85 protein-coding genes, 6 pseudogenes and 1 other annotated feature are annotated in these 97221 nt (G+C 62.5%); of the genes and pseudogenes, 39 read left to right on the forward strand and 52 right to left on the reverse strand.

What is annotated here, in order from left to right:
* Positions 1-798: pseudogene (locus GXB81_RS05250) on the reverse strand (cobalamin biosynthesis protein CobT); the annotation flags it as partial.
* Positions 799-858: 60 nt separating this feature from the next.
* Entirely contained in the window at positions 859-2124 is a 1266-nt protein-coding gene (locus tag GXB81_RS05255) for an AAA family ATPase (protein ID WP_205988559.1), read from the reverse strand.
* 325 nt (positions 2125-2449) lie between these two features.
* Between GXB81_RS05255 and GXB81_RS05260 the strand changes: the two genes are divergently transcribed.
* From GXB81_RS05260 to GXB81_RS05270, 3 genes and pseudogenes are all read left to right on the forward strand, one after another.
* Positions 2450-2695 (forward strand): DUF6723 family protein, encoded by a 246-nt coding sequence (locus GXB81_RS05260; RefSeq protein ID WP_167041851.1) that lies wholly within the window; start codon positions 2450-2452, stop codon positions 2693-2695.
* A gap of 286 nt (positions 2696-2981) precedes the next feature.
* Positions 2982-5063 (forward strand): annotated as a pseudogene (tkt, locus tag GXB81_RS05265) (transketolase).
* 155 nt (positions 5064-5218) lie between these two features.
* Positions 5219-5518: a hypothetical protein gene (locus tag GXB81_RS05270; RefSeq protein ID WP_205988560.1), complete on the forward strand. Its 300-nt coding sequence runs from the start codon at positions 5219-5221 to the stop codon at positions 5516-5518.
* Positions 5519-5690: 172 nt separating this feature from the next.
* Here the strand turns inward: GXB81_RS05270 and zapE are convergent, their stop codons facing one another.
* Positions 5691-6782, reverse strand: a complete 1092-nt coding sequence (zapE, locus tag GXB81_RS05275; RefSeq protein WP_346777782.1) for a cell division protein ZapE — start codon at positions 6780-6782, stop codon at positions 5691-5693.
* A 279-nt stretch (positions 6783-7061) separates the two neighbouring features.
* Entirely contained in the window at positions 7062-7964 is a 903-nt protein-coding gene (locus GXB81_RS05280) for a YihY/virulence factor BrkB family protein (RefSeq protein ID WP_205988562.1), read from the reverse strand.
* A gap of 616 nt (positions 7965-8580) precedes the next feature.
* On the opposite strand from GXB81_RS05280, the gene GXB81_RS05285 reads away from it, so the two are divergent.
* From GXB81_RS05285 to GXB81_RS31725, 5 genes and pseudogenes are all read left to right on the forward strand, one after another.
* Positions 8581-9039, forward strand: a complete 459-nt coding sequence (locus GXB81_RS05285; protein ID WP_167041866.1) for a response regulator — start codon at positions 8581-8583, stop codon at positions 9037-9039.
* Between the two features lie 110 nt (positions 9040-9149).
* Complete coding sequence (locus GXB81_RS05290; protein WP_205988563.1) at positions 9150-9287, forward strand: hypothetical protein; 138 nt, start codon at positions 9150-9152, stop codon at positions 9285-9287.
* Between the two features lie 68 nt (positions 9288-9355).
* A complete protein-coding gene (gene glgX, locus GXB81_RS05295) occupies positions 9356-11575 on the forward strand; it encodes a glycogen debranching protein GlgX (protein WP_205988564.1) in 2220 nt (739 codons plus the stop codon).
* A gap of 298 nt (positions 11576-11873) precedes the next feature.
* Entirely contained in the window at positions 11874-14021 is a 2148-nt protein-coding gene (locus GXB81_RS05300) for an ATP-binding protein (RefSeq protein WP_205988565.1), read from the forward strand.
* 256 nt (positions 14022-14277) lie between these two features.
* Positions 14278-15320 (forward strand): annotated as a pseudogene (locus GXB81_RS31725) (ShlB/FhaC/HecB family hemolysin secretion/activation protein).
* Between the two features lie 15 nt (positions 15321-15335).
* Here the strand turns inward: GXB81_RS31725 and GXB81_RS05315 are convergent.
* From GXB81_RS05315 to GXB81_RS05325, 3 genes are all read right to left on the reverse strand, one after another.
* Positions 15336-16355 (reverse strand): class I fructose-bisphosphate aldolase, encoded by a 1020-nt coding sequence (locus GXB81_RS05315; protein WP_205988567.1) that lies wholly within the window; start codon positions 16353-16355, stop codon positions 15336-15338.
* Positions 16356-16641: 286 nt separating this feature from the next.
* Positions 16642-17061 (reverse strand): secondary thiamine-phosphate synthase enzyme YjbQ, encoded by a 420-nt coding sequence (locus GXB81_RS05320; RefSeq protein WP_167041878.1) that lies wholly within the window; start codon positions 17059-17061, stop codon positions 16642-16644.
* 229 nt (positions 17062-17290) lie between these two features.
* Positions 17291-17611, reverse strand: coding sequence for a thioredoxin family protein (locus tag GXB81_RS05325; protein ID WP_205988568.1), 321 nt, complete (start codon positions 17609-17611; stop codon positions 17291-17293).
* 294 nt (positions 17612-17905) lie between these two features.
* Between GXB81_RS05325 and GXB81_RS05330 the strand changes: the two genes are divergently transcribed.
* Positions 17906-18202 carry a DUF2628 domain-containing protein gene (locus tag GXB81_RS05330; RefSeq protein ID WP_205988569.1) on the forward strand — a complete coding sequence of 99 codons (297 nt, stop codon included), beginning with the start codon at positions 17906-17908 and terminating at the stop codon, positions 18200-18202.
* 208 nt (positions 18203-18410) lie between these two features.
* On the opposite strand, the gene GXB81_RS05335 is transcribed toward GXB81_RS05330, so the two are convergent.
* Positions 18411-18638: a hypothetical protein gene (locus GXB81_RS05335; RefSeq protein WP_205988570.1), complete on the reverse strand. Its 228-nt coding sequence runs from the start codon at positions 18636-18638 to the stop codon at positions 18411-18413.
* Positions 18635-18823, reverse strand: coding sequence for a hypothetical protein (locus GXB81_RS05340; RefSeq protein WP_205988615.1), 189 nt, complete (start codon positions 18821-18823; stop codon positions 18635-18637). Before GXB81_RS05340 ends, GXB81_RS05335 begins: the two co-directional genes overlap by 4 nt.
* Positions 18824-18939: 116 nt before the next feature.
* On the opposite strand from GXB81_RS05340, the gene GXB81_RS05345 reads away from it, so the two are divergent.
* The 3 genes from GXB81_RS05345 to GXB81_RS05355 all read left to right on the forward strand — a co-directional run bounded on the left by GXB81_RS05345 (position 18940) and on the right by GXB81_RS05355 (position 22574).
* Complete coding sequence (locus GXB81_RS05345; protein WP_205988571.1) at positions 18940-20283, forward strand: sugar efflux transporter; 1344 nt, start codon at positions 18940-18942, stop codon at positions 20281-20283.
* Positions 20284-20604: 321 nt separating this feature from the next.
* Complete coding sequence (gnd, locus tag GXB81_RS05350) at positions 20605-21702, forward strand: phosphogluconate dehydrogenase (NAD(+)-dependent, decarboxylating) (protein WP_205988572.1); 1098 nt, start codon at positions 20605-20607, stop codon at positions 21700-21702.
* A gap of 176 nt (positions 21703-21878) precedes the next feature.
* Complete coding sequence (locus tag GXB81_RS05355; RefSeq protein WP_167281711.1) at positions 21879-22574, forward strand: HAD family hydrolase; 696 nt, start codon at positions 21879-21881, stop codon at positions 22572-22574.
* Between the two features lie 65 nt (positions 22575-22639).
* On the opposite strand, the gene GXB81_RS31730 is transcribed toward GXB81_RS05355, so the two are convergent.
* Positions 22640-22768: a hypothetical protein gene (locus GXB81_RS31730; RefSeq protein WP_275691437.1), complete on the reverse strand. Its 129-nt coding sequence runs from the start codon at positions 22766-22768 to the stop codon at positions 22640-22642.
* Between the two features lie 509 nt (positions 22769-23277).
* On the opposite strand from GXB81_RS31730, the gene GXB81_RS05360 reads away from it, so the two are divergent.
* Both GXB81_RS05360 and GXB81_RS05365 read left to right on the forward strand, forming a co-directional pair.
* A complete protein-coding gene (locus GXB81_RS05360; RefSeq protein WP_205988573.1) occupies positions 23278-25671 on the forward strand; it encodes a phosphoketolase family protein in 2394 nt (797 codons plus the stop codon).
* Between the two features lie 11 nt (positions 25672-25682).
* Positions 25683-26912 (forward strand): acetate/propionate family kinase, encoded by a 1230-nt coding sequence (locus tag GXB81_RS05365; RefSeq protein WP_205988574.1) that lies wholly within the window; start codon positions 25683-25685, stop codon positions 26910-26912.
* On the opposite strand, the gene GXB81_RS05370 is transcribed toward GXB81_RS05365, so the two are convergent.
* Positions 26909-27154 (reverse strand): BON domain-containing protein, encoded by a 246-nt coding sequence (locus tag GXB81_RS05370; protein ID WP_205988610.1) that lies wholly within the window; start codon positions 27152-27154, stop codon positions 26909-26911. The two genes, GXB81_RS05365 and GXB81_RS05370, sit on opposite strands and share 4 nt — an antisense overlap.
* Positions 27155-27337: 183 nt before the next feature.
* Here GXB81_RS05370 and GXB81_RS05375 point away from each other — a divergent pair, with 183 nt between their 5' ends.
* Positions 27338-27733, forward strand: coding sequence for a PaaI family thioesterase (locus tag GXB81_RS05375; RefSeq protein ID WP_205988575.1), 396 nt, complete (start codon positions 27338-27340; stop codon positions 27731-27733).
* Positions 27734-27940: 207 nt separating this feature from the next.
* Entirely contained in the window at positions 27941-28633 is a 693-nt protein-coding gene (locus GXB81_RS05380; protein WP_167041910.1) for a YceH family protein, read from the forward strand.
* Positions 28634-28771: 138 nt separating this feature from the next.
* Here GXB81_RS05380 and GXB81_RS05385 read toward each other — a convergent pair whose 3' ends face one another.
* From GXB81_RS05385 to GXB81_RS05415, 7 genes are all read right to left on the reverse strand, one after another.
* Positions 28772-29290, reverse strand: a complete 519-nt coding sequence (locus GXB81_RS05385; protein ID WP_167041912.1) for an SLATT domain-containing protein — start codon at positions 29288-29290, stop codon at positions 28772-28774.
* A gap of 83 nt (positions 29291-29373) precedes the next feature.
* Complete coding sequence (locus GXB81_RS05390) at positions 29374-30417, reverse strand: rod shape-determining protein (protein ID WP_167041916.1); 1044 nt, start codon at positions 30415-30417, stop codon at positions 29374-29376.
* Positions 30418-30627: 210 nt separating this feature from the next.
* Positions 30628-31431 carry an IclR family transcriptional regulator gene (locus GXB81_RS05395; RefSeq protein WP_205988611.1) on the reverse strand — a complete coding sequence of 268 codons (804 nt, stop codon included), beginning with the start codon at positions 31429-31431 and terminating at the stop codon, positions 30628-30630.
* A gap of 248 nt (positions 31432-31679) precedes the next feature.
* On the reverse strand, positions 31680-32408 hold the full coding sequence (locus GXB81_RS05400; RefSeq protein ID WP_205988576.1) for an SDR family oxidoreductase: 729 nt from the start codon (positions 32406-32408) through the stop codon (positions 31680-31682).
* Positions 32409-32445: 37 nt separating this feature from the next.
* Complete coding sequence (locus tag GXB81_RS05405) at positions 32446-33747, reverse strand: MFS transporter (protein WP_167041920.1); 1302 nt, start codon at positions 33745-33747, stop codon at positions 32446-32448.
* A 96-nt stretch (positions 33748-33843) separates the two neighbouring features.
* Positions 33844-34587, reverse strand: a complete 744-nt coding sequence (locus tag GXB81_RS05410; protein WP_167041922.1) for an SDR family NAD(P)-dependent oxidoreductase — start codon at positions 34585-34587, stop codon at positions 33844-33846.
* A gap of 11 nt (positions 34588-34598) precedes the next feature.
* Complete coding sequence (locus GXB81_RS05415) at positions 34599-35120, reverse strand: 2,4'-dihydroxyacetophenone dioxygenase family protein (RefSeq protein ID WP_167041924.1); 522 nt, start codon at positions 35118-35120, stop codon at positions 34599-34601.
* Between the two features lie 308 nt (positions 35121-35428).
* Between GXB81_RS05415 and GXB81_RS05420 the strand changes: the two genes are divergently transcribed.
* Positions 35429-36841 (forward strand): trypsin-like peptidase domain-containing protein, encoded by a 1413-nt coding sequence (locus GXB81_RS05420; protein WP_205988577.1) that lies wholly within the window; start codon positions 35429-35431, stop codon positions 36839-36841.
* Positions 36842-36906: 65 nt separating this feature from the next.
* On the opposite strand, the gene GXB81_RS05425 is transcribed toward GXB81_RS05420, so the two are convergent.
* The 4 genes from GXB81_RS05425 to GXB81_RS05440 all read right to left on the reverse strand — a co-directional run bounded on the left by GXB81_RS05425 (position 36907) and on the right by GXB81_RS05440 (position 45227).
* Positions 36907-38403 carry an efflux transporter outer membrane subunit gene (locus GXB81_RS05425; RefSeq protein WP_241016252.1) on the reverse strand — a complete coding sequence of 499 codons (1497 nt, stop codon included), beginning with the start codon at positions 38401-38403 and terminating at the stop codon, positions 36907-36909.
* Between the two features lie 31 nt (positions 38404-38434).
* A complete protein-coding gene (locus GXB81_RS05430) occupies positions 38435-41647 on the reverse strand; it encodes a multidrug efflux RND transporter permease subunit (protein ID WP_205988579.1) in 3213 nt (1070 codons plus the stop codon).
* An 11-nt stretch (positions 41648-41658) separates the two neighbouring features.
* Positions 41659-42882 (reverse strand): efflux RND transporter periplasmic adaptor subunit, encoded by a 1224-nt coding sequence (locus GXB81_RS05435; RefSeq protein WP_167041935.1) that lies wholly within the window; start codon positions 42880-42882, stop codon positions 41659-41661.
* An 881-nt stretch (positions 42883-43763) separates the two neighbouring features.
* Positions 43764-45227, reverse strand: coding sequence for an amino acid permease (locus tag GXB81_RS05440; RefSeq protein ID WP_167042008.1), 1464 nt, complete (start codon positions 45225-45227; stop codon positions 43764-43766).
* 848 nt (positions 45228-46075) lie between these two features.
* On the opposite strand from GXB81_RS05440, the gene GXB81_RS05445 reads away from it, so the two are divergent.
* A complete protein-coding gene (locus tag GXB81_RS05445; RefSeq protein WP_205988580.1) occupies positions 46076-49018 on the forward strand; it encodes a GH92 family glycosyl hydrolase in 2943 nt (980 codons plus the stop codon).
* A gap of 370 nt (positions 49019-49388) precedes the next feature.
* On the opposite strand, the gene GXB81_RS05450 is transcribed toward GXB81_RS05445, so the two are convergent.
* From GXB81_RS05450 to GXB81_RS05480, 7 genes are all read right to left on the reverse strand, one after another.
* Positions 49389-50456 carry a porin gene (locus GXB81_RS05450; RefSeq protein WP_205988581.1) on the reverse strand — a complete coding sequence of 356 codons (1068 nt, stop codon included), beginning with the start codon at positions 50454-50456 and terminating at the stop codon, positions 49389-49391.
* A gap of 158 nt (positions 50457-50614) precedes the next feature.
* Complete coding sequence (locus tag GXB81_RS05455) at positions 50615-51955, reverse strand: MFS transporter (RefSeq protein WP_167281689.1); 1341 nt, start codon at positions 51953-51955, stop codon at positions 50615-50617.
* Positions 51956-52066: 111 nt separating this feature from the next.
* Positions 52067-53011 (reverse strand): amidohydrolase family protein, encoded by a 945-nt coding sequence (locus tag GXB81_RS05460; RefSeq protein WP_277396778.1) that lies wholly within the window; start codon positions 53009-53011, stop codon positions 52067-52069.
* Positions 53012-53021: 10 nt separating this feature from the next.
* Entirely contained in the window at positions 53022-53705 is a 684-nt protein-coding gene (gene ligK / locus GXB81_RS05465) for a 4-carboxy-4-hydroxy-2-oxoadipate aldolase/oxaloacetate decarboxylase (protein ID WP_205988582.1), read from the reverse strand.
* Entirely contained in the window at positions 53698-54735 is a 1038-nt protein-coding gene (locus GXB81_RS05470; RefSeq protein ID WP_205988583.1) for an amidohydrolase family protein, read from the reverse strand. The genes ligK and GXB81_RS05470 overlap by 8 nt, the downstream gene beginning before the upstream one ends.
* 32 nt (positions 54736-54767) lie before the next feature.
* Positions 54768-55484 (reverse strand): substrate-binding domain-containing protein, encoded by a 717-nt coding sequence (locus GXB81_RS05475; protein ID WP_241016255.1) that lies wholly within the window; start codon positions 55482-55484, stop codon positions 54768-54770.
* A 56-nt stretch (positions 55485-55540) separates the two neighbouring features.
* On the reverse strand, positions 55541-56440 hold the full coding sequence (locus GXB81_RS05480) for a LysR family transcriptional regulator (RefSeq protein WP_167041950.1): 900 nt from the start codon (positions 56438-56440) through the stop codon (positions 55541-55543).
* A gap of 736 nt (positions 56441-57176) precedes the next feature.
* On the opposite strand from GXB81_RS05480, the pseudogene GXB81_RS31865 reads away from it, so the two are divergent.
* The 3 genes and pseudogenes from GXB81_RS31865 to GXB81_RS05490 all read left to right on the forward strand — a co-directional run.
* A pseudogene (locus GXB81_RS31865) lies at positions 57177-57335 on the forward strand (tlde1 domain-containing protein); the annotation flags it as partial.
* A gap of 104 nt (positions 57336-57439) precedes the next feature.
* Positions 57440-57607, forward strand: a complete 168-nt coding sequence (locus GXB81_RS31870; protein ID WP_346777784.1) for a tlde1 domain-containing protein — start codon at positions 57440-57442, stop codon at positions 57605-57607.
* Between the two features lie 11 nt (positions 57608-57618).
* Positions 57619-57876 (forward strand): hypothetical protein, encoded by a 258-nt coding sequence (locus tag GXB81_RS05490; RefSeq protein WP_167041952.1) that lies wholly within the window; start codon positions 57619-57621, stop codon positions 57874-57876.
* A 154-nt stretch (positions 57877-58030) separates the two neighbouring features.
* Here GXB81_RS05490 and GXB81_RS05495 read toward each other — a convergent pair whose 3' ends face one another.
* Positions 58031-58327, reverse strand: coding sequence for a helix-turn-helix transcriptional regulator (locus GXB81_RS05495; protein WP_205988584.1), 297 nt, complete (start codon positions 58325-58327; stop codon positions 58031-58033).
* 568 nt (positions 58328-58895) lie between these two features.
* Here GXB81_RS05495 and GXB81_RS05500 point away from each other — a divergent pair.
* The 9 genes from GXB81_RS05500 to GXB81_RS05540 all read left to right on the forward strand — a co-directional run bounded on the left by GXB81_RS05500 (position 58896) and on the right by GXB81_RS05540 (position 65281).
* Positions 58896-59201: a cellulose synthase gene (locus tag GXB81_RS05500; RefSeq protein WP_205988585.1), complete on the forward strand. Its 306-nt coding sequence runs from the start codon at positions 58896-58898 to the stop codon at positions 59199-59201.
* Between the two features lie 66 nt (positions 59202-59267).
* On the forward strand, positions 59268-60371 hold the full coding sequence (locus GXB81_RS05505; protein WP_205988586.1) for a ParB/RepB/Spo0J family partition protein: 1104 nt from the start codon (positions 59268-59270) through the stop codon (positions 60369-60371).
* Between the two features lie 22 nt (positions 60372-60393).
* Positions 60394-60573 carry a hypothetical protein gene (locus GXB81_RS05510; RefSeq protein WP_205988587.1) on the forward strand — a complete coding sequence of 60 codons (180 nt, stop codon included), beginning with the start codon at positions 60394-60396 and terminating at the stop codon, positions 60571-60573.
* Between the two features lie 28 nt (positions 60574-60601).
* Positions 60602-60832, forward strand: a complete 231-nt coding sequence (locus GXB81_RS05515; RefSeq protein WP_167285245.1) for a major capsid protein — start codon at positions 60602-60604, stop codon at positions 60830-60832.
* 74 nt (positions 60833-60906) lie between these two features.
* The gene (locus GXB81_RS05520; protein ID WP_205988588.1) at positions 60907-61179 is read left to right on the forward strand and encodes a major capsid protein; all 273 of its coding nucleotides are present in this window, start codon (positions 60907-60909) and stop codon (positions 61177-61179) included.
* 88 nt (positions 61180-61267) lie between these two features.
* On the forward strand, positions 61268-62737 hold the full coding sequence (locus tag GXB81_RS31875; RefSeq protein ID WP_205988589.1) for a virulence factor TspB C-terminal domain-related protein: 1470 nt from the start codon (positions 61268-61270) through the stop codon (positions 62735-62737).
* Entirely contained in the window at positions 62734-63015 is a 282-nt protein-coding gene (locus tag GXB81_RS05530; protein WP_167285250.1) for a DUF2523 family protein, read from the forward strand. The genes GXB81_RS31875 and GXB81_RS05530 overlap by 4 nt, the downstream gene beginning before the upstream one ends.
* Positions 63012-63917, forward strand: coding sequence for a zonular occludens toxin domain-containing protein (locus tag GXB81_RS05535; RefSeq protein WP_205988590.1), 906 nt, complete (start codon positions 63012-63014; stop codon positions 63915-63917). The genes GXB81_RS05530 and GXB81_RS05535 overlap by 4 nt, the downstream gene beginning before the upstream one ends.
* An 11-nt stretch (positions 63918-63928) precedes the next feature.
* Entirely contained in the window at positions 63929-65281 is a 1353-nt protein-coding gene (locus GXB81_RS05540; RefSeq protein ID WP_346777783.1) for a type II secretory pathway protein, read from the forward strand.
* On the opposite strand, the gene GXB81_RS05545 is transcribed toward GXB81_RS05540, so the two are convergent.
* Positions 65278-65466, reverse strand: coding sequence for a hypothetical protein (locus GXB81_RS05545; protein ID WP_205988591.1), 189 nt, complete (start codon positions 65464-65466; stop codon positions 65278-65280). The genes GXB81_RS05540 and GXB81_RS05545 overlap by 4 nt on opposite strands.
* Before the next feature lie 230 nt (positions 65467-65696).
* On the opposite strand from GXB81_RS05545, the gene GXB81_RS31350 reads away from it, so the two are divergent.
* The gene (locus tag GXB81_RS31350; RefSeq protein ID WP_241016257.1) at positions 65697-66203 is read left to right on the forward strand and encodes a hypothetical protein; all 507 of its coding nucleotides are present in this window, start codon (positions 65697-65699) and stop codon (positions 66201-66203) included.
* 534 nt (positions 66204-66737) lie between these two features.
* Positions 66738-67628 carry a hypothetical protein gene (locus GXB81_RS05555; RefSeq protein WP_241016258.1) on the forward strand — a complete coding sequence of 297 codons (891 nt, stop codon included), beginning with the start codon at positions 66738-66740 and terminating at the stop codon, positions 67626-67628.
* Positions 67629-67694: 66 nt separating this feature from the next.
* Here the strand turns inward: GXB81_RS05555 and GXB81_RS05560 are convergent, their stop codons facing one another.
* From GXB81_RS05560 to GXB81_RS05600, 9 genes and pseudogenes are all read right to left on the reverse strand, one after another.
* Positions 67695-67916: a hypothetical protein gene (locus GXB81_RS05560; RefSeq protein ID WP_205988593.1), complete on the reverse strand. Its 222-nt coding sequence runs from the start codon at positions 67914-67916 to the stop codon at positions 67695-67697.
* A 33-nt stretch (positions 67917-67949) separates the two neighbouring features.
* Positions 67950-68225 (reverse strand): hypothetical protein, encoded by a 276-nt coding sequence (locus GXB81_RS05565; protein ID WP_205988594.1) that lies wholly within the window; start codon positions 68223-68225, stop codon positions 67950-67952.
* Positions 68226-68504: 279 nt separating this feature from the next.
* Complete coding sequence (locus GXB81_RS05570; RefSeq protein WP_205988595.1) at positions 68505-68780, reverse strand: BrnA antitoxin family protein; 276 nt, start codon at positions 68778-68780, stop codon at positions 68505-68507.
* Complete coding sequence (locus tag GXB81_RS05575; RefSeq protein WP_205988596.1) at positions 68752-69033, reverse strand: BrnT family toxin; 282 nt, start codon at positions 69031-69033, stop codon at positions 68752-68754. Before GXB81_RS05575 ends, GXB81_RS05570 begins: the two co-directional genes overlap by 29 nt.
* A gap of 52 nt (positions 69034-69085) precedes the next feature.
* A complete protein-coding gene (locus tag GXB81_RS05580) occupies positions 69086-69484 on the reverse strand; it encodes a hypothetical protein (RefSeq protein ID WP_205988597.1) in 399 nt (132 codons plus the stop codon).
* Positions 69485-69913: 429 nt separating this feature from the next.
* Positions 69914-70219: a DUF2726 domain-containing protein gene (locus tag GXB81_RS05585; RefSeq protein ID WP_205988598.1), complete on the reverse strand. Its 306-nt coding sequence runs from the start codon at positions 70217-70219 to the stop codon at positions 69914-69916.
* Positions 70220-70465: 246 nt separating this feature from the next.
* Positions 70466-73192, reverse strand: a complete 2727-nt coding sequence (locus tag GXB81_RS05590) for an AAA domain-containing protein (RefSeq protein ID WP_205988599.1) — start codon at positions 73190-73192, stop codon at positions 70466-70468.
* A gap of 289 nt (positions 73193-73481) precedes the next feature.
* Positions 73482-73956: pseudogene (locus GXB81_RS05595) on the reverse strand (transposase); the annotation flags it as partial.
* Positions 73584-73675: a sequence feature (AL1L pseudoknot), on the reverse strand. It overlaps the preceding pseudogene by 92 nt.
* 70 nt (positions 73957-74026) lie before the next feature.
* Positions 74027-75387 (reverse strand): annotated as a pseudogene (locus GXB81_RS05600) (IS3 family transposase).
* Positions 75388-75601: 214 nt separating this feature from the next.
* Here GXB81_RS05600 and GXB81_RS05605 point away from each other — a divergent pair.
* Positions 75602-75877 (forward strand): hypothetical protein, encoded by a 276-nt coding sequence (locus GXB81_RS05605; protein WP_167041956.1) that lies wholly within the window; start codon positions 75602-75604, stop codon positions 75875-75877.
* A gap of 84 nt (positions 75878-75961) precedes the next feature.
* Here the strand turns inward: GXB81_RS05605 and GXB81_RS05610 are convergent, their stop codons facing one another.
* Positions 75962-76324, reverse strand: coding sequence for a hypothetical protein (locus tag GXB81_RS05610; RefSeq protein WP_167041958.1), 363 nt, complete (start codon positions 76322-76324; stop codon positions 75962-75964).
* Positions 76325-76355: 31 nt separating this feature from the next.
* Here GXB81_RS05610 and ampC point away from each other — a divergent pair, with 31 nt between their 5' ends.
* Positions 76356-77564: a class C beta-lactamase gene (gene ampC / locus GXB81_RS05615; RefSeq protein WP_205988600.1), complete on the forward strand. Its 1209-nt coding sequence runs from the start codon at positions 76356-76358 to the stop codon at positions 77562-77564.
* A 133-nt stretch (positions 77565-77697) separates the two neighbouring features.
* Here the strand turns inward: ampC and GXB81_RS05620 are convergent, their stop codons facing one another.
* Positions 77698-78012, reverse strand: a complete 315-nt coding sequence (locus GXB81_RS05620; RefSeq protein ID WP_205299413.1) for a DUF4148 domain-containing protein — start codon at positions 78010-78012, stop codon at positions 77698-77700.
* Positions 78013-78712: 700 nt separating this feature from the next.
* Here GXB81_RS05620 and GXB81_RS05625 point away from each other — a divergent pair.
* Positions 78713-79759 carry a porin gene (locus tag GXB81_RS05625; RefSeq protein WP_205988614.1) on the forward strand — a complete coding sequence of 349 codons (1047 nt, stop codon included), beginning with the start codon at positions 78713-78715 and terminating at the stop codon, positions 79757-79759.
* A gap of 123 nt (positions 79760-79882) precedes the next feature.
* On the opposite strand, the gene GXB81_RS05630 is transcribed toward GXB81_RS05625, so the two are convergent.
* From GXB81_RS05630 to GXB81_RS05650, 5 genes are all read right to left on the reverse strand, one after another.
* A complete protein-coding gene (locus GXB81_RS05630) occupies positions 79883-80317 on the reverse strand; it encodes a lysozyme inhibitor LprI family protein (RefSeq protein ID WP_205988601.1) in 435 nt (144 codons plus the stop codon).
* A gap of 465 nt (positions 80318-80782) precedes the next feature.
* A complete protein-coding gene (locus GXB81_RS05635) occupies positions 80783-81391 on the reverse strand; it encodes a hypothetical protein (protein ID WP_205988602.1) in 609 nt (202 codons plus the stop codon).
* 82 nt (positions 81392-81473) lie between these two features.
* Positions 81474-83189 (reverse strand): long-chain fatty acid--CoA ligase, encoded by a 1716-nt coding sequence (locus GXB81_RS05640; protein ID WP_205988603.1) that lies wholly within the window; start codon positions 83187-83189, stop codon positions 81474-81476.
* A gap of 14 nt (positions 83190-83203) precedes the next feature.
* A complete protein-coding gene (locus GXB81_RS05645) occupies positions 83204-83344 on the reverse strand; it encodes a hypothetical protein (RefSeq protein WP_205988604.1) in 141 nt (46 codons plus the stop codon).
* Positions 83345-83413: 69 nt separating this feature from the next.
* Positions 83414-84187 carry an SDR family oxidoreductase gene (locus tag GXB81_RS05650; RefSeq protein ID WP_167049392.1) on the reverse strand — a complete coding sequence of 258 codons (774 nt, stop codon included), beginning with the start codon at positions 84185-84187 and terminating at the stop codon, positions 83414-83416.
* 276 nt (positions 84188-84463) lie between these two features.
* Here GXB81_RS05650 and GXB81_RS05655 point away from each other — a divergent pair, with 276 nt between their 5' ends.
* Positions 84464-86269: an acyl-CoA dehydrogenase gene (locus GXB81_RS05655; protein WP_205988605.1), complete on the forward strand. Its 1806-nt coding sequence runs from the start codon at positions 84464-84466 to the stop codon at positions 86267-86269.
* 84 nt (positions 86270-86353) lie between these two features.
* On the opposite strand, the gene GXB81_RS05660 is transcribed toward GXB81_RS05655, so the two are convergent.
* On the reverse strand, positions 86354-87139 hold the full coding sequence (locus tag GXB81_RS05660; RefSeq protein ID WP_167049463.1) for an IclR family transcriptional regulator: 786 nt from the start codon (positions 87137-87139) through the stop codon (positions 86354-86356).
* A 524-nt stretch (positions 87140-87663) separates the two neighbouring features.
* Here GXB81_RS05660 and GXB81_RS05665 point away from each other — a divergent pair.
* Positions 87664-90366, forward strand: a complete 2703-nt coding sequence (locus tag GXB81_RS05665; protein WP_205988606.1) for a hypothetical protein — start codon at positions 87664-87666, stop codon at positions 90364-90366.
* Positions 90367-90522: 156 nt separating this feature from the next.
* Here GXB81_RS05665 and GXB81_RS05670 read toward each other — a convergent pair whose 3' ends face one another.
* A complete protein-coding gene (locus tag GXB81_RS05670) occupies positions 90523-91092 on the reverse strand; it encodes an XRE family transcriptional regulator (protein ID WP_167049398.1) in 570 nt (189 codons plus the stop codon).
* A gap of 402 nt (positions 91093-91494) precedes the next feature.
* On the opposite strand from GXB81_RS05670, the gene GXB81_RS05675 reads away from it, so the two are divergent.
* Complete coding sequence (locus tag GXB81_RS05675; RefSeq protein ID WP_205988607.1) at positions 91495-92874, forward strand: LLM class flavin-dependent oxidoreductase; 1380 nt, start codon at positions 91495-91497, stop codon at positions 92872-92874.
* Positions 92875-93079: 205 nt separating this feature from the next.
* Positions 93080-93622, forward strand: a complete 543-nt coding sequence (locus GXB81_RS05680) for a flavin reductase (RefSeq protein ID WP_167049402.1) — start codon at positions 93080-93082, stop codon at positions 93620-93622.
* 198 nt (positions 93623-93820) lie between these two features.
* Here the strand turns inward: GXB81_RS05680 and GXB81_RS05685 are convergent, their stop codons facing one another.
* The 3 genes from GXB81_RS05685 to GXB81_RS05695 form a co-directional block, all read right to left on the reverse strand.
* Entirely contained in the window at positions 93821-94969 is a 1149-nt protein-coding gene (locus GXB81_RS05685; protein WP_167049404.1) for a DUF1501 domain-containing protein, read from the reverse strand.
* 5 nt (positions 94970-94974) lie between these two features.
* Positions 94975-96624, reverse strand: coding sequence for a DUF1800 domain-containing protein (locus tag GXB81_RS05690; RefSeq protein ID WP_205988608.1), 1650 nt, complete (start codon positions 96622-96624; stop codon positions 94975-94977).
* An 81-nt stretch (positions 96625-96705) separates the two neighbouring features.
* A partial coding sequence (locus GXB81_RS05695; RefSeq protein WP_205988609.1) for a periplasmic heavy metal sensor occupies positions 96706-97221 on the reverse strand: 516 nt, incomplete at its 5' end.

The following is a 97221-nucleotide window of genomic DNA, read 5'->3' on the forward strand; positions in this document are numbered from 1 at the left end:
GCCCATGCCGACCGCGTCGTCGGCCTGCGCGCCGCCGCCGCGCTCCGCCGGCGGCGTGGCGGCGGCGTGATCGGGCCGCAGATCATCGTCCTCGCTGAACGGTGCCGACGAAGCGGGCACGGTATCGGTGTCGATGTCTTCGATGGGATCGGCCGTGAACATCATGCTGTTCGCCTCGCCGGCCGACAATGCCCGCACGCGCGCGACGAGATCGTGCGCGACCGCGATGCTGCGCGCGGTCGAACCGCTCGCGCGGGCTTCGTGCAGCAAATCCTGCGACGCGTGCAATGCCGCCAGCAGCGAATGAACCGCCTCGGTACGGGTCGGCGCTTCGTCCCACAATGTGCGCTCGACGAGCCATGCGAGCCGGTCGCGCCAATGCAGCTTCGGCCAGCGTTGCCGCACGCGTTCGGCCGCGTGCGTGCGCAATGCGCCGATGAACCAGCGCGCGCCCGGATATTCGTCGAGCAGTTGCGCGCAGACGCGACGATCGTCGATCACCTGCGCGAGCTTTGCCGTGATGCCTTGCGGCAGCGCATCGAGTTGCGCGAGCGACGCATGTTTGGCGCGCGCGACGAGCAGATCGAGATAGCCGATCAATACATCGCGCTCGACACCGCCATCGCGTTCGTAATCGGGAATCACGATGCGGCCGGGTTCGACGCGCGGCCCATCGGGACTGAACACGACGGTCACGCCGTATTGCCCGGTCAGCACGCGCGCGACCTTGCCGAGCGTCGATTCGAATGCGAAGCCCTGTGCGTTGCGCGAGGTGGGGGCGGGGTGCCGTGCGTTCATCGCCGCGCTTCCGTGTCGTTCATCCGTGCCGTTCTTCCGTATCGCTTCCGCTCCCGGCGCTCAAACAGCCGGCGCGATGTGATGACGGACGATGCCGCGAATCAGCGCGGCATCCTCGGGCGTTACCTTCGCGTAAATGGCCGGACCCGCCGCGCGCTCCGGATCGCCGGTGCGCAGCATCAGTTCGGCCCAGTCGAGCAGCCGGCGCGTCGAGAAGGCGCTCGACAGGTCTTCGCGCGCGAACGCGGCGCGGCAGTCGGCGGCGATCGCGGCAAGCGTGACGGCGAGCGAGCGCGTCATATACGGCGCGAGCGTGCGCAGCAGCACGTCGGTTTCCTCGGCTGGCGTCAGATAGTCGAGCAGGTAGACGCGCCAGCGATCGAGAAAGGCCTCGTTCATCAGATTCGCGCCCTGGTACAGATGGCGGAACTGGCTCATCGCGCCGACCGCGTTCGCGGTCGCGAAGAGGCGGAACGCCGGATGCGGGGCGACGATCTCGTTGCCTTTCTCCTTCAGCACGAGACGGCCTTGCGGTTCGAGCACGGCGGTCAGCGCGGCGAGAATCGACGGTTCGGCGAAGTCGATTTCATCGACGATCAGCCACAGGCCCTCGCGCATCGCCGTGGGCAGCACGCCGTCGACCCACAGGGTCTCGCCGCCCTTGACGGTCCAGAAGCCGACGAAATCGCCGACCGTCGTCTGTCCGTTCATGTTCGAGCGCAGCACGCCGTGCCGCGCCCGCGCGGCAACCTGTTCGATGAGGCTCGTCTTGCCCGCGCCCGTGTGGCCGATCAGCATCACGCGGCGGTTCTCGACGATGTCGGCCACGATGTCGTTAAAACGCGCCGAAAACAGATAGGCGGGATTCATGCGCGGCACGAGCGGGTGGGGCATGCCGCAAGGGACGTCGACGTCGCCGATGCGCACGGTGTCGTGCGCTTCGGCCTGCGTTGCTGCGTCGGCTTTCCCGGACCCGCGCGACTGCTCCGCCAGCCTCTTCGCGCTGGCCCGCTGCAACTCCGGCATGAAGGCGACGCGCGCCCGCGCATCGGGATCGTTGCCGGCCGCGCCGCTGTCGATCGCAAAACCCTCGCGGCGCCACTTCTTCTGCTTGGCCCGCAGATTTTCCGCATCGACGACGAGATCGATATCGACCCCGCCCGCGCCGTTCCCGTCGTCGACACCGTGTTCGAGGCGATAGGTCTCGGGCCGGTCGGCCACGCTCACGCGCCACCATTCGGCGCCGGTCTGCGTCGCGCGCCGATAGAGGCCGAGGTTTTCGTCCTTGTTTCCGTCTTCGCTTTCAGGCAGGTCGGGCATGCTCATGGCAAAAAATGTCGAATGACAAACGATGTTTTGATTTGGCTCGGGCCGGTTTGCCGACTATCTTATCTTGGGCGGCTTTCGAACGCCTGCGTGTCGCGAATCCGTCCGGTTCTTCCGCTTTCAATACCCAGGCTTTCCGCCGCGAGAGTGCGCCCGTCGTTGAGTGCGCGTGTGCATGTGCGTGTATGAGCGAGCCGAGCTGCGAGGAACGGGTATTGCTTGCCTTCGTCGCGCGCGAGATCGCGATCTGGCGAAGTGCGTACGCGGCAGTGGATATCGCCGCAACGGGGCCGCATGGATGGGAAACCCAGGACGAGGCATGCACATGGCAAGACACAAGGCCGACGTGGCTGACGACGACTTCGAGATTTACGCCAGCTATCATGGAACCGGCGACGGACGTTACATAGGTGGACTGAAGGTCGTCAGAAAGGCTGACCGGAAAGTGCTGTTTCCATTCGACGGCGCGCCGCAGATCGGCCCCTACGCGACCGCCGACGAAGCGCGGCGAGCGGCGATCGACTACGGCCGCGAGATCGTCGCGGCGGATCGCGCGTCGCCGGAGAGTTGAGCGGTTGAGCGACGGGGGCGTGCAATCAGGGCGACCCGCCACGCAACGGCCCATGTTGGCGGCCATGTGAATGCGTGCAGATTCACGCATATCGGCGCATCATCGGTGAGCTTCGCCGCGATTTTTCATACGTGTGCTCCCGTGCGTGAGTTTTCGCGCGCTGTCCCCGGCATGCTTTTGCGCATGTTCCCACGCGAGCTTCCACGTCGATCCCATGCGCCGGTACGCGCGAGCGCCGCACCGTGCGTTCCGGCTGTCCTCCGAATTGCCGAACAAGGAGCGTCCCATGCAAAACGATCCCGCCCTCGATCAGCTGTGCATCAACACGATCCGCACGCTGTCGATGGACGCCGTGCAGAAAGCCAATTCCGGCCACCCCGGTACGCCGATGGCATTGGCGCCGGTCGCGTACCAGTTGTGGCAACACCATCTGCGCTACGACCCGGACGAACCGTTGTGGCCGAATCGCGACCGCTTCGTGCTGTCGGTCGGGCATGCGTCGATGCTGCTGTATTCGCTGCTGCATCTGGCCAACGTGAAGGCCGTCGACGAGCACGGCCAGCCCACCGGCGGGCCGGCCGTATCGCTCGACGACATCGAGCATTTCCGCCAGCTCGGCAGCAGGACGCCGGGCCACCCCGAATACCGCATGACCACCGGCGTCGAGACGACCACGGGACCGCTCGGCCAGGGGCTCGGCAACAGCGTCGGCATGGCGATGGCCGCGCGCTGGTACGAGAACCGTTTCAACAAGGCCGACGCGCCGCTGTTCGATTACCGCGTCTACGCGCTATGCGGCGACGGCGACATGATGGAAGGCATCTCGCACGAAGCGGCCTCGCTCGCGGGGCATCTGAAGCTGTCGAACCTGATCTGGATTTACGACAGCAATCGCGTGACGATCGAAGGCCATACGGACCTCGCGTATAGCGACGATGTCGAGAGCCGTTTTCGCGGCTATCGCTGGCACACGCTGCACGTCGACGATGCGAACGACACGGCCGCGCTCGAAGCGGCGCTCGTCGAGGCGAAGAGCGTGCAGGACCGGCCGACGCTGATCGTGGTGCATAGCCTGATCGGCTGGGGCGCGCCGCATAAGCAGGACACGGCGGCCGCGCACGGCGAACCGCTCGGCGTCGAAGAAGTCGCGCTCGCGAAGCAAGCCTACGGCTGGCCCGAGGATAAATTCTTCTATGTGCCGGATGGCGTGCACGAACGCTTCGCGCAAGGTTTCGGCGCGCGCGGCAAGGCGGCGCGCGAGCAATGGCAGACGCAATACGAAACCTATAAGAAGACATATCCGGACCTCGCGCGCGAATTCGCGCAGATCGAAGCACATGAATTGCCGCAGGGCTGGGACAGCGACATCCCGAGTTTCGAGGCCGACGCGAAGGGCATCGCCACGCGCGAATCGTCGGGCAAGGTGCTCAATGCGATTGCCGCGCGCGTGCCGTGGCTGCTCGGCGGCGCGGCGGATCTTTCCCCGTCGACGAAAACCAACCTCAAATTCGAGGGCGCGGGCAGTTTCGAAGCGGACGACTATGGCGGCCGCAATCTGCACTTCGGCATTCGCGAGCACGCGATGGGCGCGATCGTGAACGGCCTCGCGCTATCGAATCTGCGGCCGTACGGCTCGACGTTCCTGATTTTCAGCGACTACATGAAGCCGCCGATTCGGCTCTCGGCGATCATGGAAGTGCCGGCCATCTATGTGTTCACGCACGATTCGATCGGCGTCGGCGAGGACGGTCCGACGCATCAGCCGATCGAGCAGCTTGCGTCGTTGCGCGGCGTGCCGGGACTCACGGTGCTGCGCCCCGCCGATGCGAACGAGGCGGCCGAGGCGTGGCGCGTTGCGCTCGCGCATCCGCGCAGGCCGTCGTGTCTGGTGCTGACGCGCCAGCCGCTGCCGACGCTCGACCGCCAGCGCTATGCGGCCGCGAGCGGCGTGCAGCACGGTGCCTATGTAGTCGCCGATGCCCCCGCCGGCGAGAAGCCCGCGGTGATTCTGATGGCGAGCGGCAGCGAAGTTTCGATCTGCGTCGACGTGTAAGAGAAGCTCAAGGGCGAGGGCATCGCGGCGCGCGTGGTGTCGATGCCGTCGTGGGACATCTTCGAGCGCGAGGACCAGGCGTATCGGGAGTCGGTGCTGCCCGCCGATGTCGAAGCACGCGTTGCGGTCGAGCAGGCCGCAGCGCTCGGCTGGGATCGCTACACGGGACGGCTCGGCGCGCAGGTCGTCATGCATACGTTCGGTGCATCGGCGCCGCTGGCCGATCTGAAGAAGAAATTCGGCTTTACGCCGGAACGGGTGTATGGGGTGGCGAAGCAGCAGATCGAGAGGGTAAGGGGTGGAGGGAAGGGGTGATATTGGCAGGTCGGTGCGTAGCAATGCACCGACCAGGTCCAGCAATTTCTGGCCGGGCCGTTATTGAGATTCACCGTTGACCGAGCGTGCTATAAGGTGCCATTTTTTCAGGTACCCGGCAGCGCGTTGCACGCTGACGGTACGGTGGAGATTCGATGAAACGGATAGTCTGGTGTACTGCACGTGTGCTGGCATTCCTCGGCGCGTCGGTAGCCGGCGGTTGGTGGCTGGGAGAACTTCTCTCGCCGTTTTCCTTTGACATACCGTATTGGCTCGATGTCACTATTCGGGCCGGTATGCACCTGGCGGGTGTACCCGACCCGCTTGATCCGGATGACATCGAGACAATCGGCCTTTTTCTGTTATTCCTCACGTACTGCATCGTCGTTGCGGTCGTATTGTCGAGTGCGCTTTTTATGTTGAAACGGCATCTGAAGAAGCATCGTACCGGCTAATCAATTCGCCTGAATCGTCACCATCGGCGCCTTACTGCTCGTATCGGCTTCCGCGAGCGCCATCAGATTCCGTACGACCGTGAACGCGTATTTCGAATCGAAATGCAAGATTTACATGAACCCGAAGCGCCCGATGTGGCGTGTGCGATCTATGCGGCACCGTGTACCGTGTTCACGATGCGTCGACAGCGTTCATGCTGTTGTCGTCGCGTGTTCCATCGAGCGTGCTGCGATACGCGCGCGACTGCATTTCCGCCAGCCGACTCAGCGTGCGCGACAAATCATGCGCGCCTTCGAGCCCGACGAGCGCCGACTCGATCGGTTGATCTGAAGCGATGAACAGCGCGCGCTTGCGATCGTAGACGATGTCGATGAGCCACACGAGCCGCTGCAACGTCTGCGACTGCGCAAGCGCGGCCGTATCCAGATTGTCGACGATGATCCCTTGCCATTGCCCGGCGAGATCGAGGTAGTCGAGGTGCGAACGGCTTGCCACGCAGAGCGGCTCGAAGTCCGCCCACAGCAGCGCATTGCCCGCGGCGCGCGCGGCAAGCGGCCGGCCCGCCGCGCTGAGCGTGACCGGTTCGATACGCGCGTCGCGTTCATGATGCGCGAAGATAGCGCGCAGCGCCGCATGGCTCGTCGCGTCGAGCGGCGCAAAGAAACGCGGTACCTCTGCCGCTTCGCCGCCGAAGCGATAATCGCGCGCGCCATCGAAATGGATGACGGTGAAGCAGCGCTTGATCTGCGCAATGGTCGGCAGGAAACGCTCGTGAAACTCGGGGTCGGGCAGCAGATCGTCGGGTGCGTAGTTCGACGTGAGCACGATGCGCGTGCCGAGGCCGATTGCGGTATCGAGAAAGCGGCCCATCAGGAAGGCATCGGCAATGTCGTGTACATGGAATTCGTCGAAGCACAGCAACTCGATGCCGTCGAGCCATTGCCGCGAGACATCGCCGAGACGGTCGTCGCTGCGCGGCGCATTGACGAGCCGCCGGTTCATCTCGCGCAGAAATTCGTGGAAGTGCAGACGCCGTTTGCGGCACGGCGCGAGTTCGAACACCGTATCGACGACGAGGCTTTTGCCGCGTCCGGGCAGCCCGTGGCAATAGACGCCTTGCGAGGCAAATGCGGACGAAGACCATGCACGCCGAGCCTGCTGCTGTGCGCCGAGCAGGGCCGCGAGCGCGCCGATTGCTTCGCGCTGGCGCGTATCGGGCGTGATGTCGCGAGCGCCGAGCGCGCACGTGATTAACGAAGTCACGCCGAACGTCTTGGCTTCAGTCTGGAGAAATTGCGGCATGTGTATGAGGGCAGGGACGTAGTGGCATGCAACAGACGATGTGCCATAAACCGCATGCAGAAGCGACGAGCAATAAGCGGCATGCAATGGCGTGTCATTCTAACAGCCGCGTCCCGAAGCCCGACTCCCGCGATGGCTCAACCTTCTAATGATCTTTCATTGCCTACGCGCTTGCGCGCAACGGGACAAGCATATGGCGTTTCTCGCTACTGGTTTGTTTGCTTCGCTTAACCAGTACCCTTAGCCCGTTTCTATCTGCGGTTGCGGCGCATCGAGCGGTTCATGACCGAAGCGCTCGTATTGCGAAATCACCTGCGCGCCAAACAGCAGCAGCGTGGCGAGCCATTCGAAGCTCAGCAGGATCACGATCGCCATCGTCAGCGACCCATAGACGAGGCTCACCTGCGAGAGCGTGGCGAAATACCAGACCAGCACGTGCCGCGTGATTTCCCACAATACGCCCGCTACGACGCCGCCGATCAGCGCGTGTTTGATCGAAGGACGCCCGACCGGCATCACGAGATAGATCGAGGTCAGCACGAAGATTTCGCCGGCGAGCCCGAGCACGTACAGCACGATGCGCGAGAAGCCCGCGAGCGGCACGTGCAGGCCGAGCAGTTCGATCCCTTCCGCGCCGATCGTTTCGAGCGCGCTCGACACGCACGTTACGATCAACAGGCCGATGCCGAGACACAGGATGTAGCAGTAAGGCAGCAGCGCCGAGATCAGAAAGTGCCGCCGCTTCACGACGACACGATGCACGAAGATCAGCGACATCGCGTTTTCGAGCACGGTAAACGCGAGCGAACTGAAGAAGATCATCGTGAGCAGCAGTACCCAGCCGATCACTGCGCGATGCTCGAGAAAATTGGCAAGCTCGCGCACGAGCGCATTCGACTGTCCCGGCACGAGCCAGCGCAACAGATGGCCGAGTGCATCGAGCACGAGCGGCTGCGGCACCACGCGCGAGAGCACGATGACGACCAGGATCAGCAGCGGCACGATCGACAGCAGCGCGTAATACGCCACCGCGCCCGCCAGCAGCAGCCCCTGGTTCGCGCGAAAGGCTTTCAGCGTCTGCAACACGAAACGGCCGGGATGTTTGGCGATATACAGCGCATGCTGGTCGAGAAAAAGCGGCATGAAGTCTCGCGATACGGACCGGGGCCGCCGGGTGGCGGCCGCTCCCGGCACGTCTGTTTGCTTTATATACCGTAAGCGGAATATCGTAAGCAGGACCGCGACCCCATGCGCGGCCGCGCCCCGGGAATACAGCTTGCTTATCGCCGTACCGGGCCGGATACCTGTCCGCATATATGAGCCGGCCTATCGTGCGGGATAACCCGCAGAGCGCAAACCCCTAACATGTCGAGCATTTTTTTATCGGCGGCGTCGCTTATGCTGTGGTTATGACCGCTTTATCGATGTGCGCCGCCAAGAGCGCAAGCGGCTTATAAACGACATCCCCTCAATCCGTTTTTAAAACGACATCGTGCCGGGCCCTTGAGCGGGGCGGTCGCACGAGGACAGTGCGTTCGAACGATGGCGCGCATGCGTCTGTCTCGAGCCGTGTCATTTAAACGCCGTAGTGAATTGGCAAGCTGAACCGCATTCCTCGCGGGTATGCGGGCGCGCCGCGTTGGTCGCGGCGTTTGAACGGGGTTAACGGCGAATACAACGATTGCGCAAGGGAGACGGGAGCAGATATTGCCGTGTGGGGCAATGCCCGTCAGAGCGGAATGGAATAAGGCAAGTAAAAATGACGTTCAACGACAGCGTGGATAGCAACGACGACGTGCTCGTGTGGCGGCCGATCCGCTACGCGATGGCCGCGCATCGTCGCGTGCTGGTGGTCGACGACTACCGCGAAGCGGCCGAGGCGTTGCAGATGCTGCTGATCGCCGACGGCTTCGACTGCCGCGCGCTCGATGATCCGTTTGCCGTCTGCGACATGGCGCGCGAATGGCAGCCGTTCGCGGTGGTGCTCGACATCAAGATGCCGGGGCTCGACGGGCTCGAACTCGCGCGCCGGCTGCGCGCTCATTCCCAGACTTCACATATGTTGCTGGTTGCGTGTACGGCATTTGCGTCACGCGAAGACCGCGCGCGCGCGAAAGCCGCCGGCTTCGATGCCCATTGCGCGAAGCCGTTGACGCCCGAGCGTCTGCTGCGCGTGCTCGAATCGGCGGCGGCGCTGCATGTGGCCGGGCCATTGTGAAAGAACGGTTCCGATGAGTTTCCGATTGATCTCCGCTTGATACGGGGCCGCTTTGCCGCGCTCTCGTACCGACTAGACGTTTGACATTTGTCACGCCCGCAGGAGCTTGCGTGAAGCCCGCAGCGCGGCGAGCGAACGGCAGCGCAAATCAGGCATGGTTTCAGGTCTGCAAATTGCTGCATGAGCGGGCCGGCTGCGCGGCGTGGCTGAATGGCCGCATCGCCGTCCGGCCGCCGACGCTGGAATAGCGGCGAAGCCATACGCAACGAATACCAACGCCGCGATAACGTCCCTCGCGTCCACAGGAACCGCTCCTATGTCAAACCCGGCTCACTACTCGACGCGCATTTCGGAAGGCACGCCGTTTCCGCTCGGCGCGACATGGAACGGCAGCGGCGTCAATTTCGCGCTGTTCTCGGCGCATGCGACGAAAGTCGAACTATGCCTGTTCGATGAAACGGGGCAGCACGAAATCGAGCGCATCGAACTGCCCGAGTACACCGACGAGGTATGGCACGTGTTCGTGCCGAATCTGAAACCGGGCGCGGTCTATGGGTATCGCGTGCATGGTCCTTACGAGCCGGAGAACGGCCATCGCTTCAATCCGAACAAGCTGCTGCTCGATCCGTATGCGAAAGCGCACATCGGCGAACTGAAGTGGGCGCCGGAGATTTTCGGCTATACGCTCGACTCGCCGGACGGCGACCTTTCGTTCGACGAACGCGATAGCGCCGCCTTCGTGCCGAAATGCAAGGTGGTCGACGCCAACTTCTCGTGGACGCATCCCGAGCGCAACGCGTTGCCGTGGGAGCGCGTGATTCTTTACGAAACCCACGTGCGCGGCTTGACGAAGCGTCATCCGCAAGTGCCCGAGCATTTGCGCGGCACGTTCGCGGCGCTCGGGCAGCAGGCCGTGCTCGACTACATTCGCGGCCTCGGCGTGACGTCGGTCGAACTGCTGCCGGTCCAGACCTTCGTCAACGACAGCTATCTGCTCGATAAAGGTTTGACGAACTACTGGGGCTACAACACGATCGGCTTCTTCGCGGCCGACCCGCGTTACTTCGCATCGTCGAACGATTCGGTCGGCGAGTTCAAGGAGATGGTCGACCGTTTCCATCAGGCCGACCTCGAAGTGATTCTCGACGTGGTCTACAACCACACGGCCGAAGGCAACGAACGCGGCCCGACGATCTCGTTCAAGGGCATCGACAACGCGTCGTACTACCGTCTGCTGCCCGACGAGGCGCGCTACTACATCAACGATACCGGCACCGGCAACACGCTGAACCTGTCGCATCCGCGCGTGCTGCAGATGGTCACCGACAGCCTGCGCTACTGGGTCACGGAAATGAAGGTCGACGGCTTCCGTTTCGATCTCGCGACGATTCTCGGCCGAGAGACGCATGGCTTCGACGAAGGCGGCGGCTTTCTCGACAGTTGCCGCCAGGACCCGGTGCTCTCCAGCGTGCGGCTGATTGCCGAGCCGTGGGATTGCGGTCCGGGCGGCTATCAGGTGGGCGGTTTTCCGCCGGGCTGGGCCGAATGGAACGACCGCTTTCGCGACACCGTGCGCGAGTACTGGAAGGGCGACGAAGGCAAGGCCGCCGATCTCGCGACACGGCTCACCGCATCGGGCGACAAATTCAATCATCGCGGCCGGCGGCCGTGGGCCAGCGTGAACTTCATCGCCGCGCACGACGGTTTCACGCTCAACGACCTCGTCTCCTACAACGATAAACATAACGAAGCAAATGGTGAAGACAACAAGGACGGCCACTCGGGCAATAAATCCTGGAACATGGGCGTCGAAGGACCGACCGACGACGCCGACATCCGCCAGCAGCGCGAGCGCCAGAAACGCAATCTGCTTGCGACCTTGCTGCTGTCGCAAGGCACGCCGATGCTTCTCGCGGGCGACGAATTCGGCCGCACGCAGCGCGGCAACAACAACGCGTATTGCCAGGACAACGAGATCAGCTGGGTCGATTGGGATGCGATCGACGACGATAGCCGCGCGCTGACCGAATTCGTGCGCAATCTGACCACGCTGCGGCATCGTTTGCCGGTGCTGCGGCGCGGCCGCTTTCTCACCGGCGAGTACAACGAAGCGCTCGACGTGACCGATACGCGCTGGCTGTCGCCCGACGGCACCGACATCGCGCACGAGCAGTGGGACGATCCGCAGATGCGCTGCTTCGGCCTCGTGATCGACGGCCGCGCGCAGGCGAGCGGCATTCGCCGCCTCGCTTCCGATGCGACCTTGCTGCTCGTCCTGAACGCGCATCACGACGTGGTCAATTTCACGCTGCCCGAGATTCCCGAAGGCGAACACTGGACCTGTCTCGTCGATACGAACATGCCGGTGCGTGCGGAACTGCCGCAATTCCGCGCGGGCGACGCCTATCAGGTGACGGGCCGCTCGCTGCTGCTGTTCGCGCTCGAAGCGCCGAGCCGCGCGACGCAGCGCGTGTTCGACCGGCTTGAAGAACAGCTCACGTCCGATGAGGGCGCGTCGGCCGCACCGGGTGCCTGACGCTTCGCCGCGTCGCTTGCGCTTGCGGGAGCCGTGCGGTGGAGCAGGTGAGCATTCGCAAGTAGCAATCCGTGTGCCTGAGCGTGTGCCTGAGCCATCGCCGGACATGGCCCCGAACCGCGAACCCGATCACGCTGCCGACGCGCTTGGGACAAAACGGGGAAGTGCGGTAAATTCCGGAGTAAAACGAATTAGCGAGCGAACAGCAATACGCGAACCGCACCATGCGAATAGCAGGGCGCGAACTGAGGTGCAATGCTTTCTCTCGTCGTATGTCATTTTCATGGAGTGACTGACCGTGCAGCGTGCGGAACGTGTCGCAGTCGATTTTCCGATGCCTTCGCGCAACTTCGCGGCGACGCGGCGCGTGCTGCTGATCGTGCTCGCCGTGTCGATCGTGTTTCCGCTCGTCTGTCTCGCCGGCTATGGCTATTTCGATTACGAGCGCCGCATTGCCGATGCCGACGACGTGATCGACCGGCTCGTGCGCGTGACCGAAGAGCAGGCCGTCAAGGTGCTGGACCTGAACCGGCAGATGGCCTCGCGCATCGTCGATCTGCTCGGCAATTCCGACGACATGCAAATCCGCGCGCAGCAAGCCGGGTTGCATGGGCGCTTGCGCGATATCGGCGGCGATTTTCCGCAAGTGTCGTCGATTGCGCTGGTCGGCGTGAACGGCGATCTGCTCGTATCGAGCCTCGCGTATCCGGCGCCGGCGATGTCGATCGGCCAGCGCGACGACTTTCTCGCCGCGAAGGCGATGCGCCCGCAACCGTATTTTTCGCTGCCGATGTACAGCACGCTCTCGAAGACCGATGTGTTCACGACCGCGATCGGCCGCTCGGACACGAACGGCCAGTTTCTCGGCGTGGTCACGGTGGCGTTGCGCAACGCGTACTTCTCGCGCTTCTACCAGGAACTGACCGACGGCGACCCGGCGCTCGCGCTCGGCCTGTATCGCCAGGACGGCAATCTGCTCGTGCGTTATCCGGCGTGGCCGGCCGGCGTCCGCCAACCGATCCACACCGCGTTTACCGCGGCGTTGCGCGACAAGCAGCTGTTCGGCCACGTGCGTCTGACTTCGACCGCCGACGGCATCGAGCGGCTGGTCGCGTTTCGCCGCGTCGGCGACTATCCGCTCTACGTGCTGAGCGCGTATGCGACGTCGTCGATCATGGCCGCATGGCGCAGCCACTTTCTGACCATCGCCGCACTCACGGCCGTGCCGTGCATCGCGATCTGGCTGCTCGTGGTCTATTCGCTGCGTCAGCTCGAAGGCGAGCGCCGTGCGTGGGAGCGCTGGCAGGGCGAGGTCGCGATGCGGCTTTCCGCCGAAGCGTCGAGCCGGCAACTGCTGCGCATGGGCGCGCTCGGCAACCTGGTTGCAAATATCGCGCACGATTTCAACAATCTGCTGATGGTGGTCTCGGCGAACACCGAGCTGGCGCGGCTCAAGCATTTCAACGATGTCGGGAAGGAAGTACATGCGGTCGCACGCGCGACCGCAGCCGCCGAATCGTTGACGCGGCGTTTGCTGAGCGTCGCGCGCAAGCAACCGCTCAAGCAGGAGCCGGTCGATCTCGTGCACTGGCTGCCCGCGGCCGCACCGCTGATCGACGCGGCGCTCGGCGACACGATCGAGTTTTCGCTCAGGATGCCTGATAACCTGTGGCAGGTGCTGGCCGATCCCACCGACCTCGAATTCGCGATCATGAATCTCGCGGTGAACGCGTCCGATGCGATGCCGCATGGCGGGCGCTTCGTGATCCGCTGTCAGAACAATCGGCTCGTCGGCAGCGACACGCTGCTGCCCGACGGCGAATATGTGCTGATTACCTGCTCCGACGATGGCGAGGGCATGCCCGACGCGGTCGCGCGGCGCGCGTTCGAACCGCTTTTCACGACCAAGCTGCGCGGCTCGGGCACGGGGCTCGGGCTCGCGCAGGTGCTGTCGATGTGCGAGCAGGCGGGCGGCACCGCGAAGATCGACAGCGTGCCGGGCAGCGGCACGGCGGTGCGGCTCTATCTGCCGCGCTATCGCGAGCGTGGCGCAGCGGCCGCGAGCGCCGATGCGCAGCAGCCAGCATTGATGCCCGCCGGCGCCGTGCTGCTCGTCGAGGACAACGAGGACGTTGCGGCGGGCGTGACTGCGGTGCTCGAAACCTTCGGCTGCGAGGTGCGCCACGAACCGACCGCCGATCAGGCGCTCGACGTGCTGAGCGGCGGCGCCCGCTTCGAACTCGTGCTGTCCGACATCCAGATGCCGGGCAAGCTCAACGGCATCGACCTCGCAGAGAGAGTCCGCAGCGCGTGGCCGTCGCAGAAGATCGCACTGATGACCGGTTACGCCGACGAACTCGAACGCGCGCGCCGGCTTGGCGTGGCGATTCTCGCGAAGCCCTTCGATATCGACGAGCTGCATGCGTTGGTGGCGTGCGGGGCGTAGCGGGTTGTATCGGTGCCGGCTGCGCTATATGCTGGCGATAATTTCCTGAAAATTCGATATTCCGTCTTTGATAAATTCTACGGAAATCCGAATTTTATTTTCTCTTTTTTATTTTAATTTATCCGAACATATCAATCAGATTCTCCCTATTTATAATTATATTTCCATATACGCATAAAAGTTGACGCTTGTTTGTAATTCGATTTTCTGATTTGAGTTAATTTCCATTCAATCGGATAAATCGAAGCAACAGGCAATGAATCAGAATACGTTTCGGCTGGTATATAGCCGGATTCGGGGCATGCTGGTCGCCGTGGCCGAAACCGCCAGCGCGGCAGGCAAAGCGGATTCGGGTGAAACCCGTCCTCATCGTCCCGCAGCACAATTCCCGGAAATCTCGCTGTTTGCGCTCAGGCCCGCGGTTTTCGGCGCGCTGCTCGCGTTTGGCGCGGCGCCCGTGCCCGTCGACGCGCAAGTGGTCGGCGCGGGTGCGCATGCGCCAACCGTCATCCAGACGCAGAACGGTTTGCCGCAAGTCAATATCAACAAGCCGGGTGGCGCGGGGGTTTCGGTCAACACGTATTCGCAATTCGACGTGCAAAAGCCGGGCGTGATTCTGAATAACTCGCCGACCATCGTTCAGACGCAGCAGGCGGGGCAGATCAATGGCAATCCGGATCTGTCGCCGGGACAATCGGCGCGGATCATTCTGAATCAGGTCAATAGCAATTCACCGAGTCAATTGCGTGGTTATCTCGAAGTCGCCGGCAATAAAGCGGAAGTGGTGGTGGCGAACGGCTCGGGCATCGTCGTCGATGGCGGCGGCTTCATCAATACGACGCGCGGCATTCTGACGACCGGCACGCCACGGCTCGACGCCAGCGGCAATCTGACCGGCTTCGCGTGGCGGTCGTCGCGGGCGGCAACCTGACGGCGACCACGGTGAACTATATCGACGATCTGACGATCGGCAGCCGCTACACGGTGCGCGGCTTCGACGGCGAAACGATGCTTGCCGCCGAGCGTGGCTTCTTCTGGCGCAATGAATTGCAATGGCCGATCGGTGCCACCGGCCAGTCGCTATACGCAGGTCTCGACTACGGCCATGTGTTCGGCCCGAACGCGGCCTATCTCGCCGGATCGCAACTCGCGGGTGCGGTGATCGGCGTGAAGGGCAGCGTATCGGCAAAGGCGGGCGCGCTTGCCTATGATCTGTTCGCCGGTACGGCGGTCTATAAACCGTCAGGATTTCCAACTACGCGCGTCACGCTCGGCTTTCAGCTGACTTCGCAGTTCTAGGCAATCCGCGGACGCTCACTCTTTCTCCATCCCCGCCTCATACCGTCCCAACGCCGCCGCTCCATTGAGCCGCGCGCGCTTGAGCAGCGCCTGCTGCGCGACCGCCACATTCCCCGCCTGTCCACCCCAGGCCTGCAATGGCGGCTCCTGCAACGCACGCCCATACGAGAAGCTCAAATTCCACGGCAATCGGCCAAGCCGGTTCATCGCATCGAGATTCGCGGTCGCTTCCTCGGGAGATTGCCCGCCCGACAGAAACACGATGCCCGGCACCGCCGCGGGCACCGTGCGCTTGAGCACGCGCACGGTCGCTGCGGCGATCTCCGCCGTCGTCGACGGCTGCGCGTGTTCCGAGCCGGCCAGCACCATGCTCGGCTTCAGCAGGATATGTTCGAGCACCACGCGATGCCGATGCAGCGCATGAAAGACCTCGTGCAGCACGGCCTCGGTCACTTCCGCGCTGCGCCCGATCGTATGCTCGCCGTCCATCAGCACTTCGGGTTCGACGATCGGCACGATGCCGGCTTCCTGGCTGATCGCCGCATAGCGCGCGAGCGAATCGGCGTTCGCCTCGATCGCGAGCCGGCTCGGCAGGCTCGCCGTGATGTTGTAGACCGCGCGCCATTTCGCGAAGCGCGCGCCTTGCCGTTTGTAATCGACGAAGCGTTTGGCGAGGCCGTCGAGCCCTTCGGTGATTTCGTCGCCCGGCGCGAGCGCGAGCGGCACCTTGCCGAGATCGACCTTGATGCCGGGCACGATGCCGTTGGCGGCGGCGACTTGCGGGAACGGCGTACCGTCGTCGGTTTGCTGGCCGAGCGTTTCCGCGTAGAGAATCACGCCGCTCACGAAGTCGCCGAGGCCGGGCGTCGTGAGCAGCAGGTTGCGATAGGCGCGGCGGTTTTCCTCGGTCGATTCGAGGCCGATCGTCCTGAAGCGTTTGGCGATGGTCGGGCCGCTTTCGTCGGCGGCGAGCAGGCCCTTGCCGGGTTGGACCATCGCGTCGACGGTGGCTTGCAGTTCGCTACGGGTATCCATGAGAGGTGCTCCCTTAGGTTGGCTCCGTTCGATCCGGGGTGCGGTGAAGAGGCGGGGACAGTTTCCTTGGCGCGATGCGTGTGCGTCTGTACGAAAAGAATCAGAAAGCCGAAAAAAGGGCGGTCCGTGTCCAAACTGCCAGGCTCAGCCTATCAGGCTTCAGGTTATCCGGCATGGTTGGCGATCGGGCGAGCCAACCGGCCCTCGAACCGTCAGGTCGGCGAACGACCCGACGAACTATCTCGGCGGTCCTCGCATGCCATGTTTGGACCGCGCGAGCGCCGCATCATTCGCCGAGCAGATGTAGCACGATATCGCGAGGCTGCGTATGCCGGCGATGTTCGAACAGATATAACCCTTGCCATGTGCCGAGCACCATCCGTCCGTGTTCGACGGGCACCGACAGTTGCACCTGCGTGAGCGCGGTGCGCAAGTGCGCGGGCATGTCGTCGGGGCCTTCGGTATCGTGCTCGTAGCGCCCGGTGTCTTCGGGCGCGAGGCTCGCGAAGTAGCGTTCGAGATCGCGCTGCACGGACGGGTCGGCATTCTCCTGAATCAGCAGCGAGGCGGACGTATGGCGGCAAAACAGCGTCAGCAAACCGGTCGAGATGCCCTGGTCGGCGACGAAACGGCGCGCTTCATCGGTAAATTCGACGAGCCCGCGACTGCGGGCCTTGATGCTCAGATGGTGAATGGCCTGGCGCATGAGAGACGTGCTATGAACTGGAAACTGGAAACGACAGCAAGCGAATAGCGGAAACGTTGGCCGATCGCGCCTGCCGGCGACGACTGCCCGCGATGAAACAGCGAAGCCAAAGCGCGGAACGGTGCGGCTCGTGAACTGAGCTGAACCATCGAACCCCCAAGAAGGCGAGCGCAATGGCACGACAATACCGCGCCGTATGCACTGCCGCCTCGATGCGCATCAAAGCCGTTCACAGCGCCGCGAACGCGTCCTCGATATCGGCCGCGCTCGTCGGACGCACCACGCGCGCGAGTTCGGCGCCGTTGCGCATCAGCACGAGCGTCGGCCACAGCTTGACCTTGAACGAGCGACCGAGCGCGCGGCCGGGGCCGTCCTCGACCTTCAGGTGCCTGAGCCCGGCGTGCGGCCCGAGCGCCTTCGCAATCGATGCCTGCGCGCCCTGACAATAGCCGCACCAGTTTGTGCCGAATTCGACGACGGTGACGCCCGGCAGCGCGTCGAGTTCGGCGCGCGTGGGGGCTTGCAGGGAATAGGCGGTCGGGGATGTCATGCAGGCTCCGGGTACGGTACGGATGGAGAGATCGCGCGTGCCGCTGGCGCGGTGCTCTTCGCGCCTTGACGACGAATAGGGCGCGAGGCTCGGCGTCGGGATTCGTCAAGCGTAGCAGCTATGCCGCGGGTCGTCATGGAAGGCGGCGCGGGCGGCACGCAGTGCGCTTTCGCTCGGCATTTTGTCGTCATGGCGTGTTAAAAAGCGAAGCGCGTGCCATCGCACCGCCACGCGCCGCCCGCCCTCGCGGGAACGGTTCAGGAGCGAATCGGAAACAAAAATTCAGGAAAGAACATGGAAGCGCGAATTTATCTGCAACGTCCCGGTGCCACGGAAACCGTCGCGGTCGCGACCGGCTTCAGCTGGGGAGCGTGTCTGCTCGGCTTTATCTGGGCGCTGTCGAAGAAAATGTGGTTTGCCGCGTTCGTGATGCTTGCGATCAACCTGATCCTGTTCGCGTTCGGCCTGTGGGGCACAACGGCCGATCTGATCGGACTCGTGCTGTCGGTTGTGTTCGGCATCGCATGCGGTGCGTATGGCAACCGGTGGCATCGCTGGACGCTCGAACAGCGGGGTTATGTCGTGTTGTGAGGTGGGCGGGGAAGGGCACGCCGCTGATGTGGCGAATGCACGCGAAGAACAGCAAGTAGCGGACGCTTCCAAAAACGGCAAATAACGCACGACAAGGACTTCTTCGTTAGACGCACGCATTCGGCGTGGGGCGCTGCGAGAGACGTTACTGGCACCGGGTGGTGCGCAAGGAAAGCGTTCAGGCCATCTGACCGCTCCTATCCCGCGCTCATGCCGGAGGAATCATGGAGACGACCATCCCGAGGAGCAACAGCGCGGGAAGGGCGAGCAGTCCCACCGATTGAAGCGTGCGCACCCAGCGCGTGCTACCCGCATCCTTCCGCAAACCGACCAGGAACGCGACAACGGAGAAGACGCCGATTATCCAGAGCAGATACGCGGCATCTCCGTCAGCCAGCGCCGCCGCCGAGCCCAGAAACGCAGAACTCGCTATCAATGGTTGAACTCCATGAAATTCCAGCGGTAAAGCTCGAAGTATTTCAGGAAATCAGCCCGGGTGGCGCCAGTCGTATTGTTCCTGTCGTCCCAGCCGGTCGAGGCTTGGGTGAATTTCCCGGTTTCGGGCGTCATGCCGGCGGTCATTCCGGCGTATTTGGGACACCCTCCCAAAAGTTTACGCAACCCGCGCTCCGGGTCGATAATGCCCCGGTCGTTCCGGCCCCGAAGCTCGGGGCCTATCGTGCCGTCAGGCGCCTTGCGGCGTTGTCAGGCCCGCTCCACCCGACCTCACCGCCTCCGTGTTGAAAACTTCGCGTTTTTTCAGCCTGCTTTACATCCCTGGCTTCAAGCCGCTGGCCGCCGCCACCCTCATGCTCGGTGTGGCGATGTCGTTCACCGCTCCGTATCTATCGCTGTTCGGCGTCGAGCGCGCCGGCATGACGCCGCTCAGGCTCGGCATCTTCATGACGCTGATCGCCGCAAGCGGCGTGCTCGCGAGCACGCTCGCCGGGCGTTGGAGCGACGCGAGCGGGCGGCATCGGCCGCTGCTGCTGGCGGCGCTCGTCGCGGCCGCGCTCGGTTATCTCTCGCTCTGCGTGGTGCGCGATTACCGGCTGCTGCTCGTGGTCGGCATCGTCTTCATTGGCGCGGGCGGCTCGGCGATCTCGATGGTGTTCTCGTTCAGCCGCGCGGCGCTGCCGGTGCCGGACCCCGCCGAGCGCGTGTTCGCGAGCGCGACGTTGCGGACCATTCTGTCGGCGGCGTGGGTGTTCGGGCCGTCGGTCGGCGCGCTCGTGCTCGCGGCCACCAGCTTCTACGGGCTGTTCCTGTTCGCGGCCGCGAGCTTCGCGACCTGCGCGTTCATCGTCTGGCGCATGCGCGAGCCGCAAAGCCACTTCGGCGATCACACGGTCGAGGACACCGCCGCGGAGCCGTCCGCGTCGATCACCGTGCCGCCGCTGACCGCGCCGGGCGAGGACGCGCACGAAACGCTGCCGACAGCTTCCGCCAACGACATCATGCGCGCGGTGGCCGCGCTGACGCTGCTCGGTCTCGCCGCGAACGCGACGATGATCGTGCTGCCGCTCTACATCGTGCATGGCCTGAACGGCTCGCATCTCGACGTGTCGGTCATGCTCGGCCTCGGCGCGCTGACCGAAATCCCGATGATGCTCGCGCTCGGCGCGAAGTCGTCGTCGCTGCACAAGCCGAACTGGCTCGCCGCGTGCGCGGCGGTGCATGCGGTGTATTTCGTCGCGATGTCGCTGGCGGGCAGCATCAACGTGCTGATCCCGATGCAGATGCTCAACGCGTTCGTGGTCGCCGTGACCTCGTGCCTCGGCATGACCTACGTGCAGGACCTGATGCCGCATGCGCCGGGCCGCGCGACCGCGCTGTTCTTCAACGCGGCGCGGGTCGGCTCGATTCTGTCGGGCGTGCTGTCGGGGCTGCTCGTGCAGGCGTTCAGCTATCGCGGCACGTTCCTGTTCTGCGGCCTGCTCGGGCTGTGCGCGCTCGTGCTGTTCGCGGTGCCGGGGTATCGCTATCCGCTGATGTGGCGCGCGATCCGGCGCTTTGCCGCGGCGCAGTATGCCAGGTGGCTCGCGCGACGCGGGGGGCGCATGCCGGAGCGCAGCGAGTGAAGTGAGTGAAATGATCTAAAAAAGCAACGCCTCGGGCGGTCGCGTCACGCGGAAGCCCTCGCGCTCGCGTAGGCTATGCATAGGTTGTGTCGCGACGCCGAGGTCCCGGCGCGGCCATGTTGTCCGGCACGCGCGCATCGGCGCGACTACAGTGATCGATGTGTCACGATGACGTACCACGGCGCGTGCGTCGTCATGCGACCCGACCGCGGCCAGCGGTCTCCACCATAAAAAAACGGCCGTACGGGGCACGTAACCGCAGCGCCACAGTCAGAAAACCTGTAAATCAGACCCGCAACGCAGCACCTTCCGGAGCGAGATATGCAGCTAGGCATGATTGGATTGGGACGTATGGGCGCCGACATGGTGCGCCGCCTGACGAAGGGCGCTCAGCAATGCGTCGTCTACGACGTGCAGCCGGCGGCGGTGGACCGGCTCAGGCAGGAAGGCATCGCGGGCGAAACCTCGCTCGAAGGTTTCATCGCGCAACTCGACAAGCCGCGCGCCGTGTGGCTGATGGTGCCCGCCGCGGTGGTCGACGAGACGCTCGAAAAACTCGTGCCGCTGCTCGATCCGGGCGACGTCGTGATCGACGGCGGCAACTCCTACTATCACGACGACATCCGCCGCGCGGAAGAACTCGGCGCGCGCGGACTTCATTACGTCGACGTCGGCACGAGCGGCGGCGTGGCCGGCCGCGAGCGCGGCTACTGCCTGATGATCGGCGGCGAGACCGAAATCGTGCAGCGGCTCGAACCGGTCTTTGCGGCGCTCGCACCGGGCGTCGGCGCGGCGCCACCGCCCCCGGGCCGCGCGACGAATCCCGCCAGCAATGCAGTCAATGGCGCGGCCGGGCAAGCCGCCGGCAGCGAAACCCGCCACGCCAGCACTGCCGACCGGGGCTTCCTGCATTGCGGTCCGCACGGCGCGGGGCATTTCGTCAAGATGGTCCACAACGGCATCGAATACGGGATGATGGCCGCCTATGCCGAGGGCCTCAACGTTCTGCGCCACGCCAACGCCGGCCGCCACGCGCGCGAAGCCGATGCGGAAACCTCGCCGTTGCGCCGTCCCGAGCTTTACCAGTACGACCTGAATCTCGCCGAGATCGCCGAAGTGTGGCGGCGCGGCAGCGTGATCGGCTCATGGCTGCTCGATCTGATCGCGGGCTCGCTCGCGGGCGACGCCGAGCTGAAAAACTACGCGGGCCGCGTGTCCGATTCGGGCGAGGGGCGCTGGACCGTCGCGGCCGCGATCGACGAAGGCGTGCCGACGCCGGTGCTGAGCGCCGCGCTGTTCGCGCGTTTCAGCTCGCGCGGCGACGCCGATTTCGCGAACCGCGTGCTGTCGGCGATGCGTCACGATTTCGGCGGCCACGTCGAGAAACCCGCCACGCCGGACGGCGGGCAGAACGGCTAGCGCGCGCTGCAAGCCGGCGACGTGCCCGTCCGCAAACCGTCGGCGAAACGACACCTGAGGACACTTGAGCCGTAGCCTCATGGTGCCATCGGCAAAGCCGATCGGCACAACCCTCGGCAGGATCACCCCGCCCGCGCGACAATGCGCGCGCGAAATCATGGAAAGAAGGAGCCTCAATGCCCGTCACCACCGCCACGCCGCACGACGTCGTGTTTCTGCTCGACTGCGACAACACGCTGCTCGACAACGATCACGTGTTGCAGGACTTGCGCAAACACATGACGCACGAGTTCGGCGAAGAGAACAGCGCGCGTTACTGGGAAATCTTCGAGAACCTGCGCACGGAACTCGGTTACGCCGACTACCTCGGCGCGCTGCAACGCTATCGGACCGAGCATCCGCGCGACACGCGCCTGCTGCTGATGTCCTCGTTCCTGATCGACTATCCGTTTGCGAACCGGCTCTATCCGGGCGCGCTCGACGCGCTGCGGCATCTGGCGACGCGCGGACCGACGGTGATCCTGTCCGACGGCGACGTCGTGTTCCAGCCGCGCAAGGTCGCGCGCTCGGGCCTGTGGGACGAAGTCGACGGACGCGTGCTGATCTACATCCACAAGGAACTGATGCTCGATCAGGTGATGGAGTGCTATCCGGCGCGCCATTACGTGATGGTCGACGACAAGCTGCGGATTCTCAGCGCGATGAAAAAGACCTGGGGCACGAAATTGACGACGGTCTTTCCGCGCCAGGGACACTATGCGTTCGATCCGAAGGAGATCGCGAACAACCCGCCTGCCGACGTGACGGTGGAGCGGATCGGCGAACTGGCGGAGATCGATATCGATACGCTGCTGCGCAGCGCGAAGGCTTAGGTGCGGGTTATCCTGGGCGCGGGCTATGCGCTCATGCCTTCGCGGGCCGGCCGCGAGGCTCGCCGCTAGCCGTGGCCGAACAGCTTGACGACCAGCCCGAACACGCCGATCAGCACGGCAAGCGCGATGCCCGGCAACACGAGCGAGAGGATAAGAACGGTCAGTACTTTGAGTGGACCTTTAGATGTCGACATGGTGGGCTTGATCTGAAACAAGGAGGAGATGGCGAGCATCCGATACCGTGACAATGCGCGGCGGCAATGCATGACAGCCATGCCCGGCGCCTGAAGCACCGGTTGCGCGCGGCACGAAGCCTGTGCAGCTTAATACATTCGCGTCACGCATGGCAGCTTCCGCGCGATTACACCGAATTGCACCAAATTACGCCGGATTGCACCGAACCATGCGACGGCCAGCCTGTCAGATTCCTGACGAGCGCGACCGTGGATCGCCCGCGTGCGCCGCACCGGGCATCCCGTGCCGCCGCGCCGCGCTCTGTCGAATCATGCGTTCGTGTCCGTAGTTCGTGTCCGCCCCGCGATGCACCACGCATGACAGCAACGCGCACCCGAAGCCATATCCGACAGCGCGGCCCACGCCCGCTTCACGCCAGCCGCCGCGCGAACATCCGCTGCAACATCCACCGCAACACCTGCTTCAACACCCGCCAACCTGCTTGCAGTCCTTTTCGAGGAGTGACGCCATGGCCGAAGCAACCTCGCATCCCAATCCGCCGCCAGTTCTGGACGCCGACACGCTGCGCAAGATGGACCGCTACTGGCGCGCCTGCAATTACCTGTCGGTCGGCATGATCTATCTGCGCGACAACCCGCTGCTGCGCGAACCGCTGAAGCCCGAGCACATCAAGAACCGGCTGCTCGGCCACTGGGGCTCGGACGCGGGGCAGAGCTTCGTGCTCGTGCATCTGAACCGCCTGATCCGCCAGCTCGATCTCGACGTGATCTTTCTGTCCGGTCCCGGCCATGGTGCGCCCGCGAGTCTTGCGCACTGCTACCTGGAAGGCCGCTACTCGGAAATCTATCCCGACCGCGGCGAGGACGAAGCCGGCCTGCGGCGCTTCTTCCGGCAATTCTCGTTCCCGGGCGGCATCGGCTCGCATTGCACGCCGGAGACGCCGGGGTCGATCCACGAAGGCGGCGAGCTCGGCTACAGCCTTTCGCATGCCTACGGCGCCGCGTTCGACAACCCCGGGTTGATCGTGACCGCGATGATCGGCGACGGCGAGGCCGAAACCGGTCCGCTCGCCACGTCGTGGCATTCGAACAAATTCCTCAACCCGATCCGCGACGGCGCGGTGCTGCCGGTGCTGCATCTGAACGGCTACAAGATCGCCAATCCGACGCTGCTCGCGCGCATTCCGCGCGAGGAACTCGAAGCGCTGCTGGTCGGCTACGGCCACAAGCCGTATTTCGTCGAAGGCGACGATCCCGACACGATGCATCAGCAGATGGCCGCGACGCTCGAACAGGCGATCGGCGAAATCCGCGCGATCCAGCAGCATGCGCGCCAGAACAACGACCCGACGCGGCCGCGCTGGCCGATGATCGTGCTGCGCTCGCCGAAGGGCTGGACCGGGCCGAAGGAAGTCGACGGCCACAAGGTGGAAGGTTCGTGGCGCGCGCACCAGGTGCCGGTGCTCGATCCGGCGACCAACCGCAAGAGCCTGAAGATCGTCGAGGACTGGATGCGCGGCTACGGCCCCGACACGCTGTTCGACGCCGATGGCCGGCTCGTCGCGGAACTGCGCGCGCTCGCGCCCGACGGCGCGCGCCGCATCAGCGCGAATCCGCATGCGAACGGCGGGCTGCTCTGCAAGGCGCTCGACATGCCGCCGTTTCGCGACTACGCGGTGGACGTGAAGAGGCCCGCCGCCTCGTACATCTCGCCCACCGGCGTGCTCGGCACGTTCCTGCGCGACGTGATGCGCAACAACATGACGAACTTCCGCCTGTTCGGTCCCGATGAAACCGCCAGCAACAAGCTGCAGGCGGTCTACGAGGCGTCGGGCAAGACCTGGCTCGCCGGGATGGAGGAGAGCGACGCCGACGGCGGCGATCTGTCACCCGATGGCCGCGTGATGGAAATGCTCAGCGAACACACGCTCGAAGGCTGGTTCGAAGGCTATACGCTGACCGGCCGCCACGGGCTTTTCGCGACCTACGAGGCGTTCGTCCACGTGATCGACTCGATGTTCAACCAGCACGCGAAGTGGCTCGAAAAAGCCAAGCGCGAACTGGACTGGCGGCAACCGGTGCCGTCGATCAACCTGCTCATCACGTCGCTCGTGTGGCGCCAGGATCACAACGGCTTCACGCACCAGGACCCGGGCTTTCTCGACGTCGTCACGAACAAGAGCCCCGACGTGGTGCGCATCTATCTGCCGCCCGACGCGAACACGCTGCTGAGCGTCGCCGACCACTGCCTGCGTTCGCGCGACTACGTGAACGTGATCGTCTCCGACAAGCAGCCGCATCTGACGTATCTCGACATGAACGCGGCCGTCACGCATTGCACGAAGGGCATCGGCATCTGGGACTGGGCCTCGACCGACCAGGGCGTCGAGCCCGACGTCGTGATCGCCTGCGCGGGCGACATCGCGACGATGGAAGCGCTCGCCGCCGTGCAGATTCTCAAGGAGCGTTTCGCCGCGCTGAAGATCCGCTTCGTCAACGTGGTCGACCTGTTCCGGCTGATGCCCGAGCATGCGCATCCACACGGGCTGTCCGACCGCGATTTCGATTCGCTGTTCACCACGGACAAGCCCGTGATCTTCAACTTCCATTCGTATGCGTCGCTCGTGCACAAGCTCACGTACAACCGCACGAATCACGCGAACCTGCACGTGCACGGCTATCGCGAGAAGGGCAACATCAACACGCCGCTCGAACTCGCGATCATCAACGGCGTGGACCGCTTTACGCTCGCGATCGACGCGATCGACCGCGTGCCGGCGCTGCGCGGCGTCGGCGATCATACGAAGGAGTGGCTGCGCGGGCAGATCATCGAGCATCTCGCATATGCGCACGCCGAGGGCATCGACAAGGAAGACATCCGCAACTGGACGTGGAAAGGCTGAGCGAGGACGCCATGCACACCGACGCTCAGGAGCAGACGATTCTGGTACTCAACAGCGGTTCGTCGTCGCTGAAGTTCGGGCTGTTCGCTCGTGCTGCTCGTGGCACTCATGCCGCCGATACCGCTCATGCCGACGATGACGAAGCGCTGCTGCTCGAAGGCGCGGCCGAAGGCATCGGGCGCGGCGACGGCCGCCTGCGCATCAAGGCGTCCGACGGCCGCGTGCTATTGCAGCAGGAGCAACGACTCGAAACGCAAACCGACGCGCTGCAAAAGCTCTCGCAAATGCTCGCGCAGCAGCATCATGCGCGGCCCGTGGCGGTCGGGCATCGCGTCGTGCATGGCGGTCCGCACCTGCGCACGCACCAGCGGCTTACCGGCGAGGTGCGGCGCCGGTTACGCGAAGCGCTGCACTTCGCGCCGCTGCATATACCGCCGGCGCTCGCGTTGATCGACGAGGCGACGAAAATCTTCGGCGACGCCACGCACTTCGCGTGCTTCGACACGGCGTTCCATGCGACGCTGCCGCCGCGCGCGGCGCAATTCGCGTTGCCGCGCCGTTATGCGGATGCCGGCGTGATCCGCTACGGTTTTCATGGGCTTTCGTACGAATCGCTCGTCGCGCAGTTGGGCGCGGCGTTGCCGCCGCGCGCGGTGTTCGCGCATCTCGGCAACGGGTCGAGCGTCTGCGCGCTGCTCGACGGCCAATCGGTCGATACGTCGATGGGCTTGACGCCGACCGGCGGCATCCCGATGGGCACGCGCTCGGGCGACCTCGATCCCGGCGTGCTGCTGTATCTGATGCGTGCCGAAAAGCTCGATGCCGATGCCCTGGAAACGCTGCTCAATCGCCACAGCGGCCTGGCCGGTTACGCCGATGGCGAGAGCGACATGCAGGCGCTCGAAAAACGCGCGGCCAGCGGCGACGCGCAAGCCGCGCTCGCCATCGATGCGTTCGCGAGCGCGGTGCGCAAGACGATCGGCGGCTATGCGGCGCTGCTTGGCGGGATCGATCTGCTCGTGTTCACGGGCGGCATCGGCGAACACAGCGCGCAGGTGCGGCGGCGCGTGTGCGAGGGACTCGCGTTTCTCGGACTGGCCGAAAATGATCCGAGCGGTCCGAACGACCTGGCGGGAAAGGTGAGGGTGCTGCACACCGAAGAGGAAAAGCAGATCGCGCGGCATTGCCGGGCATTGCTGCGCGACGAAACGGCGCAATCTCCTGGTGCGGGCCCGCGCTAGCGCGTTGCGGCGACGGTGCGATCCGTCACGCCGGTGACGCCGAACAGGCGCGCGACGTCTTCGAGCATCGCGCGCCGCTGGCGCGCGTCCCGCAGTTCGCCGAAAAGCGTCACGTGGCCGCGCTGGACCTTCACGCGCACGGCGTGCGGCGGGACGGCCGCGTCCCATGCAAGACGGCGCGCGGCTTCGGCAGCGATTCGCGCGTCGCTGAGACGGCCGCTTCGGTGGGCGGCGGAGCGCATGGACGGCATGAGTTTTCCACGAAAGAAACGCTGATCCCGCAACACTAGCAGATGCGACGGTTCCTGCTGCGCGTCGCGAACAGGGCACAGACAGGGCACCAGGCGCACACGGTTCGTCGCAATCGCGGGCGGATCGCGGGTATGCTCACGTTTCGTTCCAGAACAGTTCAGGCTCCTCGCACCATGTCCGATCTTCCCATCGACAATCCCTTCCTCGAATCCCTCGGCGTGCGTCTCACGCAATGGCGCGACGGTTACGCGGAACTGCTCATGCCGATCGACGCGAGCAAGCTCAACCGCCAGGGCGTGCTGCAAGGCGGCGCGATCGCGACGCTGCTCGACGCGGCGGCCGGTTACGCGGGGCTCTACGCGCCGCCTGGGCAGCCCCCTCGGCATGGCTTCACGCTGTCGCTGACCACCAACTATCTCGACAAGGGACTCGGCGCGTCGGTCACCGCGAAGGGCTTTCTGGAACGCGCGGGCCGCTCGATCTTCTTTTCGCGCGGCGAGGCCTGGGTGGACGGCCGGCTGCTGATCGCGAGCGCGCAGGGCACGTTCAAGTATGCGAGACGCGCCTGAGGACACGCACCTGGGGAAACGCAGCGGATGAATCGGAGCCGGCGGAATCGACCGAAGCGGGCCGAACCAGGCCGCGCCTCGCCGGGCATCCGGGCCTCACGATTGACGCCGCGCGCCGGTCCGGGCCGTTTATCATAGTGCCCACCCGACCGAACGCGCGGCTAGCAGCAGGGCGCGCGCATCCATCACGAGACCCGGCATTCCCCCATGAACTCCATTCCCGACGCTTCTTCCCGTCCCTCGATCCGCGCGCTGACGGCGCTCGAAGGGCGCGTGCTCGGCGTGCTCGTCGAAAAACAGCACACCGTGCCGGACAGTTATCCGCTTTCGCTGAACGCGCTGACGCTCGGCTGTAATCAGAAGACCGGCCGCGCGCCGGTCATGAACGCGACCGAGGCCGAGGTGATGACCGCCATCGACGGATTAAAGCGTCTGAGCCTCGTGATCGAAGGCAGCAGCAGCCGCGTGCCGCGCTTCGAGCACAACATGAATCGCGTCTACGGTCTGCCGGGGCAGTCGGTCGCACTGTTGACCACGCTGCTGCTGCGCGGTCCGCAAACGGCCGCCGAGCTGCGCCTCAATAGCGCGCGCCTGCATGGTTTCGCCGATATCTCCTCGGTCGAGGCGTTTCTCGACGAACTGGCCGCGAACGATCCGGCGCGCGTCGTCAGGCTGCCGCGCATGGCGGGCGAGCGCGAGCATCGCTGGACGCATCTGCTGTGCGGCGAGGTCAGCGTGAGCGAGGCCGCGCTGTCCGCGGCGGAAGACGACAGCGTGCCACTTTCCGCGTTCGAATCGCTGAAGGCCGAACAGAAGCGCCTTGCCGACGAGGTGAGCCGGCTGCAGGCCGTCGTGCGGCGCATGGCGGGCGAGTTGGGGATCAGCGCCGACGATCTGTGAGCGGCGGGTAAGGAGAACGGTAAAGGCAAGGGCATGCGTCACGCGGCGCCGGCTGCCGCGTTTTCATGCCTTGCCGTCAATTGCCGTGATGCATCGCCTTCAGGTGCCGCCCTCATGGGGCACCTTCATGAGCCACATTCACGCATCGCGCCCGCGCGCCTTGTCCGCGAGCAGCGCGCGTTGCGTGCGATAGAAAACACGCGGCGGCACGTTCGGCGAATCCTCGGCGAGCCGGTCGAGTTCGATGCGGATCGAGGCCAGGTAGTGCGCGTCGCGCGCGTCGGCGTCGCCGGCAAACACCGCTTCGAGCCTGCGCCGCACAGCGCCATAGCGCGCACCGGCCGCGCGATGCTTTTCGGCGCGCCCGGCATAGCGCAGGAACGTCTGCAACGCCGCGGATACCGCGGCCGTCACACTGACGAGCCCGACAAAAATCCTCATCCCGATCGACAACGGCGGCGTACTCAGCGACGCGAACACAGCCGTGCCGACGAATGCGCTCAACACCGTCACGAGCCAGCCGATGCGGCGCTCGCGCGCCGACAGCCGGTCGGCCATGTCGTAATGGCTCATCTGTGATTCGCGCGCGCGGCGAATCCACTTCAGCAGCAGCGCGTTTTCGTCGGCGGGGGGCTCGTAGTCGGGCAGGGTCGTCATGTTGCCGGGGTGGATAATCGTTGCGGCGGTCGCGGTAACGGTGCACGGCCACGCGCAAGGCGGCCCGCACCGCAACGCACGCATCAATCGTAGGAAAACGAACCGCCGAATTTCTCGATGCGCTCCAGCGCCATGCCCGAGCCGCGCACGACGCAGGTCAGCGGCGCCTCGGCGACGAACACCGGCAGGCCGGTCTCTTCGGCGAGCAGGCGGTCGAGGTCGCGCAGCAGCGCGCCGCCGCCCGCCAGCATGATGCCGCGCTCGGCGATGTCGGCACCGAGTTCCGGCGGCGTTTGCTCGAGCGCGATCTTCACGGCCGACACGATCTGGTTCAGCGGATCGGTCAGCGCCTCGAGAATCTCGTTGCTCGACACCGTGAAGCTGCGCGGAATGCCCTCGGACATATTGCGGCCTTTCACTTCCATCTCCATGACCTCGGAGCCCGGAAACGCGGAGCCGATTTCCTTCTTGATCGCCTCGGCGGTCTGCTCGCCGATCAGCATGCCGTAGTTGCGGCGGATGTAGTTGACGATCGCGTCGTCGAACTTGTCGCCGCCGACGCGCACCGAGCCTTTGTAGACGATGCCGCCGAGCGAGATCACACCGACCTCGGTCGTGCCGCCGCCGATGTCGACGACCATCGAGCCGGTCGCATCCGACACCGGCAGGCCCGAGCCGGTCGCGGCGGCCATCGGCTCCTCGATCAGATAGACCTGCGAGGCGCCCGCGCTGTGCGCGGCCTCCTTGATCGCGCGCCGCTCGACCTGGGTCGAGCCGCACGGCACACAGATGATGATGCGCGGCGACGGCGCGAAGAGTCGCGACTCGTGCGCCATCTGGATGAAGCGCTTGATCATCTGCTGGGTGATGTTGAAATCGGCGATCACGCCGTCTTTCATCGGGCGGATCGCCTCGATGTTGCCCGGCACCTTGCCGAGCATCTGCTTCGCCTCGCGGCCGACGGCGAGGATGATCTTCTTGCCGTTCGGGCCGCCTTCCTGGCGGATCGACACGACCGAGGGCTCGTCGAGCACGATGCCCTTGCCGCGCATGTAGATGAGCGTGTTCGACGTGCCGAGGTCGATCGCGAGGTCGTTGGAAAAATAGCCGCGCAGAAAACCGAACATGCGTATTCCTGTCTTTGCGAAGTCGGGCGCGTGAGCGCCGCCGGGAGGCTGTCGGGGTCGGCCGCTTGTGGGCGGCGGGCGGCCCGATCGGGGCGCGCGAGAGGAAGAATAGCAGTTTCGGCCGGCGCGGCGGCATCCTCGCGCCGGCGCACGGCCGATCTGCGGTCCTTATACAACGGCGGTAACGATTACCGCAGGCAACCGCGGCCGCTACCGCCCGCTCGCCGGGCCGAGCCGCCGCGCGATAGCCTCGCATGCCGCGAGCAGCGGCTCGATATAGCTCGTGCGCGCGTCAGCGCGGCGGCGGAACGTCGGCATGCTGATGCTCACGCAGCCGGCCACGCGTCCGTCCGGACCGCGAATCGCCGCGCCGTAGCAGCAGATCGACACCTCGTTTTCCTCGCGGTCTTCCGCGTAGCCGCGTTGCGCGGTAGCGTCGAGTTCGCGGCGAACCGCGTCGAGATCGGTGAGCGTGTGCTCGGTGAAGCGCACGAGCGGCGCGTCCTTCAGCAGCGCCTCGCGTTCGGCCGTGCCGAGCGTCGCCATGTAAGCCTTGCCGACCGAACTCGACGTCAGCGAGACGCGCGTGCCGATGCGCGACGCCATCCGCACCGCGTGCGGGCTTTCGAGTTTTTCGATGTAGACCATCTCGCCCTGGCTCGGCACCGCGAGGTGGATCGTCTCGGCCGTGACGTCGCGTAGTGCCATCAACGCGTCGACCGCGGCGAGCCGCAGGTCCGAGCGCTCCCAGCTATGGCTCGCGAGGTTGATCAGCCGCGGGCCGAGGCCGAACGTGCTACCGCTGCCCGTCGCGACGATCAGCCCCTCGGCCTGCAACGCGGCCACGATGCGATGCACGGTCGGACGCGGATAGCCGCTTGCCGCGCTCAGCTTCGCGACGTTGGGCGGCGTCTGCGCATCGGCGATCAGTTGCAACACCGCGATGAACTTCGAGAATGCGGCCGCGCCGGCCACGGCTTTGCTGTCGGCTTTGTCGTCAGCGCCGACGCCGATTTTTCCGGCGACGGCGTCGGCCGCGGCGGCGCGCGTGGCGGGACGGGAGCCCGGCTTTGAGGCGGGATTTGAACCCGGCTTTGAACCCGGCTTCGAAGCGGTTTTTGCCACGGCCTTCGAGGCGGTTTTTGCAGCAGGTCTGGACACGTTTTTTGCAGCGGAAGTCGGCATCGGACAGGAGCAGGGCGCGGGGAGGCCATTATGCCTTCATTCGCGCGGCCGAACGATCGCGACGCCGCTTTACGCCGTCACGCGACGAGGTAGCCGCCGTCGACCGCGACGATCGCGCCCGTCATGAACGACGCCGCCGGCGTGCAGAGAAACACCGCAATCTGCGCGACCTCGTCGGGCGTACCCCAGCGGCGCAGCGGCGTGCGCTCGAGAATCGCCTGCGAGCGGCCGTCGTCGCTCTGCAGCGCCTCGGTGAGCGGCGTCGCGATCCAGCCCGGCGCGATCGCATTGACGCGGATGCCGTCGGCCGCGTAGGCGAGCGCGAGCGACTTGGTCAACTGCGCGACCGCGCCCTTGCTCGCGCTGTAGGCGGGCACGAGACCGCCGCCGAAAAAGCTCAGCATCGACGCGGTGTTTACGATGCAGCCGCCCGACGCCTTCAGCAAGGCGCGCGCGGCCGTGCAGACGCGCATCGTGCCATGCAGGTTGATGTCCATCACGCGCTCGAACACGTCGATCCGATGCTCGTCGCCACGGCTGATGACGCCCGCGCAATTGACCACGATGTCGAGACGTTCGAACGCGTGCAGCGCAGCGGCAATGTCGTCGTCCGAACGCACGTCGAGCGTGACGCGCCAGACCGCGCGGTTCAATGCGTCCGGCGCGCCTTCGGGCAACGGCACACCGGCTGCCACGACGTGTGCGCCGAGTTGCGCGAGCGCATTCGCGATTGCCGCGCCGATGCCGGAAAAACCGCCCGTCACGAATGCGGTCTTGCCTTCGAGTAGATCGTTCTGGAATGTCATGTGAGTCGCAGCTTCTGGAGGGTGGTCGGGCGAAGGTTCAGGTCGGTTGCGTTTCGATCGAACCGGACAGCGGCGCGGGCGCCACTTCCCTGACGACGAACAGGTAGACGAGCGCCGCGGCGAACGCGACGCCCGCGCTGATCAGCAGCGCATTGACGAACGAGTGCGTCTGATCGACGACGATGCCCGTGATGACCGGCGCGAACGAGCCGCCCAGATAGCCGCCGAAGTTTTGCATGCTGCCGAGCGACGCCACCAGATGGCGCGGCGCCGCGACGCTGACGAGCGCCCACGCGCTGCCGCTCGACAGGTTGACGAACAGCATCGCGAGCGACACGTAGACGATGGCGAGCGTCGTGCTCGGCGTGTACGCGGCCGGCACCGTGAACGCCGCGGCGCCGACGAGGCCGATGCACAGCGGCCACTTGCGACTGCGGATCGGCGCCATGCCGCGCTTGAGCAGGGCGTCGGCGATATAGCCGCTGCTCGCCATGCCGATCGTACCGAAGATATACGGAATCGACACGAGCCAGCCGGTGTGCGCAATGCTCAGATGCCGCTCGTTCTCGAGATAGCCCGGCAGCCACGTCAGATACAGCCACACCATGTAGATCACGCCCATGAAGCCGAAAATCATGCCCCACGTGTTGCGCAGCTTGAAGAGCGCGCCCCATTCGGCCCAGCTCAGACCCTGCGGATTTTCCGCGACGTTGGCGCCTTCGTTGAGGTGCGCGGTTTCTTCTTCGGTCAGCGCGATTTCGCTGCGATTGCGATAGACCATGTACCACGCCACCGCGACGATAACGCCGAGCACACCCATGATGACGAACATCGTTCGCCATCCGAAAGAAAGCATCAGCACGGTGAGCAGCGGCGGCGCGATCATCGGCGCGACGGTCGACGAGGAAATGAACGTGCCGATCGGTGCGCCGCGTTCGCGCACCGCGAACCATTCGTTGACGACCTTCGCGCCGGCGGGAAAGAGCGGCGCCTCGGCCACGCCGAGCACGACGCGCGCGCTCAGGAAGTGATTGAGCGTCTGAATGAAGCCGCCCGCGACCTGCGCGACCGACCATACGAGCATGCCGAGCCCGAGCATCACACGCGAGCCGAAACGATCGAGCAGTGCGCCGACCGGCAACTGCGCGAACGCGTACGAAAGAGAAAACGCGGACAGCAGCAAACCCATCTGCGAGGCCGACAGATGCAGTTCCTCGCTCACCAGATGATTCGCGATCGACAGCGTGCTGCGATCGAGATAGTTGACGATGCCCGCAACCGTCAGGAAGACGACCGCGACCACCTGGATCCGTTTCAGACGCTGTGACTTCTGAAGCATGTTTGTCTCCTGCGCAAGGTGTCCTGCCGATGTAGGAATGGTGCTGCCATGCCGCGGTTTTTCTACAAGATTTTTCTGCAAGCTCGCCGGTGGGCGTCAATAGGTCGAGCGCCCTCCCGACAGATCGAAGATCGCACCCGTGCTGAACGAGCAGGAATCCGAACAAAGCCACAGCACGAGTTGCGCGACTTCTTCGACGGTGCCGAGCCGCTTCATCGGGCTCTTGTCGATCATCGTTTGCACGTGTTGCGGCGACATCTGTTCGAGCAGGGTGGTTTGCACCGCGGCGGGTGCGATGCCGTTCACGAGAATGCCGGTCTGCGCGAGCTCCTTGCCGAGCGATTTGGTCATCGCGATCACGCCGGCTTTCGCCGCGCTATAGGCGGACGCATTCGGCGTGCCTTCCTTGCCCGCAAGCGATGCAACATTGACGATGCGCCCGGCGTTCGCGCGCCGCATCGCCGGCACGACGAAGCGGCTCACGTGATAGGTGCCGAGCAGGTTCACGTCGATCACGCGCTGCCATTCGAGCGGATCGTATTCGTCGAGCGGCAGCGTCGGCCCCGCGAAACCCGCGTTGTTGACGAGGTAATCGATGCGGCCGTAAGCGTCGAGCGTCGCGGCGAGCGCGGCCTCGATCGACGCGGGCTGCGTGATGTCGACCTCGAAGTGGCGAGGCACATCGGGCGTGTCCTCGGCGCCCGGCACGCGGTCCCAGTTGAGCGCTACCGCGCCATCGCGCGCGAAAGCCTCGCAGATCGCGCGGCCAATGCCGGTGGCCGCGCCGGTCACGACCGCGATGCGCCCGGAGAAATCGTATCGGGCGGCGCGGGTACGCATGGCGGGCGCGCTCATCGGATGAACTGGTCGACGTAGTCCTCGCCGAGACCGACCGCCGCGTAGTGCTTGCGGCACATGTCGATCTTCGTGAACACGTCCTCGTAGCCGGTGTAGTTGCCGTACGGGTCGCAATAGAACATCACGCCGTTGACCTGAAAATACGTGATCATTTCCTCGACGTCGTCGGGCACGTAGAGCGTATGCGTTTCGCCCGGCGGCTCGTATACGTAGCTGCCTTCGGTGGCGACCCAGTCGTGCTCCAGGTAACGCCAGCGGCCCTTGAGCACCATGCCGTGCACGCTCTGCGGATGACGATGACGGCTCAGCACGCCCGACTTGCGCACGCGCAGCAGATTCATCCAGTAACCCTGCGACGCATTCAGACACAGCGGCCGGAACGACACGTTTTCGGCTTGCGGCACCCACACGCGCTCATCGGTCGGAATGGCGAAGGGCACGACGATTTCCTGCTGCGCTTCCTTGGGGAACGGCAACTGGTACGGCGTCATCTCGGAGCGATTGGCCTCGGGCATGGGAGTTCCTTGTGAAATTACCGAATGTCCACAATGTGGATATTAAGTCCACGATATGGCTATTATCGGAACCGCTTCCGGTGAGGTCAATCCTGGGGAAATCACGGGGGCCGAGATGAAAAAGCGCGGAAAAAAGACCTGCGCAATCCTCGCCGCAAACGCGTGTGATGTACGGATAAGCCTGCAAAACAGGACTCGCGATCGCCTTCTGCGGTGCTTTCAGATCGCTCACTATCTTTAAGACTGCTTTAAGTGGGGGCCACTACATTACGCATCCACCTCGTAACCCATCGCAACAATCTCCCACTATGACCACCAAGAAATATTGGCGCGGCAGCGCGGCAGTCTGCGTCGTACTCGCGATCGGCGGCGCCTATACGCTTAGCCATCGCAATGCCGATGCATCCGTCAGCGATGCGCAAGGCCCGGTGTCATCGCTGCGCGCGGCATCGGACATCATCGGGTCCCGTTCGTCCGCGCCGGACTTCTCCGGCATCGTGTCGCGCTATAGCCCGGCGGTCGTGCATATCGGCGTGAAAGAGGCCGCGTCCGTCGATGAAAACGGCGAACGCAAAAGCGGTGGCGAAGCGCTCGGTTCGGGCTTCATCATCAGCCAGGACGGGTACATCCTGACCAACAACCATGTCGTCGACGGCGCGAGCAGCGTGAGCGTGAAACTCACGGACGGCCGCGAATTCCGCGCCCGTGTGATCGGCAAGGACAAGACCACCGACGTCGCCGTGGTGAAGATCGAAGCAACGAATCTGCCGACCGTGAAGATCGGCAATCCCGACAACAGCAAGGTCGGCGAATGGGTGGTGGCAATCGGCTCGCCGTACGGCTTCGACAGCACGGTGACCTCGGGCATCATCAGCGCGAAATCGCGCTCCTTCTCGGACGACAGTCCTATCCCCTTTATCCAGACCGACGTGCCGGTCAATCCCGGTAACTCGGGTGGTCCGCTGTTCAATCTGAACGGCGAAGTGATCGGCATCAACTCGATGATCTATTCTCGCACCGGCGGCTTCCAGGGCCTGTCGTTCGCGATTCCGATCGACGCGGCCATGCACGTGAAAGACCAGCTCGTGAGTACCGGTCACGTGACTCGCGGCCGTATCGGCGTGGGCGTGCAGCCGCTCAGCGCCGAGCAGGCGAAGAAGCTCGGCCTCGATTCGGCGGCCGGCGCGCTGGTCGGCTCGGTCGATCCGAGCGGCCCCGCACAGGCGGCCGGCTTGCGGCAGGGCGACGTGATCGTCGCCGTGAACGGCAAGCGGATCGGCAACACGACCGAACTGGTCGGGCAGGTCGCGCAACTGTCGCCCGGTACCGACGCGACGCTCAACGTATGGCGCAATGGCGGCGAGCGCAAGCTGTCGATCACGGTGGGCGCGCAGTCGTCCGACGTGGCGTCGGCCGAACCGCGCATGCAGCAGGAGCCTCGGCAGCAACAGGGCCGTCCGCGTCTCGGCGTGGCCGTGCGTCCGCTCAGCGAAGACGAGCAGCAGGAAGCGTCGTTGCCGGGTGGCGTGATCGTGCAACAGGCCACAGGCCCAGCCGCCGAGGCCGGCATCGAGGAGGGCGACATCATCGTTGCGGTCGACGGCAAAGTGATTCACGGCGTCGAGCAACTGAAGCGCATGATCGCCCAGGCCGACGACAGTGTGTCCCTCACCGTCGTGCGCAATGGCGAAGAAGCATCGGTCGACGTCACGCTCGGCTGACCGGTTTGACCCTCCGGCGCAATGCCGGCGGCGGGCACGACGCCCAGGAAGCGCGCGTGCCTCGATCAATTGGGCGGATGCGCTCCGTTCACCTGTGAGGTTCGCTGCGACGTGCCTTGCACCGTAGTGGGCGGCACGTCGCCTGACGCATCAGGCGTACGAGGCGCATCGGGGCCGCCACCCAGTGCAACATACAGCGATACGCCATTCTGCAAAGCGGTCGCGCGCGACTGGATCAGTTGCTGCTCGGCCGAGAACAGATTGCGGCGCGCGTCCACGACCTCGAGATAGATCGAGATCCCGTTCTCATAGCGCAATTCGGCTGTTTCGGCGAGTTGCCGCTGCGCCTCGACGGCCTGCTCCTGCGCCGCGATCTGTTCCTTGTAGCGCTGCCGTCCGATCAATGCATCGGATACCTCACGAAATGCGTTCTGCACGGTGCGCTGGTAATCGGCCACCAGTTCGTCGCGCCGTGCGCGCGCCTGCGCCAGTTGCGCCTGACGTTGACCCGCATCGAAAATCGGCATGCCGACGAGCGCACCGACCGACCACGCCTGCTTGCCGGGCACGAACAGGTCGCCGAGTTCCGGCGACACGTAGCCGAAGCTGCCCGTCAACGCGATACGCGGGAAGAAGTTCGCGCGCGCCGCGCCGATATCGGCATCCGCCGCGCGCAGTTGCTGCTCGGCCTGCTGGATGTCGGGACGATTGACGAGCAGCCCGGACGGCAACCCCGGGTCGAGGTCGCCGAACTGCCTCGCGTCGGCGATCGGCGTTGCGAGCGGCAGCGTATCGCCAAGCGGTCCGCCGACCAGCACTTCAAGCAGATTGCGCTGCTGCGCGGTGGTCCGCTGCAACTCCGCGAGCTGCGTCTGCGCTTGCGTGACGAGCACGGCGGCCTGTTCGTAATCGACCGTCGACGTAACGCCCGCATCGAGCCGCAGCTTCGCGACATCGAGCGCATAGCGGCGCGTTTCGAGCGTACGCTGCGCGAGTTCGACGCCTTCTTCGCCCGAGCGGATCGCGTAGTAGTTCGCCGCGACGTTGCCGATCAGCGACAGACGAAACGCGCGTTGCGCCTCGACGCTCGCGAGATATCGGCGGCGGGCCGCCTCGCTCATGTTGCGCACGCGTCCCCAGAAGTCGAGTTCGAACGACGTCACCACGGCTTGCACGTTGTACTGATTGAATTTGACCGATACGTCGGTGTTGTCGAACTCGGGGTCGATCGAGCCGAGCGGAGCCTTGGTGCGCGTGGCGCTCGCGTTGGCATTGACGTGCGGCAAACGCGCGGCGTTCTGGATGCGATAAAACGCCTGCGCCTGCTCGATGCGCGCCATCGACGCCGCGAGATCGCGGTTGTGCTGCAACGCCGCCTCGATCAGTTGCTTCAGTTGCGGGTCGGCGAAAAAGGTCTGCCAGTCGATCTCGCTGGCAAGATGCGCGGTGGCCGGATTGACCGTCTCCATCATGTCGAAGTGATCGGCAATCGGCAGATCGGGCTGCTGATACCTCGGCGCAAAATTGCAGGCGGCCAGCGAACAGCAGAAAAGCGGAAGCATCAGGCGCGTAGGCAAGTTCCTGTAGGGTCGCTTACGCATCGCGTGACCCTCCGCTTAATTCTCCGGCTCCCGGCACGGGTGCCGACGCGGGTGTCGGAGAATCGTCGTCGTCGAGATCGACAGGCCGTTTCTTGCGGCTCAGCCAGTGGCGCGTAGCCACATAGAACAGCGGCGTGAAGAAGATGCCGAACAGCGTCGCCGTCAACATGCTGCCCATCACGCCGGTGCCGACCGCGCGCCGGCTCGCCGCGCCCGCGCCGGTCGCGAGCACGAGCGGCAGCATGCCGAGCACGAACGTGACGCTTGTCATCAGGATTGGACGCAGGCGCTGTTGTGCGCCGTTCTTCGCGGCCGTCATCGCATCCGTTCCTTCGGATTCCTCCTTGATGGCGAACTCCACGATCAGAATCGCGTTCTTCGCCGCGAGCCCGATGATCGTCACCAGCCCGATGTTGAAGTACACGTCCGCGGAAAGGCCGCGCAGCATCGTCAGCAGCACCGCGCCGATCACGCCGAACGGAATGATCAGCAGCACCGCCACCGGAATCGCCCAGCTCTCGTAGAGCGCCGCGAGCAGCAGGAACACGACCACGAGCGAGAGCCCGAGCAGCATGCCGATCTGGCCGGCCGCCTGTTTCTCCTCGAAGGCGGTGCCGGTCCATTCGTAGGTGAGATTGCCGGTCAGCACGTGCGAGGCGATACGCTCCATCTCGGCGATCGCCGCGCCGCTCGAACGGCCCGCAGCGGCCTGGCCCGACAGCGTCGCGGAGGGAAAGCCGTTATAGCGTTCGAGCTGCTGCGGCCCGGAAATCCAGCGCACGCGCGTGAACGCCGAGAACGGCACCATTTCGCCGCGGTTGTTGCGCAGGCGCAGCGAGGTCACGTCCTCGGCGCGCATGCGCTGCTCGGCATCCGCTTGCAGCAGCACGCGCAGTACATTGCCCTCGAATACGAAGTCGTTCACGTAGTTCGAACCGAACGTCAGCGCGAGCGCCTGATTGACCTGGCCGATCTGCAAACCGAGCGCGCGCGCCTTCACGCGATCGATATCGACGTAAAGCTGCGGCGCTTCGGGCATGCCCTCGGTACGCACGCCTGCGAGCAGGGGACTTTGCGATGCCTCGATCATCATGCGCCGCGCGGCCTGCTGCAGCGCTTCGCCGCCAACGCCGCTGCGGTCCTGGATCTTCATCGTGAAGCCGGTTGCATTGCCGAGCGATGGAATCGGCGGCGGATCGAGCGCGAAGATGACGGCCTCGGGAATCTGCCGGAACGCGGCATTTGCGCGGCGCACGAGCGCGCTGGCCGAATTCGCCTCGCCGGAGCGTTCGTTCCAGGGCTTCAGATCGACGAACGACATCGCCGCCGATTGCCCCTGGCCGAAGAAGCTGAAGCCGGTTACCGAAGCGACGTTGCGCACCTGCGGCTGTTGCCGCAAGAACGCCTCGACCTGATCGACCGCGCGTTGCGTGCGCTGCTCGGTGGAACCCGGCGCGCCGGTATACGTGACGAAGATATGCCCCTGATCCTCGGTCGGCAGAAAACCGGTCGGCAGGCGTACGAAGAAATACGCGGTGATTACGCAGGCCGCGACGAACACGAGCAGCCAGCGCAACGGCGAGCGCAGCATCGAATCGACGCCGCCGATATAGCGGCCGGTGCCCGCGTCGAGACCGCGATTGAAGCCGTCGAATACCCGCTGCAGTAGACGCGAGGCCGCGTTTTTCGGCGGCCCGCTGGCCTCTTCGCTGCGCAGCAGTGCCGCGCACAAGGCCGCGCCGAGCGTGAGCGCCAGCAGCGTCGAGAGCGTGATCGACACGGCCAGCGTGACCGAGAACTGCCGGTAGATGCCGCCCGTCGAGCCGGGGAAAAACGCCATCGGAATGAACACGGCGACGAGCACGAGCGTACTCGCGATCGCCGCGCCCGAAATCTGGCCGATCGCCTTGACGGTCGCGCGCGGCGCGCTGAGTTTTTCCTCGCGCATGATGCGCGCAACGTTTTCGACGACGACGATCGCATCGTCGTTGAGGATACCGATCGCGACGACCATGCCGAACAGCGACAGGATGTTGATCGACAGCCCGAACAGATAGAGCCCCGCGCAGGTGCCGATCAGTGCGATCGGCACGACGATCGTGGGAATCACGGTCGCGCGCCAGTCCTGCAGGAACAGGAACACGACGACGGTCACGAGCAGCAGCGCCTCGACCATCGTCTGCATGACGCCGTGCACGGAAGTCGTGATGAACGGCGTGGTGTCGAACGGCACGGTCCACGTCATGCCGCGCGGAAAGGTCGGCTCCAGCTCGGTCATGCGCTGGCGCACCGCCCTGGCAACCGCAAGTGCATTGGCACCGCTCGCAAGCTGGATCGCGATGCCGGCCGACGCCTTGCCGTTCACGGTCAGCCGGTTGCCGTAGCTGTCGTTGCCGAGTTCGACGCGAGCGACGTCGCCGAGGCGCACGGTCGAACCGTCCGGATTGGCGCGCACGATGACCTCGCGGAACTGCTCGGGCGTCGAGAAGCGGCTTTGCGTGACGATCTGTGCAGTGAATTCGGAGCCCGGCGCGATCGGCTGGTCGCCGAGGCCACCGCCCGCGGTCTGACTGTTCTGTTCCTGGACCGCCTGCAACACCTCGCTCGCGGAGAGACCGAAGCCCGCGAGCTTGCGCGGATCGAGCCAGATTCGCATCGCGTACGACGAGCCGAAAAGCTGCACGTCGCCGACGCCGTCGATGCGGCGCAACTCGTTGACGATATTGTTCGACGCAAAGTTGCCCATCGCGACCGCGTTGGTGGCGCCGTCGGTCGCCTGCAGCGCGAGCAGCATCAGGAAGCCGGATGAAGCCTTGGTCACGCTCACGCCGATCTGCCGGACTTCGAGCGGCAGACGCGGCTCGACACGGCTCAGGCGGTCCTGCACCTGGCTGCGCGCGATGTCGAGATTGGTGCCGGGCTTGAGCACGACCGTGATCTGCATCGTGCCGTTGGCGCGGCTCACCGACGACATGTAGAGAAAATTCTCGATGCCGTTCATCTCGTCCTCGATGATCGAGGTGACAGTGCGTTCGAGCGTGCGCGCATCGGCGCCGCTGAAGACCGCCGAGATGCTCAGCGATGGCGGGGCAACATCGGGATACTGCTCGACCGGCAGCAGCGCAACCGCGATCCCGCCGAACAGCACCGTGAAGAGGGCGATGACCCACGCGAAGACCGGACGGGCGACGAAGAATCGATTCATCGGCGGGCCCGTCAGTGCGTGATCGAAGCGGCGGCGGGATGGGCGGCCGGAGGGTCCGCGGCTGCGGCCGACGCTGGTGGCCCGTCGCTTACGGGCCGTGCCTCGACGCGCTGACCCGGCTGCACCTTCTGCCAGCCATCGACGATCAGACGCTCGCCGGCCTTGAGCCCATCGCGCACGGTCCAGCGGCCTTCGCCCTGTTCGCCGAGATCGACGTTGCGGCGAACCACGGTGCCGTCGTCGGCCACGAGCGCGACGCTCGCCACGCCGTTATCGAGCTGCACCGCGCGCTCGGGAATGCGGATGCCGCGCAGATTGCCCGCCGCGATGATGCGCCCGCGCACGAACTGCCCCGGCAATAGCGTGCGCGCAGGATTGGCGAATTGCGCGCGCACGGTCTGCGTGCCGGTGGACGGATCGACGACGAGATCGGCGAAGTCGAGAAAGCCGCGCTCGCTGTAGACCTGGCCGTTGGCGAGAATCAGTTGCACCTCGACGTGCTTCATGTCGGTCGGCTTGCGCGCGCCCGACTGGATCTGCTGCTCGATGTCGAGCGTTGCCGTGTTCGACTGCGTGAACACGGCGTTGATCGGCGTAAGCTGATTGACCTGGGTGAGCAGGGTGGCCGCGCCCGCGCTCACCAGCGCGCCTTCGGTGACGAGCGCGCGGCCCGCGCGCCCGGCGATCGGCGTGCGCACGATGCAGCGGTCGAGCCGTAGCTGCGCCAGCGAAACGGCTGCCCGAGCATCGGCAACGTTGGCCTGGGCCTGCTGCTGCGTCGCGAGCGCGGCGTCGTATTCCTGCGCACTCACCGCATGGCGGCCGACGAGCAGCTTGAAACGATCGACAACCGAGGCTGCGTTGTCGCGTACGGCGGTCGCACGCGCGAGTGCCGCCTGCGCCTGCTGCAATTGCGCGCGATAGTCGCTGGGGTCGATCTGGAACAGCGGCGCGTTGGCCGCGAGATCCGTGCCTTCCTGGTAGAGCGTGCGCTGAACGATACCGTCGACGCGCGCGCGAATCTCCGCGGTGCGCACCGCCTCGATACGGCCGGGCAGTTCGACCACATCGGCGACAGGCGTAGTCGAGATCGTTTCGACGAGCACGGGGAGCGGCGGCATCGATGCGGCGGTGGGGGCTTCCTGCCGGTCGTTGCAACCGGCAACGAGTAGCGGCAAACCCGCGATCAGAAGCAGTACGGCACGACTACGCAGACGGTATGCGGAGCAGAGCAAGAGAGACTCCTCGTGAAGGCACTACTCTTTTTTACGCGTGAGATCGACTACGGTTTAACGGCGTTATGCTTGATTGCGCCAGGCGCTATTGAACAGCAGGCGGACACGACAATGCCCGAAAAGATTTCCGTTGATCGTACATTGTCTGGATAACTTGTCAATTTATTTTGGGTGTTGCGAGTTGAATGAACTCGCAACAGGAGAGATGTCATTGAATTCACAATTAAGTAAATTTCACAAGAAGCGGCAATAAGTTCACAAATGAGAACTTTGCATGACGATGCTTTTTAAATGGATTTCTGTGAGTTTTTTCTCGCATGCAAATGGCACGCCACCCGAGCGGCTAAATACAGAAGTGTGCCGACAAATAGCGTGGCCAGTTCCCAGTAGAGCAGCAAGACGAGTACTTCCATATCGTCGGGATTGGCAAGCTCGTCGTTGCCTGTAGCAGACAGAAGCGATGAACCTATCCACCGAGTCCGGCATATTGAAAGGCAATCTGTCGATTACATAGGTCAGTTGCCATCCGCCTATCATGGATAGCGCAACGAGAACCGGAACGGCCAATATCTTCGTGGCAATTTTTCTCATATATTTTGCAGCGGTACGGAAACCGGTCAATGTGCCTCTTATATTGATTCAAAAAACTGCCTGGCCGGATTTACCGTTCATTGACGCGTCGACAACGGCACTCCTGCTTTCAGGCAGCAAGTCGTGGAGTGCGCAGAGTAGGGCAAGGTAGAGATAAGAAAAATCGGAAAACTCTGAAAAATTGCAGAGCTAAGTATTCTGCCGATTTCGGTTGAACGACCAACCTCATAAGAAGCACAAGAAAAAGAGCCAGGCGCAGCACTTTCCGCAAACGCCCGGCCCCCAATCGCTCACCGGCGCCGCTCCGGATTCCGCAGCGCCGAATGATTGCGCCCATACGACAGATAAATCGTCATCCCGATCACGAGCCACACGACGAGCCGCAACCATGTAATGAGCGGCAGCCCCACCATCAGCAGCAGACAGAACAGGATGCCCAGCACCGGCACGACCGGCACGCCGGGCACGCGGAACGGGCGCATCGCGTTCGAATCGCTGCGGCGCAGATAGATCACCGCGCCGCACACGAGGATGAACGCGAACAGCGTGCCGATGCTGACCATCTCGCCCAGCACGCCGATCGGCGTCAACGCGGCGACCACCGCAACGACCGCGCCGATCAGCATCTGGCTCAGATACGGCGTCTGCAGACGCGGATGCACGTTCGCAAAGAGCGGCGGCAGCAAGCCGTCCTGCGACATCGTGAAAAAGATGCGGCTCTGTCCATAGAGCAGCACGAGAATCACGGTCGTCAGCCCCGTCAGCGCGCCGATCTTGATCAGGATCGCGAACCAGTTCAGGCCGATCGCGTCGACGCCTTTCGCGATCGGATCGGGAACGTTCAGATCGGCGTAGGGCACGAGCCCGGTGAGCACGCCCGCAACGAGGATATAGAGCACCGTGCAGATGACCAGCGAACCGAGGATGCCGATCGGCATGTCGCGTTGCGGCTGTCGCGCTTCCTGCGCGGCAGTGGACACCGCATCGAAACCGATGAACGCGAAGAACACCACGGCCGAGCCGCGCAGAATGCCGCTCATGCCGAAGCTGCCGAACTGCCCGGTATTGGCCGGAATGAACGGATGCCAGTTTTCGGGCTTGATGAAGAACACGCCGATCGCGATGAACGCCACCACCACCACGAGCTTGATCGCGACCATCACGTTGTTGAGCCGCGCGGATTCTTTGGTGCCGAGCACGAGCATCGTCGTGAGGATCGCGACGATGAGCACGGCCGGCAGATTGACGAGGCCGGTGACGCTCGAACCGTCGGCGAGCTTGACGACGGTGCCGGGCGCGGCGGCGAGAGCCGGTGGAATGTTGATGCCCACGTTGCGCAGCAGACTCACGATATAGCCCGACCAGCCGACCGCGACGGTCGCCGCGCCCATTGCATATTCGAGGATCAGGTCCCAGCCGATGATCCACGCGAAGATCTCGCCGAGCGTCGCATAGGTGTACGTGTAACTGCTGCCGCACACGGGCAGCATCGCCGCGAGTTCCGAGTAGCACAGGCCGACGAACGCGCACGCGATGCCGCCCAGCACGAACGACAGCGTGATGCTTGGGCCTGCGAATTGTGCGGCGGCCGTGCCGGTTAGCACGAAAATGCCCGCGCCGATGATCGCACCGATGCCCATTGCCGTGATGCTGGCCGCGCCGAGCGTTTTCGACAGCGCGTGGGCGCCTTCCACGTCGGCGCTTCCGACGATATCGGCGATGGTCTTGCGCGCCATGTAATTCGTATTGGCCATGATGATCGTCCCGTTCAGATGATGATGGGTCACGAACCGGCCCGGCTTGCGTCGGCTCGCGAAGCACGGCAAACAACATCCGTTCCCGAGGAACGGCAGCGGTAAAGCAGAAGCAAGCCCGATGGAAGAAGGTTGAATTCAGTGTATGCCGGATTAAAAGCAAAGGGAAATATCCGCAGGTTTTATCGACAGCGAAAAGACGCGGGAGATGTTCTCTCGTGGCGTATTTGATGCACGGCAAGAATCTGGATTCGCGGATTGCGATTACAAGCTCTCCTATCGATTAAGTGGATTATTGCAATGTGCACTTGCGGAATTCACGGAAAGAAGAGAGTGCGCGATCCTTGTTATAGCGGAACACATGGGTGCGCCCGCAGCGCAGCACTACGCAACGATCGTGACAGGCGGCTTCAAGAACGAGTGAAGCAGCAAGACACGACTGCTACCTTCGTGCCTGACGCGCTATCGCGATACCGGTCTTCGCAACGGACTGAAGCACGAAACCATCCGTCGTCTCCTCACCATCAACACACGTCGCGACCGCTGCGGCATGCGCCGCGAAGTGCGGTAAAGCGTTTTCCCCATTACTTTACGAATACCTGACACCTTCACGCCCCAGTCATGTTTATTAAACGAAATCGTTATATTTCACACTGATAATGCCGCCCATCGCGATATTCCAAATGGATTGCGCTGCCTTTTCGTAACCGGACCGGGAGACCGTTCCAGTTGGCGAGGCCGTTGTCCGCCCAGTTTATTCATGTAGTTTCAGATCAATAAGAATGAATTAACGGAATCTGGCGGCGTAACGTACGCCGGATATTTTATTTTTAATAGGGCAATTGGGTATGTTAAATAAAATACGGCTTGGGGCGGTAGGAACACTTACCACATTAATCCTGGCGGGGTGCGGGGGCAGCACGAACAACACGGCTCCGTCGTCGCCGTCATCGCCGCAGGGCGGATCGCCGACCTCACCTGGCGGGTCGACCACGACGCCGCCGTCGGGTGGCTCGACGACCCCGCCGGTCGCGCAGTCGCTGACGCAATACGTCAATCCGCTGATCGGCACGGCGCCGGGCACTTCGCCGACGCCGACTGCGCACGGCGCGGGCGGCAACACGCTGCCGGCGGCCGGACTGCCGTCGGGCATGGTGCAGTGGGGGCCCGATACCAATACGACGCCGGCTTCCAGCTCCACCGCCGAACCGGGTTCGCCCTCTGGCTACTACTACGACCTCAACTCGATCGCGGGTTTCAGTCTGACGCACATGAGCGGCACCGGCGGGCAGGGCAACGACGGTGAAATTCCGTTTGTCGCGACCACCAGCCTCGCGAATCTGACGCCGACGTTCTCGCACACGAACGAGACGGCCAAGCCCGGCTACTACGCCGTCGCGCTCGACAACTCGGTGAAGGTCGAGCTGACCGCCACGCTGCGCACGGGCTTCGGGCGCTTCACGTTCCCGGCGAACAACCCGGCGTTCATCCATATCGACACCACCCGCACCAATACGCTGCAATCGACGACGGGTCAGATTACCCAGATCTCGAGCACCGAAGTCGCAGGCTATACGGTGGGCGGCAATTTCGAAAGCTCGTCGAGCCGCGTGCCGGTTTACTTCTACGCCGAGTTCAGCCAGCCGATCCAGTCCTCGACGGTCAGCGCCGGCGTTGCCGACCTGTCCTTCGCGCCGGGCGCGCAAGTGCTCGTGAAGGTCGGCATTTCGTACGTCAGCATGGCCAATGCCAAGCAGAATCTCGACACCGAGAATGCCGGCTGGGACTTCGACGGCATCAAGAATGCCGCCGACACGGCCTGGAATCAGCGCCTCAGTACGATCGCCATCACGCCGAGTTCGAGCGACTCGATGACCAACTTCTACACGGCGCTCTACCACGCGCTGTGGGCGCCGAGCATCTTCAGCGACACGAACGGCCAGTACCTCGGCTTCGACGGTACGGTCCACACGGTCGCCAACGGCCAGAACGCGCAGTACACCGGCTTCTCGAACTGGGACGTCTATCGTTCGCAGATGCCGTTGCGCGCAATGCTGTTCCCGACCGAGACGAGCGACATGGTGCAGTCGCTGCTCAACGACGCGGACCAGTGCGGTGCGATTCCGCGCTGGGTCAACGACAACTACGATTCGGGCACGATGGTCGGCGACGGCGGCACGAACATCGTGGCGACCGCGTACGCGTTCGGCGCGCAGAAGTTCGACACGACCGGCGCGCTGAATCACATCATGGCGCAGCTGAACACGAACAACCTGGCCGTGTGCAAGAACTCGGGCGGCAGCACGATCGGCGTGAACGGCGGGCGGTCGACCTATCTGAAGTTCGGCTACATCACGTCGGGCGAAAGCGCGATCGCGTCGTCGAGCCTCGAATACAACCAGACCGATTTCGCCGCCTCGCAATTTGCGGCCGCGCTCGGCAACACGTGGATGGCGAAGCAGGCGCTGGGCCGTTCGGCCGGCTGGCAGTACTCGATCGACACCGCCGATACGCCGCCGCTGCTCACCGCGCGTACGACGGGCGGGGCATACACGAACGAAACCCAGAGCAGTACTGACAATTACGAGCAAGGCAGCGCGGAGCAGTACACGTGGATGGTGCCCTGGGATCTTTCCGGACTCGTCTCGCTGCTCGGTGGCAACAGCACGGTGCAGACACGCCTCGACACCATGCAGACCCAGCTCAATGCCGGCAACGGGTCGCCTTACCTGTACATCGGCAACGAGCCCTCGTTTGCGATTCCCTGGGTGTACAACTGGGCTGGCGCACCGTCCAAGACGTCCGACCTGATTCAGAAAATCGTCACGACGCAGTTCGCGGCGACGCCGGGCGGTCTGCCGGGCAACGACGATATGGGCGCGATGTCGAGCTGGTATGTCTGGGCGATGATCGGCATGTATCCGGAAGTCCCGGGCGTGGCGGGTTTCGCATTGCATAGCCCGCAGGTTGCAGCAGCCACGATCACGCTGGAGAACGGCAAGCAGATCAAGATCACGGCTCCTGGCGCACCGAACTCGAACTACGTGCAGTCGCTGATGGTCAACGGCAAGGCGGCCAATGCGCCGTGGCTGTCGTTTGCCGACGTCTCGAACGGCGGCTCGCTCGCCTATTCGATGGGCAGCTCGGCATCGAGCTGGGGTACCGATCCGTCCAATCCGCCGCCGTCGTTCGGTCTGCCTGAATACACGAGCCTCGCCGACGCCTTCAACAACCAGGGCTTCAGCCTCGACGGCAGCAGCGCTACCGCCGGTACCGGCGCGGCATTCGACGGCAGCCTGAACAGCCTGTCGACGACGGCCCTCGCGGCAGCGATCGGTTCGTCGGGCAGCGTGACGACGCTCGGCGCAACGTTCTCGTTGCCGGTCAACCTGACGCAGAACCAGCAGTCGCTCGATAACGTGGTCGTGGCCGGTCAGACGATCGACATGCCGGCCGGTTCGAAGGGTTCGAGCCTCGTGTTCCTCGGCGCATCGGGCAACGGGCCGAGCACCGGCACGGTGACGGTCCACTACACGGACGGCACGAGCCTCTCCGCATCGCTGACGCTCGACGACGGCACGTTGAATGGCGGCGGCGGCACGCTGACGAATACGGCCGCGGTGACGATGACCTATCGCAACAACGCGTCGGGTGCCCGTGACAACACGAAGAGCTATCTGTTCTCGCAGGCGATCGCGATCGACCCGACCAAGATCGTGCAGAGCGTGACGCTGCCCGCGAATGTCAGCGCCGGCAAGATGCACGTTTTCGGCATCTCGGTAGCGGGCTGATGGAAATACGCGTATCCGGCCATGATGACGGTTTGATTGACGTCATGACGGCGGGATGCGCGGTTCGATGAATCGATCGTTTCGGGTTGCGGGGTTGTCCTGGAATGTGTGGCGAGGATGGTCGATTCAGGTATTGATGGACAAACGAACGCCCGCGTATAGCGGGCGTTTTACTTTCTGCCATGTTTTTCGCGGGCGGTAGCTACTGTTCTACGACGAAGCGCTTTCAGCGAACCAATGCCGTGGTGTCATAGTGCCGGTGGCGTGGTTGCTCCGCTATTGGGCAAAGGCCACGAAAGACTCCGAAGTCGCGTCATTGACTGGATGGCGACAAAGTTGACCGGGAAGCTGAACCGGAAATCCCCTCGCATCAAAACAGATGCCGGATCCCCGCACCATAGGTGCTGCCCGAAGGATGCGCGGAAATCCTGTCGTACGAATACACACCATAGACATCCGTGCGTTTCGAGAGATAGTAGTCGTAGCCGATCGATCCCGTGTTATGCACCGAATCCTGGTTTGATGGCGCGCTCTGCCGGGTGGTGGCCCATGAGGCGAGTATGTACGATACCGCAGTCACCGGAACGGATACGCCGAGCTGGTACGTATGCGTGCCAATGTGCGAAGTCGTGGTATTCGTGGTCTGGAGTGTGCCGTAGAACTTCGCGAACTGCGCGTTATAGGTCGCACCCGCGAGGTAGAGCGTTTGATCCACCCCAGGAGAATTCGGCGCCCCTCGCACCCGCTGAGCCGAAAACGCGGCCTGCACAGGCCCATGCTCGTAGACGAGGTGCAGGCCGAGATTGTCGCGCCCCTGCTGACCCGTCGCGCTGCTGACCGAATACTGAACGACACCCGTTAGCCCGTAGAACGAAGGCGAATAGTAGCCGAGCGTATTGCCCCAGACGGTATCGCCGATCACCTGTCCGTTGTAGCCTGCCACGTACGACTGCACGACGAGCGGCGAAAACACGACGGACGATCCGAACGGATTGAGCATGCTCTGGTTCAGATACGTCTGCGTCGTCTGCAGGCCGAACTTGACTGTCCCGTAGGTGTCGTTTGCCAGCCCCACATACGCGTTACGCGAGAACAGGCCATCGGTGGTGTTGCGGCCCATCTGGCCGGTATTGGGCCGAAAAAAGCTTTCGAGCTTGAAAATGACGCGAGTCCCGCCACCCAGCGCCTCATTGCCGCTCATGCCCCAGTATGAGGTCGTGAGTCCGCCGCCGCCCATCTGAACCGTCCCCTTAGGTGTCGTGCTGAGCTTCGACTGGGTAACGTACGTGCCGATCAAACCGTACAGGTTAACCGACGACGAATCGTCGCCTGAAAGCGTGGCCGCATGCGCATCGCCCACACACATGGCAAGAGAGGCACAGGCGAGAGAGGCAACGTTGATTGTACGAAGCTTTCCGGATCCCTGGCTTTGATTCATGATTTGTCATCCTGATTAATTGTTATTTTTTCGACACCTGTCCGGGGCGTCGGCCACGAGCCGCACCCCGATGACAGGATCGAAACGAAGAGATAAGGTGGATCGGAGCGACGACAGTACCGGCTGAAGCGGATACGCCCCGATGCCGCGAAAACCCGCTATGCCGCCGGCACGGAAGATTCGTCCATCGCGCCCTTCGTCTCCGGCATCAGGAATACGACGGCCAGATACACGAGGCTGACGAGCGCGCTGACCGTAGCCAGCGTCATCGGCAGGGCGCCGACGTCGGTCGCGAGCAGCGAGACGAGGGTCGGCATCGAGCCGCCGATGGCAAAGCCCACGTTCCACGAGATGGCGGTGCCACTCGAACGGATCGCGGTCGGAAAGCGCTCATTGAGCACGATCACGAGCGGTGAATAGCAGAACGTGCCGATGGAGCTGAGTGCAATCGTATAGACCGCAATTGCGCCGATTCCCTCGGCATGGGTCAACCCGAGGTACAGCAAGGGGATCGACACCAACGAGATCAGGCCGTAGAAAAGCATCGCGCGCCGCCGGCCGATGCGGTCCGTGAGCGCGCCCGCCAGCACCGACGTCAGGCTCACGCACACGGCGGACACGCTCAGGATCATACCCATCGTGGTGTGCGGTACGTGATTGACGATCTTCAGGAATGTCGGCAGGTAACCCGAAGTGAGATACGACAGGCCGCCGCCGGCGAGGGTCAGCAATACGCACCCGACCGTGATGCCCACGAAGCCGCCGCTCAGCGCACTGGCCTTCTTCTGCGGCCTCGTCGGTTCCGCCCGATGTTGCGCCGCAAGTGCGAGCCACAGCGGCGACTCCTGAAGGCGCGTGAAAACGAACAGGCCAAGCAGCGAACTCGCGAGGCCGGAGAAAAACATGATGCGCCAGCCCCACGCCGTGAATGCCGCGGGCGGAATCAGGGCACTCACCAGCACGAAGATAAGGGAGGCGAAGAGCTTGCCGATGCCGGAGCCGCCACCGCAGATGATCCCGGAAGCCAACCCCCGGTACTTCGGACCGATCGATTCGGTGCCGAGCGTATGGGTGGCCGCAACCATTCCGCCCATATATACGCCCTGAATCAGGCGCAACAGCAAAAAGAGCATCGGCGCGAGGATGCCGATGCTCTGATAGGTTGGGATCGTGCCCATGAGTGCCGTCGATACGCCCACCCCGACGGATGCGACCACCAGCGTCTTCTTGCGGCCATGACGATCCGAGTACCGGCCGAACAGATAGCCGCCGACCGGACGCATGATCAGCGTCGCCGTGAAAGCACCGTAGACTGCGGCCAGCGACAGCATCTGCCGCGACGAGTCGAAGAATACCGTGGCGAGTATCGGTGCCACGTACAGCAGGATAAAGAGGTCGAAGAGGTCGAATGCCCAGCCAAGACAGGACATCGCAACTGCCTGCGATTTCTGCCAGGGGGTGAGTACGAGACCCGCGGCTTGGGTAGGCGCGGATTGCACGGGGATGTCTCCTTGTATTATCGATGAGTGAAGTGGCGGGCCCGAGGGGCCTGAGAGTCACGGCACGTTGCCATGCCCGCCACGAAATCCAGGCAGTGCGGGAAAAACTGTTCAGGTTTCCTCTGGCCAGTACAGGCGCATCGGATTATCGACCAGCAGGCTCTTCTGAAGCGCTGCCGTCGGCGCGATCTGCGGAATGAAGTCGACCAGCAGGCCATCGTCGGGCATGTGCGCGGTCAGGTTCGGATGCGGCCAGTCAGTACCCCAAAGCACGCGATCCGGGAAAGTTTCGACGAGGCGGCGGGCAAACGGCACGACGTCGCGATAGGCCGCGCGCTGACCATCCAGCGCAGCCGGACCGGAAACGGAAAGACGCTCCGGGCAGGTGACCTTGGACCACACGTTCGGGTTCTCGCGCATGAAGCGCACGAAGAGCTCGAATTCGGGACCGTCGACCGGCTTCGTCACATCCGGGCGCCCCATGTGGTCTACAACAACGGTAGTCGGCAACGAGGTAAAGAAGTCCCACAACTCCGGGAGATCCGGCGCCTCGAAATAGATCACGACATGCCAGCCGAGCGGAGCAATGCGGTGAGCCATTTTCAGCAGTTCATCGGCAGGCGTGATGTCCACGAGGCGCCGGACATAGTTAAAGCGCACACCGCGCACGCCCACGTCGTGCAGGCGTTGCAGTTCCGCGTCGGTAACGTCGAAAGGCAGCGTGGCGACGCCCCGCGCACGCCCATTCGAATGAATCAGCGCATCGACCATCGCGCGATTGTCGGACCCGTGGCAGGTCGCCTGAACGACCACGTTGCGTGCAAAGCCGAGATGATCGCGCAGCGCGAAGAGCTGTTCTTTCGAAGCATCGCACGGCGTGTACTTGCGTTGCGGTGCGTACGGGAACTGCTCGCCCGGACCGAACACGTGGCAATGCGCGTCCACGGCGCCGGCGGGCAGGGCGAATAGCGGGCGGCTCGGGTTTTCCAACCAGTCGAGCCAACCCGGCGTTTTCTCGAAGGGACCCGTGGTGATTCTGGAATTCATGCTGGACATGTGCGTCTCCTCAATCAACGTAGCGGAGGCCGGCTTTCGCCAGCGGCTCGCGCATGCCGTACATATCGAGCCCCAGCACGCCGCTGGCGAGCTTTTCGCGTTTGCCCGCTTCATTGGCCTCGCGCGACCTCGCGGCTTCGAGTGTCTCTTGCGCGATACCGCGCGGCACACAGACCACGCCGTCGTCGTCGGCCACGATCACGTCACCTGGCGTGACGAGCGCACCGGCACACACCAGCGGGATGTTCACGGAACCGGGCGTGGCCTTGATCGTCCCCTTCGCGCTGACGAAACGGCTCCAGACGGGAAACTGCATCTCCGTGAGCGTCCTGACGTCACGCACGCCCGCGTCGATCACGAGCGCGCGCGCGCCGCGCGCCTTGAAGCTGGTCGCCAGCAGGTCGCCGAAATAGCCATCCGAGCACTCCGCCGTGACCGCGGCAACGACGATATCGCCCGGCTGGATCTGTTCGGCCACGACGTGGAGCATCCAGTTGTCGCCCGGTTGCAGCAGGACGGTGACGGCCGTACCGGCAACCTGGGCGCCGGCATAGATCGGACGCATATACGGCTTCATGAGACCGACACGGCCCATGGCCTCGTGCACGGTGGCACAGCCGTAGCCTGCGAATGCGCCGGCAAGCGCCGGCTCCGTGCGTTCGATATGGCGATGTACGACGCCGAGTTCAAACATTCTGTTTCTCCTTCCTTTCGAGTGCCGCGTCCAGACGCGGATAGACACGGCGCGCGTTACCTTCGTAGACCTTGTAACGCTCCTCCGCACTGAGGTTGAGCGTCGCCTCGATGTAGCGCCGCGTATCGTCGTAGTAATGGCCGGTTTCCGGATCGATCCCACGAACCGCGCCGATCATCTCGGACGCAAAGAGGATGTTGTCGACGGGAATGACCTTCGTGAGCAGGTCGATACCGGGCTGGTGATAGACGCAGGTATCGAAGAAGACGTTGTTGAGCAGATGTTCCGTGAGCAGCGGCTTTTTCAGTTCCTGCGCGAGACCGCGATAGCGTCCCCAGTGATAGGGTGCAGCGCCGCCGCCGTGCGGGATCACGAACCTGAGCGTCGGAAAATCCCTGAACAGATCGCCCTGAACCAGTTGCATGAATGCTGTCGTGTCGGCGTTGATGTAGTGCGCGCCCGTCGTGTGAAAGCATGCGTTGCACGAGGTCGAGACGTGGATCATTGCGGGAACGTCGAGCTCCACCAGCTTTTCGTACAGCGGATACCAGTGCCGGTCCGTGAGCGGCGGCGAAGTCCAGTGACCGCCCGATGGGTCCGGATTCAGATTGACGGCAACGAATCCGTAGTCCCTCACGCATCGTTCGAGCTCGGGAATGCACGAGCGCGGATCGACGCCGGGCGACTGGGGCAGCATGGCCGCGCCGATGAAATGAGCGGGGAAGAGCGCCGAGACGCGATGGATCAGTTCGTTGCAGATCGCCGCCCACGTGCTGCTGACGTTGAAGTCGCCAATGTGATGGGCCATGAAGCTCGCGCGCGGCGAAAACACCGTGAGGTCGGAGCCGCGCTCGCGCATCTTGCTGAGCTGATTATTCTCGATGCTCTCGCGAAGCTCGTCGTCGGTGATGACGAGTTCCGAGACGCGCGGCATCTGTGCGGGGTCCGCGATGCCGGCGATCTGGCGATTGCGCCATGCTTCGAGCGCCTTGGGCGCCGTCGTGTAGTGACCGTGTATGTCGATAATCATGAGGAGTTCTTGAAGAAGGGAAGTGCGCTCGCTCACGCGGGTTCCATGCCGTGGCGATGCTTGAGTTCGTCAGTGATGGCTGAGTGCAGGACCTGAAGCAGATCGCGCGCAGGGTCGGGATGAGCCGCACCCGTGCAAAGCGCGGCGGAGAATGTCGTCACGATCGCGCAGTCGTGCGGCATGGTTCCCAGCACGTCGATGCCGGGCAGATTCATGAGTTCGCTGAGTTGCTGGAAGCCGAGTTCCACGACGCCATCGGCAACAAGCTGGCCGACCGGTACGCCGGGCGCTGCCAGCACGAAGCGATCGGCCATGGCGTCCCGAATCCCCCACGTTTCAAGCAGATTCATGAGGGCCGTGCCGCTCGGTCCCGTGGAATAGCCCACGCTATGCGCGCCGAGCAGCGCTTCGCGCAATGCCTTTGCGTTATGGATCGCGGGATGGGGCGCGCCGGCGCGGACCGCCACGGCGACGTTCGAGCGGGCGACATCGGTCCTGCTGTCGCTCACGAGATGGCCGCTTGCGATCAGTGCGTCGATGGCGTCGCTCGCGAGTACGGCAAGATCGAAGGGATGGCCGTCACGCACGAGCCGCGCGGCATCGACGCCGCCGACAGACCTGAAATGCACGTCGATACCGCGTTGCTCGCGGTATAACGTGCCGATATCGGCGAGCAGCAGGCGGGTCGCCATCGACGAGACGCCGGAAAGTCTCGCGTCGGAACGAACAGAAGCAGCAAAGTTTTCCATGGCCCGATTCTGGCCATTGGGGTATGCATTGCCTAGTACAACGATCCTACTAGCTGCTATAACGATTCGGCATGGGAAACGATCTCGCGCAGCAGCCGGGCGGTCTGCCGCACGAGCCGGCTGGTCGGCTTGTGCGCGGATTCCGCGAGACACAGCGTACTGGTCAGCATGGGGTCCTTGAACGGGCGCAGCGTGAATGCCTTCGGCCGATCCGAGGCGGCAAGCGCTGTCTGGGGCAGTACGGCATGGCCGTAGCCTGCATTGACGAGATCGAGAATGGACGGGACGCTCGAAACTTCCAGGGCGATATTCAGCTTCACCCCGGACATGGCCGCCTGGGTGTCGAGAAGCCGGCGCATCGCGTGAGTGTGTCCGGGAAGAATCAGGGGATAGTCGGCGAGCTGGGAAAAGGGCAGCGGTTTGGCTTTCGCATCGCCACGCGTCGCGCGGCTCACGAGGCCAAGCGCCTCGTCGAGCACGGGCGTGATCTCGATAGCCGGATTGGGTTGGGGATTGTGGATGAGGCCCAGATCCACCCGGCCCATTGCAATCCATTCGACGAGATGGGTCGAAAGCCCCTCGACGATGGCCAGCGATGCAGCCGGCAATTCGCGGCGGAAAGTATCGACAAGGAACGGCGTCAGCCGCCGGGTCATGCTCGGCGGTAGTCCCAGCACGATGTGTCCGGACGGCTCGTCGCGCGCGGCTTCGATGTCTTCGGTGACGCTCGCGACAAGCCGCAGGATGCTCACGCCATGATCGAATAGACGCTTGCCGATTTCGGTCAGGACAACGCCTCGTCCGTTACGGATCAGCAGCGTCGCGCGCAGATCCGTCTCCAGTAGCCGCACCTGACGCGAAAGCGCCGGCTGGGTCATGTTCAGTTGCATGGCAGCCTTGCCGAAGCTGCCCAACTCGGCGACACGAACGAAGTACTCCAGCTGCTTGAGATTCATTTTGCTGTTCGCAAGAGTGGATGCTCCCGATCCCGGGTGCAACGCGGGACATCGGGCGCGAAATAAAGGCACATGCCAAGGGGCACGCGCAAAGCATACTGCAAGTGGATGGCTGCTCCGCGGGAGCGGTTCATGCAACTGAGTCACTACAATAGCGTTCATGGCCGGCGCTCCTCAACGAATGCTGGCTACCAGCCTGAACCCGCAAACACGACATTTCTATTTGGGACCTACAAATTTTGGGGTGGTAATTTAATTTACGTTGAACATATTTTAAGGTTTGGATATCTCAGACCCCGGAGCGCGTGCGGGTCGACGGTAAGGAAGCTGCGGCGCGGCGCCCGTCGCAGCAAGTCCACCTGTATGTCGTGCCGGGTGAGCACATCATCGCACTCAGCGACGGTGGCCACGACGTCAAGGTGACGACGGAGATCGTCGCGCACCCGGGCTCGGCGCCGCCGAGCCCAAGGTAATTCAGTACGTACTCTCCGCTGCCTGAAAATCCAACGGTGATCGAGTAACCTGCAGGGGGCCGATACAGGAATTTTCTGTCCGTGGGATTAGGAATTTTCTGATTTTTAATAATTCCATATTGTCTGATGTTAATCGACAACAGGGTATTATTAAGATGCCTTGCGCTTTCTTTTGCGTGGTATTCTGATTAAATAATCGACACAAGGGGAGTGTATCAATTGGCGTTTTATGTAAATTTATAATCGATAAGGACATATCTTCATTGATTATTCCCGGCATTGGTACATTTAAAGCATACTCAGGTGACGGCATCTATCGGAACAAAGGAGGCTGTACTGCGATGCCTGATAATGGTCCGCTTCCAACAGGGATCTATTGGATAGTAGATCGTCCAACAGGCGGATTCAGATCCAGAACTGAAGCGCATGCAAAAGACATCTGGAGCGGAGTAGTCGGCCGGCGTACTAATATGAAGAGTGGTTCGCACTTTATCGTGACGACGGCGTTATCGATGACCACACCTGGATTAATGGTGTCGAGCGCGGACAATTCCGCTTGCACCCAGCAGGCGGTCGCGGTCTATCGAAAGGCTGCATTACCCTCCCTGGTTATGCAGATTTCGAAAAAATAAGACGCGCACACCTTCACTATCCCCGCTCGCAATTCAGGCATTCGTGCATATGGAACGATTGAGGTAACGGCGCATGGCGACACTTGTCCGTAGAATATTTAAAGTAGCGTTATTTATCGGATTATTTCTTCTTTCTGTTCGCTACGTCCATACGTATCCGTTACCGATGCCTGAGGGCCAGATAATGTTCTGGATTGACGCCTCTGACCGACTCGGCATTAGTGATTCCGATAATCTCTATATTCCGACCATGGTCATCATCGATCTGATCGTCGCGATTCTGGCCTACGTGGCGATCCTGAAGCTCTGGAGACGCTACCGGTCTGGTTGATCGTCACCAGTCCTGGCTCGTTCATGGCAGGCTCCGCCGGGTTGCGCGCGGATAGCATGCGCCTCGGGCAGACCTGAACCAGACATTTCTATTTGGGACCTACAAATTTATGGGTGATAATTTATGGAAAGTCGAACTCACTAACGCACCTGATTTATGCGATGGCTACTCGCGAAAACAGGCGATTCACGGCGTTAGTGAGCATGCGAAAACCCGCAGTGACAATTTCTTTCGTTTCGTTACGCCGCGCTTCTTCATGAGCCAGGGCAATCATCGTTTCACCAAGTGGCACGTCCGCTTCGCGTGCCAAAATTAGCGCCGTTCGAAAATCTGGTAGACGTTCACTCTTTACGTATCGATCCAAAGAGCGTTGATTTAGGCCCATTTCCTTGGCTGCTCTATTTACGCTTCGGCCTTTCATCGCTCGCTCTATCAATTCCGCGTACGTCATACAAATCTCCAATTGGTGAGTATTGGACCGTTTGGGCTAACATTCAAATTAGACCAATTGGACTGAGTCCGGTTTGTCTTAGACCGATTGGCTTAATCAGTAGTCTATCAGCGCTGCGGAAAAGGTAAACCCCGTGCGCTGGGCGTAGACATGTCATAAGCAGGGAGACAGTGTGCGGGATGCTTTAGTGCGGGTCTGCCAGCAGGGCAGTGAATCCAGTTTCCTTACGCTGGTGCCGGTCGAAGTCGGTGCACCGGCGAATCCGTTCCTTCAGTAGTGATGAAGCCGGCTTGCGTGCAGTCGGGTGCCGTCGCGTCGCTGGATTTTGTTCCGCGCGTGTTCGGTCCTGCCCGTCCGCTGCCGGATGATGTGCGGGTATGTCCTCATGGTGATGACGTACCTGAGTTGTGCGCGTGGTGTGGTGTCGATCGCGTGGGTAGTTGCGGTGCCTGTAGTGACTTGAGCGCGGTAGAGCGCTAAGCGTCTTACGTCGAGTGCGTGAGTCTGTTATCCGCCTGAAAAGGCTTTATTCATTGTGAATAGTAGTCCTAACCTCAAAGGGGTATTTATGAATTCGCAAAAGCTGAAGGTTCTCCAGGTCATTAATCGTTCGGGTATTGCCAGGAAGACTGGTAACGCATGGTCGATCTTTTCCGCGCAATGTGTGCTGGAACAAGAGGTGGACGGTAAGCCGCAGCTGCTCGTCGGCACGATCAATTTGCCCGATGCGCTGAAGGATACGGAGCCGGGTGATTACCTCGCGAATTTCGCATTTTTCCAGTCGATGGAAGGCAGGCTCGAACCGCGTATTACGTCGTTGCAGCCGTGGGGGCGTCCAATGGCGCGTCCGAAGTCGGATGCGGTCCCGGCATAAGTTGCCTCGGTGCGGGCCGTGTAGTTTGCGGTCCGCTTTTTTCGCATGCGAAAGGCGGGGGACGTGATGGCGGGTAGAACAAGGAAAGCTGCGGCGGTGCCATTGAATGGGGACGTGTTTCCAGCGTCGGATGGTCCGGCGTTGCAGTTTGTCGCGCTGGATGTGATCGACATGCCGGAGCAGGTGCGGACGACGTTCGATGAGCAGGCGCTTATCGAGCTGGCGGACGACATCAAGGCGCGCGGGATTCTTCAGCCGGTGTTGTTGCGTACGCCGGTCGAGGGGCGGTATCGGTTCATCGCGGGTGAGCGTCGGATTCGTGCGGCCCGCATGGCGGGGCTGTCGGCAGTGCCCGCGCTGGTTGGTGACGTGAGCGAAGAAGCTGCGGACGACATGCAGCTTGCGGAGAACATCCAGCGCGAAGAACTGAGTTTGCAGGATGAGGCGCGGGCGATCCGGCGGCTGTATGATCGGCTCAAAAAGGTCGATCGGGTAGCCGGTCGCGTGAAGAAGTCGTCCGCGTGGGTATCGAAGCGGCTCGCGCTGACCTATGAGGGTTTTGACTGGCGCGCGAAGAAGCTGCTTGAGGATGGCATAACAGAGGACGTGGAGCTGCTTCAGGCGGTCGCGAAAGTGGGCGAGCTGAGCCAGTCGCATGCGTCGGAGCTGGATATCAACATCCGGCAGGGCAACGCAGGACGAAAAGAGGCGAGGGCGGTCCTCGCGGAACTGAAGAAAAAACCGGCAGCACCGGCCAGGCCTGTTGCAAGTGCAGCGGCTGCTGCTGTGCCGTCGTTGCCGGATGAAGTGCCGTCGGATGCGCCGATGCCGGCAGAGAGGTCTGTCGCCGCCTTCGATGGCCGGGTGGTGCTATGGGAACTGGCGGAAAACCTGCGGCATGAGCAGTGTCCTCCGGTCGATGAGCTGGTGAGCGAATTTTCCGCCGAGCAGCAGGCGGCGATTCTGGATGTTTGTCGCGATGGGTTTGAGCTGGGCGAGTCATGCGCGGGGCTTGAAGCGCTGCAACTGGTGCGGCGTATATCGGGGCTGCAGGCGGCAGAACATCTCGAAGACTGGTCGCTGGCGGCGTTCACGCTTGGCGCGTTTGCGATGCCGTTTGAGCTGGGGACGTTGCTCGCTGAGATGCGTATCGCGATTCATAACGGTTAGTTCAGGAGAGAAAGGAGCGGCAATGCAGAGTATTCCGCCAGATTCAGTCGAGCAGATTGCAGGACAGCTAACGTTTCTGAACGTGATGCTGTTCGTGTATCTGCTCTGTAAGGGTGTCGGATATGCGTCTGCGGTGCTGGCGCGGCGCGATCCGCCAAAGAAGTTGATCCGTTCGAAGCCGGCCCGGTCGGACGAATCCTAATCGGTGGGCTAAATCAGGGAGTAAAAAAATGTTTGCAATGTTGAAGGGTGTGAAGCGTGCTGCGGTTGGTGCGGCGGTTGCGGTTGCGTCGGCTGGCGCTTTCGCGCAAACCTCGGATGCCTCGACGTTCGATCCGACGGCAATCGTCGCGTCGATCAACAACGTGGCGCCGGCGCTGGTGACGGTCGGTGGTGCGGTCCTGGGCGTCGTGGCGGTGGCGTGGGGTATCAAGATGGTTCGTACGTTCCTCGGTCGTTGATGTCCGGGGGATGAGCTGACAGTACGCGGCGCTTTCCTTGTGGGGAGCGTCGCTTTTTCGTTTACGGGGCAGATATGAGTGCAGGGCTCGATGTGGTGGTGTGCGCTCCGGCGTCGGGCGCTGTGGCGGGATCGGTGCTGGTCGGCGGTGAAGCGGTGTCGTGTGTGATGGGTGACGGGACGGCGGGCCAGTTGTCGGTAATGCGGCTGGATTTGATGGATACGGCCTCAGGTGCCGATGGTTCGGGTGCTGGCCTGGCAATCGGTGGCGCGGTGTTAGGTGTGCTGGCGGTGGCGTGGGGGCTGCGTCATCTGCGCGATTTTATTGCGGGTTCAGCGGGGGAATAGCGTGAGCTACTGGATCGAGCTGGTGATAGTGGTGGCGACGTGCTACGGCGCGGGAATGATTCTGTTCGGTTGACTTGCGGGGTGATGCGTGGGATTCGGCGTGCGGTTTGGTTCGTTCATTCTGTCCTGTGGCGTGCTGCTGTTCGGCATCCTGTTCACTGCGCCTCATGACGTTGCGTATGCGCAGCAGACTCCATCGGGCGGCTCCGGGCTTATCAACCGGATTATCGAGAAGACGGTGGAGAGTAAGGCGGCGCAATTGGGAATTGGTGCGCTCGATAGCGTGGTTGGCGCGACTGAGGCCGCTATGTCTGCTGCGGCGGGTGCTGCTGGTGCGGGTGCGTGGCTGGGTGTGCTGGCTAGCGTTGCGGGGCCGTTGGGTTTGCTGACTCAACCGACGCCGCTCGGTGATGGTTCATTGACGGCGTGGCAGTTGAATCATGACGGGACGGTTTCGGTGTCGCATGCGACGCCGGATACGTCGGGTGGCGGGAGTGCCAGTCCGTTTTCTCCCTTGCAGTCAGGGGCGCCGTATTTTTGTGTAATTGGTGGTCAGGGTAGTTGTGCCGCGTTTTACGGCTCATCGGCTGAGGCGCTTTTGCAGGAATCCATGCAGCAGGATTCGGATAACCCCGTTGTTGACGGGGTGTCGTCAAATGGCTGCGACGTTGACAGTAATGGTAGTGGAACGTGTTCCTATACGATGGTGAGCCGGTTCACGCCCGCTACTGGTACGGTTAAGACTCTGAAGGTGGCGAGGATTTCGGACGGTAAAGGGTTTCCGTTTGGAAGCTGTGATTCGGGTATGTATGGGGACAGTGGCTGTGTCACGTATGAGACAGTCAGGCCTCTTCCGCCGGTCACTGAGTCGGGTTCGTCCGCGTCGTCCGGTGTCCCGTCGTCTGATCTGGATGATCCGCTAAGCCCGGTTATTGTTGCCGCGCTCGCTGACGCGCTCTGGGAGAGTGCTTCGCAGCAGTCCGGGTATAGCGGTATTCCTTACCCTGCGTCGAACCCTATAACGTCTGCGGACACGGGGGCCATTGAGAGTTCGAGTCCGTCGAGCTGGCCTAGTGTCGGTAGTGCGTCGTCTTCGGCTTCTACGCCTTCGGGCGCCAGTAGTCCGTTTCAGATTACCTCGCCCAGTTCGGGTACTGACCCTGGCACGGGTACGGGCACCGATCCGGGTACCGGTACTGGCACTGATCCGGGAACAGGCAGTGGTACCGATCCGGGCACCGGTGATGATTCGGGTTCGTCTCCGTCAGATACGCCCGATCTTTGCCAGCTCGATCCGTCGATCATTGCGTGTCAGCAGCCTGGCTCTGCAACTGCGCCAACGTTGCCTTCGAGCGATGCGACGGTTTCGGTTACACCCGTTACGGTTGGCGCATCGGATGGCGTATGTCCTTCGCCGGTGAGCATCACGGTATTCGGGATGGGGCTCTCGTTCTCCTATCAGCCTGAGTGCGATTTCATGTCTCGTGTTCGTCCGTTCGTTCTTGCGGCGTGCGGGATTATTGCGGCATTGATCTTCGGTGCAGGGCTCAAATCATGACCGGTCTGGCTGCGTGGTTGATGTCGCTGGCAGGGCCGCTGCTGATTCAGGCGCTCGTGGCGCTCGGCGTGGGTGTCATGACGGTGGTGGGTTTCGATGCAGCGTTCAGCCAGCTTGTGAGCTGGATCACGACAGGCGTGTCGGGGCTGCCGTCCGATATGGCTAACGTGCTGGCAATTGGCGGTGTGTTCCAGGGCGTGTCCTACATTCTCGGCGCGGTGTCGGCGCGAGTCACGCTAGCGGGTATCTCTGCGGCCAAAAGGTTCTTTCTCAAATGATCACGTTGATAACGGGTGTTCCGGGCAGTGGCAAATCGCTGTATGCCATATGGTCGCTATTGCCTGAGTTGAAGCGGGGGCGACGGCTGCTGGTCGATGGCGTAAAGGATCTGGCTATCGATCACGTCATGGTCGATGAGCCGTGGATCCGCGAGTGGCACAAGCATGTGGAGCCGAACGATATCGTGTTCATTGATGAGGTTCAGCGTATCTGGCCGCCGGTGTCGGTCAGCACGAAGCCGACTGAGGATATCGAGAAGCTGCACGTGCATCGTCATCTGGGCGTCGATTTCGTGCTGGTGACGCAGAATCCGCAGCGAATGAACAAGACAGTGCGTGACCTGGTCGGGCGGCACGTACATGTGCGGCGCCTGTTCGGAATGAATCGCGCGATGCTTTACGAGTGGGACTCGTGCCATAACGTCAGCAATCTGCGTGATGCGGTGAAAACTTCGTGGCGGTATCCGCGCGATGTGTTCAGGCTGTACACCAGTGCGGAGCTGCACACGAAGCCTAAAGCCGTGATTCCGAAGTCACTGTTTATCGTGCCGGTTCTGGCTGTGGCTACGGTTGTGCTTGGCTATTCGGGCTTCAGGATGATTCACGGTGGCTTTGGTCACGCCAATGCGTCGAAGTCGGGTGCATCAGGGGTGTCCAGTTCGGCGGGAGCTGCTGCTGCGCCGCTCGCGGGGTCTGCGGTCGTGTCGGATGACTGGCGGGTTGCGGGGCGGTATGCGGATGGCGTTCGTGGATATGTCGTGCTGGTGAATGGCCGTGGTGCCTTGCGACTGGAAGACTCGGCGGGCTTCAAGGGCGACGGCGTGCTGACTTCGGGCGTAGTGGATGGTCGGCGGGTTGCGTCGTGGTCGGGGGCGTCGTCGGCCGTGGCGGTGTCGAAATGAGGCGGGCGGTTGTGGCGCTGCTGTGCTGCGTTTCGCTCGGTACGCGGGCTGCGGGCGTGGATATTCCGACGTTGCCGCCGTTGCCTGTATCGGGAGTGGCTGCGCCGGTCGCGGTGCCTCCTCCTGTCAAGCCGCTGCCGCACGTTCGTAACGGCGCGTTCGATCTGCGATTCGTGAACGTGGGGCAGGTGGTTGATCTGGTATACGGCGATGCGCTGCATATTCCGCATGTGATCGCGTCGGACGTGTTGCAGGATGATCGGGTGGTGTCGTTCCAGTTCGATAGCGGCAAGGGCGATCTGAAACAGTTCGTGCGGAATTTTCTGGATTCGGAAGGTTTTCAGGTCATGACGCGGGACGGCGTGGATTACATCTCGCGCAAGCCTGCCGATGTGGTGCCGATGGATCGTGAGACATGGGTGTACAGGCCATTGCATCGGAGTGCGGCGTATCTGGAAAGTATGGTGAACCCGCTGTTCTCCGGTCGCGTGTCGATGCAGGCGCTGTCTGCCGCGGCTAATCCGTCGTCGGCGTCGTCGTCAGCCTCGATGCCGGTGGCTGCATCGGGCACGGCTGCCGCGCGGCCCCCCATGAGTTCAGTTGCGCCTGTCGTACAGCCTGGCGTTTCGGCGGGCGATCAGCTGGTGATCGTTGGTTCCGCTCGTGATGTGCGCGACGTTCGCCAGCTCGTGCCGCAGCTCGATACGGCAGTGGGTGAAGTCGTGGTGCGCGGCTGGGCCTATGAGGTTGACGATACAGACGGCAGTAATACCGGGTTCAGCATTGCCTCGAAGCTGCTGGGCGTTGGGCTCAATGTGAGTTCGGGCGCAACGGCTGCGGACGTGAATGCGCTGCAGTTTGACGCGGGGCGGCTGTCGTTCGCGATTTCGGCGCTCAAGTCGGATTCACGGTTCCGCGAGCTGTCGTCGCCTAACGTGCGGTGCGTGTCGGGGCAGCAGGTCAGGCTCAATGTCGGTCAGCAGGTACCAACCGTGTCGAGCGTGAGCTTTCAGGGGGCGAGCGGCACGCCTGTGCAGTCGATCGAGTATCAGGATGCGGGCGTGATCTTCAACGTGACGCCAACCGTTCTGAGTGACGTGATCCAGCTGAACATCGATGAGGAGATTTCGAGCTTCGTGAACACGACAACGGGTGTCAGCGGCTCGCCCACGAAGAACACGCGCTCATTGCAGACGGTGGCCGACATGAAAGACGGCGAGGTGATCGTGCTGGGCGGGCTGCTGCAGGATCAGGCCTCGCAAACCAAAAGCCATGAGTGGTTCCTGCCGTCGCTTCTCGATGGTCGCACGACGTCCAAAGGGCATACAGAGGTCGTGCTCGTCCTGCAAGTACAAAAGCTCTAGTGGCCGGCGAGCGTGAATGCGTAGTAGAGCCCGACGACGACGACGATCCAGATAAGTGCGATGACGAACAGTGGCGTGCGTCGGCGCTTCTCGGTCTGATCGACGACGCTCTGTAGCAGGTTAGGTTTGCGAGCGGTCTTCTGCTTGTACTCGTTGCGGTACCAGTCACGATCTTCGAATGCCATGTCTTTCCCCGGTTGGCGAAGCGGCGATTCTATCAGCGTGATGTGGCGCGGGCGGGCGTCTAGCGTCAGGAGTGTCCGGGGACGGATTATGAATTATTCGTTACTAGTAACGAAATATATTTATTTATCGTTACTAGTAACGTAAAATATGGGTATTAATGATGCGAAAGAGGCGTACCGTGGTCCAGCCCGAAGACAACAAAACAATTCCGTTACCCCTTCCGGCAGTAATGGAAAAGCGTGGTCGTGGTCGTCCGCGCAAGGATGGAGCGTTGACGAACGCGCAACGCCAGGCGGCGTTCAGGGCACGCAGGGCGGCGCAAGGCAAAACCGTTACGGTAACGAAAAATATTCCTGCTGCTGCGGACGGATACGACGAACTGGTGCTGGAAAACGAACGTCTGCGCGAGGAACTGGCTTCGGCTCGGGATGACGTTGAGAGTCTGCGTCGCGATCTTGCTCCTTTGCGGGAAATGATGCGCGAGCCGGTTGGTTGCAAGTGGTCTTACCGTCAGGTTACGGCGGTGGCTGAGAAGTGCATTCTGTACTTCATGGCTAAGTTCGAGCAGGCAAAAAAGGAAGACAGCCTTTTCATGCAGCATGTCTATCGTGAACAGGCGGCGGGCGTCAGATTTGCCTGGTACGACCTTACGGTTGGTTGGCAGATTGACGGGGATAACGAACGCCTGAACGCGCTTGTATGGAGCGTTACGAGTAACGATAAATCGGGCGTCTAGCGTCGGGAGTGTCCGGGCGTCGATCGCAGCGATGGTAGGGCGTGGGCGTGCCTGCGGAGTCGTGGCGGTTATCGCGCGGCTCAGCGCGGCCTCCCGGACCGAGTAGCGGGTATCGGCGTTGTGGCTGAACGTGAGGCACAGGCGGTGATCGCGGCCGCCCCTCACTGCAAGCTGCCTTTGTGGGCGCCTGAGCACCACTGCGGCGTGCATATGCGCCGTATGCGGGCCTGCCGGTGAGGGGCTGAGGCGGTGGCGCGCACGGGCGCATGCCTCCAGCGAGCCGTAGGCCGCAGAGGCAGGCGCGCGCAGCGCGCCTAAACTTGTACCTCTAACACTTAACGGAAACGACGGCGGGACGGGGCTTGCAGCAAGGTAGGGCGGGGAAGTGCAAAAAGAAAACCCGGCGATCGTTGGCGCGATCCCGGGCGGTGACAAACATCGGATAACAGGATATCCAACGTGAGTACAGACATTGTAGTAGGTAAGCGTTCGTCATTCCAGGATGTTCTGAACGGGGCCGGCTCGATACAGGCATTGAACGCTGCAAGCATTCGCGGTGACGTGGTGCCGGAATACGAATATGAGGGGCCGTTTAGCGATGAATACATCGTGCGCACACAGCGATTTGAGGACGGGCAGCAAGAGGTCGTGGCGTTCAGTGTGGCCGTGCAACGGCGCTTTGACGAGCTGAGGCTGCGTCCTCGTGGGTTGCGTGGCAAGCGTGAGAAGCTGGAAGGCGAAACCGATGATGATGTGACGGTGAAGGCGTCGAAGTCGCTGGAGACCTCGATAGAGCGTTCGCGCCGGATGATCCGCAAGCGCTGCAAGGCGATCCGCGCCGATCGGATGCTGACGCTCTCAACGCGTGCGAACGAAACGCGCGTGGAAGTGTGGGCGAAGTGGTGGGACGAGTTTCGCAGGCGAATGAATCGCCTGAAGGATTTTCATTACGTGGCGGTACTTGAGCGACAGGATCGGGGCGCATGGCATATCCATGTCGCGGTGCATGGCCGGCAAAACTGGAAGCTGCTGCGCTCGATCTGGATGTCGGTCATCAGCAAGTCGGGTACAGACGGCGCGGTGAACGACAGCGTAGGTAACGGCAAGCGTAAGTGGCTGTTTCAACAGTGGGGTGGCAAGGGGCGTGCATCGCGTCATCGGATTGCAACGTACATCGCCAAGTACGTTGGCAAGGGCGGCGACGCGTCGACGTTCAATAAGAAACGCTACTGGACCAGCAAAGGTATCGTGCTACCTGAAACAACAACGTATGCTCATCTGGGGCCGGAGCTGGGAGCCGTTGATGCTATCGCTGCTGCACACGAATGCGTGATTGCCAATGGTGCTGATTGCGGGGCTGCTCAGCATTTTTGGAACGGGGGAATAGGTGTGTTCTGGATGGCAACTGGCAATACTACCCTGTGAAGTAAGGCGTTCCTTTAAAGCGATTAGGCCGATCCGTTCGAGCAATGGTATGCCTTGGAACTACGATTATCGATGTTTTCTGTGACTGATTTCGCGCCCTGAGTACACTGCTGAGAACACGCCGATCAGTATGGTCGCGACAGCCAGCGATTCATCGAAGTGCGTGGGGTGATAGATGGCTTTCGCGTAGAACCATAGTCCGATTCCAACGGCAGTCATAAATACTCCGAAAACCAGCCCCCATGCCGGACCCGCCGGTTGCAGTTGCAATTTGTGTGGCTTCTTCATTGAGTATTTCCCCGCTTGCTGTCGACAGACCGCTTATCCGTAAGTTTCGACGGCCAACAAATCGTCGACGATACGCCGTGCGGCGCTGTATCCAGTCATCAGCGCATCCCCTTCGGTCGAAAAGGCTTTGCCGTCTGCATCCCCTAGGCGTAGCGGCGAGAAAATCGCAACGGGGGGCGCCGCTCGTGCAATCGTTACGACGGCCACGTAGGTAGGCGCCGGCGTTCGCGCAATTTGAGGCTGCCATCTGAAATTCGACTCGATCGCGACTTTCAGCTCGAAGCCCTTGTAGTGGTAGGTTCGTGCCATTTAATTTCTCGGGGCTCTCTGGTTGATCAACTCCGTTAAATTCATGTTGATCTGACGTTTTCGGGGTTACCTCAATTGTCGACGGAAGCCTTACACATGCATGTCAAAATGCAATGGGCTTTGTGGTTATAGTTGGTCTCCTACGCCATATTCACAATTGTGCGACGTAGTTGACTGCTTGTGTGGTTAGTAGCTGTGCTACTTGCCATTTCCAGCATATGTGGAGTCGTTGTTCGCATGCGTTATCGGTGTTTTCTGGATAGCTACGGTCGTCATCTGTTACAGGGGATGAGTTGTAAGCCAGTCTCGAAGCGCGTTGTTCATGCGCGTTTGCCAGCCTTCGCCGCTGTTCTTGAACCGTTCGATGATCTCGGCGTCGTATCGAATCGTGACGGCGATCTTTGGATTGATGAGCTTTGGACGTCCGCCGCGTCGCTTCATCTGCGCAAACTGTTCGTCGCTCGGCTCGAACGTATCCGGATCGGCGGCGATGCCGCGAGCGATCATATCTTCTTCGGCCGGAGTGTTACGGCGTAGTTTGGGTTGCTTGTTCATAACGTTCAATCTCCCGGTTGTTGGCCTTTCGCAAGCTAATGATCCTGAATGTTTCGCCGCGTTGCGTGAACACCACGCAGTAGAGGCGGGAGCTAATCACGGCGTAGCCGATTTCTCGTAGTTCGCCATAGTCCTTACGGTCATCAGGCGCGCACCAGACAGCGGTCCAGTCGATAAATTCGGCCAGCGCCAGTGGAACTCCGTGCTTGTCCTCGTTCGTGACGCTCTTGGGCCAGTCGTAGGTTGTCTTCATCAATTATTGTAGTTACGAAAACTAGGTTAATCAAAGGATTTTTGTAACTACGTTATTCGCGGGTTCCCGCATACATGGCGTCGTTGTTTGCACCCGGGACTGCCGGTGTGGACAGCTCGCTCCGTATGAGTGGACTGGCGTATAGCGATTCGTTCGCAGGCGGTCTTAACAGCCGCGCTGGAATGCTGGCCGGCTGCTGGATTCGGCGTTCGATCTCGGTGTATCCCATCTGGTCGCGCATTAGCTCCAGCTCGAGCGCGTCCAGACGCAACACGGCTACGGCCCATGGTGGAATGACGGCGCGGCCATTCATCCAGTCCTTGATGGTGCGTTCGTGGCGGCCGAGCTTGCGGCACAGGTAGCGCATTGGCAGGTTGCCTACGTAATGCAGGAATTCGGTTGGCGACGCGGCGTTGTAGCGCGTGAGGATTTTTGGTTTGCGTTTTTTCATGGTGGTCTCGCGTGGGGATTACAGTCTGCGGCCATGGACAAAAAAGCCGCTCATGGGAGCGGCTGTTTCGTTGTGTGACGCGAAGTGAGCTCGTATCTTTCATATAAATTACAATCCCAATTTATTGGTGATAATTTATGTTATGTCAAATTATAGTGTGGACACTACGCCGGTCGCTGAACGCAGCCAAAGCAGCCCTTTTCGCCGCATTGCTTCGACCGGCAGCAAGCTAAAAAATCCAGCACTTCACGCTTCGAGACGCCTGCAATCAGCAGGCGTTTTTTTTGCGCCTCGATCTTACGGTAGATTCGCCGACGACGTGCGTCATGTATACCACGACGAGTGTTCCGAATATGCCAGTACAAATTTCTGATCTCACTGGCCACCACCAGCAACCCCGAATGGTTCACTACTGGCCGAGGCCACAACTCAAGCTGCGGCATGCACCGCCTTGTCAGTTACCCCGGCATGGCGCTGGAAGTCGGCAAGCAAAACGGCGGCATCAGTCCGCACGTTTTGATATCGCACCAACGGCAGCCCCGCGGCAGCGCATATATCGTTCTTCGTCGTATCGCGATGCTGCGCCGACTTTACGGCATGACTGCGATCATCAAGCTCGACTACGTACAACACCAGCCCGCCAGCCCCGCACACCACGAAATCGAGTACCTTCCGGTCAAACCGGTTGATCAGACCCACCACCACCGCACCAACCAAGATAGCGACAATCAACATACGCAGCCCCTAGTAATTTGCGAAATCGCAGGCCGGTATAACGTCCAAATGAAGCTTTTATTTAACACACTCTCACAACATTATGCTCAGCGAATCGCCGCACCACGACACACAGCCGCCGGCATACAGGCATAAAAAAGCCCGTCAGCGACGGGCTCTTTCTCGATACGCGGACACATTCACACTTCCGGCCAGAATCTCTCATCGAACACCTGCTCGACGCTGTACGGCAAACATTTACGAACATCATGCGTTAGCCGTCGCGTGTCCTTCGTTAGCGGTCGTTCGTGCCCATTCGGCAAGAAACCCCGCGACTTTCTCCTCAATACCACTCTCGACAGTGCGCAGGCGCAGGATGGGAAGACCACTCTTCGCCAGGATGCTGTTCTTCAAGGCATCTCGCGCCGCTTGCTCTGGCCTGTCATGGGAGCCGCCATCGACTTCGATCACCCCCAACGGGGTTTTGCCCACCTTGAAATACAGCACGAAATCGCAACTGGCCCGGTTGCGCATGAATGCCAGTTCTCGCGCCGTCAAGGCCGGGTTAGTCGATGAGGCGATCTGGTCCAGCGCGATCTGGGCGTGGAAGGTTATTGCCTGACACGACGCGTCGGACAGCGCCTCGCGGAGCACCTGCGCCACAATCTGCTCCGATTTGTACCGTGAATCTTCGGGCCGTAACCTGGAGTTCAGCCGCGCCAGGGATTGGTCATATTCCTTGTACAGCAGGTCGAAGGCCGACACCACGGGTGCGCGCACGATCTGCTCGTCCTGCGCGTAATACTCGACGTAGCGCATCAAGGCCGCGATGTGGCCGTTGTTCGCGGTGAAAACCCCGTCGCCCGTCACTAAAGTGAACCGACTCCTGGCTCGCGACACCGCCACATTGACCATACGGGGATCATCGACGAAATCCAGCCGCTCCTGGTTGTAACGCTTCTTGTCCAATACGGTGGAGAAGACGATCTCGTCGCATTCCCTGCCCTGGAACTTGTGCACGGTGTCCTTGACGAAGTCCGCTGGCAAACGCGTGCCGGAGAGCGTGACCTGCGCCCTGAAGGGGGCGATGAAGCCTCGGCCGTCGCTGTCCAGCCCGACAGGCTCGCCCTCGTCTTCGAGCACCTTGCGCAACGAATCCAGTTCCCTAAGATTGGTGTTCTTGCGGGCATGGTTGCCCTTGGCGGTCACCAGCAGCCGCAGGGAAGCTTCGCCGTTGTCCTGAGTCATCGGTACCAGTGCGTTGTCGTAGAACTGCTGATTGCAGAACTGGATGATCCTGGGATGGCAGCGGTAATGTTCTTTCAACAAGGTCCTGGGCAACGCATCCTTAAACACACCGATGCACGAATCGAGCAGGCTGTATCGCTCGCAATCGTACGCGTCAGCTGGGGCTTGCAGGCCCAGCTCCACCGGAATATGCGCCAACTGCCGGCTGTCGCCTACGACGATCAGGTTCTTCGCGCAGCCCAACGCCAGAATGCCAGGCACGATGTCCTGCTGCGAGGCCTCATCGATGACGATGTAATCGAGGGTTGCCCCCCGCGCGATCGAATTGACGATCGAGTGTGTGCTGCTCCCAAGGATCGGGAAGCGTCGTATGAACGCATCGAACTGTTGTCGGTACTGCTGCTCATCGAAGATTTGCGACGCCGGGACTTGCGCATGCAGGTGATGCTTCAGGTAGCGCATCGACCCTGTGGTCAATGCCTCCAGCAAGGCCGTGAAATGACCGCGCGCCAGCGACTCGCGGCAAGCCTGCAAGGCCGCCTCTTTCTTCTGCAGTGCCTTGTCGTAGTAGTGCATCTGCAGGGCATGGAAAAGGGACAGCCGCGCTTCCTTCGCGAAAGGTTTGGCGCGGAAAATCTTGAAGTTGAACAGCAGCTCGATTCGGTCCTTGAGTCGGATGCGTTGTTCCCCAAGATGGGACAGGTAGGCCATCAGGTCTGCCGTCTTGCTCGGGGACAGCCCGTACTTGTCCAGAGAGGCTTGAATCTGTACCCCGTTCGCGTCCTGCCACTGTTGCAGATAGCGACGCTCGATAGTGAGCTCGTCGATGTCGGCCTGCAATTGCGCTGCCGTGTTGTGGTCGTGCAGATGCTGCTTCAACCGGGCAATCGTCGCCTGGATTTCGTCCATGGTCGGCGCGGACTCGGGTTCGCTCGACGGCCAGGGAGGCAGGTTGGCGAAGAAGTCCTCCCGATTTTCCTTGCTGCCGAGCTTGGCGACCAGGTGGCCCAGGCCGAACTTTTCCAGCTTCTCGTAAACGTTTTCCACCGCCGGATTATTGTTCGACAGTACCGCGACCGTTTTACCGCGTAGCAAGATATTGGCGAGGATGTTCAGGATGGTCTGCGTCTTGCCGGTTCCGGGCGGCCCCTCAATGACACTGACCTGCGCGCTGAACGCACGCTCGACCGCCGCGAGCTGGCTTTCGTTCACGCCGAATGGATAGATCAGGCCACCGTCCGGCGCCTGCGTTCCGTTCTGCCCGGTGCAATAAGCATGCAAGGCAGTGTCCGGACGGGGCGGTAGTTTCTCCAGTTGGCGCACGATATTGGCCGCGATCTGATGCTGATCCTCCGAGCCCGCGCGCTCCCTTCGGGTGTTCGCCACAGCAACGAAATAGCGGAAAACCGGCTCTTCCATCATCGCTGCCGGCGTGACGAACCCGATACTGTTCAATTTGTAAACGTAGGGCCTGGCAGTGCCCGGATAGTAGACGACGGCATACCGCTCGCCGTAGATCGTCGCCTTTTCAATGGGCTGGACAGTCGCGCTACCCTGCTTCGTCAGCAGCATCTCTCCCAATTCACGAATGGGAACGACGCGGCAGTCGCTTAGCGGACGTGTGAATTTCTTTTCGGATGGGAAATAGCACGTCAGTTGCAGGGTTTCGTACTTCTTACTCCAGTAAATCTCCCAGTCGCTGATCTTGGTGGTCTTGTCCTCTCCACCTACATGGATAGAAACCATAAGTCCTTTATTCGTGCTCGAACGACATATTGTCGCCAATCTTTGCGACAGTGTCGATTGGCCGCTCACAGCCGGGTTCTGCGGCTCAATTTCGCTGATTCCGCAGAATTGCTTCCAGTTTGGAGTCCTTCTTCTGTCCGAGCAGGAAGCGACGACACGCCACGGCAGCTATCAAGGCGGCGATCGACGCAATAACCCACTTATTTAAATGAAGTGCGGCGCTGAGGGGTACCCCAAGACCGATGAAGATTGGAATCGAAAATAGCGCGTCGGAAACGATCAGTTCCGGCCAGACACGCTTGATCTGCGAGCACAGAAAGTCATTGCGTTTCGCGCGAGCACAGCACCGCGATGGATCGCGAAGTTGTGCGGCATAACGCCAGTAGTCCGACGGGGCCGATCCCGAAGGTGTCGCGATGCTGATCGACGAAGGCCTTCAGGACTTGAAACGGCGGTCGAGCTCCGCCTGGGCGAAAAAACGCGCTCGCGACCTTGAGAATCTCGTTGGCACGACGCAGTTCCTTGACCTCGCGCTCCAGGGCCTTCAGCCGTTCGCGTTCGTCGGTGGTCACGCCATCACGCTCGCCCGGGTCAACCTGGTCACGCTTGACCCATTCGTGCAGCGTCTGCGGCGTACAGCCGATCATCGGCGCAATCGACTCGACCGCTGCCCACATCGACGGATGTTCGCTACGCTGCTCGCGCACCAGACGTACTGCCCGCTCGCGGACTTCCGGGGAAAACCTGGTTACCTTCTTGTTCATGGCTCCATTCTCTCAAGACTTGGAGCCTCCACAAAATTGGACTGCCCCCCAAGAGTTGGACGTTGAAGCGTTAATTTTTTCCCGCTCGCATTCGATATTCCACGGGACTCAGTCCACCAAGTTTCGATTTGATGCGGCGCCGGTTGTAGTAGTCGATGTAGCCCTTCAGGCCTGCCCGTAACGCGTCGACGTCTGAAGTCCGTGAGATGGAAATACTCGGCCTTCAGAGTGCCAAAGAAGCTCTCCATGGCCGCGTTATCGAAGCAATTTCCTTTTCTCGACATACTTTGCTTCATTCCGTAGCGCGCCAGTGCCGCTCGGTACGGTTGCATGCGATAGTGCCAACCCTGGTCTGAATGAAGCATCGGTGTAGCAGCATTCCCGCGTTTCCTGACAGCTTTCTTGAGCATGCCCATGACCATCGGGAAGTCGGGGCGATGGCTCGACTGGTAGGCGACAATTTCCCCATTGTAGAGGTCCATGACCGGAGAAAGGTACAGATTTTTCCCCGCGACCCGGAACTCGGTCACATCGGTAACCCACTTCTCGTTTGGGCCCGACGCGGTGAATTCACGATTGAGCAGGTTCGGAGCGGCCTCGCCGACCTCGCCCTGGTACGACCGGAACTTCTTCCGGCGCACCCTCGACCTGATTCCCAATTCGTTCATGAGGCGCTGCACCTTCTTGTGATTGACTAGCGCGCCATCCTGCGGATAGTCAGGGTGATGCGACGATAGCCATACAAGCCGCGATGTGCAGCATAGACAGCCTGAATCTTCGCCTTGAGTCCACCATGCCGGTCTGGGACGGCCAACGTCTTGACCCGATAGTAGTACGTACTGCGTGGCAACCCCGCAGTCTGGAGAAGATCGGTCAAGGGGAACTCCTGCCTCAGTTCAAGCACTATTTTGGCTCTTTCTGCCGCGCCAACTTCTTTGCTAGAACCAAGGCATTGAATTTTTTTAGGTACGCGACCTCCGCGCGTAATTGCTGATTCTCACGAAGCAGTTGGTCTGACTCCTCAGATCGCGGAGCTTCCAACGGCTGGTTCGAGGTCTTTCTCTTTGCTGGCACCGAAACATCCTGTCCCGACGGGCGCATGCTCTTTAGCGGACGGAGCTCTCCCCGTGCTTTCTGTTGTTGCCACATCGTGATGCTGTGCGGGTTGCCGATATTGTAAATGGCAGCCAGCTCTCGACAGGAAAGGTTCTCAGCCACGCCCCGGTGCACCACCTCAAGCTTGAACTCAGCGGTGTAAGCACCACGCTGCCGGATGAGCCCGGCGTTACCATGGTGACGATATGCCGCGACCCATCGCCTCACCATACTTTCTGCAATACCGAATTTCGCCGCAAGGAGCTTATAGCCCCCTTCGCCAGCGAGGTACTCGCGAACCACCTTCCCCTTAAACTTTACATCGAATTTCCTCACGAAACCTCCAAGGTCGTGTCCAACTCTTGGGGGGCAGTCCATTCCCGGGGCGGTTCACGAGCGCATTTCCAGCATTGCACGCCGTGTTCTTTAGCAAAGCACGCGAAGTCATGTATCGAAAAGCGAACGCCCGCCGGGAAACCTATCCGAACAGGTAGTTCAACCGGCACGCCCCGCACGGCTAAAATCACGTCGAAATCGAAATGGGGCCAACATGAATAACAACGTCGACCAGCACCACGAGCCGACACTACACAGCAACAAGCAGCGTCTATGGCAACACCCTGCCTACTTGACCGCGTGGGAATACCTTCCCTACGGCCTGCAAATCCGGCTACTGGAATTTGAGGCCCGACTCGACCGCATCTTCCCACGCCGGCTACACGTCAAACGGCGTGGCAACGTGGCAGGGCTTAAACGCGCCGTGTTTACCGTGCTTATAGCCGCAGTCATGCACGCAATCATCATCTCCATGCAACACAGCCAATAGCGATCGACTACGAACGCCCCGCGAAGCACACTCCACACCTCCCACGCACTGTCGGCATTCACCCGACGAAATGCGTAGCACGCCTCATACTCGCCACGACGGCTCCTTCACCCCGACATTCAGTGCAGACAGCGGCGAGACTTTTTCCCTCTGCCGTCTCGCACGCCGCATCAAATGAAACAACTCGCGCAGCACATTGCGCGATGCCGTCTGTTTCCCCGAGGCCAAACCCGCAACCGCGCCATAGTGCATCTCGACAGCCTGCACAATTTGCGCACGCTCATCACGCAGCGTGCATGGCAACTCTCCATGCGGCTCTGCGTTTCCCATAGGCTCGGCAGAAACGGGCCGTGAATGATCGTCGGCCACAACATTTTCTTTACCCTCGCGCAACTTATCCTCGTTTGCCAAGGGCCTGCAAAAGCCGGATAGTGCGGCCTCAGTCATTTGCCGACACACGTTCAAGGACTCATTGCCCATGAAGCTCAAAGCGCTCCGCCTCGTCACGGCCGCCACCTTCGCCACGTTCGCGCTGTGCGCGCTCTCCCCTGCAAGCCACGCCGCCGATCAGAACGCGGACCACGACACCGCCCGGATCAAGCCCGCCGTCGATGCCGCGATCCAGCCGCTGATGGCGAAGTACCACGTCGCCGGCATGGCGGTCGGCGTGATCGTCGCAGGCAAGCCATACGTGTTCGACTACGGCGTCGCGTCGACGCAAACCGGCAAGCCGGTCACACGCGATACGCTGTTCGAACTCGGCTCGGTCAGCAAGACGTTCACGGCGACGCTCGCATCGTATGCGCAACTGGACGGCAAGCTCTCGCTATCCGACAGCACCGGCCAGTATCTGCCGACGCTGCGCGGCACGCCCTTCGGCAAGGTCAGTCTTCTGAATCTCGGTACGCACACACCGGGCGGTTTACCGCTTCAGGTGCCGGACGACATCCATAACGATGCGCAGTTGCTCGAGTACTTCAGGAACTGGCAACCGGCTCACGCGCCGGGTACTTACCGGACCTATTCGAATCCGGGCATCGGCACGCTCGGGTTCATCACCGCGAAGAGCATGGGGCAGAACTTCACCGCGTTGGTACAGCAACGCCTGTTTCCGGCGCTCGGCATGAAGAACAGCTATATCGATGTCCCGGCGGCGAGGCTGCCGGACTATGCGCAAGGCTATACGAAAGATGGCGCGCCGATTCGCCTGCAAGGCGGCATGCTCGCCGCCGAAGCCTACGGCGTCAAGTCGAACGCCGCCGACATGCTGCGCTTCATGCAGGCGAACATGAACATGCTTCCGATCGACGACAAACTCCAGCGTGCGATCGACGCGACTCACACCGGCTACTTCAAGGCCAGTGTGCTGACTCAGGACCTGATCTGGGAGCAGTACCCCTACCCCGTTGCATTGAAGACTTTGCAGGCGGGCAACTCGCCGGAGATAGCCCTTAACGCGACACCCGCGGCGGCAATCGAGCCGCCGCTGCCGCCGCAGCAGGACGTGTGGATCAACAAGACCGGCTCGACCAACGGCTTCGGTTCCTATATCGCGTTCGTGCCGAGGCAGCGTATGGGCATCGTGATCCTCGGCAACCGCAATTTCCCGATCGAGGCTCGGGTGAATGCGGCTTATCAGATACTCACGACACTTTCGGCGGCGTCGAACACGAGCAAGGCGAAATAATCGCCGAGCGGTCATTGAACACAACTCGCCAATCCAACCGCAAAAACACTCAAGATACCGAAGCAACATCAAAAATAAAAACGCCCGGCGCTCCCTTGAGTCAGGGAAGCGCCGGGCGTCTATCCAACAACCGCTACTGACTCGCGGCCGCGCCGACGCCGGCCTTCTTCTGCGCCTGCTGCAGATTGTTCGGATAGTTCGGATCGTTTTGCCCTGGCTGATAGCCCGCGTCTTCGAGTTTCTTCAGCTCGGCATTCTTCTTCGCACGAGCCTGTTTGCGGGCCGCTTTGCGCGCGGCCTTCCGCTCGGCCTTGGTCGGCTTCGCGGCACTTGCGGCGGCGGCCGGGGACGCAGTGTCGTTCTGCGCGACAGCGAGCGGGATCGTGCCGGCCACCAGTGCCGCAGCCGAAATCCCGAGCATGATTCGTTTAATGGCAAAGCTCTTCATAACTGATATCCCCCAAGGGAGTGTTGGCAACAGAGTTAAAGTCCATCTGCGAATCGTGGTTCATCAAGGCGGATTGCGCAGCCTTTTACGTCACCGCCGGCTCAAGCTTACAGGCAAATAGAGGCCGCGGGTTGGCAGCGTTGATCGCAACGCATATCGCCTGATCCATCGCGGCTCGGGTTCGATCTGACAAAGCGCTCATCTCGGCATAAGTTCTGCAATGCAGAATCAATAAATAATGCTATTCCATACGCTTCAATCGGAATCTCATCTAAATCTCCCCAATATCACAAGGGTTTACTGGTAAAACATCGTATATCGAGCAGACTAGGTATTTTCCCTTGTTTGGACTGCATTGCAGTTCTTCATGCAGCTTACCACGTTGACACATAGCGAACGGTCGTGCCAAATTCCGTCTGAACTCTGTGAGCACACCAATCAGTCCGGTTGAGTGCTTCATGGAATCGTTCGCTATCAGGAGATCAGCCAAACAGAAAAACGCGCAGTCGATCCAGTCCTGACGTCCAATAGCACGCTCTTCATGTTCCGTAATCCTGATGGATCGCAAGAGAGTTCTATTGCCGGTCGAAATCGCAGCGCGGCGCGGATTCATTTCATCGTTCATCCGAAAACGTAAAACAAGGAGACACGCAGCATGCCGGCAAGTCATCGCAACAGGATCGGAGTCGTTCTTGGATTGATGGGGGCGTGTGCGCTAGGTGCGGCCCCGAGCGCTCAGGCGCAAAGCAGTGTCACGCTCTACGGTATCGTCGACGCGTCGCTGCTCTATACCAGCAAGACACTCGACATGAATACCGGCCAGAGCGCCGGCCATCAGTATTCGTTCACCGACAGCGGCCTGTCCGGCTCGCGCTTCGGCCTGCGTGGCGCCGAAGATCTCGGCGGCGGCATGCGCGCGATCTTCCAGTTGGAAAGCGGCTTTAGCGTGGCCAATGGCTCGCTGAACAATTCGAACGGCAATCTGTTTGGACGTCAGGCGTGGATCGGCATCGACAGCCGCTTCGGTACAGTCAAGGCCGGCTTGCAGTTCTCGCCGTTCTTTCTGTCGGTGTACGACTTCGACCCGCGCGACATGGACTATTTCGGCAGCGGTCTCGTCACCTATCTGAACAACGTCTATGTGACGGGCCTGTTCAATCCCAACGGCATTTCCTACACGTCGCCGGAAATCGCGGGCTTGCAAGGCAGCGCGATGCTCGCGCTCGGCGGAACTGCCGGTGATTTTCAGGCAGGTCGCCAGTACTCGGCGAGCCTGCGCTATCACTTCGGCGGACTCACGATCGACGCCGCGCTCTACAGCGGCAACGCGGGCGGCAGCGCCGCGGCCATCGCGATTCCGAGTGCCGTCGAATTCAACGGCCGCGCGCTCGGTGCGCGCTACGTGTTCAACAGCCTGACCGTGATGGCTGCGTACACGCAGTACAAGGTGGCGGGCTCGTTCAACAATCGTGTCTATTCGGGCGGCGCGAGCTATCGCATCACGCCGGCATTGAATCTCGACGCGGGCATCTGGGTCACGCGCGATGCAAACGAATCGTCGAATAATTCGATTCTCGCTTCGACCGGACTTGAATATTCGTTATCCAAAGCGACGGTCACGTATGCACAGGTCGGCTTCGTGACCAATCACGGCGCCATGCACGCGGGGCTCTCGGTCAATAACGCACTCGATCTGCCCACGGGCACGACGGCCGGCGTGAGCCTCGGCATTCGCCATACGTTCTAGATGCGGACGGTGCGCCGTGCAGACGGCGCACTGTTGCATGTTGCTGTTGCGGTGGATGGTTTCGGGTAATGAGAGGGAACCGATGCGGGTTCCGGGCGGTAACAGCTCTCACTGATCGCCTGGCTACCTCAACGGCAAGTTGGCAACGGCATTGCGTAGCTGTTCGGCGCGTCGATTGTTGAGCACCGCCACGCAAGCCAGTCGCCCCATCTCATGCGCGTTACCTGCTCCGCCACCGCTTAACGAGGCTGAAAACTCACACTCGGTGTCGCGATACCTGGGAGACTCCCGGTCCGATGCGACCAGTTTAGCTTTTGCTACGTTAATGTACTTGCTGTCTTCATCCCATTGGGTGAGCGAGTGGCCCACGGCTTCCTCGGCTCGTTGCAGCGCTACCTGACTCTCCGCGACTTTTTGTGCAAGGCAATCCCGCATTCCGGCCTGTGAATAAGCGCTGCACAGATTTTCTTGAGTTTGAACGGTATCGTGAGGAGCGGCATGAGACAGTGCCGGCAAAGAGAGTGAGCAACTTAGGGCAATCAGCTTTAGTGTGTGCATATGGTTGCGTTTCCTTTTCGAGCCACGCTTAATGCATAGTCCAATTTTTTGCGTAACTTGGGTCTCGTTGCATCGAGTTGTAGCGCAGTGCGATTAATGTCGCAGATGACGGGCACCAGTCTACATGACACGCGAGCCGATCAAATGGAGATCGACAAGCCGGCGTTCGACACGTTCCTGACTCATCGTGTTGATGATAAGTGGATCACCTACTCTTGTCGAAATAGTTGTCGGCAACCCAACCATCTCCTTTAGGAGGACAATGAACAGCCGTATATTGGAAGACCTTTTCAACGACTACTCGCCCTGGATAACAAACGTCGCCAGGAGCAAGCCGAAAAATCTCCTCTTGCGTGTCCCCATCCGGAGATCGATAGACCGGCATTTCTTTCTGAACACGCCATGTTTCACCCGTATGGTTCTCACAACCGATGAGAGTCAGAAAGGCCGCGACGGCAAGCCTCTTCATCGCGCTCTCGGGTATTCAATTTTTCGGGCCACTCTTTTTGAGTGGTTCAACCCAGTCACGATATCGGCGGGGCTAATCATCTCGAACGCCGACCAACGGGGATCGTAAGCGACAATACCAACCGTACCCAGTACGTCGGCAACATTGCTTGAACAACTATTATCGAGAAAACTGTATTCGTGCGATTTTGGATCTAACGTGAAAATCCTAACTCTTCGCTCCAATTCAGTTTTGATTGTTTGTTTTTCGTCAGACGACACACGAATTACATAGCCGACGCTGTTGCGATACGAGTTCCGATAAAGATAGTCATTCCGGTCAGTGGTAAAGTATTTTTCGTGCGCCCGAGAATAAACTTTGTTATCGACAATAATTGCCACATGGCCAAACTGCGAGCCGTGGCTCAATAAGCGTGACTCGCTTACCACGACCTCCACCACATCTGATTGAACGGCGATCTCTTTGACCGAGGCGAGCGCGTCCTGCTGCACGTCGCGCGCACAAGCCGCATGCCGAGCGTCGTGCCGAGCCGCGCGAACTCGCGGCCGAAACCCGAGCCCGCGCCAGTGATGACCACAACCTTGTCCGCAAATTGGTTCACGCATCGCCCTGTTCGGATTGCTATCGATTACAGGATTGCCGAGTACGACATGCCGGCAATACCAAAGAACAGTTCGAGCCCATTCATTACGCCACGTCCCCTGCACTCGTTTGCGCATTGGCTTGAGCCGCCGTGCGCGCCTCGTCCTCTTCCTGCAACTTGCGCCACAGAATCTTGCCGCTGCCCGATTTCGGCAGCGATGCGACGAATTCGACGATACGCGGCGCCTTGTAGGCCGCCATCTGCCCGTGCGCCCAGTCGATGATCTCCTGCGCGCTGATCGTGCCCGCATGGGCCGCGTCGGGCACGACGAGCGCCTTGACCGTCTCGCCGCGCTTCTCGTCCTTCACACCGATCACGCACACTTCGTGAATCGCCGGATGCCGGTACATCAGCGCTTCGACCTCGGCCGGCCAAACCTTGTAGCCCGACGCGTTGATCATGCGTTTGAGCCGGTCGGTCATGAAGAAATAGCCGTCCTCGTCGATATGGCCGAGGTCGCCGGTACGCAGAAAACGCTTGCCGTCGAGTTCGACGAACGCCTCCGCGGTCGCCTTCGGATTGCGCCAGTAGCCCTGCATCACTTGCGGCGCGTTGACGACGATCTCGCCGGTCTCGCCTTGCGGCAACTCCTGCAGCGTAGCCGGATCGATCACGCGCGAATCGACGTCGAACACCGGAATACCGAGACATTGCGGCTTCGGACGATGCGGCGGATTGATATGCGTGCCGGCAATCGTCTCGGACATGCCGTAGCCCTCGACATAGTCGAGCCCGGTCAGCATCTTCAGCTTCTTCGCAATCGCGTCGGGCATTGCCGCGCCGCCGCCGCGCGTGCCGGACAGGCTCGAGAGATCGTAGTCGCCGAGCTGCGGATTCGAGAGAAAATCGACCATCATCGTCGAGATCGACTGCCAGGCGCTGATGCGATATTTCTGCATGCAGAGCGCAGCGGCATCGCGGTCCCAGCGCGACAGCACGACGATCGTCGCGCCCGCGAACACCACGCTGTTCATGCCGCCCTGCATGCCGGTCACGTGAAAGAACGGCAGCACCGACAGATGCACGCCATCGGCCGCCGACGAAAACCACACGCAGCCGCCGAGCAGCGTGCTCATCACGCTGCGATGCGTATGCATGCAGCCCTTCGGCCGGCCAGTGGTGCCCGACGTATACGGCATCACGCAGAGGTCGTCGGGGCCGGCCGTGAGCGGACCGGGCGCGATGTTTCTCGCGAGCACATCCGACCACGCGGTGACGCCGTCGCGATCGAACCTCCCGCGCGGCGCGGCAACGAACTCGGGTACCGCGACCGGCGACGGACGCTGCAGATAATCGCCATACGTCGCGACGATCACGTGTTCGAGCCCCTGCCCCGGCTGCTTGCCGATCAGCGGTTCGACGTGCCTGAAGAGACACTGCGGCACGATGATCGTGGCCGCGCCGCTATCCTCGACGTAATGGGCAAGCTCGTCGCCCATGTTCATCGGATTGACCGGCACCACGACCGCGTTCGCGCGCAGAATGCCGTAGTACGCGATGATCCACTGCGGACTGTTCTGCATATAGAGCAGCACGCGATCGCCGGCCTTTACGCGGCACTCGTGCTGCAAAAAGCCCGCGACGCGCTCGGCTTCGTCCTTGAACTGTGCGAACGTGACCGGCGTGCCGTAGTAAATGATGAAGGGCTTGTCGGGAAAACGCGCCGCCGATACTTCGGCGTTGTAGAAAAGATTGGTGTGCGGCAACGTCAGATGCCGCGGCACTTGCGGCGGCCAATGCGGGTAATGGCGTTCGTTCATACACGTCTCCGGTTTTATTCTTTCTGCGAACCCGACTCGCGCGCGGCGTCCACCTGCGCTTCGAAAACCGCTTCAGCCGGATAGACGTATTCGTCCATGAACGCGTTCAAACGCTTTTGCAGATCGCGGACCTTGTCCGGGTACTCGAAGTTCATGCAACGTCTCCATGTTGTTGCTCCCGCGAGAAGCTTCGCCCGCGCTGCCTGCCGCTACGCTGCCCCGAATCAGACGATGATCGAGCCGCCATCCACCGCGAGATACTGGCCCGTGACATGGCGCGACGCTTCGCTCGCGAGAAACACGACCGGGCCCTTCAGGTCCTCGTCACCGCCGAGGCGCTGCAACGGCGTGCGCGCGACGATCGAGTCTTCGAGCTGGTCGAGCAACCCGGCCGACATCTTCGACGGGAAAAAGCCCGGACAGATCGCGTTGACGTTGATGTTGTACTTGCCCCATTCCGCCGCGAGCGCGCGCGTGAAGTTGATCGCCGCGGCCTTCGAGGTGTTGTAGGCAATCGTGTTCATGCCCGGCGGCGAGCCCTTCAGGCCCGCGACCGATGCGACGTTGATGATCTTGCCCGCACGCTGCGGAATCATGCTGCGCTTGCCGACTTCGCGCGCGAGAAAGAACGGCGCGTTGACGTTCAGGTTCATGACCTTGTGCCACGCTTCGTCGGGATACGCTTCGGCGGGCGCGCCCCAGGTCGCCCCCGCGTTGTTGATGAGAATGTCGATGCGGCCATGCGCGCTCATCACTTCGTCGACGAGGGCCGGAATGCCTTCGAAGCGCTGCAGGTCGTTGACGATGGCCCTCGCCTCGATGCCGCGGCCTTGCAGATGTTCTCGCGCCTCGGCGAGTTCCTCGGCCTTGCGCGCGGTGATCGCGACACGGCAGCCCATCTCGCCGAGCGCCTCGGCCATTTGCAGACCGAGTCCGCGCGAGCCGCCGGTAATCAATGCCACCTTGCCATCGAGTTGAAACAGGTCTTTCACCGACATCGCGACACTCCTTCAGTTGTTCTGCAATGCAGATTGCTATTCCATAATTTCCCGACCATCATACGTGTCGAAATTCACCGTGTAAATAAAAGCACGATCATTCTTTTTCGTTATAAACTGACTCGCATTGCCGCCGCGTGGTTCCTCGGGACTTACCCGCATACCGCGTTCTTCAAACGATCCAGGCCGCATCGGTCGCGCTGTGCGCTCGCGTGTTTTGCGCCGCGCTTCGTAACCGTTCCGCATAGCGGCTTACCTCAGGATGGGTTTTCAGCAATGCAAGACGCGCAAATCATCAACACGCAGGATCTGGATTTCCAGCTGTTCGAAGTGCTCGAAGCCGGGACGCTGACGCGGCGCGCCCGCCATGCGGACCACAGCCGCGAGACCTTCAATGCCGCGCTCGACACCGCGCATGCGGTAGCCGTCGAAAAATTCGCGCCGCACAACCGGCTTTCCGACGAGCACGAACCGCAGTTCGACGGCCAACGCGTGACGCTGCCCGGCGCAGTAAAAGATGCGCTCGACGCCTTGCGCGGCACCGGCTTTCTCGCCGCAAGCAAAGACTACGAACTGGGCGGCATGCAACTGCCGGCGACGATTTCGTTTGCGTGCCTGTCGCTGTTCAAGAGCGCCAACATCGCGACCTCGTCGTACGCCATGCTGACGAGCGCGAATGCGAACGTGATCGAACGCTTCGGCTCGGCACAGCAAAAGCGCAAGTACCTGCGCGCGCTGCTCGAAGGCCGCGCGTTCGGCACGATGGCGCTGACCGAGCCGCAGGCCGGTTCGAGCCTGTCCGATCTCGCCACCACCGCGACGCCGAATGCGAACGGCACGTGGTCGATTCGCGGCAACAAGATTTTCATTTCGGGCGGCGATCACGCGCTGAGCGAGAACATCGTGCATCTCGTGCTGGCGCGTATTGCGGGCGGGCCGCCCGGCGTCAAGGGCATTTCGCTGTTCACAGTGCCGAAGTTTCGCGTCAACGACGACGGCAGTCTCGGCGAGCGCAACGACGTCGCGCTCGCGGGCCTGATTCACAAGATGGGCTGGCGCGGCACGACCTCGACGATGCTGTCGTTCGGCGAGCATGGCGAATGCATCGGCGAGCTGGTCGGCGAGCCGCATCACGGGCTCGTGTATATGTTCCATATGATGAACGAGGCGCGCATCGGCGTCGGCCTCGGCGCCGTGATGCTCGGCTATCGCGGCTATCTCGCGTCGCTCGACTATGCGCGCGAGCGGCCGCAAGGACGTCATCCGACCAACAAGAATCCGCTCGATCCGCCATTGCCGCTGATCGAACACGCGGACGTGCGGCGCATGCTGCTTGCGCAAAAGGCCTATGTGGAAGGTGCGTATGCGCTATGCCTGTACGCGGCGCGTCTCGTCGACGAACAGAACACCGGCGAGAGCGACACCGCGCGCGCCGAAGCGGCACTGCTGCTCGACCTGCTGACGCCGGTCGTGAAGTCGTGGCCGTCGCAATGGTGTCTCGAAGCGAACAGCCTCGCGATCCAGATTCATGGCGGCTACGGCTATACGCGCGAGTATCCGGTCGAGCAGTTCTATCGCGACAATCGCCTGAACATGATTCACGAGGGCACGCACGGCATTCAGGCGATCGACCTGCTCGGCCGCAAGGTCACGATGAAACAGGGCGCCGCGCTAAAGCTCTTCGCGCGCGAGTTGCAACGCACGATCGACGCAGCGAGCGAGCATGCGCCGCTACACGCATACGCCGAAGCGCTCAACGACGCGTGGCACGCGCTGAGCGGCACGCTCGATGCTCTGCTGCCCGCGCTCGCGAGCGAAACCGACCGTGCGCTTGCGAACGCCAATGCATTCCTCGAAGCATTCGGCCATATCGTGCTGGCGTGGACGTGGCTCAGGCAGGCGCTCGTCGCGCATGCCGCGTTGCCGAAGGCCAACGACGCGGCGGATCAGGACTTCTATCGCGGCAAGCTGCATGCGTGCCGGTGGTTCTTCCGGTGGGAATTGCCGCGCGTGACGGCAATGCTGGCACCGCTGCGCGATCTCGACGACACGACGTTCAGCATGTCGCCGCGGTGGTTCTAAACGCCCTGCGCTCACACTAAACGCTGAACACTGAACCCCAAACGCTCGACGCCGCTCGAAACCAAAACCGGAACGCGCCGCCGCTCAATGCGACAGTGCGATTTCGAGCTGCGTTACCACGTCGATCAGACGCGGCCTGACCTGTTCGAGCAGAAATTCTTTCGAGAGCTTGAAGGCCGGGCCGCCGACGTTGATCGCCATGGTCGGCAACTCGCCGCCCGGCTGGAACGCGCGCGCAATGCCGTTGACGTCCTTCTGCCAGTCGCCGAACGAAGTCGTCACGCCGAGCGTGCGGTAATCGTCGAGCGCCTTCTCGATGCCGCGCCGCGTCTTCGGCCATGCGACGTGATCGAGTTCGCGCACCTGTTCCATGAAACTGAGGCGGTCGTGCTCGGGAATCGCCGCGAGCCACGCGCGCCCTATCGCCGAGGTCGCGACCGGAATACGCGAACCGACTTCGAGCGTCAGCGTGAGCGCGACCGAGCCGCGGCAATTTTCGACGTAGATCATCGAGAGCCGGTCGCGCGTGCCGAGCGAAACGGTCGCACCGGACACGTCGGCGAGTTCCTGCATGATGGGCCGCGCGATCTTGCGCACGTCGAGACGCGCGAGCATCGCACTGCCGAGCGCGAGCGATGCCGTGCCGAGCCGGTACTTGCCGCTCTCCTTCAGATGGATCAGATAGCCGAGCAGCGTGAGCGTATGGGTCAGGCGCGAGACCGTCGACTTCGGCAGCCTGCAGCGCTGCGCCAGTTCCTGATTGCTGAGCGACCGGTCGCCGGAGCGGAAACACGCAAGCACTTCGAGCCCGCGCGCGAGTGCCGTGACGAAGTGCCGGTCGTCCTTGTGCGCTTCGTGCGCGGTACGCATCGCAAGCGTGGCCGGTGCCTTCGCCGATGCCGCATCGCCGATGCCGGGGTTATCGGTGGGACGATCGTCCGGGTTGTGGTCGATTTTGCTCAAGAGGAACGAGGCTCCCGCGAAGCGGCTGCATGAGGCATGAACCGTGGGATGGATCGAAGGGCTGATCCGGGATGCGGAATTATAGTCCAGCAAACAGGCCGGGCGGCACCGGGGTCCGGCCTACGGAGATGCGCGCGCGAACCGCGCTCGATAGGCGGCATGCCCTTTTCAGCGGCATCGCTTTTCGGAATTCTCCAATTCATACCGCGACCTTGCTCGTGAAGAATGGCCGCGCGAGGCGACGTTCGGGTTGGCCCGCTTCTCTCGCTGATGGAATCACGGCTCATGCCTCGCGACGCGCTTCTTCGTTCCCGTTTTCCCACCCATCGCGCTCGACCTATGACTCGCCCATTCACGCGTATTGCGCTGCTGATCGGGATCAGCGCCGGGCTTTACCTGAGCCTGTTCGACCCTACTCCGCATGGACGCGAGTGCCGGATATCCGCGCCGCCCGATGGGGCGTATATGCGCCGAGCTTTGTCTGTTGCGATGGGTTCCGGCTCGTAGCGAAAGCCCGCAATATGCTGGCCGGCTCTTCGATGCGAAAAGCGGCAAGCTGCTGGCACAGCGCACTTTCAGTACGTCGGTTCCCGATCTTTTCTGGTCGACGGGCGTGCGATATTCTCTCGCGCCTTATTCGCCGCCCCGCACTCTGCCGCCATCCGTCGAATTTTCGCGGGGCGATGGCAGCGACGGGAATTCAAGCATTTCGCTACCGCCATCGATACGGGACCGGTTGCTCGCCGCGCGTCCGCGTCTGTAGCGATCCAATCCGGCTATCCGGACCGCTCGACAACGCCGCATGCCCCTCAGCAGATCAGCACTGCTTCGCATTCGAAGGCAATCTCTTCGTGTTTCGTCGCTTGCGCTCGACCATTTGCCACATCATCAAACTTTACTTTTCCGTGCTCGCCGGGCACATCGGCGAAACCAGGCTGCCCGGCGAGAACAAGACGAGCGCATCGAACGTTAAGGCAAGGCTGATATCTATGTCCAAGGTTTCCAGCAGCAACTCCACCCCCGTCGCCACTGTCGTTGATTTGCCAGCGGATGACCGTCCTTCCGCACACTCGACGAAGCAACCCTCCACGCGCACTCCGACCACGAATCAGGGTTCCCGATTCGAGGGTCTGCAAAAACGAGCATCCGTCAAAGGCGCAGCGACCCATGAAAGCACAGCGACCGGTGTCGCCGACAGCACGTCGCCGGCCCGCGCGAGGTGGCATAAGGGCTTTCAGGTAATACAGGCACGCAGGCAACGAACACAAGAGTTGTTGGAGATCCTTCGCGAAGGCGTCCCTGGCCTGCTTGAGCAGCACCAGGCGGCAAAAGCCGATTACCTCAAGCAGGCCGCGGCGCTGATGTCAAAAGGCGAGTATCCATTGCCGACGGCTTTCTCCGGGACCGTGACCCGCGATACAGCGGGTCAGATGCGCTGTACCGACAAAGCCGTCGAAGCGATTTTGCGCTTCGTGCAGGCCAGGCACTCCGCACAATTCGATGAGCTGCGATTGCCTGCGGCCGGTTGCCGACTGGGCCTTCCGCTGGACGCCGCCATTTTTGCCAGGACAGCCGCATTCGAGCACGGTTGCAAGGTGCACGGGCTGACGATGGAAGACGGCGAACAAGTCGACGCCGATATCAATCTGACGGCTTATGCGACCCGCCAGGCCATCAGGAAAGGCGTGCAGGGCTTCGGCGCCGACGCGCGCCTGAATCCGGCCACCTCAGAAGCGTCGGACGAGGCGGCCCGCTCCGGCGAGGCCATCGCGGCGTCGCACGACGGTGGAGAATCCCCGGGAGATCTGCCGCTTGCTACCCTGGACGGGAATCGGGCGTCGGCTGACACCGCACCGGCAGAGGGCCCCCATCCATTCAAGTTCCTGCAGGACATCCGTTACGAGGTCGAATCCGATCACGCGCCCTTGAAGAAACTGGTCGAACACTGCCTGAACGAAGCGGACCCGGCGACGCTCGAATTGCGTGGGCGCCTCGGGGCTCAATCGATCAACTCGGTCATCAACCAGAAGGCATTCACCAAGGAAATCGGCATCGCCATGTTTGCCAGCCTGGCGATGAGCGGCGGCCTTACCTATGCGCTCGACGCCGTGGCGTGGAAGGCACTGGTGGCCGTTGCGGCCCGCGCGTACGGAGAGACGCATCCGGTCACGCAATTCGTCGACGTGTTGACGAACTCGGTCACGCCGCTGGTCACGGAGACGGTCGACTCGCTCATCGTCAAACGACTGCTCGGCACGTTTCAGGGCGAACCGCTCCTGCCGGAGTCCGTCGAGAAATTGCTCGACGACCTCAAGGATTCGGCGGGCGCGGGAAGCATTGCGGCGGTGGGGTCCATTCCGAACAACGCGGCCGCGCTGAACAGTTCGATCGCCATGTTGCCCGTTCAGGCGTTGACGAACCAGGTGGCAGCATCCACTTCCGGTGCCATGGTGCCGCTCGAAATTGCCAACGCACACGATGAGATGGCGGCTGGCGTGACGCAAAAGATGAACGAGGGCTTTTTCCCCGCCCCGGCAGCGAACCATACCGAGGCGGCGAGCACGCCGGAAGCGAAGGCCGCGCTACGGACTCAGATCAAGTCCGATACGAAGTCCGCGCTGGAAGCGGCGCCCGGCTGGGGGATGGCGGTGAACTCGATGGGCATCGGCTCCGTGCTGAGTTTCGCGGCCGGCTTCCTGCCGGTCGACATTCCGGCCCGTCTGGGACTGGTCAGCGATTCCGTGCAGAAAATCGCCTCGATCATGCTCAATACGCCGACGGAGATCCTGAGTCTCGGTACCAACATATTGACTGCCAATCATCTGGGAATGGGGAAATGGATGACGACCGATACCGAGAAAAACCGCCAGATGATTAGCCTGATCGTCGACAAGGCAATCCAGCGCATCAAAAGCGATGACCCTGGCCGCAGCATCGAAATTACCGAAGACGAATTGCGGGCGATCGAGCATCCCAGACTGGCGCTTACCCAGCCCGCCGGGAGAAAGATTGTCGACGCGATCAATAACACCACCGACTTTCTGGCCAAGGGATGGGCGAGCATGCTGGGGCAGCCGAAACCGGTCAAGCAGAGCGAAACGGTCAGCCTGGACAGTGTGCGAATGGATGCATGACGTTGCTTTCGCAACGCCCGTTGCCGCCATCCGTCGAATTTTCGCGAGACGATGGCGGCAACGGGAATTCAGGTATTTCGCTGGCGTCGTCGAGATGGCGCCAGCGGCTCGCCGCACAGCCGCCTCTATGGCTTCCCGATCCGTTGCCCAGACCGCTCAGCGCCGCACGAGCCCCACCACATAGCGGCACGTCTCGTCGCCGGCATTGAAGAACTCGCACTCCACCGGCGCGCCCAGTTGCAGGCAATCGCCCGCTTCGAGCCGGTATGTCTGCGAACCCTCGCGAAACGTCAGCACGCCTTGCGTCACCCAGATCTGCTGATGCTGGAACACGAACGCATCCGATGGATAAGGCACGCGCACGCCTGCCGGCAATTCGATCTCGAGCAATTCGAGCACGCCGCCGGTGGGCGGCGAAACGCGCCGCCGCGTATAGCCGGTTTCGGGGTCTTGCCAGAGCGCCTGATCGGCATGGCGCACGAGCCGCTCGCCGGTCTGCTCGGCGAGTGCGAGCAAGGTCGACAGGGTCAAACCAAACGCGCCCGACAGCCGCCCGAGCACGGTCGCCGTGGGGCTCGCCTCGCCGCGCTCGATCTTGCTGATCATCGCCTTCGACACGCCCGAGCGCTCCGCCAGTTCGCTAAGCGACCAGTTGCGCGCCTCGCGCTCGGTCTTTACGCGCGCGGAAATCGCCTGAGTCAGATCGATGGCGGAAGATTCGGACATGGCAGGGTCGTCGCGGCAAAGTGAGTTCCGCAAAATTATATCGATGCGTAGGTGCGACCGGCAGGCGCTGACAGCCATCCTCCCTGAGCGCACCACGAGAAGCCGGCCAGCGGGCGGCCCGCTGACTCGACCGGGCAGGCACGGCGTCGGGCGAGCCACACTCTCGGCACGACACCACGCCCCTCTCAATGCGATATCGACATCGCGCGGCAAGCCTGCAACATCGCCGCGCGGAATGTCTTGCATAGTATTTTTTCGTCCACTATATTCAACGAACGGATACCGTTAAACACGATTCGAAGCCCTGCGCCGATCCGGCACAGCCCCGCGGAACCATCGACGCGTCGAACCCCGCTCGAACCGTTGCCCGCCTTCGTCCACCTCTGCCAGCCGGAACACGCCATGCTGAAGGAAATCGTTCTCAACGCGTTTGACATGAACTGCGTCGGCCACATCCAGCAAGGGCTGTGGACCCATCCGCGCGATCAGTCCGCGCGCTATACGGACCTGCAATACTGGACCGACTACGCGCGCAAGCTCGAAGCGGGCCTGTTCGACGGCATCTTTTTCGCGGACGTGGCGGGCGTCTACGACGTCTACGGCGGCAATCCCGACGCGGCGATCCGCGGCGCGGTACAGGTGCCCGTCAACGATCCGACGCTGCTGATTCCGGCCATGGCCGCCGTCACGCGGCATCTGTCGTTCGGCGTCACGTCGAATCTGTCGGTCGAGCAGCCCTATCTGTTCGCGCGCCGCATGTCGACGCTCGATCATCTGACGCGCGGCCGGGTCGGCTGGAACATCGTGACCGGCTATCTCGACAGCGCCTCGCGCGCGATCGGCCTGACCGGCCAGATGGCGCACGACGACCGCTACGATCTCGCCGACGAATACATGGAGCTCGTCTACAAGCTCTGGGAGTGCAGTTGGGAAGACGACGCCGTGCTGCGCGACAAGGCGCGCGGCGTCTATGCGAACGCCTCGAAGGTCCACGTGATCCATCACCACGGCAAGCAGTATCGCGTCGATGCGATGCATCTCGCCGAGCCGTCGCCGCAACGCACGCCGGTGCTGTATCAGGCGGGCTCGTCGGCGCGCGGCAAGCAGTTCGCGGCGGCGCACGCGGAATGCGTGTTCGTCAACGGCCAGGCGAAGCCGGCGGTCAAGGCGATCGTCGACGACATTCGCGCGCACGCGGTCGCGGGCGGCCGCCGCGCCGACGACATCAAGGTGCTGCTCGGCCAGACCGTGATCGCGGGCCGCACCGATCGCGAGGCCGAGGAGAAGTACGCGGAGTACCGGCGCTACGTGAGTTCCGAGGCCGCGCTCGCGCATGCGGCCGCATCGCTCGGCATCGACTTCGCGCGCTACGACCTCGACGAGCCGATCGAAACGGGCAAGAGCCAGGCGATCGTCTCGAACGTCGAGGCGATGACGCGCGCGGCCGGCCCGCAATGGACCAAGCGCAAACTGCTCGAACAGATGGTGCTCGGCAGCCGCCAGCCGCCGCTCGTCGGCTCGGCGGAGAAGATCGCCAGCGAGCTGATTGCATGGACCGAGGAAACCGGCGTGGACGGTTTCAACCTGTCGCGCACCGTCGTGCCCGAATGCTTCGACGATTTCATCGAGCTGGTCGTGCCGCTGTTGCAGGAGCGCGGCGCCTACAAGCGCGCGTATCGCGACGGCACGTTGCGCGACAAGCTGTTCGGGCATGCGCGTCTGCCGGAGCGCCATACGGCGGCGCGGTTTCGTTCGCCGGCATGCGCGGCGGCGCCGGCATGACGATGCGCGAAGCTGACACCGGGATGCGGGCGGGGCCGCGAAGTTTGTGGTTTGTGGCGACGGAGTTGGCATCGGTGCCAGTGTCGCGCAAGCCGAACGCATGAGGCGCGCGACTCGCAGCACGCCTACCGTCGGCATGAACCGCACCACCCGCACCGCCAGCGGCACATCCCGTGCAGCTACAGAATTTTCAGAAGAGGCACCCATGCTTGACAAGAGCACGTTCCGCGACGCCATGGCCGGTCTTGGCGCGGCCGTCAACATCATCACGAGCGACGGCGCGGCCGGCCTCGCGGGCTGCACCGCCTCGGCCGTCTGCGGCGTGACCGACGAGCCGCCTACCCTGCTCGTCTGCATCAATCGCGGCAGCCGCAACAATGCGGCGTTTCGCGAGAACGGCAGGCTCTGCGTGAACGTGCTGAGCGCGGAACACCAGGCGCTCGCGGCGCACTTCGCGACGAGCGCGCTCGCCATCGGAGAACGCTTCGCCGCCGCGCAATGGGAACACCTCGCGACCGGCGCGCCGGTGTTGCGGGACGCGCTCGCGTCGCTCGACTGCGAGATCGAATCGATCACCGAAGTCGGCACGCACACGGTGTTCTTCTGCGCGGTGAAGGCCGCGCACACACGGGCCGACGGCGATGCGCTGATCTACTACGGCCGCCGTTATCATCGCGTGGGCGAGCGGTCGGTGCATGCATCGCATGCGGTGGCCGCGAGTGCGTGTGCCGCGAGACCGGCACGCTGATTTATTTTTCGCGGGGCGAAGCAAGCCCATTGTGACTGGATGCTCGCGGTTGCGATCGACATGCCAAGCCATTCGTTCGTTGCGGGTTCATTGCAGAGCCGGCACGCAGGATATTCCGGACGACTTGATTTCTGGCCGGATAAGCACAGCGACTCCTGCCGGTATTGCATCAAGCACCCAACATCCAGCATTAATGCATCAGGCCCGCACCACGCCGCTCACCGGCCGCGCCGCAACCGTGCGCCCGAACAGCGCGGCCGCGGTGCGCTGCGCATCGAGCCCAAGACTCTCGCTCGCCGCGCCGGCAATCAACGCATCGAGCGACGCGGTCGGCTTCAGATCGCGCGCCTCGTACAACTGATGCGGCGCGAGCCCCGGCCAGTCCGCGATCACGCGGCCGCCTTCCACCGAACCGCCCAGCAGCATCGCGACCGAGCCCGTGCCGTGATCGGTGCCGCCGGTGCCGTTCGCGGCGGCGGTCCGGCCGAATTCGGTCGCGACCAGCACCGTGGTCTTGCTCCATGACGGCCCCATGCCATCGCGCAGCGCGGCAAGCATCGTATCGAGCGCTTTCAACTGATTCGCGAGGCGCGCGTTCTGCGCGCTATGCGTGTCCCAGCCGCCGGTTTCGATCATCGCGATGCGCGGACCGTCGTCGCGCGACAGAAAACTCGCCGCGAGCTTGCCGAGGCTCGCGGGGTCCTGACGCGCGCCCGCGTCGCCGGCAAGACCGCGCGCGGCCATTGCCGACTCCCAGAGTGGGCGCAACTGCGCATCCTGCTCGTAGAGTTGCGAGACGCGCATGAGCAGATCGTCGGGCGCCTGCGGCAGCGCCGACGGCGCATAGGACGTGACCGCCGCCGCGCCGCGCAATGCCATCGGCACGGTCGGCGCGAACGCGATCGCGGTTTCGCGCGTCGCCGGCAATTGCGCGGCGAGCCGGTTGAGCCAGCCGTCCTTCACCTGATACGGCGACGTGCCGCCGGTTTCGAGCACGTTCTGTCCGTCGAAATGCGAGCGGTCGCGATACGGCGAGGCCACCGCGTGCACGAACAGCGCCTCGCGGTCCGCGTACATTTTCGCCACCTGCGCGAGCGCCGGATGCAGCGCGAAGGTGCCGTCCAGACGCGGCGCATTCGACGTGTCGATCGCGAGCGCGCCGCGCAACGTCGCGTAGGCAGGCTCGGCGTACGGCACGACGATGTTCAGGCCGTCGGCCGCGCCGCGCTGGATCACGAACACGAAACGGCGCTCGGTCGCGACGTGCGCGAACGCGATATGCGGCGAGACGAGCATCGCGCCGGCACCGGCAGCGGCGACACCGAGAAACTGGCGGCGTGACAGCATGGCATTCATCTCCGTTGGAAATCGGGCGACACGAGCAACAGCGCGATCGCCGTCGATGCGCTTTCGGCGCGCGATACGGCCGTGGCCGTCGGCTCGCTGAGCGTGCCGGCCAGCAGCGTCTGTCCGAGCGCGCGCGCATCGAGCCGGTCGCCCACGCGCGCCGCGAAACGTTGCGCGACTTCGACGCGGCGCACGAGCGCATCGGGCGCGGCCCAGCTTGCGGCGATATCGTCGTAGCCCGCGGGTGAACCGGGGCGCCACACGGGTTGGCCGAGCTGCGTGAAAATCGGCGCGCTCTGCTGATTGCCGAGGTTCTGCCAGCCGAGTCCGCGCATCGACGAAATGGCCCACTCCCACGGCGTCTTGAACTTCACCGCCTGCGGCGCCCAGGCCTCGGGCGTCTCGATCAGCGCGTGATAGACGCTTGGCAGATCGCCGCCGCTGCGCTCGAACGCGTCGGCAAGACGCTCGCTGACGCCGGACGGCGGATTGTCGGCGACGAAATGGCGGGCGAGCTTCATGCCGATATGCTTTGCGGTGGCCGGCGAATTCGCGAGGTCGTGCAGGATCGCGAGTGCCTGCTGCTCGCCTGGCTCGTCGTAGCGGCGGCCCATGATCGTGCGCGTGCCGGGCTCGTGCAGCGCCGGACGAAACACGAAGCTGCCGGGTTCGGCGATCTGCGCGAGCACGCGGCGGCCAGCATCGATATTGCCCGCGATATTCGCGCCCGCTTTGGGCGGATTGCCGGCGAGGCTCCAGCCGGTCAGCGCGCGGGCGAACTCGGTCACGTCGTCCTGGCTGTAGCCGCTGCGCACGCCGAGCGTATGCAGTTCCATGACCTCGCGCGCGAGATTCTCGTTGAGTCCGCGCCGGTTTTCCGGGTTGCGTTGCGCGGCGCGCAGCGCGGCCGTGCTGTCCGGTCCGACCGAGCGGGTCTGGTCGAGAAACAGTTGCATCGCCGGATGACGCTCGACGGCTACCAGCATGTCCTCGAAACGGCCGAGCACATGCGGGCGGATCGCTTCCGCCTCGAACGAACCGGCCAGCACGGCGACACCGGGCTTTTCCGTCGATACCGCGAAGTGGTTCGCCCAGAAATGCACGAGCCGTTCGACGAAGGGCGTCGGCGTGGTCAATGCGCTCGCCACGCGCGCATTCACGGATGAGCGGTACAGGTCGAGTATTTCGACGCGCAGTGCCTTGCGTTCGGCTTCTTTCACGGTCTGGGCACGGGTGGTTTGGGCTGCGCTCTGGCTAGCGGCTGGGGCCATGGCCTGATTCGTGGCCTGGTTCGTTGGCGCGCGATAGCCTGCGTTGCTGCCGCCGGCATTGGCCGCACGCCTGTTCGCGTTATCGATTGCCTCAGTGCCCGCGCGGTTGCCTGCAAAATCGCCAGCATAACCGGCGCCAGAGGTCCCCTCGCCCGCGTCGCGCCTGGCCGGCTGATTGATCCGCATGCGCAGTTGCACGAGTTCCGCCGACAGCGCCAACGAATCGGGCTGGCTCGCCCACGCAGTAGGTCTCGGCTGATACTGCTCGAACTGGGCGAGCAGCCAGCCTTTCGGATCGGCGGGCGGCGTGTCGTCGGCACGCGCGCCGAGACCGAAGCGGTTCAGCGCGAGCGCCGCGGCATTGAGGTTCGGTGAGTTGGCCATGCGATCCTCGTCGGCATTGGATGGCTTTGCATGTCCGTTAAACGCTCGAAGCGCCGCAATCCGTCGCGGCCATCCGCGTTTTTAGTCGTCCGATGCAGCGTCGGCCGGCGCGGGATTGGCCGGCACACTCGCCGGCGAGTTCGCCTGATGCTGCGCATTCGCCTGCTGTTTCGCGTTCGGCGCAGGCTGCGCTCCGCGCCACTCGCCACGCCACCTGAGGCTATCGGCGAACTCGATCCGCTCCGTGGGCGACAGCGTCTCCGCGAAATCCGCGACGCTCGCTTCCACCATCGCGCGCAGTTTGCTGTCGGCCGCGCGCGTACGCGCGAGCGCGGCATCGAGCGCCGCGCGATCGAACTGCGGCTCGGCCAGCAGACGCAGCACCTCGCGACGCCCCTCGCGGCCCTCGCGCGCATAAGGCCGCCCTTCGCGGCGCGCGTTTTGCAGTCCTTCGATAAAGGCCCGCTGCTGTTCTGCCGACAGCGGCTCGGCGGCAAAACGCAGCGCCGCGCGCTGCTGCGCGGCCGCCGGCCGCTTGACGCCTGGCCTCGCGAACCATTGATACGCGCCGCCCGCAATTGCTCCCGTGGATCGGGA

This window comes from Paraburkholderia sp. Ac-20336 (assembly GCF_017105025.1).
GTDB lineage: Bacteria > Pseudomonadota > Gammaproteobacteria > Burkholderiales > Burkholderiaceae > Paraburkholderia.

Bases quoted from the DNA above. Each gene is read 5' to 3' on its own strand.
- GXB81_RS05475 (WP_241016255.1), bottom strand. From the start codon at position 55,484: ATGGAAAACTTTGCTGCTTCTGTTCGTTCCGACGCGAGACTTTCCGGC.
- GXB81_RS05635 (WP_205988602.1), bottom strand. From the start codon at position 81,391: ATGCGTGAACCAATTTGCGGACAAGGTTGTGGTCATCACTGGCGCGGG.
- GXB81_RS05520 (WP_205988588.1), top strand. From the start codon at position 60,907: ATGAGTGCAGGGCTCGATGTGGTGGTGTGCGCTCCGGCGTCGGGCGCT.
- GXB81_RS05625 (WP_205988614.1), top strand. From the start codon at position 78,713: ATGGGGGCGTGTGCGCTAGGTGCGGCCCCGAGCGCTCAGGCGCAAAGC.
- GXB81_RS05440 (WP_167042008.1), bottom strand. From the start codon at position 45,227: ATGGCCAATACGAATTACATGGCGCGCAAGACCATCGCCGATATCGTC.
- GXB81_RS05585 (WP_205988598.1), bottom strand. From the start codon at position 70,219: ATGTTGATTGTCGCTATCTTGGTTGGTGCGGTGGTGGTGGGTCTGATC.
- GXB81_RS05500 (WP_205988585.1), top strand. From the start codon at position 58,896: ATGAATTCGCAAAAGCTGAAGGTTCTCCAGGTCATTAATCGTTCGGGT.
- GXB81_RS05270 (WP_205988560.1), top strand. From the start codon at position 5,219: ATGAAACGGATAGTCTGGTGTACTGCACGTGTGCTGGCATTCCTCGGC.
- GXB81_RS05285 (WP_167041866.1), top strand. From the start codon at position 8,581: ATGACGTTCAACGACAGCGTGGATAGCAACGACGACGTGCTCGTGTGG.
- GXB81_RS05660 (WP_167049463.1), bottom strand. From the start codon at position 87,139: ATGCGTACCGCGCACGAAGCGCACAAGGACGACCGGCACTTCGTCACG.
- GXB81_RS05620 (WP_205299413.1), bottom strand. From the start codon at position 78,012: ATGAAGAGCTTTGCCATTAAACGAATCATGCTCGGGATTTCGGCTGCG.
- GXB81_RS05590 (WP_205988599.1), bottom strand. From the start codon at position 73,192: ATGGTTTCTATCCATGTAGGTGGAGAGGACAAGACCACCAAGATCAGC.
- GXB81_RS05575 (WP_205988596.1), bottom strand. From the start codon at position 69,033: ATGAAGACAACCTACGACTGGCCCAAGAGCGTCACGAACGAGGACAAG.
- GXB81_RS05385 (WP_167041912.1), bottom strand. From the start codon at position 29,290: ATGACGACCCTGCCCGACTACGAGCCCCCCGCCGACGAAAACGCGCTG.
- GXB81_RS05460 (WP_277396778.1), bottom strand. From the start codon at position 53,011: ATGTCCAGCATGAATTCCAGAATCACCACGGGTCCCTTCGAGAAAACG.
- GXB81_RS05670 (WP_167049398.1), bottom strand. From the start codon at position 91,092: ATGTCCGAATCTTCCGCCATCGATCTGACTCAGGCGATTTCCGCGCGC.
- GXB81_RS05445 (WP_205988580.1), top strand. From the start codon at position 46,076: ATGTTAAATAAAATACGGCTTGGGGCGGTAGGAACACTTACCACATTA.
- GXB81_RS05425 (WP_241016252.1), bottom strand. From the start codon at position 38,403: ATGCTTCCGCTTTTCTGCTGTTCGCTGGCCGCCTGCAATTTTGCGCCG.
- GXB81_RS05315 (WP_205988567.1), bottom strand. From the start codon at position 16,355: ATGGATACCCGTAGCGAACTGCAAGCCACCGTCGACGCGATGGTCCAA.
- GXB81_RS05280 (WP_205988562.1), bottom strand. From the start codon at position 7,964: ATGCCGCTTTTTCTCGACCAGCATGCGCTGTATATCGCCAAACATCCC.
- GXB81_RS31350 (WP_241016257.1), top strand. From the start codon at position 65,697: ATGGAAAAGCGTGGTCGTGGTCGTCCGCGCAAGGATGGAGCGTTGACG.
- GXB81_RS05355 (WP_167281711.1), top strand. From the start codon at position 21,879: ATGCCCGTCACCACCGCCACGCCGCACGACGTCGTGTTTCTGCTCGAC.
- GXB81_RS05255 (WP_205988559.1), bottom strand. From the start codon at position 2,124: ATGAGCATGCCCGACCTGCCTGAAAGCGAAGACGGAAACAAGGACGAA.
- GXB81_RS05390 (WP_167041916.1), bottom strand. From the start codon at position 30,417: ATGTTCGGTTTTCTGCGCGGCTATTTTTCCAACGACCTCGCGATCGAC.
- GXB81_RS05570 (WP_205988595.1), bottom strand. From the start codon at position 68,780: ATGAACAAGCAACCCAAACTACGCCGTAACACTCCGGCCGAAGAAGAT.
- GXB81_RS05630 (WP_205988601.1), bottom strand. From the start codon at position 80,317: ATGCACACACTAAAGCTGATTGCCCTAAGTTGCTCACTCTCTTTGCCG.
- GXB81_RS05650 (WP_167049392.1), bottom strand. From the start codon at position 84,187: ATGTCGGTGAAAGACCTGTTTCAACTCGATGGCAAGGTGGCATTGATT.
- GXB81_RS05495 (WP_205988584.1), bottom strand. From the start codon at position 58,327: ATGACGTACGCGGAATTGATAGAGCGAGCGATGAAAGGCCGAAGCGTA.
- GXB81_RS05410 (WP_167041922.1), bottom strand. From the start codon at position 34,587: ATGCGTACCCGCGCCGCCCGATACGATTTCTCCGGGCGCATCGCGGTC.
- GXB81_RS05490 (WP_167041952.1), top strand. From the start codon at position 57,619: ATGGCGACACTTGTCCGTAGAATATTTAAAGTAGCGTTATTTATCGGA.
- GXB81_RS05690 (WP_205988608.1), bottom strand. From the start codon at position 96,624: ATGGCCAACTCACCGAACCTCAATGCCGCGGCGCTCGCGCTGAACCGC.
- GXB81_RS05415 (WP_167041924.1), bottom strand. From the start codon at position 35,120: ATGCCCGAGGCCAATCGCTCCGAGATGACGCCGTACCAGTTGCCGTTC.
- GXB81_RS05420 (WP_205988577.1), top strand. From the start codon at position 35,429: ATGACCACCAAGAAATATTGGCGCGGCAGCGCGGCAGTCTGCGTCGTA.
- GXB81_RS05505 (WP_205988586.1), top strand. From the start codon at position 59,268: ATGGCGGGTAGAACAAGGAAAGCTGCGGCGGTGCCATTGAATGGGGAC.
- GXB81_RS31730 (WP_275691437.1), bottom strand. From the start codon at position 22,768: ATGTCGACATCTAAAGGTCCACTCAAAGTACTGACCGTTCTTATCCTC.
- GXB81_RS05535 (WP_205988590.1), top strand. From the start codon at position 63,012: ATGATCACGTTGATAACGGGTGTTCCGGGCAGTGGCAAATCGCTGTAT.
- GXB81_RS05675 (WP_205988607.1), top strand. From the start codon at position 91,495: ATGCTGAAGGAAATCGTTCTCAACGCGTTTGACATGAACTGCGTCGGC.
- glgX (WP_205988564.1), top strand. From the start codon at position 9,356: ATGTCAAACCCGGCTCACTACTCGACGCGCATTTCGGAAGGCACGCCG.
- GXB81_RS05645 (WP_205988604.1), bottom strand. From the start codon at position 83,344: ATGAACTTCGAGTACCCGGACAAGGTCCGCGATCTGCAAAAGCGTTTG.
- GXB81_RS05480 (WP_167041950.1), bottom strand. From the start codon at position 56,440: ATGAATCTCAAGCAGCTGGAGTACTTCGTTCGTGTCGCCGAGTTGGGC.
- GXB81_RS05430 (WP_205988579.1), bottom strand. From the start codon at position 41,647: ATGAATCGATTCTTCGTCGCCCGTCCGGTCTTCGCGTGGGTCATCGCC.
- ligK (WP_205988582.1), bottom strand. From the start codon at position 53,705: ATGTTTGAACTCGGCGTCGTACATCGCCATATCGAACGCACGGAGCCG.
- ampC (WP_205988600.1), top strand. From the start codon at position 76,356: ATGAAGCTCAAAGCGCTCCGCCTCGTCACGGCCGCCACCTTCGCCACG.
- GXB81_RS05515 (WP_167285245.1), top strand. From the start codon at position 60,602: ATGTTTGCAATGTTGAAGGGTGTGAAGCGTGCTGCGGTTGGTGCGGCG.
- GXB81_RS05565 (WP_205988594.1), bottom strand. From the start codon at position 68,225: ATGGCACGAACCTACCACTACAAGGGCTTCGAGCTGAAAGTCGCGATC.
- GXB81_RS05360 (WP_205988573.1), top strand. From the start codon at position 23,278: ATGGCCGAAGCAACCTCGCATCCCAATCCGCCGCCAGTTCTGGACGCC.
- GXB81_RS05655 (WP_205988605.1), top strand. From the start codon at position 84,464: ATGCAAGACGCGCAAATCATCAACACGCAGGATCTGGATTTCCAGCTG.
- GXB81_RS05605 (WP_167041956.1), top strand. From the start codon at position 75,602: ATGAATAACAACGTCGACCAGCACCACGAGCCGACACTACACAGCAAC.
- GXB81_RS05330 (WP_205988569.1), top strand. From the start codon at position 17,906: ATGGAAGCGCGAATTTATCTGCAACGTCCCGGTGCCACGGAAACCGTC.
- GXB81_RS05680 (WP_167049402.1), top strand. From the start codon at position 93,080: ATGCTTGACAAGAGCACGTTCCGCGACGCCATGGCCGGTCTTGGCGCG.
- GXB81_RS05610 (WP_167041958.1), bottom strand. From the start codon at position 76,324: ATGACTGAGGCCGCACTATCCGGCTTTTGCAGGCCCTTGGCAAACGAG.
- GXB81_RS05405 (WP_167041920.1), bottom strand. From the start codon at position 33,747: ATGCTTCAGAAGTCACAGCGTCTGAAACGGATCCAGGTGGTCGCGGTC.
- GXB81_RS05640 (WP_205988603.1), bottom strand. From the start codon at position 83,189: ATGAACGAACGCCATTACCCGCATTGGCCGCCGCAAGTGCCGCGGCAT.
- GXB81_RS05510 (WP_205988587.1), top strand. From the start codon at position 60,394: ATGCAGAGTATTCCGCCAGATTCAGTCGAGCAGATTGCAGGACAGCTA.
- GXB81_RS05530 (WP_167285250.1), top strand. From the start codon at position 62,734: ATGACCGGTCTGGCTGCGTGGTTGATGTCGCTGGCAGGGCCGCTGCTG.
- GXB81_RS05370 (WP_205988610.1), bottom strand. From the start codon at position 27,154: ATGCGCTCCGCCGCCCACCGAAGCGGCCGTCTCAGCGACGCGCGAATC.
- GXB81_RS05365 (WP_205988574.1), top strand. From the start codon at position 25,683: ATGCACACCGACGCTCAGGAGCAGACGATTCTGGTACTCAACAGCGGT.
- GXB81_RS05325 (WP_205988568.1), bottom strand. From the start codon at position 17,611: ATGACATCCCCGACCGCCTATTCCCTGCAAGCCCCCACGCGCGCCGAA.
- GXB81_RS05545 (WP_205988591.1), bottom strand. From the start codon at position 65,466: ATGGCATTCGAAGATCGTGACTGGTACCGCAACGAGTACAAGCAGAAG.
- gnd (WP_205988572.1), top strand. From the start codon at position 20,605: ATGCAGCTAGGCATGATTGGATTGGGACGTATGGGCGCCGACATGGTG.
- GXB81_RS05375 (WP_205988575.1), top strand. From the start codon at position 27,338: ATGTCCGATCTTCCCATCGACAATCCCTTCCTCGAATCCCTCGGCGTG.
- GXB81_RS05470 (WP_205988583.1), bottom strand. From the start codon at position 54,735: ATGATTATCGACATACACGGTCACTACACGACGGCGCCCAAGGCGCTC.
- GXB81_RS05560 (WP_205988593.1), bottom strand. From the start codon at position 67,916: ATGAAGAAGCCACACAAATTGCAACTGCAACCGGCGGGTCCGGCATGG.
- GXB81_RS05260 (WP_167041851.1), top strand. From the start codon at position 2,450: ATGGCAAGACACAAGGCCGACGTGGCTGACGACGACTTCGAGATTTAC.
- GXB81_RS05320 (WP_167041878.1), bottom strand. From the start codon at position 17,061: ATGCGCCAGGCCATTCACCATCTGAGCATCAAGGCCCGCAGTCGCGGG.
- GXB81_RS05380 (WP_167041910.1), top strand. From the start codon at position 27,941: ATGAACTCCATTCCCGACGCTTCTTCCCGTCCCTCGATCCGCGCGCTG.
- GXB81_RS05685 (WP_167049404.1), bottom strand. From the start codon at position 94,969: ATGCTGTCACGCCGCCAGTTTCTCGGTGTCGCCGCTGCCGGTGCCGGC.
- GXB81_RS05450 (WP_205988581.1), bottom strand. From the start codon at position 50,456: ATGAATCAAAGCCAGGGATCCGGAAAGCTTCGTACAATCAACGTTGCC.
- GXB81_RS05580 (WP_205988597.1), bottom strand. From the start codon at position 69,484: ATGAAAAAACGCAAACCAAAAATCCTCACGCGCTACAACGCCGCGTCG.
- GXB81_RS05400 (WP_205988576.1), bottom strand. From the start codon at position 32,408: ATGACATTCCAGAACGATCTACTCGAAGGCAAGACCGCATTCGTGACG.